Source organism: Micromonospora sp. NPDC048935 (assembly GCF_043197875.1).
GTDB lineage: Bacteria > Actinomycetota > Actinomycetes > Mycobacteriales > Micromonosporaceae > Micromonospora.
The window spans coordinates 55,691-170,752 of sequence record NZ_JBICTZ010000009.1 but is presented as its reverse complement, the minus strand read 5'-3'; the positions used below and the strand labels follow the sequence as shown (position 1 = coordinate 170,752).

General features: G+C 70.8%; 94 protein-coding genes and 1 riboswitch (1 of these 95 running past the window's edge). Of the genes, 45 read left to right on the top strand and 49 right to left on the bottom strand.

The window, feature by feature from the left end; all coding sequences use genetic code 11:
- Positions 1-204 precede the first annotated feature (204 nt).
- Positions 205-3,204 (top strand): glycoside hydrolase N-terminal domain-containing protein, encoded by a 3,000-nt coding sequence (locus ACGFIW_RS24390; protein ID WP_393319868.1) that lies wholly within the window; start codon positions 205-207, stop codon positions 3,202-3,204.
- 74 nt (positions 3,205-3,278) lie between these two features.
- Here ACGFIW_RS24390 and ACGFIW_RS24385 read toward each other — a convergent pair whose 3' ends face one another.
- Together ACGFIW_RS24385 and ACGFIW_RS24380 are read right to left on the bottom strand one after the other, a co-directional pair.
- Entirely contained in the window at positions 3,279-6,737 is a 3,459-nt protein-coding gene (locus ACGFIW_RS24385) for an alpha-glucuronidase family glycosyl hydrolase (protein WP_393319865.1), read from the bottom strand.
- Between the two features lie 128 nt (positions 6,738-6,865).
- The gene (locus tag ACGFIW_RS24380) at positions 6,866-7,948 is read right to left on the bottom strand and encodes a LacI family DNA-binding transcriptional regulator (protein ID WP_393319862.1); all 1,083 of its coding nucleotides are present in this window, start codon (positions 7,946-7,948) and stop codon (positions 6,866-6,868) included.
- A gap of 184 nt (positions 7,949-8,132) precedes the next feature.
- Here ACGFIW_RS24380 and ACGFIW_RS24375 point away from each other — a divergent pair, with 184 nt between their 5' ends.
- The 4 genes from ACGFIW_RS24375 to ACGFIW_RS24360 are packed head-to-tail and all read left to right on the top strand — an operon-like array spanning position 8,133 to position 12,248.
- Positions 8,133-9,353 carry an extracellular solute-binding protein gene (locus ACGFIW_RS24375; RefSeq protein ID WP_393319859.1) on the top strand — a complete coding sequence of 407 codons (1,221 nt, stop codon included), beginning with the start codon at positions 8,133-8,135 and terminating at the stop codon, positions 9,351-9,353.
- On the top strand, positions 9,350-10,462 hold the full coding sequence (locus tag ACGFIW_RS24370; RefSeq protein WP_393319857.1) for an ABC transporter ATP-binding protein: 1,113 nt from the start codon (positions 9,350-9,352) through the stop codon (positions 10,460-10,462). The genes ACGFIW_RS24375 and ACGFIW_RS24370 overlap by 4 nt, the downstream gene beginning before the upstream one ends.
- Positions 10,459-11,358, top strand: a complete 900-nt coding sequence (locus ACGFIW_RS24365) for an ABC transporter permease (protein ID WP_393319855.1) — start codon at positions 10,459-10,461, stop codon at positions 11,356-11,358. Before ACGFIW_RS24370 ends, ACGFIW_RS24365 begins: the two co-directional genes overlap by 4 nt.
- Positions 11,358-12,248, top strand: a complete 891-nt coding sequence (locus ACGFIW_RS24360) for an ABC transporter permease (RefSeq protein WP_393319853.1) — start codon at positions 11,358-11,360, stop codon at positions 12,246-12,248. The genes ACGFIW_RS24365 and ACGFIW_RS24360 overlap by 1 nt, the downstream gene beginning before the upstream one ends.
- A 19-nt stretch (positions 12,249-12,267) precedes the next feature.
- On the opposite strand, the gene ACGFIW_RS24355 is transcribed toward ACGFIW_RS24360, so the two are convergent.
- The 3 genes from ACGFIW_RS24355 to ACGFIW_RS24345 form a co-directional block, all read right to left on the bottom strand.
- Positions 12,268-13,851, bottom strand: coding sequence for a gluconokinase (locus ACGFIW_RS24355; protein ID WP_393319850.1), 1,584 nt, complete (start codon positions 13,849-13,851; stop codon positions 12,268-12,270).
- 560 nt (positions 13,852-14,411) lie between these two features.
- Positions 14,412-14,597: a DUF397 domain-containing protein gene (locus ACGFIW_RS24350; protein WP_393319847.1), complete on the bottom strand. Its 186-nt coding sequence runs from the start codon at positions 14,595-14,597 to the stop codon at positions 14,412-14,414.
- Complete coding sequence (locus ACGFIW_RS24345) at positions 14,594-15,448, bottom strand: helix-turn-helix domain-containing protein (RefSeq protein WP_393319844.1); 855 nt, start codon at positions 15,446-15,448, stop codon at positions 14,594-14,596. The genes ACGFIW_RS24350 and ACGFIW_RS24345 overlap by 4 nt, the downstream gene beginning before the upstream one ends.
- 409 nt (positions 15,449-15,857) lie before the next feature.
- On the opposite strand from ACGFIW_RS24345, the gene ACGFIW_RS24340 reads away from it, so the two are divergent.
- From ACGFIW_RS24340 to ACGFIW_RS24330, 3 genes are all read left to right on the top strand, one after another.
- Positions 15,858-16,076 carry a hypothetical protein gene (locus ACGFIW_RS24340; protein ID WP_393319841.1) on the top strand — a complete coding sequence of 73 codons (219 nt, stop codon included), beginning with the start codon at positions 15,858-15,860 and terminating at the stop codon, positions 16,074-16,076.
- Positions 16,064-16,339 (top strand): hypothetical protein, encoded by a 276-nt coding sequence (locus tag ACGFIW_RS24335; protein ID WP_393319838.1) that lies wholly within the window; start codon positions 16,064-16,066, stop codon positions 16,337-16,339. Before ACGFIW_RS24340 ends, ACGFIW_RS24335 begins: the two co-directional genes overlap by 13 nt.
- Positions 16,340-16,494: 155 nt before the next feature.
- Entirely contained in the window at positions 16,495-16,857 is a 363-nt protein-coding gene (locus tag ACGFIW_RS24330) for an antibiotic biosynthesis monooxygenase (protein ID WP_393319835.1), read from the top strand.
- 292 nt (positions 16,858-17,149) lie between these two features.
- On the opposite strand, the gene ACGFIW_RS24325 is transcribed toward ACGFIW_RS24330, so the two are convergent.
- The 3 genes from ACGFIW_RS24325 to ACGFIW_RS24315 all read right to left on the bottom strand — a co-directional run bounded on the left by ACGFIW_RS24325 (position 17,150) and on the right by ACGFIW_RS24315 (position 19,805).
- On the bottom strand, positions 17,150-17,863 hold the full coding sequence (locus tag ACGFIW_RS24325; RefSeq protein ID WP_393319832.1) for a hypothetical protein: 714 nt from the start codon (positions 17,861-17,863) through the stop codon (positions 17,150-17,152).
- 98 nt (positions 17,864-17,961) lie between these two features.
- Positions 17,962-18,624 (bottom strand): response regulator, encoded by a 663-nt coding sequence (locus tag ACGFIW_RS24320; protein ID WP_393319829.1) that lies wholly within the window; start codon positions 18,622-18,624, stop codon positions 17,962-17,964.
- Complete coding sequence (locus ACGFIW_RS24315) at positions 18,621-19,805, bottom strand: sensor histidine kinase (RefSeq protein WP_393319826.1); 1,185 nt, start codon at positions 19,803-19,805, stop codon at positions 18,621-18,623. Before ACGFIW_RS24315 ends, ACGFIW_RS24320 begins: the two co-directional genes overlap by 4 nt.
- Positions 19,806-19,948: 143 nt before the next feature.
- Between ACGFIW_RS24315 and ACGFIW_RS24310 the strand changes: the two genes are divergently transcribed.
- The 9 genes from ACGFIW_RS24310 to ACGFIW_RS24270 all read left to right on the top strand — a co-directional run bounded on the left by ACGFIW_RS24310 (position 19,949) and on the right by ACGFIW_RS24270 (position 29,381).
- The gene (locus ACGFIW_RS24310; protein ID WP_393319824.1) at positions 19,949-20,938 is read left to right on the top strand and encodes a carboxymuconolactone decarboxylase family protein; all 990 of its coding nucleotides are present in this window, start codon (positions 19,949-19,951) and stop codon (positions 20,936-20,938) included.
- Positions 20,939-20,947: 9 nt separating this feature from the next.
- Positions 20,948-21,400, top strand: a complete 453-nt coding sequence (locus tag ACGFIW_RS24305) for a DUF6220 domain-containing protein (protein ID WP_393319821.1) — start codon at positions 20,948-20,950, stop codon at positions 21,398-21,400.
- Positions 21,397-23,136 carry a multicopper oxidase family protein gene (locus tag ACGFIW_RS24300; RefSeq protein WP_393319818.1) on the top strand — a complete coding sequence of 580 codons (1,740 nt, stop codon included), beginning with the start codon at positions 21,397-21,399 and terminating at the stop codon, positions 23,134-23,136. Before ACGFIW_RS24305 ends, ACGFIW_RS24300 begins: the two co-directional genes overlap by 4 nt.
- A 161-nt stretch (positions 23,137-23,297) precedes the next feature.
- Complete coding sequence (locus tag ACGFIW_RS24295; protein WP_393319816.1) at positions 23,298-24,743, top strand: non-reducing end alpha-L-arabinofuranosidase family hydrolase; 1,446 nt, start codon at positions 23,298-23,300, stop codon at positions 24,741-24,743.
- A gap of 151 nt (positions 24,744-24,894) precedes the next feature.
- The gene (locus ACGFIW_RS24290) at positions 24,895-25,314 is read left to right on the top strand and encodes a VOC family protein (RefSeq protein ID WP_393319813.1); all 420 of its coding nucleotides are present in this window, start codon (positions 24,895-24,897) and stop codon (positions 25,312-25,314) included.
- Positions 25,315-25,449: 135 nt separating this feature from the next.
- Complete coding sequence (locus ACGFIW_RS24285) at positions 25,450-26,064, top strand: dihydrofolate reductase family protein (RefSeq protein WP_393319810.1); 615 nt, start codon at positions 25,450-25,452, stop codon at positions 26,062-26,064.
- 46 nt (positions 26,065-26,110) lie between these two features.
- Positions 26,111-26,785 carry a DUF6891 domain-containing protein gene (locus ACGFIW_RS24280; RefSeq protein ID WP_393319807.1) on the top strand — a complete coding sequence of 225 codons (675 nt, stop codon included), beginning with the start codon at positions 26,111-26,113 and terminating at the stop codon, positions 26,783-26,785.
- 120 nt (positions 26,786-26,905) lie between these two features.
- On the top strand, positions 26,906-27,799 hold the full coding sequence (locus ACGFIW_RS24275) for an SGNH/GDSL hydrolase family protein (protein WP_393319804.1): 894 nt from the start codon (positions 26,906-26,908) through the stop codon (positions 27,797-27,799).
- Positions 27,800-27,899: 100 nt separating this feature from the next.
- Complete coding sequence (locus tag ACGFIW_RS24270) at positions 27,900-29,381, top strand: protein kinase (protein ID WP_393319801.1); 1,482 nt, start codon at positions 27,900-27,902, stop codon at positions 29,379-29,381.
- Positions 29,382-29,502: 121 nt separating this feature from the next.
- On the opposite strand, the gene ACGFIW_RS24265 is transcribed toward ACGFIW_RS24270, so the two are convergent.
- The 3 genes from ACGFIW_RS24265 to ACGFIW_RS24255 all read right to left on the bottom strand — a co-directional run bounded on the left by ACGFIW_RS24265 (position 29,503) and on the right by ACGFIW_RS24255 (position 32,525).
- On the bottom strand, positions 29,503-30,525 hold the full coding sequence (locus tag ACGFIW_RS24265; protein ID WP_393319798.1) for a glycoside hydrolase family 11 protein: 1,023 nt from the start codon (positions 30,523-30,525) through the stop codon (positions 29,503-29,505).
- Between the two features lie 439 nt (positions 30,526-30,964).
- A complete protein-coding gene (locus ACGFIW_RS24260; RefSeq protein ID WP_393319795.1) occupies positions 30,965-32,110 on the bottom strand; it encodes an RNA polymerase sigma factor in 1,146 nt (381 codons plus the stop codon).
- Positions 32,111-32,117: 7 nt separating this feature from the next.
- Entirely contained in the window at positions 32,118-32,525 is a 408-nt protein-coding gene (locus tag ACGFIW_RS24255) for a YciI family protein (RefSeq protein WP_393319792.1), read from the bottom strand.
- 199 nt (positions 32,526-32,724) lie between these two features.
- Between ACGFIW_RS24255 and ACGFIW_RS24250 the strand changes: the two genes are divergently transcribed.
- From ACGFIW_RS24250 to ACGFIW_RS24205, 10 genes are all read left to right on the top strand, one after another.
- The gene (locus tag ACGFIW_RS24250; RefSeq protein ID WP_357065673.1) at positions 32,725-33,180 is read left to right on the top strand and encodes a Fur family transcriptional regulator; all 456 of its coding nucleotides are present in this window, start codon (positions 32,725-32,727) and stop codon (positions 33,178-33,180) included.
- Entirely contained in the window at positions 33,177-35,453 is a 2,277-nt protein-coding gene (gene katG / locus ACGFIW_RS24245) for a catalase/peroxidase HPI (RefSeq protein WP_393319789.1), read from the top strand. The genes ACGFIW_RS24250 and katG overlap by 4 nt, the downstream gene beginning before the upstream one ends.
- 166 nt (positions 35,454-35,619) lie before the next feature.
- A complete protein-coding gene (locus tag ACGFIW_RS24240; protein WP_393319786.1) occupies positions 35,620-36,297 on the top strand; it encodes a hypothetical protein in 678 nt (225 codons plus the stop codon).
- 177 nt (positions 36,298-36,474) lie between these two features.
- On the top strand, positions 36,475-37,293 hold the full coding sequence (locus tag ACGFIW_RS24235) for a basic amino acid ABC transporter substrate-binding protein (protein WP_393319783.1): 819 nt from the start codon (positions 36,475-36,477) through the stop codon (positions 37,291-37,293).
- Between the two features lie 109 nt (positions 37,294-37,402).
- Positions 37,403-38,197, top strand: a complete 795-nt coding sequence (locus ACGFIW_RS24230) for an amino acid ABC transporter permease (protein WP_393319780.1) — start codon at positions 37,403-37,405, stop codon at positions 38,195-38,197.
- A gap of 5 nt (positions 38,198-38,202) precedes the next feature.
- Complete coding sequence (locus tag ACGFIW_RS24225) at positions 38,203-39,042, top strand: amino acid ABC transporter ATP-binding protein (RefSeq protein ID WP_393319777.1); 840 nt, start codon at positions 38,203-38,205, stop codon at positions 39,040-39,042.
- Between the two features lie 304 nt (positions 39,043-39,346).
- On the top strand, positions 39,347-40,351 hold the full coding sequence (locus ACGFIW_RS24220) for a multicopper oxidase domain-containing protein (protein ID WP_393319774.1): 1,005 nt from the start codon (positions 39,347-39,349) through the stop codon (positions 40,349-40,351).
- Positions 40,352-40,374: 23 nt separating this feature from the next.
- A complete protein-coding gene (locus ACGFIW_RS24215; RefSeq protein WP_393319771.1) occupies positions 40,375-44,325 on the top strand; it encodes a ThuA domain-containing protein in 3,951 nt (1,316 codons plus the stop codon).
- Positions 44,326-44,333: 8 nt separating this feature from the next.
- On the top strand, positions 44,334-45,863 hold the full coding sequence (locus ACGFIW_RS24210; RefSeq protein ID WP_393319769.1) for an OmpL47-type beta-barrel domain-containing protein: 1,530 nt from the start codon (positions 44,334-44,336) through the stop codon (positions 45,861-45,863).
- Between the two features lie 32 nt (positions 45,864-45,895).
- Complete coding sequence (locus ACGFIW_RS24205; RefSeq protein WP_393319766.1) at positions 45,896-46,873, top strand: hypothetical protein; 978 nt, start codon at positions 45,896-45,898, stop codon at positions 46,871-46,873.
- A gap of 43 nt (positions 46,874-46,916) precedes the next feature.
- On the opposite strand, the gene ACGFIW_RS24200 is transcribed toward ACGFIW_RS24205, so the two are convergent.
- The 3 genes from ACGFIW_RS24200 to ACGFIW_RS24190 all read right to left on the bottom strand — a co-directional run bounded on the left by ACGFIW_RS24200 (position 46,917) and on the right by ACGFIW_RS24190 (position 52,938).
- Positions 46,917-47,255: a CU044_2847 family protein gene (locus tag ACGFIW_RS24200; RefSeq protein WP_393319763.1), complete on the bottom strand. Its 339-nt coding sequence runs from the start codon at positions 47,253-47,255 to the stop codon at positions 46,917-46,919.
- A gap of 39 nt (positions 47,256-47,294) precedes the next feature.
- Entirely contained in the window at positions 47,295-51,584 is a 4,290-nt protein-coding gene (locus ACGFIW_RS24195; RefSeq protein ID WP_393319760.1) for a trypsin-like peptidase domain-containing protein, read from the bottom strand.
- A gap of 217 nt (positions 51,585-51,801) precedes the next feature.
- Positions 51,802-52,938 (bottom strand): DUF1996 domain-containing protein, encoded by a 1,137-nt coding sequence (locus ACGFIW_RS24190; RefSeq protein WP_393319757.1) that lies wholly within the window; start codon positions 52,936-52,938, stop codon positions 51,802-51,804.
- Between the two features lie 291 nt (positions 52,939-53,229).
- Between ACGFIW_RS24190 and ACGFIW_RS24185 the strand changes: the two genes are divergently transcribed.
- Entirely contained in the window at positions 53,230-53,682 is a 453-nt protein-coding gene (locus ACGFIW_RS24185) for a hypothetical protein (RefSeq protein WP_393319754.1), read from the top strand.
- A gap of 9 nt (positions 53,683-53,691) precedes the next feature.
- Here ACGFIW_RS24185 and ACGFIW_RS24180 read toward each other — a convergent pair whose 3' ends face one another.
- On the bottom strand, positions 53,692-54,396 hold the full coding sequence (locus ACGFIW_RS24180; RefSeq protein ID WP_393319751.1) for an SDR family oxidoreductase: 705 nt from the start codon (positions 54,394-54,396) through the stop codon (positions 53,692-53,694).
- A 114-nt stretch (positions 54,397-54,510) separates the two neighbouring features.
- Here ACGFIW_RS24180 and ACGFIW_RS24175 point away from each other — a divergent pair, with 114 nt between their 5' ends.
- The 4 genes from ACGFIW_RS24175 (at position 54,511) to ACGFIW_RS24160 (ending at position 60,769) form a co-directional block, all read left to right on the top strand.
- Positions 54,511-54,894: a MerR family transcriptional regulator gene (locus ACGFIW_RS24175; protein ID WP_393319748.1), complete on the top strand. Its 384-nt coding sequence runs from the start codon at positions 54,511-54,513 to the stop codon at positions 54,892-54,894.
- A gap of 411 nt (positions 54,895-55,305) precedes the next feature.
- Entirely contained in the window at positions 55,306-59,847 is a 4,542-nt protein-coding gene (locus ACGFIW_RS24170; RefSeq protein ID WP_393319745.1) for a DUF6531 domain-containing protein, read from the top strand.
- The gene (locus ACGFIW_RS24165; protein ID WP_393319742.1) at positions 59,844-60,254 is read left to right on the top strand and encodes a hypothetical protein; all 411 of its coding nucleotides are present in this window, start codon (positions 59,844-59,846) and stop codon (positions 60,252-60,254) included. The genes ACGFIW_RS24170 and ACGFIW_RS24165 overlap by 4 nt, the downstream gene beginning before the upstream one ends.
- A gap of 107 nt (positions 60,255-60,361) precedes the next feature.
- Positions 60,362-60,769, top strand: a complete 408-nt coding sequence (locus ACGFIW_RS24160; RefSeq protein ID WP_393319739.1) for an Imm50 family immunity protein — start codon at positions 60,362-60,364, stop codon at positions 60,767-60,769.
- Positions 60,770-60,982: 213 nt separating this feature from the next.
- On the opposite strand, the gene ACGFIW_RS24155 is transcribed toward ACGFIW_RS24160, so the two are convergent.
- Positions 60,983-62,077, bottom strand: a complete 1,095-nt coding sequence (locus ACGFIW_RS24155; RefSeq protein WP_393319737.1) for an ROK family protein — start codon at positions 62,075-62,077, stop codon at positions 60,983-60,985.
- Positions 62,078-62,127: 50 nt separating this feature from the next.
- On the opposite strand from ACGFIW_RS24155, the gene ACGFIW_RS24150 reads away from it, so the two are divergent.
- Positions 62,128-63,345: an MFS transporter gene (locus ACGFIW_RS24150; RefSeq protein WP_393319734.1), complete on the top strand. Its 1,218-nt coding sequence runs from the start codon at positions 62,128-62,130 to the stop codon at positions 63,343-63,345.
- 69 nt (positions 63,346-63,414) lie between these two features.
- On the opposite strand, the gene ACGFIW_RS24145 is transcribed toward ACGFIW_RS24150, so the two are convergent.
- On the bottom strand, positions 63,415-64,794 hold the full coding sequence (locus ACGFIW_RS24145) for a serine hydrolase domain-containing protein (protein WP_393319731.1): 1,380 nt from the start codon (positions 64,792-64,794) through the stop codon (positions 63,415-63,417).
- A gap of 179 nt (positions 64,795-64,973) precedes the next feature.
- Here ACGFIW_RS24145 and ACGFIW_RS24140 point away from each other — a divergent pair, with 179 nt between their 5' ends.
- Positions 64,974-66,350: an FAD-dependent oxidoreductase gene (locus tag ACGFIW_RS24140; RefSeq protein ID WP_393319728.1), complete on the top strand. Its 1,377-nt coding sequence runs from the start codon at positions 64,974-64,976 to the stop codon at positions 66,348-66,350.
- Positions 66,351-66,354: 4 nt separating this feature from the next.
- On the opposite strand, the gene ACGFIW_RS24135 is transcribed toward ACGFIW_RS24140, so the two are convergent.
- The 6 genes from ACGFIW_RS24135 to ACGFIW_RS24110 form a co-directional block, all read right to left on the bottom strand.
- The gene (locus ACGFIW_RS24135; RefSeq protein ID WP_393319725.1) at positions 66,355-66,831 is read right to left on the bottom strand and encodes a heme-degrading domain-containing protein; all 477 of its coding nucleotides are present in this window, start codon (positions 66,829-66,831) and stop codon (positions 66,355-66,357) included.
- 39 nt (positions 66,832-66,870) lie between these two features.
- Complete coding sequence (locus ACGFIW_RS24130; protein WP_393319722.1) at positions 66,871-68,331, bottom strand: SDR family NAD(P)-dependent oxidoreductase; 1,461 nt, start codon at positions 68,329-68,331, stop codon at positions 66,871-66,873.
- Positions 68,332-68,452: 121 nt separating this feature from the next.
- Entirely contained in the window at positions 68,453-69,355 is a 903-nt protein-coding gene (locus ACGFIW_RS24125) for a siderophore-interacting protein (RefSeq protein WP_393319719.1), read from the bottom strand.
- Between the two features lie 27 nt (positions 69,356-69,382).
- Positions 69,383-71,482 carry an iron ABC transporter permease gene (locus tag ACGFIW_RS24120; protein ID WP_393320116.1) on the bottom strand — a complete coding sequence of 700 codons (2,100 nt, stop codon included), beginning with the start codon at positions 71,480-71,482 and terminating at the stop codon, positions 69,383-69,385.
- Between the two features lie 5 nt (positions 71,483-71,487).
- Positions 71,488-72,471, bottom strand: coding sequence for an ABC transporter substrate-binding protein (locus ACGFIW_RS24115; RefSeq protein ID WP_393319716.1), 984 nt, complete (start codon positions 72,469-72,471; stop codon positions 71,488-71,490).
- 32 nt (positions 72,472-72,503) lie between these two features.
- Entirely contained in the window at positions 72,504-73,337 is an 834-nt protein-coding gene (locus ACGFIW_RS24110) for an ABC transporter ATP-binding protein (protein ID WP_393319713.1), read from the bottom strand.
- Between the two features lie 113 nt (positions 73,338-73,450).
- On the opposite strand from ACGFIW_RS24110, the gene ACGFIW_RS24105 reads away from it, so the two are divergent.
- Positions 73,451-76,630, top strand: coding sequence for a BTAD domain-containing putative transcriptional regulator (locus ACGFIW_RS24105; RefSeq protein WP_393319711.1), 3,180 nt, complete (start codon positions 73,451-73,453; stop codon positions 76,628-76,630).
- Position 76,631: 1 nt separating this feature from the next.
- Here the strand turns inward: ACGFIW_RS24105 and ACGFIW_RS24100 are convergent, their stop codons facing one another.
- The 3 genes from ACGFIW_RS24100 to ACGFIW_RS24090 all read right to left on the bottom strand — a co-directional run bounded on the left by ACGFIW_RS24100 (position 76,632) and on the right by ACGFIW_RS24090 (position 79,102).
- Complete coding sequence (locus ACGFIW_RS24100) at positions 76,632-77,459, bottom strand: ABC transporter permease (RefSeq protein WP_357521887.1); 828 nt, start codon at positions 77,457-77,459, stop codon at positions 76,632-76,634.
- Positions 77,456-78,436 (bottom strand): ATP-binding cassette domain-containing protein, encoded by a 981-nt coding sequence (locus ACGFIW_RS24095; protein WP_393319709.1) that lies wholly within the window; start codon positions 78,434-78,436, stop codon positions 77,456-77,458. Before ACGFIW_RS24095 ends, ACGFIW_RS24100 begins: the two co-directional genes overlap by 4 nt.
- Before the next feature lie 198 nt (positions 78,437-78,634).
- Positions 78,635-79,102, bottom strand: coding sequence for a MarR family transcriptional regulator (locus ACGFIW_RS24090; RefSeq protein WP_393319707.1), 468 nt, complete (start codon positions 79,100-79,102; stop codon positions 78,635-78,637).
- A 114-nt stretch (positions 79,103-79,216) separates the two neighbouring features.
- Here ACGFIW_RS24090 and ACGFIW_RS24085 point away from each other — a divergent pair, with 114 nt between their 5' ends.
- The 3 genes from ACGFIW_RS24085 (at position 79,217) to ACGFIW_RS24075 (ending at position 81,610) form a co-directional block, all read left to right on the top strand.
- Positions 79,217-79,759, top strand: coding sequence for a DinB family protein (locus tag ACGFIW_RS24085; protein WP_393319705.1), 543 nt, complete (start codon positions 79,217-79,219; stop codon positions 79,757-79,759).
- A 40-nt stretch (positions 79,760-79,799) separates the two neighbouring features.
- Entirely contained in the window at positions 79,800-80,411 is a 612-nt protein-coding gene (locus ACGFIW_RS24080) for a dihydrofolate reductase family protein (protein WP_393319703.1), read from the top strand.
- A gap of 377 nt (positions 80,412-80,788) precedes the next feature.
- Positions 80,789-81,610, top strand: coding sequence for a hypothetical protein (locus ACGFIW_RS24075; RefSeq protein ID WP_393319700.1), 822 nt, complete (start codon positions 80,789-80,791; stop codon positions 81,608-81,610).
- Positions 81,611-81,893: 283 nt separating this feature from the next.
- Here the strand turns inward: ACGFIW_RS24075 and ACGFIW_RS24070 are convergent, their stop codons facing one another.
- The 11 genes from ACGFIW_RS24070 to ACGFIW_RS24020 all read right to left on the bottom strand — a co-directional run bounded on the left by ACGFIW_RS24070 (position 81,894) and on the right by ACGFIW_RS24020 (position 95,337).
- A complete protein-coding gene (locus ACGFIW_RS24070) occupies positions 81,894-82,697 on the bottom strand; it encodes a methyltransferase (RefSeq protein WP_393319698.1) in 804 nt (267 codons plus the stop codon).
- A 27-nt stretch (positions 82,698-82,724) separates the two neighbouring features.
- On the bottom strand, positions 82,725-83,495 hold the full coding sequence (locus tag ACGFIW_RS24065) for an ABC transporter ATP-binding protein (RefSeq protein ID WP_393319696.1): 771 nt from the start codon (positions 83,493-83,495) through the stop codon (positions 82,725-82,727).
- Positions 83,495-84,238: an ABC transporter ATP-binding protein gene (locus ACGFIW_RS24060; protein WP_393319694.1), complete on the bottom strand. Its 744-nt coding sequence runs from the start codon at positions 84,236-84,238 to the stop codon at positions 83,495-83,497. Before ACGFIW_RS24060 ends, ACGFIW_RS24065 begins: the two co-directional genes overlap by 1 nt.
- Entirely contained in the window at positions 84,235-85,245 is a 1,011-nt protein-coding gene (locus ACGFIW_RS24055; RefSeq protein ID WP_393319691.1) for a branched-chain amino acid ABC transporter permease, read from the bottom strand. Before ACGFIW_RS24055 ends, ACGFIW_RS24060 begins: the two co-directional genes overlap by 4 nt.
- Positions 85,242-86,138: a branched-chain amino acid ABC transporter permease gene (locus ACGFIW_RS24050; protein ID WP_393319688.1), complete on the bottom strand. Its 897-nt coding sequence runs from the start codon at positions 86,136-86,138 to the stop codon at positions 85,242-85,244. The genes ACGFIW_RS24055 and ACGFIW_RS24050 overlap by 4 nt, the downstream gene beginning before the upstream one ends.
- Positions 86,135-87,328: an ABC transporter substrate-binding protein gene (locus ACGFIW_RS24045; protein ID WP_393319686.1), complete on the bottom strand. Its 1,194-nt coding sequence runs from the start codon at positions 87,326-87,328 to the stop codon at positions 86,135-86,137. The genes ACGFIW_RS24050 and ACGFIW_RS24045 overlap by 4 nt, the downstream gene beginning before the upstream one ends.
- Positions 87,329-87,375: 47 nt before the next feature.
- Entirely contained in the window at positions 87,376-87,780 is a 405-nt protein-coding gene (locus tag ACGFIW_RS24040) for a roadblock/LC7 domain-containing protein (RefSeq protein ID WP_088989969.1), read from the bottom strand.
- Positions 87,781-87,796: 16 nt separating this feature from the next.
- Entirely contained in the window at positions 87,797-90,214 is a 2,418-nt protein-coding gene (locus ACGFIW_RS24035; RefSeq protein ID WP_393319683.1) for a nitrate- and nitrite sensing domain-containing protein, read from the bottom strand.
- 253 nt (positions 90,215-90,467) lie between these two features.
- Positions 90,468-90,950 carry a helix-turn-helix transcriptional regulator gene (locus ACGFIW_RS24030; protein WP_393319681.1) on the bottom strand — a complete coding sequence of 161 codons (483 nt, stop codon included), beginning with the start codon at positions 90,948-90,950 and terminating at the stop codon, positions 90,468-90,470.
- A 248-nt stretch (positions 90,951-91,198) separates the two neighbouring features.
- Positions 91,199-92,479: a cytochrome P450 gene (locus ACGFIW_RS24025; RefSeq protein ID WP_393319677.1), complete on the bottom strand. Its 1,281-nt coding sequence runs from the start codon at positions 92,477-92,479 to the stop codon at positions 91,199-91,201.
- A 503-nt stretch (positions 92,480-92,982) separates the two neighbouring features.
- Positions 92,983-95,337, bottom strand: a complete 2,355-nt coding sequence (locus ACGFIW_RS24020; RefSeq protein WP_393319674.1) for an AbfB domain-containing protein — start codon at positions 95,335-95,337, stop codon at positions 92,983-92,985.
- A gap of 366 nt (positions 95,338-95,703) precedes the next feature.
- Between ACGFIW_RS24020 and ACGFIW_RS24015 the strand changes: the two genes are divergently transcribed.
- Positions 95,704-96,498, top strand: coding sequence for a S1 family peptidase (locus ACGFIW_RS24015; RefSeq protein WP_393319671.1), 795 nt, complete (start codon positions 95,704-95,706; stop codon positions 96,496-96,498).
- Between the two features lie 137 nt (positions 96,499-96,635).
- On the top strand, positions 96,636-97,487 hold the full coding sequence (gene pdxY, locus ACGFIW_RS24010; RefSeq protein ID WP_393319668.1) for a pyridoxal kinase PdxY: 852 nt from the start codon (positions 96,636-96,638) through the stop codon (positions 97,485-97,487).
- A gap of 147 nt (positions 97,488-97,634) precedes the next feature.
- Here pdxY and ACGFIW_RS24005 read toward each other — a convergent pair whose 3' ends face one another.
- From ACGFIW_RS24005 to ACGFIW_RS23980, 6 genes are all read right to left on the bottom strand, one after another.
- Entirely contained in the window at positions 97,635-97,967 is a 333-nt protein-coding gene (locus ACGFIW_RS24005) for a putative quinol monooxygenase (protein ID WP_393319666.1), read from the bottom strand.
- 10 nt (positions 97,968-97,977) lie between these two features.
- Entirely contained in the window at positions 97,978-101,307 is a 3,330-nt protein-coding gene (locus tag ACGFIW_RS24000; protein ID WP_393319663.1) for an ATP-binding protein, read from the bottom strand.
- Entirely contained in the window at positions 101,304-101,993 is a 690-nt protein-coding gene (locus ACGFIW_RS23995) for a hypothetical protein (protein WP_393319660.1), read from the bottom strand. The genes ACGFIW_RS24000 and ACGFIW_RS23995 overlap by 4 nt, the downstream gene beginning before the upstream one ends.
- Positions 101,990-103,093: an endonuclease domain-containing protein gene (locus ACGFIW_RS23990; protein ID WP_393319658.1), complete on the bottom strand. Its 1,104-nt coding sequence runs from the start codon at positions 103,091-103,093 to the stop codon at positions 101,990-101,992. Before ACGFIW_RS23990 ends, ACGFIW_RS23995 begins: the two co-directional genes overlap by 4 nt.
- An 82-nt stretch (positions 103,094-103,175) precedes the next feature.
- Positions 103,176-104,594, bottom strand: a complete 1,419-nt coding sequence (locus ACGFIW_RS23985) for a PQQ-binding-like beta-propeller repeat protein (protein WP_393319655.1) — start codon at positions 104,592-104,594, stop codon at positions 103,176-103,178.
- A gap of 350 nt (positions 104,595-104,944) precedes the next feature.
- A complete protein-coding gene (locus ACGFIW_RS23980; protein WP_393319652.1) occupies positions 104,945-105,844 on the bottom strand; it encodes an alpha/beta fold hydrolase in 900 nt (299 codons plus the stop codon).
- Between the two features lie 80 nt (positions 105,845-105,924).
- On the opposite strand from ACGFIW_RS23980, the gene ACGFIW_RS23975 reads away from it, so the two are divergent.
- Complete coding sequence (locus ACGFIW_RS23975; protein ID WP_393319649.1) at positions 105,925-106,494, top strand: TetR/AcrR family transcriptional regulator; 570 nt, start codon at positions 105,925-105,927, stop codon at positions 106,492-106,494.
- Between the two features lie 62 nt (positions 106,495-106,556).
- Here ACGFIW_RS23975 and ACGFIW_RS23970 read toward each other — a convergent pair whose 3' ends face one another.
- The 4 genes from ACGFIW_RS23970 to ACGFIW_RS23955 form a co-directional block, all read right to left on the bottom strand.
- Positions 106,557-107,582: a polysaccharide deacetylase family protein gene (locus tag ACGFIW_RS23970; protein ID WP_393319646.1), complete on the bottom strand. Its 1,026-nt coding sequence runs from the start codon at positions 107,580-107,582 to the stop codon at positions 106,557-106,559.
- Positions 107,583-108,022: 440 nt separating this feature from the next.
- The gene (locus ACGFIW_RS23965; RefSeq protein WP_393319644.1) at positions 108,023-108,622 is read right to left on the bottom strand and encodes a histidine phosphatase family protein; all 600 of its coding nucleotides are present in this window, start codon (positions 108,620-108,622) and stop codon (positions 108,023-108,025) included.
- Complete coding sequence (locus ACGFIW_RS23960; RefSeq protein ID WP_393319641.1) at positions 108,619-109,389, bottom strand: CbtA family protein; 771 nt, start codon at positions 109,387-109,389, stop codon at positions 108,619-108,621. The genes ACGFIW_RS23965 and ACGFIW_RS23960 overlap by 4 nt, the downstream gene beginning before the upstream one ends.
- Positions 109,380-109,583, bottom strand: a complete 204-nt coding sequence (locus ACGFIW_RS23955; RefSeq protein WP_393319639.1) for a CbtB domain-containing protein — start codon at positions 109,581-109,583, stop codon at positions 109,380-109,382. Before ACGFIW_RS23955 ends, ACGFIW_RS23960 begins: the two co-directional genes overlap by 10 nt.
- A 57-nt stretch (positions 109,584-109,640) precedes the next feature.
- Positions 109,641-109,715, bottom strand: a riboswitch (cobalamin riboswitch).
- A gap of 289 nt (positions 109,716-110,004) precedes the next feature.
- Here ACGFIW_RS23955 and ACGFIW_RS23950 point away from each other — a divergent pair.
- The 4 genes from ACGFIW_RS23950 to ACGFIW_RS23935 all read left to right on the top strand — a co-directional run bounded on the left by ACGFIW_RS23950 (position 110,005) and on the right by ACGFIW_RS23935 (position 114,103).
- The gene (locus ACGFIW_RS23950) at positions 110,005-110,883 is read left to right on the top strand and encodes an amidohydrolase family protein (RefSeq protein ID WP_393319636.1); all 879 of its coding nucleotides are present in this window, start codon (positions 110,005-110,007) and stop codon (positions 110,881-110,883) included.
- A 307-nt stretch (positions 110,884-111,190) separates the two neighbouring features.
- The gene (locus tag ACGFIW_RS23945; RefSeq protein ID WP_393319634.1) at positions 111,191-112,198 is read left to right on the top strand and encodes an ABC transporter permease; all 1,008 of its coding nucleotides are present in this window, start codon (positions 111,191-111,193) and stop codon (positions 112,196-112,198) included.
- Between the two features lie 40 nt (positions 112,199-112,238).
- Entirely contained in the window at positions 112,239-113,291 is a 1,053-nt protein-coding gene (locus ACGFIW_RS23940; protein ID WP_393319631.1) for an ABC transporter substrate-binding protein, read from the top strand.
- Positions 113,291-114,103, top strand: coding sequence for an ATP-binding cassette domain-containing protein (locus ACGFIW_RS23935; RefSeq protein WP_393319628.1), 813 nt, complete (start codon positions 113,291-113,293; stop codon positions 114,101-114,103). The genes ACGFIW_RS23940 and ACGFIW_RS23935 overlap by 1 nt, the downstream gene beginning before the upstream one ends.
- A gap of 140 nt (positions 114,104-114,243) precedes the next feature.
- Here the strand turns inward: ACGFIW_RS23935 and ACGFIW_RS23930 are convergent, their stop codons facing one another.
- Entirely contained in the window at positions 114,244-114,966 is a 723-nt protein-coding gene (locus ACGFIW_RS23930) for a FadR/GntR family transcriptional regulator (protein WP_393319625.1), read from the bottom strand.
- Positions 114,967-114,974: 8 nt separating this feature from the next.
- On the bottom strand, positions 114,975-115,062 hold the 3' end of the coding sequence (locus tag ACGFIW_RS23925) for an enolase C-terminal domain-like protein (protein ID WP_393319622.1). The gene runs 1,307 nt beyond the window's last position; the window shows 88 of its 1,395 coding nt (coding positions 1,308-1,395); the start codon falls outside the window, past its right edge; it ends in the stop codon at positions 114,975-114,977.

The following is a 115,062-nucleotide window of genomic DNA, read 5'->3' as shown; positions in this document are numbered from 1 at the left end:
TGGTGCGGATCGTGCAACCTATCGATCGTTGCCTATTGCGTGGCGCCGGAGTAACCTTCGCGAAACACATCAGATGTCTGGCTGACTCCGGCCCGGCACTGCTCTGCTCCACAAGGTCCTGGTCGGCCCGCGAAGCGGACCCACCTCGGTTAGCACAGTCGTCACGCATCGGGGTGGCCGGACCGGTCACCGTTTGGAGGATCGATGTCAGACCTGACCCGACGCCAAGCCCTCAAGATCGGTGCGGCCGGTGCGGGCGGTGCCCTCCTGCCGCTGCCCTGGACGGCCGTGGCCAAAGCGGGCTCGGTGGCGCCGCCACAGGTGCTGGCCGCGGGTGACCTCGCGCTCTGGTACGACGAGTCCGCCGGCACCGACTGGCTACGGGCCTTGCCGATCGGTAACGGCCGGCTCGGCGCCATGGTCTTCGGCAACGTCGACACGGAACGACTCCAGCTCAACGACGACACCGTCTGGGCCGGTGGGCCCCACGACCCCAGCAACCCCAGAGGCGCGGGAGCGTTGGCGGAGATCCGGCGGCTGGTCAACGCGAACCAGTGGACCCAGGCCCAGGATCTGATCAACCAGACCATGATGGGCAACCCCGGCGGCCAACTGGCCTACCAGACCGTCGGCAACCTGCGGCTCGCGTTCGGCTCGGCCAGCGGGGCCTCCCAGTACAACCGGACGCTGGACCTCACCACCGCCACCGCCACGACGACGTACGTGCTCAACGGCGTCCGTTACCAGCGGGAGGTGTTCTCCAGCGCACCGGACCAGGCCATCGCGATCCGGCTGACCGCAGACCGGGCCAACTCGATCAGCTTCACGGCCACCTTCGACAGCCCGCAGCGCACCTCGGTGTCCAGCCCGGACGGCGCCACGATCGGCCTCGACGGTGTCTCCGGCAACATGGAGGGTGTCACCGGCCAGGTCCGCTTCCTCGCGCTTGCCAACGCGACGGTCACCGGCGGCAGCGTGTCCAGCTCCGGCGGCACCCTGCGGGTGAGCGGCGCCACCAGCGTCACCGTGCTGGTCACCATCGGCACCAGCTACGTCAACTACCGCAACGTCGGTGGTGACTACCAGGGCATCGCCCGGCAGCGCCTCACCGCCGCGCGGGCCAGCAGCTACGACCAACTGCGCAGCCGGCACGTGGCCGACTACCAGGCGCTGTTCGGCCGGGTCACCCTGGACCTGGGCCGCACCTCCGCGGCCGACCAGACGACGGATGTTCGGATCGCCCAGCACAACAGCGTCAACGACCCGCAGTTCTCCGCGCTGCTGTTCCAGTTCGGGCGGTACCTGCTGATCTCGTCCTCGCGGCCCGGCACCCAGCCGGCCAACCTCCAGGGCATCTGGAACGACTCGTTGAGCCCTTCCTGGGACTCGAAATACACGATCAACGCCAACCTGCCGATGAACTACTGGCCGGCGAACACCACGAACCTGGCCGAGTGCCACAACCCGGTCTTCGACCTGGTCAGGGACCTCGCCGTCGCCGGAGCGCGGACCGCCCAGGTGCAGTACGGCTCCTCCAGTGGCTGGGTCACCCACCACAACACCGACGCGTGGCGGGCCACCGCGGTGGTGGACGGCGCGTTCTGGGGCATGTGGCAGACCGGCGGCGCCTGGCTGTCCACGCTGATCTGGGACCACTACCTGTTCAACGGCGACATCGAGTTCCTGCGGACGAACTACCCGGCCATGAAGGGCGCGGCCCAGTTCTTCCTCAACACCCTGGTCACCGAGCCGACCCTGGGTTACCTGGTGACCAACCCGTCGAACTCGCCGGAGCTCAGCCACCACTCGAACGCCAGCGTGTGCGCCGGCCCGACGATGGACAACCAGATCCTGCGGGACCTGTTCGACGCGTGCGCCCGCGCGAGCGAGATCCTCGACGTGGACAGCACCTTCCGGGCCCAGGTGCGGGCCACCCGGGACCGGCTGCCTCCGATGAAGGTCGGCTCGCGCGGCAACATCATGGAGTGGCTCTACGACTGGGTGGAGACCGAGCCCAACCACCGGCACATCTCGCACCTGTACGGGTTGGCCCCCAGCAACCAGATCACCAAGCGGGGCACCCCGCAGTTGTTCGAGGCCGCCCGGCGGACCCTGGCGCTGCGCGGCGACGACGGCACGGGCTGGTCGCTGGCCTGGAAAATCAACTTCTGGGCGCGGATGGAGGAGGGCAAGCGGGCGCACGACCTGATCCGCTATCTCGCCACCACCGCCCGGCTCGCGCCGAACATGTTCGACCTGCACCCGCCGTTCCAGATCGACGGCAACTTCGGGGCCACCGCCGGCATCGCCGAGATGCTGTTGCAGAGCCACGTCGGCGAGCTGCACATCCTGCCCGCGCTGCCGCCGGCCTGGCCCAGTGGGCGGGTCGCCGGCCTGCGGGGTCGGGGCGGGCACACTGTCGACATCACCTGGAGCAGCGGTCAGGCCACCGAGATCCTCGTCCGACCGGACCGCGCCGGCACCGTCCGCCTGCGCGCCCGGATCCTCACCGGCACCGTCACCGTCGTCGACACCGCCGACGGTACGGCGGCCCGGGTCACCCGGATCGAGTCCGACCTGATCGAGGTCACCGTGCAGGCCGGGCGCACCTACCGGGTCACCAGCACGGGTGTCGCCCTACCGACGCTGGAGCAGAGCTTCAGCAACGTCGGCATCAGCAGCGACAGCAACACCAACGTCGCGAACATCGACGGTGGCGGGGCGTCGCTCTCGGCGCAGGCCCTGGCCGCCGCCGGTGCCAGCCCAGGCGGCACGGTGAGCCGCAACGGGGTCAACTTCCGGTGGCCCAACGTCAGCTCGGGTGCCGCCGACAACGCCATCGCCTCCGGGCAGACGATCAGCGTGACCGGCACGGGCCGGACCCTCGGCTTCCTCCTGACCGGCACCTACGGCGCCCCGTCGGGCACCGGCACGGTGGTCTACGCCGACGGCACCCGCCAGACGTTCACGCTGAGCACGCCCGACTGGTACGGCGGGCCGAGTTCCGCGGGCACCGCGGCCATCGTGTCGGCGTACCAGAACCGGCCCAACAACCAGCGGCAGAACACCGCCGCCTGCATCTACTACGTCGGTGTCGCGTTGCAGAGCAAGGCGGTGGCCTCGGTCGTGCTGCCCAACATCAGCGCCCGGCCGGCGACGAACGTGTCGACCATGCACATCTTCGCCATCGCCATCGGCGGCTGACCGCACCGGCTCCTGCTCGGGGGAGCGTGACCGGGCCCGTCCCCACGGGGGACGGGCCCGGTCACGTTGGGGCGCTAGCGGATGCGCTCACCCCGGCTCTCGACCCGGAAGTAGTCGAACGAGACGTCGAGGTCGGTGGAGGTGCCGGCCCGGTTGAAGGCCAGCAGCCCGGCCTTCGTCGTCTCGACGTCCAACGTCGTGGAGCCGATGTAGCGGTAGACGCTCCCGTCGCGGGAGTAGTAGGCGCGGTAGCTGTCCCCGATCTTGGTGAGTCGGAGCCAGATCGCGCCGTCGGCCCCGACGATGCGCTGGGCGTCCGCGCCGGTGATCTCCACCGTGGACGTCGCGCCGTTCTGCTCGCGGAGCAGGACGAGCCGGGCCTTGTTGACGGCCGCGCTCGCGTTGCCCATCTCCCAGGCGAGCTTCACGTAGTTGTTGTCGTCGGCGTACCCGATGACACCGCCCTGTTCGTTGTTGTTGGCCAGCGGGCGGGAGAAGACGATCCTGGATTCCGCGGTCCAGTCACCGTCGACGTCCTGGAGGGCCAGGTTCTTCGCGGTGTTGGTGGTGCCCTGGAGATCGCCCTGCTGGGCGGTGATGACAAGCGACCCGTCGGCCACGCGCCACCGGCTGTCGTCGGGTCGTACCCACTGCCACTGGGGGCCGAGTGCGGCCGAGCCGAACTCGTCGCTGCCGGTGCTCGTGGTGTTCAGGTCCACCGTGTAGACCGAGGTCGCCCCGCCGTTCGTGACGGTGACCCGGGCCTGCCCGGTGGCGCTGTCCGCCTGCTCGACCGCGACGGAGGCGGCGGGATCGGCGGCCCTGGCGGTGACCGTCGGCACGGCCGTGGCGCCGGCCGGCATGAGGGCGTTGTAGTGCAGCACCGTCGGTGCGAAGGAGGTCAGCGGCTTACCGTCGACGCGCAGGCTCGTCAGCGTCGTGTCGGGCACCAGGTTGAAGACGTAGTTCTTCACGAGCGGGCCGAAGAAGCTCTCCGTCGTGACCTTGACGACCGCCTGCCCGGGAACGCTCGCCGCCTGGGAGACGATCTGGTAGCGGGCCTTGCGGTCGGCCGTCCGCACCTTCGTGATGGTGGGGGAGCCCTCGGCGCGAACCGGGATGGTGTACGACGTGTCGGACAGGTTGAAGCCGCCGAACTCCCTGCCGTTCACCACGATCTTCGCCGAGAGGGGCGCGTCGTCGACCGGGACGGCCCGGCCGCTGAACTCCTTCCAGTAGTTCACCGACGTGTCCCGCCAGTCGGCGGCGTCCGCCTCGTGGACGGCCAGCTTGGCGCGGACCTCAGCGAACCGTCGCGCGTCGATGTCGGCCTGGAGCGTCTCCCAGGTCTCGCGCATCCAGGTCACATACTGCACGCCCATCTGGTAGCGGTAGACCAGCTCGTCCCAGAACGGTCGGCCGCTGTCCATCCGATGGCCCCACGGCACGTGGTGGAACCACATCAGCAGGTTTTCCGGGACCGAGTCGATGTCCCCGTACCGCCGTTGGAGTCGGGGGAAGTACTGGGCGGCCAGGTTGCTGCCGGTGGGGGAGCGGTCGTAGCCGAGGCCCACGGTGTCGGCCTGGTTGTAGTAGACCGGGCTCCAGTCGTCGCGACCCGCCCAGTCGGCCGGGTCGGGCCGGTAGTGGGCGCCCTCGGCGAACTGGTGGCCGATGCCCAGCGGCGTCTGGTAGCTCACCAGCGCCTCCCACGACCCCATCATCATCTTCCGGATGGTGTCGACGACACGCCTGTCGTTGCCCCAGGTCATCTGGATCCAGTCGGTCGCGATGTCCGTCGAGTCGAGCGTCCAGTTCCACGCCTGCCGGCCGAAGGCGAAGAGGTTCGCCTGGGCGAAGTGGTGCCCGGTCAGGTTGTCGGCGTTGCCGAGGTTGGCGACACCCACGATGGCGGTGTCCGCATGGTGCTGGGCGCTCCCGTCGACGATGTCGCCGACGAGCCGCTTCTTGAGCAGCTTCCCGTTCGCGTCGGTCGCGTACGTGTCGGTCTTGAGGACCTCCTCGTACATGGGCCCGAGGTAGGTCAGCATCCAGTTCTGGCCCGTGTACTCCTGCGTGATCTGCAGCTCCAGGGCCTGGTTGGTGTTCTCCATCCGGCCGAACATCGGGTGGACGGGCTCCCGGGCCTGGAAGTCCAGTGGTCCGTTCTTGGTCTGTAGGAACACGTTGTCGGCGAAGCGCCCTCTGCTGCCGTCGGGTTGGACCTCGTCGTCGATCGGCCCGAACTCCAGGTAGGCCCGCTTGAGCCGGTCGCTGTCGACCTCGGCGTTGTAGACGAACGTCCGCCAGTGCACCGTCATGCCGAGTGGCGCGACCGCCGCGCCGATGGCGTTGGCGCCGTCACCGTGGTCGTACCCGAAGTCCTGTGGCCCCGGCTGGCCCTCGGAGTTGGCCTTCACGGTGAAGCCCATGAAGTCCGGGATGGCGGCCTGGATCTGCTGCGCCCGGCGCTGCCACCAGCCCCGGAAGTCGGTGCCGTACGGGTCGAGTTGGCTGTTGGTCAGCGTGTCCGGTGCGAACCGGGTGTCCGTGGGGGCGGTGTAGCGGATCGACAGGCCCAGCTTGATGCCGTACGGACGCAGCGCGTCGGCGAGGGCCGCCTCCTGCGCGATCCGGGCGCTCGTCAGGTACGCGTTGTCGGCGTTGACGTTGTTGATGGTGATGCCGTTGATGCCCAGAGACGCCAACGCGCGGGCCATGACGACGTACCGGTCGAGGATGACGGGCAGGTTCTTGTCGGCACTCGCTCCCGTCGCCGCGAAGTTGAAGATCGCCCCGCTCTCCCCGTTCAACCCGCCCAGGCCGGAGGCGTTGTTGCCGGCGTAGAGCCGCTCGGTCTCCCAGTTGTTCAGCAGGCGATGCTTGATCTTCGGGGACTCCGCGACCCGGAGGTGGTCGATGGGTTTCTGCGTCTGCATCAGCCGCAGGAACGCGTAGGTCCCGTAGAGCGCGCCGAGGTCGGTGTTGCCGGCGATGACGGTGAACCGGTCCCTGCCGCGAGACAGCGAGCGCACGAGGTAGCCCTCGTCGCCGACCCCGGCCAGGTCGCGGGTCGGGACGAGGCGGCGCACCAGCGGCGAGCTTGCCGGCGTGCCCACCACCACCGCACCATCCGGGACCCGGTCGCCGCTGACCTCCGTCACGGGTGCCGCCCGGTCGAGCAGCCCGCCCAGGCCGCGTACCAGCTCGTCGCGGGCCGCGCCGAGCGTGGTCCCGGCCAGCTTCTCGGTGGAGCCGGGCGCCATGGCGAGGTCGGCCGTGTGCCGGTGGACCGGGGTGGCGTCGGCGTTCTCGACCACGATCGACGTGACGGTGCGGCGGTAGTCGCGCAGCAGCTTCGCGTCGCTGACCGGCACGTATCGCAACCACAGGTCGGAGCCGCCGTAGTCGTCCGGCGACCCGGCCGCGGTGGCGGGCGTGGTGGCGACGGCGAGGGTGGCCGCGACCGTGGCGAGCGCCGTGCCGAGCACGATGAGAACTCGCCGCAGCCTGGGCACCGGACCTCGGTTCATTGCCTTCTCCTCTGTTGTCCGATGGGGACGTCGATCGGGACGGCGTACGGACGCAGTGACATAGCTGAATGGAAGGTCCCAGGGTGTTTCGGGCTGGGCAAGGAGTTGTCGTTTCTTGTCGCGCGCCCTCACCACAGGTGCGCCGCCGGGTTGGGCGCGGGCCGCTGCCGTGCCCAGGACGACCGGGCCCGACCCGGGCTCGGGTTGCGGGGGGCCGTGGAGTCGCGCACCACGAGGCGTACCGGGAGGACCATCGGTCGACCGGTGTGCCCGGGTGCCCCCTCGATCATCGTGAGCAGGTGTCGGGTCGCGGCCGAGCCCTCCGCGTACATGGGCGCCGCGACGGTGGTCAGCCCGGGCGTGACGATGTCGGCCGCGACGATGTTGTCGAAACCCACGATGCTGACGTCGCCCGGAATGTCGACGCCCCGCTGGCCGAGACCGCGGATGAGGCCGATCGCCATCTGGTCGTTGAAGGCGAGGACCGCGGTTGTCGGTCGGGCGCACAACTCCTCGGCGGCCCGCTCGCCGCCCGCGATGGTCGGGCTGAAGGGGCCGATCTGGCGTACCTTGATCTCCAACTCCATGCCGGCTTCGAGCAGCGACCGCCAGCGGATGCCGTTCGGCCAGGAGGCTTCCGGCCCGGCGACGTACGTGATGTGGTCGTGCCCCAGCTCACCGAGATGTTCGACGGCCCGCCGCACACCCCGGGGGTTGTCCGTCACGACGCAGGGCACGTCGGCGATGGCGCGGTTGAGGACCACCACCGGCCGCTGCTTGGCGAACATCCGGATGGCCGAGTCGGACATCCGGCTGCTGGCCAGCACGATGCCGTCGACGGTCGACATGGTGCGTTCGATCGCCGCCCGTTCCCGCCGGTCGGACTCCTGGGCGTCGATCAGCACGGTGGTGTATTCGCTGTCGGTCGCCGCCTCCTGCGCACCGCGCACGATCTCGGCGTACACCGGGTTGGTGATGTCGGCGATGACCAGCGCGATCATGTGCGTGCGTGCGGTGCCGATGGTGCGCGCGAGGGGGGTGGTCCGATAGCCCAGCCGTTCCGCGACCTGCCGGACCCGCTCGGCGGTCTCCGAGTTGACGCGGCTCGGCCGGGAGAACGCACGGGACACCGTGGACGGTGAGACGTCGGCTTCGCTCGCGACGTCGTAGATCGTGACCCTCTTGTCGGGCGGCCTGGTGTGGTCGGGCATCTGCATGCTCCTCCCGGCTACGCGCCGTGATCATGGTATGACGGCGGTGCGGACTCGGCAATGCCCCCGCAACATTCCGCTGCCGCGAAGGCATTCGCGTGAGGCAATACATGGCAACCCATTGCCGTCGCGGCCCGCCGGCTGTCTGAATCAGCGGGATGACACCTGGCGGAGGGAACAGCTCATGGGTATGACGCGACGCGAGGCTCTCCTGGTCACGGCATCGTCGCTCCTCGTGGGCGCGGCCGGGTGCGGCGCACCCGAGAGTCCCGGCAAGTCCACCGGCGACACCACGGGCGAGGTGCCGCAGCGGCCCGGTCGGGCCGTGACGCTCAACGTCCTCGACGTCGCCGGCAACCTCCAGCTGACCCAGGGAATGATCGACGACTTCGTGGCCAAGAACCCCGGCGTGATCTCCCGGGTGACCTACTCGAAGGCACCGGCACCGGAGCTGGCCGGCAAGATCAAGGCCCAGCAGGGCGCGAACCGGGTCGACATCGGTCTCGTGCTGACCGGCGTGGACGGGCTGGCGGCGGGCATCGAACAGGGGCTCTGGCTCGACCTGCTGCCGACGTTCCAGGACCGCCTCGGCGGCATGCGCGACTACCTGGCACCGGCCGCCGCGATGCAGCAGCTCGCCGGCAACGCCGGCGTCACCGTCACCTACTACCCGTCCGGTCCGCTGCTCGAATACCTGCCGGCCCGCCTGGCCACGCCGCCGACCAACGCGGCGGCCCTGCTCGCCTGGGCCCGGGCCAACCCCAAGAGGTTCCAGTACGCCCGGCCGGCCAACTCCGGCCCCGGTCGCACCTTCCTGATGGGGCTGCCCTACATCCTGGGTGACGCCAACCCCAAGGACCCGACCGCGGGGTGGGACAAGACCTGGGCCTTCCTCAAGGAGTTGGGCCAGTACGTGGACTACTACCCGTCCGGCACCACCGAGACGATGAAGAACCTCGCCAACGGCACGGCTCACCTGATCGTCAGCACGACCGGCTGGGACATCAACCCCCGGGTGCTGGGCACGGTGCCGAAGGAGGCCAGGATCGCCACGCTCGACGGCTTCCACTGGGTCACCGACGCGCACTACGCCGTGCTGCCCAAGGGCGTCTCGACCGACACGCAGGCGGCGGTGCTGGCCCTGCTGGCGTTCATGCTCACTCCCGAGCAGCAGGCCAAGGCGTACGACGAGGGCTACTTCTACCCGGGCCCGGCGGTGAAGGACGTCGGGCTCACCTCGGCGCCGCAGAAGAGCCAGGACGCGATCCGGGAGTTCGGCCGCCCCGAGTACGAGGCGCTGATCGCCGGAAACCCGACCGAGGTGCCGCTGGACGCGAAGAGCCTCGTGGCGGCATTCAACCGCTGGGACCGCGAGATCGGCGGCGGGAAGGTCAAGCAGGGATGAGTGCCTTCTCCCAGCTGCGGTTGGACGGGGTGTCCCGTCGGTTCGGCGGTCAGGACGCGCTCACCGAGCTGGACCTCACCATCGAGGCGGGTGAGTTCATCGCCCTGCTCGGCCCGTCCGGCTGTGGCAAGTCGACAGCCCTGAACTGCCTGGCCGGGCTCCTGCCGCTGACCCGGGGGAGCATCTGGCAGGACGAGCGGCGGATCGACACCCTGCCACCGGAGCGCCGGGGCTTCGGCATGGTGTTCCAGAGCTACGCCCTCTTCCCGCACCTGACGGTGCGAGCGAACATCGCCTTCGGGCTGCGCATGCGGCGGCTGCCGAAGGAGGAGACACGCCGGCGTACGGCGGAGGCGGTGCGGCTGGTGCGACTGGAGGACCACGTCGACAAGCTGCCCGGTCAACTGTCCGGTGGTCAGCAGCAACGCGTCGCCATCGCCCGCGCCGTGGTGTTCGAGCCGTCGCTGGTGTTGATGGACGAGCCGTTGAGCAACCTCGACGCCAAACTGCGCCTGGAGATGCGGACCGAGATCCGCCGGCTGCACCAGTCGCTGGGCCTCACCACCGTCTACGTCACCCACGACCAGGAGGAGGCGCTCTCCCTGGCCGACCGGCTGGTGGTGCTGCGGGAGGGGCGGGTGCAGCAGATCGGGTCGCCGCGCGAGTTGCACACCCGGCCGGCCAACTGGCACGTGGCCGACTTCATGGGCTACCGCAACCTGTGGCGGGGCCGGGTGGTGCGGCGCGACGGCACCCGGGCCACTGTCGAGTCGTCCGGTCAACGCCTACTCGGCGAGGCCGTCGGCGACCCCGCCGACGGCGCGGAGGTGGTGGTCGCGGTGCGCCCCGAGGACATCCGCGTCGACGGGGCCGGGGGGACCTCCAACGCCCTGTCGGCGACGATCGAGGTGGTGGAATACCAGGGCCGCGAGTTGGCGGCCGAGGCGCGCACCGACACCGGCCAGTCGCTGCACCTGCGTACCGAACAGCGGATCGCGCCCGGCGACCAGGTCAAGCTCGCCGTCGACCCGCAGCGGCTGCTCGTCTATCCCGCCGGAGCCACAGCGGAGGCCGACCGCCGCGCGGACGCCCCGGTGGCGACGCGGTGAGCGCCGCCGGGCCCGGCCGACCGGTGGCGCACTGGCAACACCGGCTCGCCGAACGGGGCATCGACCGCCAGCTCCTGCTGTTGGTCCCGGCGTTGGTCTTCGTCATCGCCCTGTTCCTCTACCCGTTCTTCTACGGGTTGACGCTCTCGTTCCAGCCGACGAACGGCGGGCCGTTCAGCGACTACGCCCGGTTCTTCTCCGACGCCTACGAGCGGGGCACGATCTGGATCACGCTGCGGATCGCGCTGCCCGCCGCGCTGCTGAACGTCCTCGCCGCCGTGCCGATCGCCTACCGGATGCGCGGCCGGTTCCGGGGCAAGCGGCTGGTCACCACGCTGCTGGTCGTGCCGATCACGCTCGGCACCGTCCTCACCGCCCAGGGGCTGCTCAACTTCCTCGGCCCGACCGGGTGGTTCAACCGGGTCCTGCTCGCCACGCACCTCGTCGACGAGCCGGTACGACTGACCCACAACTACTGGGGCGTGTTCTTCTCGCTGGTGATCACCGGCTTCCCGTTCGCGTTCCTGCTGGTGCTCTCCTACCTCTCCGGCATCGACCCCACCCTGGAACGGGCGGCCGCGACGTTGGGGGCGGACTGGCGTCGCCGGTTCACCCGGATCACCCTCCCGCTGTTGATGCCCGGCCTCGCCACGACGTTCTGCCTGACGTTCGTCCTGGCGTTCAGCGTGTTCCCGTCGGCCGTCCTGGTCGGCAACCCGGCCGGTGAGACGCGGGTCATCTCCCTCGCCGCCTACCAGGCGGCGTACGAGCAGTACGACTACCCGTACGCGTCGGCGATCGCCATGATCATGGGCTTCGTCGAGCTTGTCGTCATCGCGGTGGTCCTGGCCGCGCGCAGTCGTTTCTACACCGGCGCCACCGGAGGCAAGGGCTGATGGCTTCGACCACCCAGGCGCCACCGGCGCGACCCCCCGCCACCAGCACCGACCGGCGGCGGCGCATCACCGCCCGCCCGGCCGCCTGGATCGTGTGGGGCGTCGTCATCTTCTTCTTCGTCAACCTGCTGGGCGTCGTGGCGTCCGTGCTGGTCAGCTCGTTCGGCCAGCGGTGGTTCGACACCTGGCTCCCGGACGGCTACACCACGAGCTGGTACGGCCGGGCCTGGGACGAGTTCGCCCTCCTGTCGGTCATCGTCGTGACGCTTGAGGTCTCCGTACTCGTCGTGGGTCTCTCGCTGCTGATCGGCGTGCCGGCGGCCTACGTCCTCGCGCGACGATCCTTCCCCGGCAAACGGCTGATCTTCCTCGTGTTCCTGCTGCCGATCCTCATGCCCCCGATCACGTACGGCATCCCGCTGGCCACAGTCCTCTACAAGTTCGGGCTGGCCGGGAACATGTCCGGGGTGGTGCTCGCCAACCTCGTACCCTCGGTGCCCTTCGTCATCCTGACCATGACCCCGTTCATCGAGCAGATCGACCCGCGCATCGAGAGCGCCGCGCGGATGTGCGGCGCGGGCCTGCGCACGGTGTTCCTCCGGGTCCTCACGCCGCTGCTCGTGCCGGGCATCCTCGCCGCCGCGATCCTCGTCCTCGTCCGGACCGTGGGCATGTTCGAGCTGACCTTCCTGACCGCCGGGCCCGACTCGCAGACCCTCGTCGTGGCGCTCTACTACTCGATGTCCGCGTCCGGCATCCGGGCGCAGCAGTCGGTCGACGCCATGGCGGTCATCTACACCTCGATGATGCTCGTCCTGCTCGTCGTCGCACTGCGCTACGTCAACCCGACCCAGCTCGTGGCCCAGGTCAAGGAGGACCCCGAGCACTGACGCCGGACGACCGGCCCGGTCAGCCGCCCACCACGTCCCGGGACGCCGTGGTGGCCCGCCAGCCGACGCCCGGCCCGGCCGCCACCTCGTCGAGGATCTCACCCACCCGGCGCGCGACCGTCCGAAGTGCGGGCAGCTTCATCCGCAGACCGCGATAGGTCGCGGCAAGGGCCGGGTCGACCGCGACCGGCTCGGCGCGGGCGCCCTCGGGACTGAGCAGGGCGACGGCCTCCTGGAGATCGGCGGCGAGGCCGATCGCGAAGAGCCCGAGCGCCGCCGCGCCGAGGGCGGCGTCATCGTCCTCGGCCGCCATCTGGGTCGGACAGTCCAGGACCGCGGCCATCACCGCACGCCACAGCGGATGTCGGAACGCGCCACCGGCCAGCCGAACGCTGCTGATCGGCGTCAGCTCGGCCAGGCGGTCCCGGACGCCGCCGAGGTGCAGGCACACACCCTCCACGGCGGCCCGCACCAGGTGACCCCGGGAGTGCTCGCCGCGCAACCCCAGATAGGCGCCCGGCGGGCCGGGATCCACCGCCGAGATCCGGTCGGCCAGGAGATAGGGCAGCATCACCAGCCCGTCGCTGCCCGGGGCGACCCGTTCGGCGAGCGCCAGCAGCTCGGGCGCGGCGAGCTGGTCCTCGGACGCCGGGCGAGGATCGGGTTCGAGGGCACCACCGGCCCACCGCACCACGTTGCCGCCGTTGTTGACCGTCGCGCCGACCACCCACGCGTCCTCGGTCAGCGCGGCGCAGGAGAAGTTCTCCGCCGGGTCGACCAGCGGAGCCGCGACGACCGTCCGCAGGGCCCCGGTGGCCGCGAGCGTCAGACCGGCGACGGTGCTGTCGATCGCCGCCATGCCCAGGCTGCTCGACGGGCCGTCACCCGCGCCCACCACGACAGGTGTGCCGGACGGCAGGCCGACCGCCTGCCCGGCCGCCGACGAGAGCCGCAACACGCCGGTCGTGGGCAGGACCGGCGGCAGTTGGCTGCCGGACACCCCGACCAGATCGAGTACGCCCGCGCTCCATACCCGCCGGTGCACGTCGAACATGCCGGTGCCGGACGCCGACGACAGCTCGGTCACCAACGTCCCGGTCAGCCGATGGACCAGGTAGTCCTTCAGGCCGACCCACCACCGCGTCGCCGTGCAGAGGTACGGCTCGTGGCGGGCGAACCAGATGAGCTTGCACAGCGGGCTACCCGGGTGCACGGGCGTGCCGGTGACCCGGTGCAGCTCCCGGCTCTGGCCGGAGACCCGCAGGTCGTGGGCCACCTCCGCGGACCGCGTGTCCCGCCCGGTCAGCAGCGGCGTCACCGGGCTCAGTGTCGCGTCCAGCCCGATCACGCCGTACCGGGGGGAGCTGACCGCGAGGGCGACGACCTCCGCCCCGGCGGTGTCGGCGACACACGCGGACACCGCCGCCAGGGTGGCCGCCACCAGCACGTCGGGGTCCTGGACGTGCCAGCCGGGCAGCGGTTGGAGCAGCGGGTACGCCCGCGTCCGGACGTGTCGGGCGGAGCCGTCCACCGCGAACGCGCCCACCCGCACGGCGGTGGTGCCCACGTCGACCCCGAGGATGACACGACGCTCCGGCCCCATGAGCACATGGTCGAGCGGTGTTCGACGGGTGGGCAAGCGGTTGCGCACAGTTGTCGTGGCGTGTGGCACGACAACGGCATCCGCCAAGCGCCTCGACTAAGAAATAGCAGTCAGCCGAGCGCGTTCGGCGGGTGTGGCGCGGGTCATGCCGGCAGGGGAAGGGCAGCTCACTCGGGGTGGCCGCCCCATCGAATCCACATCTCGTTTGGCTTTGGTGATCCGAACACGGGGATAAGAAGTAACCGCAGCCTGGGCGGAGATCTCAGAAGCCGATGCGGAAGTCTTGGCGTGCTTCAAGGCTCGCCAGGCAACGCCCGCGGCTCCTACTGACACTGCGAAAGCAGCCCACGCTGACGCGTCTCCCCATTCCAGGGTCACGTGAGCGAATATGGGGGAGGTGTCCAGGCGGCGGGCGTTGCGTCCGCACGGCATCGGTACCGCCGTCCACTCGGGGGCCTGTTCCGCCTGGGGTTGTGATTCCGCCGCGCGCCCTGACTAACCAACGTACGTTTGCGGTAGCCGGGTGTGGTGGCCTTCAGCGACCTCACCCGGCACCGTTGTCAGACGTTGAACTTGCTGTCCTTGATGCCCCGGAGGAAGTCGGCCCACTGACCCGCGCCGAACGACAGCGCCGGTCCCTGCCGGTCCTTGGAGTCCCGGACCATGACTATCGGGGTTGGCGTGGCAACCTCGACGCAGTTCCCCTCGTTGCTGCGGGTGCTCGTCTTCCAGTTGAGCGTGGTCATGTTAGTTCCTCTGCGATCGATGCCATGAGTTTGCGAGACTGCGCTTCGGTCAGCGCCGGTTTCTCCATGATGTCCCACGCCTCCCCGTACGTTGCGACCTCGGCGGGCTTGTCGAGGTAGAGCGCACCTGTGAGGCTGTCGGAGTAGATGATCGACGGCTCGGCTCCCCCCTCGAATTCGAGGATCGTGAACGTGCCGCTGGTCATGTTGCCCCGGTGCAGACCCCCGGCTAACGGAATCACTCGCAGTGAGACGTTCGGCTGCCTGCTGACCCGGATCAGGTGTTGCAGTTGCTCTGCGTCCACCCCTCGCCGCAAGACAGCCTCCTCAAGCAGAACGTCGAACTGTGGAGCGGGTGGTGCCGAGCGCGTCAGCAGCGCCTGACGACCGAGGCGCACGGCCAGCCGTCGCTCGATCTCCGGCCGGGTGATGTCTGGACGGGCTACCTGCAGGACGCGGGTGGCGTACGTCTCGGTCTGGAGCAGGCCGGGAACGAGCTGCGCTTCGTAGGTCCGGAGTCGAGCTGCTGCGGCTTCCAGTCCCACGTACAGCTCGAACCACTCGGGGATGGCGTCGCCGTAGGAGTGCCACCAGCCTCGACCCTTCGTCTCCTTCGCGAGGCCCATCAAAGCCTCGGTCAGCTCTGGTGACGCTCTGTAGATTTTGCACATCGCTTCTACGTCGAGCGATCTCATCGAAGTAGCGCCGGTCTCGATGCGCCAGATCTTCGGTGTCGACCACTCCAGCGCGTCGGCTGCTGCCTTGACCGTCACGCGGGCTTCCTCGCGAAGCTGCCGCAGGTAACGCCCTAGTTGTCGCCTCGGGACCGTCGAGCCGGTGTCTGTCGTCACTGCCGCTCTCCTTCTCGTGACTACATACCGGGCGCGGCTTGCACTCGATATGTAACCCCTGTCGGTCACGCATAGCAATGAAATCTATCAAGATGAAATCTGCTCTTACGTTTCATCCAAAATGTAATATTGCATATCCGCGTTGACCGGTAAACCATGGCGCTGGGTGTGGCGGTCAGGTGACTGTGGGTAGGCGTGCCGCCGCAACCCTCTACGAGGGAGGGCGGATGAGCCGGCACGTGTCTTACGGCGAATACCTGGCGGCGGTAGCGATGACCCTGGCTCGCAGGCATAAGCCGGTGTGGTCGTGGATCAAGTGGCGCAACGTCTGTAAGTGCGGCAATGAGCTGCCGTGCCGCGCCAGACACCGGATCCCGGTCAACCGGGGCCACTGGCCAGGTGAGAGCTGATGACCGCGCACGGACCGGTCCTGCCGCTCTGGCTGTGCGAGGGATGCGACAGGCCCTGGCCGTGCGCCACGCGCCGAGCGGAGTTGCTGCATGAGTACGCCACGTCGCCGGTCGCGCTGGCCGGCTACCTGGGGTCGCACCTCGCCGCGGCCATGCAGGACATGTCCTGGGCTCCCGCCGATACCGTGCACCGCAGGTTCCTCGGGTGGTTGCCGTGAAGCCGGGAGACGTCGTGCTGATCGGGGCGGCCTGCTCGGTGCAGTTCTCGGGGGACCGGGCGCTGATGCTGCGTCTGGTGTCGATCGGCGAGACCGACCCGTACAACGACTGGATCTGGATAACCGGGTACGTGCTCGACGCGAAGGGGCTGGCTACGGCCAAGCGCGAGTTGTACGTCCTGCGGGCCGGGTTGCGCATCCAACGGCGAACCGCCCCGGAGGGTGTGCCACCGAGGCAGTCCAGCTCGCGTGTGACGGTCTGAGAGCGACAGGCAATCGGCCCAGGACCCGGGTGGTAGCGCTCCGGGGCAGCCGATAGGCGCGGGGTCTATTGGTCAGCCGCGGCAGAGTCTTGATCTGAACCCTGGTTGAGGTTGCAAGATGGCACCAGGCCCGCCGCATGTTGAGGAGTGTGTACGTGGACAGGGACAGCTCCTTCTACTCGATAATCGATTACACGGTCGACGGCCCCGGTACTCAACAGGAGTTGGTAGCAGTCTTCGCGGAGATCCAGGAGCGCTGGGTGCGCTTCTATCCGGGCTACCAGTCCGCCCGCTTCCACGTGAGCACGGACGGCACCCGGGTTTACAACATCGTGCGTTGGGCTAGCGAGGCGGACTACCGCAACTTCGTGGATACCTCGGACAGCGAGGGCCGGATGGCCGCCATCAACGAGGCTCTGGAAGGTCTGTCCGGCAAGGCCGAAGCGCGGATGAGCGGCGTTCCGACCTACACCGTCGTGCGCGAGATCGGTCCCGGACCACAGCGGCTCGACGCCTGACCGACCGGCCCGCGCCGCCAGGGCACCCTTCCTGAAGAGCGACGGGATCCCATCTCCCGACGGCACGCCCCCGGGACAGGCCATGCAGTGGCCCGGCATGGAACGTCGCCTGACGATGAGTGCGCGCGTCCACGTCGGAGAACTGTCGACGATCTCGGCGGATCTCACGCTGCCGAACTCGACGCAGGAGCAGGTCTTCAGCCAGGTCCTGCCCCAGCGGGTCGAGCCCTTCCGCCGACATCATCGTGCATCTCGCCCCTCGGTCGCCCCGATCAGCAGCGCCCCACGGTGCTCAGACCAGGAACTCCTCCCGCATCCGCGCGCCCAGGTTGATGCCTCCGACCGCCCGGGGGCCGGCCGGGTCGTGCACGGCGACGGTGTTGTTGCGGCGCATCAGCTCACGGACGGCGGGCGGCAGTCGCGGAGGATCGTCCATGGCGGCGAGCACCTGCCCGGCACTGGAGATCAGTCCATCGGCCAGGGAGGCGGCGTCGGTGTCCACCCGTACCCGGCCGTACTCCCAGCCGGCGGTGGTCAGGTCGAGCACCTCGAACACGCGGGTCAGCAACGGGTTCGGGTCGGTCACCCGGTCGAGCCGGGGCGCCCGGCTGCCGACCACCGTGACAGCGGCGGCCACCTGCGCGTACGGGTGGAAGCCGGACGGCAGCGCGAACAGCGGCCAGCGCAGTGCGGGACCGGCCTCCCGCCACAGCGGCCGGTAGTTGCGGCGGTGCACCAGCAGCCGCCGGCCCGTCCGGCGGTGGATCTCCTGTGCCTGGGCCTGAAGGTCCACGTGGGCCTCGTCGGCGACCTGACCCACGATCTGGGCCGCCACCACCAGGCCGTCGTCACTGTCCAGCGTCGTGGTGAGTGCCTGGACCTGCTCGGTGAACCGGATCCGCGCGTGGGGGCCGTACCGGGTCTGCACGTCGTGCAGCAGCGCCTGCTGGCGTCCCGGATCGAGTTGGACCCGCCTGCCGCCCAGCAACCGCCGGAGCCAACGCATGTCGCCTCGTTTCAGCAGAGCCGTCGTCGGACGGCGGCAATGCTAGTGCGTCGACCCCACCCCGTGTGCCGACGGGTGCCCTCGGACCGCGTTGACGATCATCGACGACGCGGCGTGACAAGCCCCGACTCGTACGCCCACACGACGAGTTGGGCGCGGTCGCGGCAGTGCAGCTTCGCCATCGCCCGATTCACATGTGTCTTGGCGGTCAACGGACTGATCACGATGCGTGCGGCGATCTGGTCGTTGCTCAGCCCGCCCGCGACCAGCTCGACGATCTCCTGCTCGCGGGCGGTCAACACGTCACGCCCGGCCGCCGGCTCGGCCGGCGGTGGGCCGGACACGAACTCGCTGATGAGCGTCCGCGTCACGGCCGGTGCGAGCAGTGCGTCGCCGCGCGCCACGACGGCGACGGCCTGGAGCAGGTCGGCCGGGTCCGCGTCCTTGAGCAGGAAACCGCTGGCACCGGCGCGGAGGGCGGCGAAGACGTACGAGTCGAGCCCGTAGTTGGTGAGGATGAGGATGTGGATCGCGGCGAGGTCGGGGTCGGCGGCGATGCGGCGGGTGGCTTCGATGCCGTCGAGCCCCGGCATCTGCACGTCCATCAGCACCACGTCCGGGCGCAGGCGTCGCGACAGGTGGACGGCGGAGGCACCGTCGGCGGCCTCGCCGACGACCTCCAGGTCGTCCTCGGCGTCGAGCAGGGCCCGGAACCCGGCTCGCATCAGGGCCTGGTCGTCGACGAGCAGAACGCGGATCATCGGGACTCCGCGACGCGCTGAGCGGGCTGGACCGCACGCGAGCGCGCGGTCCAGCCGGGGCCGTCCAGCGGGAACGTGGCCCGTACCGTGAATCCGTGGTCGTCGTTGGCGGCGGCCCGCAGGGTGCCGCCGAGCCCGGTCACGCGTTCCCGCATGCCGCGCAGGCCCACGCCCGGTGTCACCGGGTGAGCCGGCGACGCGTGGCCGTCGTCGGTGACCGAGACGGTGAGCTGCGCCGGGGCGTACTCGACGTGGACGTGCGCGGTGGCGGGGCCGGCGTGGCGGGCCACATTTGTCAGTGCCTCCTGGACGACCCGATACCCGGCCTGGTCGATCTCGGCGGGCAGGTCCCGTGCCGGGCCGCTGACGGTGACGTGCACCGGCACGCCGGCGGTCCGGGTCCGTGCGGCGAGCTCGTCCACCCGGGCCAGCCCGACGTGGTCCTCGTCGGCGGGCGAGCGCAGGACGTCGAGCGTGGTGCGCAGCTCCCGCATCGCGGCGCTGCTGGCCTCATGGATCGCCAGCAGGGTGGCCGACGGCTGCTCGCCGTGTTTGCGCGCGAGGTGCACGGCGATCCCGGCCTGCACCTTGATCACCGAGATGCTGTGGGTCAGGGAGTCGTGCAGGTCGCGGGCGATGCGCAGACGCTCCTCCCCGGCGCGCCGCAGCGCCATCTCCTCGCGGGTGCGTTCGGCCTCGATCGCCCGCTGCTCGACCTGTTCCAGGTACGCCTGGTGCTGCCGGGACATGAGCCCGGCGAAGTTGGCCGCCACGAACCAGCCCAGCAGCAGGGCCGTCCGTTCGGCGATCAGTTGGTTGGCCTGTCCGGCCGGTGCCACCGAGATGTCCCGGGCCAGGAACCCACCGAGGAAGGCGAGGCTGGCGACGGCGGCGGCCGCTCGACGCCCCCGCCGGGTGGCGACGAAGACCGCGCCGAGCACCGGGAACGCGGCGGAGACCCCCGGGTGCACCCGGACGTGCAGGGCCAGCATGGCGACGGTCACCACGCTCACCGCCGCCACCGGATACCGCCGGCACACCGTCAGGGCGACCGTCATGGCCAGGGTCAGCGCGACATCGACGGCACCGATCGGCGCGGCGTCGGGCGCGAGCGCGGCGTTGCCGAGCAGGAGACCACCGAGGGCGAGGCCGCTGAAGGCGTACGGCAGTTCGCGACGCATCGTCGAACTGTAGAACGGCCGGCCGGCGGGGAGCATCCACCGCCTGCGGTAGAGGTACGTACTGCGGGCGCGGTAGCGCTGACCGGCCAAGTGCCTGCGGCGGCACGACGTTTTCCCAGCTCGCCGGGACGAGCATCGAGCCCATGACATATCGCTTCACCACCCCAGTGAAGGCGTCGGCCGCGACCGGCCGGACCGCGCAGGTCTACCGGCAGATGTCGGACGACTTCCTCGGGCCACTGCCCACCTTCCAGGTGCTCGCCGCCGTGCCGGAGGTGCTGGCCGCGACCTGGGCGCTGATGCGCGAGGCCCTGCTCGCCGGGGACGCGTCCCGGGTCGAGCGCGAACTCGTCGCGGCGGCGGTGTCCCGGGCCAACCGCTGTCAGTTCTGTGTGGACGCCCACGCGATGCTGCTGCACGCGCTGGGCGAACCGAAGCTGGCCGAGGCCATGGTCCGCGACGGCACACCCGCCGAACCGAGGCTCGCCGAACTGGTCAGGTGGGCGCAGGCAAGCCGCCGCCCCAAGACCACTGCCTGGACCAGCCCGTACCGACCAGAGATCACCGGCACCCTGCTCGCCTTCCACTTCATCAACCGGATCGTGTCCGCGCTGCTCGATCCGGATCTGCTCCCCGGCGGCCTGCAACGCTCCCCACTGGTGCGTTCGGTCGGCGGCTGGCTCTCCGCGAAGACAGCCCGGGAACCGAAGGAACCCGGCCGGAGCCTCGCGCTCCTGGACGCGGGCACGACGGCGGCACCCGGTTGGGCGGGGGACAGCCCGGTCGGTGTCGCCTACGCGGCCCTGACCGACGCCGCCAGGCGGGGCGGGGACCTGCTGGGCGACGTGGCGCGCCAGACCGTCACGGCCACCGTGCGGTGGGAGGACGGGCGGTTCCCGGCCCGGCCCGCGGACTGGGCCGTCGACCTGGTCCGGGACGTGCCGGGCGCCGATCGCGTCGGCACGAGGATCGCCCTGCTGGCGGCGTTCGCGCCCAGCGCGATAAGCGTCGGTGACGTCGCCCTCTGGCGGCTCTCCCATCCCGCCGACGCCGACCTCGTGCGGCTTGTCGCCTACGGGGCGATCACGGCCACCGAGCACATCGCCCAGGCACTGGCCTCGGCGCACCTCTAGGAGACCACCGTGCGTAAGGCATTCGTCAGCACCAGCGCCCTGTTGCTCGTCGCGTTCGTCCTCCAGTTCGTCTTCGCCGCCGTGGGCGGGTTCACCAGACCCGTCGGCGACGACTCGTACGCCCTGCACAGCGTCAACGGCATGGCCGTCATCCCGGTCCTCACCCTGCTCACCGCCCTGTGCGCGGCACTGGCCAGGGCGCCGGGCCGGCTCATCGCGCTGGCGGTCCTGCCGATCGGTCTCGTCGTCCTGCAGGCGCTTCTGGCCACGCTCGCCACCGCGGCCACCGACGCGGCGGGCGTCAGCACCCCGCTCGGCCCGATCATCGGTGGACTGCACGCCCTCAACGGGATCATCGCCGTACACGTCGTGGTGTCCGTCCTTCAGGGGGCACGGAAGCTGACCGATCCGGAGCCGGCCGACCCCACCGGCGATGTCGTGCGCCGCAAAGAGCCGGCATGACCACCGGCTCACTGCTCGTCGTCGACCTCGTGATCGCGGTCCTCGCGGCCGCCGCCTGGCTGGGTGGCGGTGCCGCGGCGGCCGTTCGGCGTCGCCCGCTCGCGCTGGTGCTGGCGGCCGTCGCGCTGCTCGCCACGCTCACCCGCGCGATCACCATCACCGCGCTCGCCCGCGCCGGCTGGTGGTTCGCGGCGGAGAAGGTCCTCGTCGCCGCCCCCCTGTCGCTCGCGGCGGTGGCCGTGGTCGGGTCGCGGTGGCGAGCGGTCCCGGGCGACATCCGGGCCGTCGCGGTTCCGCTCCTCTCCGCCGGGTACGCCACAAGCGGCGCCCTGCTCGTGACGGTCCTGCACGGCTACCCGGCGTCGGTGGGCGCGGGACTGCTCGCGGTCGCCGGGGCGATCACGGCGACGGCCGTGTCCTGGCGCGCTCTGGGTGTGCGCCCGTCCCGTTCGCAGTCCCGGGTGGCCCTCGTGGTGGCGGTCGGCGCGCTGGTGACCGGAACCGGGCTGACCGTCGGCCCGGGCACCCCGCCCGCCGTACCCCATGACCATGGTTTTCGGGACGCGCGGACCAGCGACGAACCGACCCGGCGGTTCACCCTCACGGCCGGGACCGCCACGGTGCGCGCGAGTGGCCGGGACGTCGCGGCGTGGGCGTTCAACGCGCAGGTACCCGGGCCGGAGCTGACCGCCACCGTCGGCGACGTGGTGGAGGTGACGCTGCGCAACCGGGACATCGGGCGTGGCGTCACGCTGCACTGGCACGGGTACGACGTGCCGAACAGCCAGGACGGGGTGCCGGGCGTGACGCAGGCGGCGGTGCGGCCCGGCCAGGAGTTCGTCTACCGGTTCCGCGCCGACCAGGCCGGCACCTACTGGTACCACACGCATTCGGTCTCCGACGTCGGCGTGCGGATGGGCCTCTACGGAGTCCTGGTGGTCCGCCCGGGGCCGTTGGTCGGCCTCGACGTCACCGTGCCGGTGCACACCCTTTCCGGCCTTCCGCTGCCCGCACCGCGAGTGGAGCCGGTCCCGGCCGGCACCCCCGTACGGCTGCGGCTGCTCAACACCGACAGCACGACGCACCGCTACGCCCTGGCCGGGACGGCGTTCCGGGTCGCCGCGATCGACGGCACCGACCTGCGGGGCCCGACATCGCTCGTGGACACCGCCGTGTTGATCCCGGCCGGGGGGCGTGCCGACCTGGTGTTCGACGCGCCGGCCACGCCTGTGGCGTTGTTCGTCGACGGGCGGGCGGTCTACTCGACCGGGCCGGTGCCGGCGGCGACGGGCGACTGGCCGGTGCTGGATCCGCTCGACTACGGCAGCGCTGTCGCGGTGCCCTGGTCCCGGTTCGACCGGACCTTCACCCTCGTCCTCGATCGTGGCCTCGACCTGCACGACCTGCTGCCCCGCTACGCGCACACCGTCAACGGCGCGGCCGACCCGGACATCCCGCCGCAGGTCGTCCGCCTCGGCGACGTCGTCAGGTTCACGATCGTCAACCGGTCGTCGATCGTGCACCCGTGGCACCTGCACGGCCACCACGTCCTGGTGCTGTCGCGTGACGGGAGGTCGGCGGCCGGCAGCCCGTTGTGGCTGGACTCGTTCGACGTCCGGCCGGGGGAGGTGTGGGAGGTGGCGTTCCGGGCCGACAACCCGGGGGTGTGGGCCAACCACTGCCACAACCTGGCGCACGCCGACGCCGGCATGACGATGCACCTGATGTACTCCTGACCCGCCCGACGGACGTCAGAGATCGAAACCCGACACTTCGAGGTTGAGGGTATGGGAGCGCTCCCGTAACATACCTGTCGCGGCCTGTTAACGCTCACAAAAGCACCGAGCCAGCGACCACCGCCAATGTACGGGCTGCCGTCCCCTCAGGAGGGTGTTCTATGACCAGATCCAGATACACCAATGTCGGTCTGGCGTCGGCCGGCGTTGCCCTACTCGTGTCGGCGTCGGTTGTCGCGGCGCTGCCGGCCGGCGCCGCGGCGGCGGGCTGTTCGGTGAACTACGCCGTCCCGTCGCAGTGGCAGGGCGGATTCACCGCCAACGTGTCGATCACCAACCTGGGTGATCCGGTGACCAGTTGGACGTTGACGTGGTCGTACGCGGCCGGGCAGACGGTCACCCAGGCGTGGAGCACCTCGCTGACGCAGAGCGGCTCCGCGGTCACCGCGAAGAACGTGAGCTACAACGGTTCGATCGGCACCAACGCCACCGTGGCGTTCGGTTTCAACGGATCGTGGACGGGCAGCAACCCCGCGCCGACGAGCTTTGCTCTGAACGGCGTGACGTGCGGTGACGGCACGCCCCCGACGGACCCGCCGCCGACCAGCCCGCCCCCGACGGATCCGCCGCCGACGAGCCCGCCGCCGACCACTCCACCGCCCACGACGCCGCCCCCGACGACCCCGCCGCCGACCCCCTGCGATCTTCCCTCGACGTACCGCTGGTCGTCGACGGGGTCGCTGGCGAATCCGAAGTCGGGTTGGGTGTCGCTGAAGGACTTCACCGTCGCGCCCTTCAACGGCCAGCAGCTCGTCTACGCCACCACGCACGACTTCGGTGACAAGTGGGGCTCGATGAACTTCAGCCTCTTCTCGAACTGGTCGCAGATGGCCTCGGCCACCCAGACCGGGATGAATTCGGGGACCGTCGCGCCGTCGCTGTTCTACTTCGCGCCGAAGAACATCTGGGTGCTCGCCTACCAGTGGGGTGGGCCGGCGTTCTCCTACCGCACGTCCACCAACCCGACCAACCCGAACGGCTGGTCCGCGCCGCAGACGCTGTTCAGCGGCAGCATCACCGGTTCCGGTACCGGCCCGATCGACCAGACGCTCATCGCCGACGACAACAACATGTACCTGTTCTTCGCCGGTGACAACGGCAAGATCTACCGGGCGAGCATGCCGATCGGGAACTTCCCGGGCAGCTTCGGCAGCAGCTACACGACCATCATGAGTGACACGCAGAACAACCTGTTCGAGGCTCCGCAGGTCTACAAGTTGAAGGGTCTCAACAAGTACCTCATGATCGTCGAGGCGATCGGTTCGACCGGCCGCTACTTCCGCTCGTTCACGGCCACCAGCCTGAACGGTACGTGGACGCCGCAGGCCGCGTCCCAGAGCAACCCGTTCGCCGGCAAGGTCAACAGTGGTGCCACCTGGACCAACGACATCAGCCACGGTGAGCTGCTGCGCACCAGCGCCGACCAGACCATGACCGTCGACGCCTGCAACCTGCAGTTGCTCTACCAGGGTCGTTCGCCCAGCTCCGACGGTGTGGACTACGGCCTCCTGCCGTACCGGCCGGGTCTGCTGACCCTGCAACGCTGACACTTCCTGAGCACGAAACGGGCGGGCTCGGCGTCACGCCGAGCCCGCCCCGTCGTGCGTCGCCTGGCACCACTCGAAGGTTTGGCCCCCATTCTGGCGGGAAGCCGTCGCCGTCCATGCTGCTGGCGCTGCTGGCGACGAAGAGGTGACCATGACCTTGGCCAACCCGGCTCCCGACTATTTCGAGCCCGAAGACGGCATGTTTCTCGCGACCCTGCTGATCGTGCGTGACATTGACCGGTCGCGAGAGTATTACGAGCGGGTGTTCGGGGCGACGTGCGTGCACGACACGAGCCCGCTGATCATGAGATTCTTCAACAGCTACATCATCATCAACGTCGAGGGTGGCCCGACGGACGACAAGCCGATGGTGCAGGCCAAGGCACCGGTTGACGCCAACACGTTGAGCTGCGCGATGAATATCCGGGTCCGGGACATCCGGAAGCTCTACTCGGAGTGGAAATCAAGGGGCGCGGATTTCATCACCGAACCGAAGGACCACGGCACGGAGATCCGGTGCTATCTCCGCGATCCGGACGGCTACCTCGTGGAGATCGGCCAGGGCCTCTAGGTCTGGGGCAGCGCGCTTCCCGTCCTCGGGGGTGCGAAACGCCGACGTCGTCCCGAGGGACGGACGCCGACGCGAGAGTTTGGGATGATGCGCCGGTCTGACTGCGACATCACCTGAGCTGGAGGGTTACCCGCGATGGCACCTGTCATCTCCACGCTGTTCATCTCGGCCGACGGTGTGGCCGAGATCGACCCCGACTGGCACTTCCCCTACTTCGACGACAACATGGGTCGCGCCGTCACCGAGGACTACGACACCGCGGACGTGCTGCTGATCGGCCGGGAGACCTACGACAGCTTCGCCGGCGCCTGGCCCGGCCGGGAAGCCGCGGGTGGCGAGGACGCCCCCTTCGCCAAGCAACTCGGGGACACGCGCAAGGTCGTCGTCTCCCGCCAACCACTGGAGTTCTCCTGGCGCAACTCGGAGCTGATCGCCGGTGACCTCCTCGACGCCGTCAGGTCGCTCAAGGCCGATGACGGGGTGCGGGGCATCCTCATCCCCGGGTCGATCTCGGTCGTGCAGCAGCTACTCGCCGCCGGGCTCGTCGACGAACTGCGCCTGCTGGTGCATCCGGTGGCGGCGCGCAAGGGCCGCAGGCTGTTCGACGAGGGTGACGGGGCCTACCACCTGCGGGTCGTGGCGACCGAGGCGTTTCCGACGGGTGTGCTCCGGGTGATCTACGCTCCGGCCGCGGCGCCGGGCGCGGTCGGCTACGACGACGTCAAGGACCAGGTGCCGGCCGGACAATAGCCGCCCTGCGCGAAGAGCGTCGTAGGTCCGTGTGACGATCGGCGTCGTGAGCGAATGGACGTACAACGATCGCCCCGAGGGCGTCAGGTTCCTGGCCGACCGGATCCCCGAGCCGGGCCGCGGTGCGATCGAGGCCGAGCTCTGGGCCTGGATCGTTCGTGGTGAGGGTGACGCCGCCGAGTTCGTCGACGTCTTCGACGACGAGGAGGAGCGCCACGGCACCACGGACGAGGAGCTGATCGCGGCGTACGAGAGGGCGTTGGCCGTTCGGCGGGCGCAGCAGCGGGAGTGGGGCGAGGTGCGGGGGAACCTCACCCGCGCCTTCGCCGAGCTCAACGAGCGGGGCGTGCTGGCCCGGGAGAATTTCAGCTGCTGCGGCACCTGCGCGAGCGCCGAGATCCACGACGAGCGCGACGACTCCCGGCACTGGCACGGCTACGTCTGGTACCACCAGCAGGACACCGAGTCGTTGCTCGCCAGCGAGGACGGGGAGGTCTACCTCGGCTACGGCGCCTACCCTCCGGCCGACTTCGACGAGGTCGCCTACGACAAGCTGTCGGAGGCCGAGCAGCAGGCCCGCTACCAGGCCGACCTGGAGCGGCTGCTGGACGACATGGTGTTCCCGGTGCTGCGCGAGCACGGCATGGGGGTCGAGTGGAACCGCAGGCAGTCCAGGCGGGTCCGGGTCACCGGCGCCCAGTGGTATGCGCCCGTGAGCTGAGCACCACCGCGCCATCCCACACCTCGGACCAGCATTTAGTGAGGCTCATCGATATTGACGTGCGGCGTCGGCGGAGACAGGATCTCGGCACCACCACCGTGATCCCCTCTGGGAGGCGTCATGACCCGTCCCCGCCTGCCCCGCCTGCGGGCAACCACCCGACTGGCCGCACTCACCGTGGCCATCGTCGGCGTGCTGCTCACCGTCGCCACACCCGCCAGCGCCGCCGTGCCCACCGGCCGGTACGTCGCGCTTGGCGACTCGTACACGGCCGGTCCGCTGATCCCCACCCAGGTCGACCTGAACTGCCTACGCTCCAACCGCAACTACCCCTCGCTGGTGGCCGCCTCCGCCGGCTCGTCGTCGTTCGCCGACGTGAGTTGCTCCGGCGCCACCACCGACGACATCCTCTACGGTGGCAGCGGCCAGTTGGGCAGCGCGGTGCCACCGCAACTCAACGCGGTCACGTCGACCACGGCCCTGGTGACGGTGCAGATCGGCGGCAACGACATCGGCTTCGCCGGCATCATCGGCGAATGCGCGCAGGCGAGCCTCAGCAGTCCGCTCGGGTCGCCGTGCAAGAACCGGTACACCGCCGGAGGTGTCGACCAGTTGCAGGCGCGGATCGTCGCCGCCACGCCGAAGGTGACAGCCGTGCTGCAGGGGGTCCGTCGGGCCGCACCGGGCGCGCGGGTCATGGTCCTCGGCTACCCGGCGATCCTGCCGGACACCGGTTACGGATGCTGGCCGGTCGTCCCGATCGCCTACCAGGACGTGCCGTACCTGCGCGGCGTCGAGAAGTCCCTCAACGCGATGCTGGCCAGCGCCGCGAGCGCCAACGGCGCCACCTACGCCGACGTCTACGGCCCGTCGATCGGGCGCGACGCGTGCAAGGGCAGCGGCACCCGGTGGATCGAGGGGCTGGTGCCACAGAACTCGGCCGCCCCCTTCCACCCGAACGCCCGGGGCGAGCAGGGCATGGCAAACACCCTGCTCAGCACCCTGGCCAACTGACCGGCCGGAAAGTGGTCGACCCGGCCCCGGCGCGCCGCGCGGGGGCCGGGCACGGCGAGAGGGCGCTTGGGATCGGCGGATCCGGGGTACGGGAGGCTTTATGCCGAGTATGGGGCAACTCGTCGGAGACCGTTACCGCCTGGTCGAAAGCATCGCCAGCGGCGGGATGGGCGACGTGTGGCGGGCGGTCGACGAGACGCTGGACCGCTGCGTGGCGGTCAAGACGCTGCAGGCTCGGCTGGTCAGCGACGCCGGCTTCGGCGAGCGGTTCCGCCGCGAGGCGCGTGCGATGGCGGCCCTGCGTCACCCGGGCGTCGCCCAGGTCTACGACTACGGCGAGGTGACCCGCTCCGGAGAGCCGGCCCTCGCCTACATCGTGATGGAGTGCGTGCAGGGCCAGCCCCTGTCGGAGCGGATCGCCGAGGCCGGCCGACTGGACGTGGCCGAGACGATGTCGATCGCCGCGCAGACCGCCCGCGCCCTCCGGGCCGCCCATGACGCGGGCGTCGTCCACCGCGACGTCAAACCCAACAATCTGATCATCGAGCCCGATGGGCACGTCGTACTCGTCGATTTCGGGGTTGCCGTGACCCAGGAGGCGGCGAGCCTGACCGGCACGAACCAGGTCGTCGGCACAGCCCTGTACATGGCGCCGGAGCAGATCTCGAAGAACGAGATCGGCCCGGCGATCGACATCTACGCGCTCGGTGCGGTCGTCTACCACTGCCTCGCCGGGAGGCCCCCACACCAGGGCGAGAACGCGGTCGCGGTGGCGCTGCGGCACCTGGAGGAGGAGCCGGCGCCGCTGCCCGACGACGTCCCGCCGGCGGTGCGGCGGTTGGTCGCCACCGCGATGGCCAAGGAGCCCGCCCGCCGATTCCCGACTGCGGCGGCCATGGCCAGCGCGGCGCAGGCCCTCGCGGACCCGCCCGACCACGTGGTCGGGGCCGCCGGGGCGACCTCGATCGGGGCGCGGGACGAGCAGACGGCCGTCCTCCGGCCGGGTCACGGCGGTGCGCCGGCCCGGGCGGGCGGTTCCGGGCCTCGGGCCCTCGCGGTGCTGATCGGGTCGGTGGCCGCCGCGGCTGCCGTCCTGGTGTTCGCCGACCCCACCGGGATCCTGCCCGGTCCGACCGGGCGACCCTCGACGCCTCCCGCGGTGTCGCCATCGGCGCCGGGCGATGGCGGCACCGACACCGACACCGACACCGACACCGACAGCACCGACACCGGCCCTGGTGTCGGTGGAGGACAAACGGCCACCACCGGTCCCGCTGGCCTGCCGGTCCAAGCGTCCGGATCCCCGGCTCCGACGGCCTCTGGTCCCGCGGCGGGGGCCGACCAGTCCGCGCCGCCCGGCGACAGCGGGGGGAATGCCCCGACGCCTGCCACCTCCGAGAGCGCCGACGAGGACCCGACGGCAGACCCGACGGACGAAACGTCGGCGCCACCGACCGCGGCACCAACGGAGGAGTCGACCGAGGAACCGGCGGCGGACGACCCCTCCGGGGGCCCGGCGGAGGAATCGCCCGGGGAACCGACGACGGCGACGACCGGGGGGAGCGCGTCGCCACGGGGCTGACGGACGACGGCGAGGGCCACGAGCACGGCACCGCCGCAACGCCCGGTTGAAGGCGGACACCACACTGGCGTGGCGGCCGGTGCCGCCACGCCAGTGCGGTGGTGTCAGAGCTGGATCAGGCTCAACTGGTACGGCAGGTGACGGTCGGCCAGTTCCAGTTGCCGTTGGCCATGACCGTTATCCCGAAGTTGTTGCCGTTGCCGTTCGGTGTCGCGGTGACGGTGCCACTGGTGCCGCTGACCGAGGCGTTCCAGCTGTTCTGGATGCTCTGGCCGCCGCCCAGACCGAGGCTGACGACCCAGTTGTTGGTGCCGCTGACCGCGACGTTGAGGTTGAACCGGTCACCCCACTGCTGGCCGGCGGAGAGCGTCGCCGTGCAGTTGCCGCCTCCCGGGTTGCCGGTGGTGGGCCCGGAGGTGGGGTTGCCGCCGCCGCCCTCGCGGACGGTGACGTCGGAGCTGCCGCTGCTCTGGTAGCCCTCGGTGGCCATGATCTGGTAGGCGTGGTTGGTGCCGAGGTTCAGGCCGGCGCGGGCCCAGGCGTCGAAGTGGTTGGCGGTGGTGATGGTGCCGCTGGACCGCTTCTGCTGGCGGACGCTCCAGTACTGGTAGAACGTCTGGTTGCCGTCGATCGACGGGGCGTTGGTCCGCAGGCTGCGCAGGATGTCGTAGGTGCCGCCGTCGGTGGTGACCGTGCCCAGCCGGGTGGCACCGTTGCTCGGGTTGTAGCTGCCGAAGTTTTCCACCACGTAGTACTCGATGAGCGGGTTGCGCGTCCATCCGTACAGGGCGAGGTAGGTGTTGTTGTTGCCCGGGTTGTAGGTGGCCGAGTAGCTGACGGTCCGCCGGCTGCCGGTGGCCCAGCCCTTGCCGCCGACCCAGTTGTTGGTGCTCCGGTCCCAACTGCTGGAGTAACGGCCGTCGGCGCGCAGCGTCATGCTGGCGTTGCCGCCGTCCTTCCAGAAGGAGAAGTAGTAACCGTTGTGCGTGCCGGTGAGGCTTGAGGTGAGCGTCCGGTCGGCCTCGGCGTACGCGTTGGTGGCCGTCATCGTGCCGGCGATGGCCAGCACGGCGGCGCATGCGGCACCGAGGAGCAGCCGCATGCGGCCGCGCCCTCTTGGTGTGGTGTGACTGGTGTCGGTCATGTAACTGGTGCCTCCTCGTGACGGCTGGCGGGGGCCAGCAGCGCGGTACGCCTCGGCAGGCTGCCGGTGGTCAGCTAACGGCCACGGCGTTGTACCGCTCGGTGGTGGGCCGGTCGCCCTGCACGACGACCGCAGGAGTGGATAGTGGTGGTTGGTGCTGACGGCGATTGAACGCCGTCGATGGCGACCGTATTGACCCAGTCGTCAACTTGTCAACAATTCTCGGAAACAGGGTGGTAACAGTGCCATCGTCACCGATAACTATCCATCCAGGTCAGTAGTCGATCAGAACCCGGGATGGTCATCCGCGGAGCCCCCGGGACGGATCGAGGCCCGAGTGGCGCTCGCCGAAATTTCCGGAGACTTTCCGGACCGGCCGCCGGTCGACCGTGGGGTGCGGCACGGCGGCCGGGGGTCGGTGCCACCGCGACCTGACCGGTCAGCCACACCGAAGCGTATTGAGTCGGGCGGCCTGGCGGGTCAGGTGGTCGCGCTCGGCGAGGTTGGGGGCCTTCCGGGCCGCCTCGGCGTACAGCCGTGCGGCCGTCGCCACATTGCCGTCGCGCTCGTGCAGGTACGCCGCCACCGCCGTGTGCCGGGGCAGCGAGTCGTCCAGGGCGGTGAGCGCGGCCAGGCCGGCGCGGGGGCCGTCGGCCTCACCGACGGCCACCGCGCGGTTGAGGCGGACCACCGGGTTGTCGGTCAGGCGCACCAGCTCGTCGTACCACTCGACGATCTGCACCCAGTCGGTCTCCTCGGCGGTGGGCGCGTCGGCGTGCAGTGCCGCGATGGCTGCCTGGGCCTGGAACTCGCCCAGCCGGCCGCGGGCGAGAGCCGCCTGCAGGATCTGGACTCCCTCGGCGATCGTCGTGGTGTCCCACCGGCGGCGGTCCTGCTCGGCCAGCGGCACCAGGCTGCCGTCGGGCGCGGTCCGGGCGGCGCGTCGGGCGTGGTGCAGCAGCATGAGGGCGAGCAGCCCGGCCACCTCGGGATGGCCGATCGAGGCCGCGAGCTGTCGGGTGAGCCGGATGGCCTCGGCGGCGAGGTCGACGTCGCCGGAGTAGCCCTCGTTGAAGACCAGGTAGAGGACGCGCAGCACGGTGGCGACGTCGCCGGGCCGGTCGAAGCGCACCCCGGAGACGGTGCGTTTGGCCCGGCTGATGCGCTGCGCCATCGTCGCCTCGGGCACCAGGTAGGCCTGGGCGATCTGGCGGGTGGTCAGCCCACCGACGGCACGCAGCGTGAGCGCGACCGCCGACGCCGGGGTCAGCGACGGGTGGGCGCACAGGAAGTAGAGCTGGAGGGTGTCGTCCACCGCGGGCGCGGGGCCGGGCGTCGGCTCCTCCTCGACGACGTCCTCACGCCGGCGGCGGGCCGCGTCGGCGCGTGTCGCGTCGAGGAACCGGCGCCAGGCCACGGTGATCAGCCAGCCCTTCGGGTCCCGCGGTGGGTCGGCCGACCAGGTGCGGACCGCCTCGATCAGCGCGTCCTGCACGGCGTCCTCGGCCGCCGCGAAGTCAGCTCCGCGGCGGACGAGGACGGTGAGCACGCTCGGCGTGAGGCTCCGGATCAGGGCCTCGTTCATGAGACAGTCACTCCGTGATGGTGGGCGGCTCGGTGAGGAACGGGCGCAGTTCGAGCCACTCGTGGATCGGCTTGCCGTCCTTGCCCGGGGCGGCGGACAGCTCCCCGGCCAGCTCGACGGCCCGCTCGTAGCTGTCGACGTCGATCGTCATCCAGCCGGCGATGAGATCCTTGGTCTCGGCGAACGGGCCGTCGGTGACCGGAGGGCGACCCTCGCCGTCGTAGCGGACCCAGGCGCCGTCGGGGGCGAGGGCCTGGCCGTCGACGAACTCGCCGGTCTGCTCAAGCCGTGCCGCGAAGTCCCGCATGTAGGTCACGTGCGCCGAGATCTCCTCCGGCGTCCACTGGTCCATGGGTACGTCGTTGACCCCGACCGGGCCGCCGCGGTAGTGCTTGAGCAGCAGGTACTTCGCCATCGTGTTCTCCTCCGTGCCGGTGCGACCGATCAATTGTGGTCGCGCTCACCTCGGGGACGGAGCCGCCCGCCGGGTCTCGACACGGCTGCCCGGACTTTTTCGCCGCCCGGGTGAACCGGGGGTGAATCATCCGCCACGCCGGGACGCGGAAGAGCGTAAAACTTGATCCGTTCCAGAATAGTGAGCTAGTGTTCGCCAGGTGATGTCCGACTTCGAGGCGCAACTGCGGGCCGCCTCGCTGCGCGTCACCCGGCCCCGACTGGCGGTGCTCGCGGCGTTGCGCGACCACCCGCACGTCGGCACCGACGCGGTGATCGCGCTGGTTCGGGCGGATCATCCCACGGTCTCCCATCAAGCGGTGTACGACGTGCTGCGTGTACTCACCGACGCCGGCCTGGTGCGGCGCATCCAACCGGCCGGAGCGACCGCCCGCTACGAGTCCCGGGTCGCGGACAACCACCACCATGTCGTGTGCCGCTCCTGCGGCGCGATCGCCGACGTCGAGTGCGCCGTCGGTCACGCCCCCTGTCTCACCGCCTCGGTCGACCACGGTTTCGTGATCGACGAGGCGGAGGTCGTCTACTGGGGCATCTGTCCCGACTGCGCGACCGAACGCACGCCCCAGAGATCCGCAAGCTCGGAAGGAAGTTCATGAGCGACACCCAGGACAACGGCCCCACCAGTGCGCAGGGCGTGGACCAGAAGGCAGCCGCCGGCTGCCCGGTCGCGCACGACTCGGTGACGGCGCACGGCAGTGAGAGCGAGAACCCGGCGATCGACTCGCCGACCCCGAAGACCGGCGGTCGTCCGCGCACCAACCGGGACTGGTGGCCCAACCAGCTCGACCTCTCGGTGTTGCACGCCCACTCGTCCAAGGGCAACCCGTTGGGTGCGGACTTCAGCTACGCGAAGGAGTTCGCCAAGCTCGACGTCGAGGCCCTCAAGCGGGACATCACCGAGGTCCTCACCACCTCGCAGGACTGGTGGCCGGCCGACTTCGGCCACTACGGCGGCCTGATGATCCGGATGAGCTGGCACGCCGCCGGCACGTACCGCATCGAGGACGGCCGCGGTGGAGCCGGCGACGGCGGGCAGCGCTTCGCGCCGCTGAACAGCTGGCCGGACAACGCCAACCTGGACAAGGCCCGCCGGCTGCTGTGGCCGGTCAAGCAGAAGTACGGCCAGAAGGTCTCCTGGGCCGACCTGCTCGTGCTCGCCGGTAACGTCGCCCTGGAGTCGATGGGCTTCAAGACCTTCGGCTTCGGCTTCGGCCGCGAGGACGTCTGGGAGCCCGAGGAGATCTTCTGGGGCCCGGAGGACACCTGGCTCGGCGACGAGCGCTACGCCTCCGAGAAGGAGATGGCGGCCGGCGTGGGGTCGACCGAGATGGGCCTCATCTACGTCAACCCGGAGGGCCCGCGGGGCAACGCCGACCCGGCCGCGGCGGCGCACTTCATCCGCGAGACCTTCGGCCGGATGGCCATGAACGACGAGGAGACCGTCGCCCTCATCGCCGGTGGTCACACCTTCGGCAAGACCCACGGTGCCGGTGTCGCCGACAACCACGTGGGCCCCGAGCCCGAGGGTGCCCCGATCGAGGCGCAGGGTCTGGGCTGGCTGAGCAACCACGGCAGCGGCAAGGGCGCCGACACGATCACCAGCGGTCTCGAGGTGACGTGGACCGACGTGCCGACGCAGTGGAGCAACCGCTTCTTCGAGATCCTGTTCGGCTACGAGTGGGAGCTGACCACCAGCCCGGGTGGGGCGAAGCAGTGGGTCGCCAAGGACGCCGAGGCGATCATCCCGGACCCCTTCGACCCGGCGAAGAAGCACCGGCCCACGATGCTCACGACCGACCTGTCCCTGCGGGTCGACCCGGCGTACGAGAAGATCTCCCGCCGCTTCCTGGAGAACCCCGACCAGTTCGCGCTGGCCTTCGCCAAGGCGTGGTACAAGCTGTTGCACCGCGACATGGGCCCGATCGAGCGTTTCCTCGGGCCGTGGGTGGCGGAGCCGCAGCTCTGGCAGGACCCGGTGCCGGCCGTCGACCACGAGCTGGTGGGTGACGCCGACGTCGCCGCGCTCAAGGCGAAGGTCCTTGAGTCCGGTCTGAGCACCGCCCAGTTGGTCTCCACCGCCTGGGCGTCCGCCGCGAGCTTCCGCCACACCGACAAGCGCGGTGGCGCCAACGGCGCGCGGATCCGTCTGGAGCCGCAGCGTAGCTGGGAGGTCAACCAGCCGGAGCAGCTGGCGACCGTCCTGACCACCCTGGAGGGCATCCAGCGGGACTTCAACGCCGCCGGTGGCGCGAAGATCTCGCTCGCCGACCTGATCGTGCTGGCCGGTTCGGCAGCCGTCGAGAAGGCGGCGCGGGACGCCGGCGTCGAGGTCACCGTGCCGTTCCGGCCGGGCCGCACCGACGCCACCCAGGAGCAGACCGACACGGATTCGTTCCGGGTCCTCGAGCCCCGGGCCGACGGCTTCCGTAACTACCTGCGTGCGGGCGAGAAGACCCAGCCGGAGGTGCTCCTCGTCGACCGGGCCTACATGCTCAACCTCACCGCTCCGGAGATGACGGTCCTCATCGGCGGTCTGCGGTCGCTCGGCGCCAACACCGGCGGCAGCCGGCACGGCGTCCTCACCGACCGGCCGGGCGTGCTCACCAACGACTTCTTCGCCAACCTGCTCTCCCCGGGCACCCGGTGGAGCGTGTCGAAGTCCGACGAGCACGTGTACGAGATCCGCGACCTGGCCACCGACGAGGTGAAGTGGACCGCCACCGCGGTCGACCTCATCTTCGGGTCCAACTCGCAGCTGCGCGCCCTCGCGGAGGTCTACGCCAGCCAGGACGCCCGCGACAAGTTCGTGGCCGACTTCGTGACCGCCTGGACCAAGGTCATGGAGCTGGACCGGTTCGACATCGCCTGACCAGTTCGACACCGACGAGCCCCGGCCGAACCCGCGAGGGATCGGCCGGGGCTCGGCCGACTCCGCGGCACCACCATCGCACCCTCGAAGACGGCGAGACTATCGACGGGCGTCCCGTTCGGCGGCTAACCTGTGGCCCCACCGACCATCGATGTGAGGAGATGCGATGGCGCGCCGCACCGGCAGGCCCTCCTACCTGTCCGACAACGCCGACGAGCGTCGTCGCCGCACCGTCCGGGCCGTGGCGGTCACCGGGGCGATCGCACTCGTCACCGCCCTGTTGGGTGGGCTGATCGGCTACCAGGTGGGCCGACCGGACGCCACCGAGGCGTCCATCGCGAGCATCAAAGAGGCAGACGCGAAGCGGGACGCGCAGCAGATCGTCGAGCTGACCGAGACGGCCCGCCGCGTCAGTGCCCAGATCGCCCCCATCCTGACCACCCTCAAGACGGACACGGCAGCCGGGCGGGCACCGGATCCGGCGCAGGCCCGGCAGTGGCAGGAGAGCATGCGGGAAGCCGCCAAGCCGTTCGCCGACCCGCCCTCCGGGAGCACCGCCACGAACGTGGCGCGAGGCGGGCTGCGCGGGGCGATCCAACAGGCCGGCCTGGCCGTCGACTCCTACGCGCTCGCCGCCAGCGTGCCGGCGGCACAACGTGCGGCCCTGCTGGACCTCACCGCGCGCCAGGCGGCCGAGGCCGTGACGAGTTGGTCGGTCGCCGCGACCCAGCTCGACCAGGTCAGCATCGACGCCGGCCATGGCCATCAACACGTGTTCCTCACCACAGACCACGAGGGATCGGCCTTCACCCCGGACGGGGAGGCCGAGGGCACCGGCGGTTGAGCGCTCAATGCTGCGCGGTGTCGGGTTTGCCGACGCGTGCCGGCGGACCGCCCCGCAGGGACAGCGGCAGCGTGACCTGGGAGCGACCCGCCGGGATCGGGTACGGTCGCTTATCGCAAAGTCTATGAACCAGATTGGCTTTCTATGCGATGGAAGCCGAACCGGAGGGACACAGCCGTGAGGTTCCACAGCGTCGCCCGTCAGGCCGGTCTCGTCGTGGCCGTCGCCGCCCTCGCGCTGGGCGCGGGGTGCGCCAAGAAGGACGACAGCGAGGTCCAGGCGAGCGGCGTCAAGCTGGTCGAGGCGGGCAAGCTGACCGTCTGCACCCACCTGCCGTACCCGCCGTTCCAGTCGAAGGACGCCAGCGGCACGGTGACCGGCTTCGACGTCGAGATCATGGACCTGGTGGCCAAGGACCTGGGTGTCCAGCAGACGATCATCGACACCCCGTTCGAGGGGATCAAGTCCGGTCAGGACCTGAACACCGGCAAGTGCGACGCGGCCGCCGCCGGCATGACGATCACCGCGGAGCGGCAGAAGGTGATGAACTTCTCCGACCCGTACTTCGACGCCACCCAGGCGATGCTGGTGAAGACCGGCAAGTCGTACAAGACGCTTGACGACCTGCGGGGCAGGAAGCTCGGCGTCCAGGCGGCCACCACCGGTCGTGACTACGCCAAGAAGTTCGAGGCGGAGAAGGGCCTCAAGCTCGTCGAGTTCGAGGATCTCGCCGCCCAGCAGCAGGCCGTCGCCAACGGCCAGGTCGAGGCGGCCATCAACGACCTGCCGGTCTGGAGCGAGTACCTGAAGAAGAACCCGGGCGGGTTCCAGGTCGCCGCCGAGTTCGACACCGGCGAGCAGTACGGCTTCTCCGTGAAGAAGGACGGCAACCCGGAACTGCTCAAGAAGATCAACGAGGCGCTGGCCAAGGCCAAGCAGGACGGCACCTACGACAAGATCTACGAGAAGTGGATCGGCAAGCGGCCGAGTGCCTGAGCCGCAAGGCGGCCGAGCGCCTGAGCGCCTGAGCCGCAGCGCAGTACCGGAGGGCGCGCGTCCCGCGCGCCCTCCGTGTCGGTTACCTCCGGGAAGGCAACGAGCGAACGTGAAGCTGCGACGCCGCCAGCGGGAGCGGTTGTTCCTCGGGCTCCAGTACCTGGTCTTCATCGCCGTCATCGCCGCAGTGCTCTTCGCCGCGGACTGGGACAGGCTGGCCGACGCGTTCTTCCGCGTCGACATCATCAGGTCGATGTTCCCGACGATCATCACCGTCGCGCTGCGCAACACCGTCCTCTACACGCTTGGCGCGTTCGCCTTCGGCCTCGTGTTCGGCACCGTCCTCGCGCTGATGCGGCTGTCCCGGGTGGCGCCGTACCGCTGGCTGGCGACGGCGTACATCGAGCTTTTCCGGGGTCTGCCCGCGCTGCTGGTGCTCTTCCTCGTCGGGTACGGCATCCCCATCGCGTTCCCGGAGCGGGAGATCCCGGGCGGGGTGTTCGGCTCGATCGCGATCGGTCTCGGGTTGACCGCCGCCGCGTACATGGCGGAGACCATCCGGGCCGGCATCCAGGCCGTCCCGAAGGGGCAGATGGAGGCGGCCCGCACCCTCGGCATGTCGCACTTCACCGCCATGCGCACGATCGTCATCCCGCAGGCGTTCCGGATCGTGATCCCGCCGTTGACGAACGAACTCATCCTGCTCACCAAGGACTCGTCGCTGGCGTACGTGCTGGGTGTGACGGCGCAGACGATCGAGGTCACCAAGTTCGGCCGGGACATGCTGAACGACCGGGTGAACGCCACCCCGTTGCTGGTGGCCGGTCTCGCGTACCTGATCATCACCCTGCCCCTGTCCCAGGTGGTACGCCGCCTCGAACTCCGCTACGCCAAGGCCCGGTGACCCGCATGACGAGCACTGCACCCCGCCCGGCCGTCGAGATCCGCGACCTGCACAAGTCCTTCGGGCCGATCGAGGTACTCAAGGGCATCGACTTCGAGGTCGGCCAGGGTGAGGTGGTCTGCGTGATCGGGCCGTCCGGGTCCGGCAAGTCGACGCTGCTGCGCTGTGTCGACCTGTTGGAGCAGCCCACGGCCGGCAGGATCTGGGTCAACGGCGTCGAGATGACCGACCCGGACGTCGAGATCGACGCGGTCCGTCGCGGCATCGGCATGGTCTTCCAGTCGTTCAACCTGTTTCCGCACCTGACCGTGCTGAACAACCTCACCATCGCCCAGCGTCGGGTGCTGCGGCGCGGCCGGGCGGAGGCCGAGCGCGTCGCCCGGGCCAACCTGGACCGTGTCGGGCTGACCGACAAGGCCGACGCGTTCCCGGCGCAACTCTCCGGTGGGCAGCAGCAGCGGGCGGCTATCGCCAGGTCGCTGTCGATGGAGCCGAAGCTGATGCTCTTCGACGAGCCGACCTCCGCGCTCGACCCGGAGTTGGTCGGTGACGTGCTCACCGTCATGCGCAAGCTGGCCGAGGACGGCATGACGATGATGGTGGTGACGCACGAGATGGCGTTCGCCCGCGACGTCGCCGACCGGGTGGTGTTCATGGACGGGGGCGTGGTGGTCGAGCAGGGGCCGCCGCAGGAGGTGCTCGGCAACCCGCGGCACGAACGGACCCGGGCGTTCCTCTCCCGGGTCCTCGACCCGACCCGTGTCGCCCCACTCGGTCAGCCCGAGCGGTCGCCGGAGCCGCCAGCGGCGCCGAGCCTGCCGGCCGACGACCGCCACCGCCTCTGACGACCTCTCCCGTACGTCTGCCCGCCGGGCTGCCTCATCGAGGCAGCCCGGCGTTGTGCGCTGCGGGCGGGTTCGTGTCAGGATCATGTCAATCGACGGACGTCGTAATGTCAAGGTAATCTTTTTGCAACCAGACCTGGACTTTTGTCGATGGACTACATAAGTTGCAGACATCCACCGAAAGCTCTGAGTCTTCCGAGCAAAGTCCGCGACGAGCCTCACCTCAGTCGTGCTGCCGCCCTGTGTTCGGGGGTCGTCGCACCCTGCCCTCGTCGCGTCTTCGCCCGGTCGGGAACGGAGACCCATGGACGAGCACGTCGTTGGCCCCCCACGCCAACTGTCCCGCAGATCCCTGATCGCCACCGGGGCGCTCGCCGCCGGTGCGCTGGGGGCGGCCACTCCCGCGATCGGCACCGCGTTCGGCGGCACCCCCGCGCAGGCCGCCGCCGGCGTCACGAAGAAGGTCACCATCTACGCCGAGCAGTTGCCCGGCGGCCTGTTCGGCTACGGCCTGGCACCCGGCCAGGCCACCGTGCCGGGCCCGCTCCTGGAGATGTACGAGGGTGACACCCTGGAGATCACCCTGGTCAACACCACAAGCCAGCGGCTCTCCATCCATCCGCACGGGGTGGACTACAGCACCGAGTCGGACGGCAGCCCGTTGAACGCCTCGTTCAACAACCCGGGCGAGACGCGGACGTACGTCTGGCGCTCGCGGGAGATGGTGGCCGCGGCGGGCCGCCGCTACATGCCGGGCAGCGCCGGCTACTGGCACTACCACGACCACGCGATGGGCACCGACCACGGCACCGCCGGGGTGGCCAAGGGGCTGTACGGCGCGCTCGTCGTCCGCCGCCGGGGCGACATCCTGCCGGAGAAGCAGTTCACCGTCGTGTTCCACGACATGGCGATCAACAACCGGATGGCATCGGAGACGCCCATGTTCGAGGCGAATCTGGGTCAACGGGTGGAGTGGATCGCCATCGGGCACGGCAACCTGTTCCACACCTTCCACCTGCACGCCCACCGCTGGGCGGACAACCGCACCGGAATGCTGGAGGGGCCGAGCGACCCGAGCCTGGTCATCGACAACAAGGACCTCAACCCGGGCAGCTCGTTCGGCTTCCAGGTGCTGGCCGGCGAGGGCGTCGGACCCGGGGCCTGGATGTACCACTGCCACGTGCAGAACCACTCCGACGGCGGCATGGCCGGGATCTTCCTGGTGCGCAACGCCGACGGCAGCATGCCACCGGGCGCCGAGGAGGCGATCCACCGGTTCCAGGGCCACACCCACACGCACGCAGGCTGACCCAACCGAAAGTGGGGACGGGGATGACCAGACAACCACGACGAGCCCTTGCCGCGATGGCGGCCTTCGCGGCACTGATCCCGGCATCGACGGCGGCAGCCGCACCGGGATCGGCAGCGGCGCCACGCCCGGCAGCCGCACCGGCGGCGCAGGCGCAGAAGACCGCGGTCCTCGTGTTCCACGGGCCGGTGGCCGAGCAGCAGGACCCGGTGTCGCGCGCGGTGGACACCATCAAACAGCTTGGTGCCGGTCATGACATCGATGTCACGGCCACCACGGACCCGGGCGTGTTCACCACGGCCGGGCTGTCCGCGTACCGCAGCGTGGTGTTTCTCTCCGCGACGGGCGCCGCGCTCAACCGCGACCAGGAGTCGGCGCTCCAGAGCTACCTGAAGGCCGGCGGCGGCTTCGTCGGCATCGCCGACGCCGCCCGCGCCCAGGTCGACTCGGCCTGGTTCACCGGCCTGATCGGCACCCGTCCGGCGGGCGCCATCCCGGTGGCCGAGCCGGTGGCCGCGGTGACCGCCAGCGGCGAGAACCCGCCGACCGAGACCAAGGAGAAGCTGACCGACGGCGACGCCAACACCAAGTGGCTGGTCCGCACCCCGACCGCGTGGGTGGCCTACCAACTGGCCGCACCCAAGCGGATCACCGGGTACGCGCTGACGTCGGCCAACGACTTCGTCGGGCGGGACCCGAAGGACTGGACCCTGCAGGGCTCCAACGACGGGCAGAGCTGGTCCGATCTGGACCGGCGCACCAACCAGACCTTCGCCGAGCGGTTCCAGACCCGCCGGTTCGACATCGCCACGCCGCAGGAGTTCACCCGCTACCGGCTGAACATCACCGCCAACAGTGGTGAGCCGCTGATCCAGCTCGCCGACCTGCGCCTGTTCACCGGCACGGCCACCGCGCCGCCGCCGACCCCCGTGAACCGGGCGGTGGTCGACATCCTGGACCGCAAACACCCGGCCACGGCGTCGCTGCCCCTGACGATCACCCGCTCCGACCGCTGGGACAACTGGGACCCGAACCCGATCGGCAGCGTGCACACGCTCGCCCAGGTCGAGGAACGGCACTACGACCCGGGGCCGGGTGCCAACGGCCCGTTCCACCCGGTGTCCTGGTGCCGGGACTACGACGGCGGCCGATCGTTCTACACCGGCATGGGCCACACCGAGGGCAGCTACGGTGAGGAGGCGTTCCGCGCCCACCTCGTCGGGGCCCTCAACTGGACCACCGGCCGCGTACGCGGCGACTGCCAGGCCACGATCGCCGCGAACTACAGGGTGGAGCGACTCACCGCGGCCAACCAGACCGGGCAGTTGGACCAGATCGGCGAACCGCACGGGCTGACCATCGCGCCGGACGGCACCGTCTTCTACGTCGGCAAGGCGGCCTGCCCGAGCGGCCCGATCGCGGACTGGACCGACCCGAACGTCGGCCTGGGCTGCGGCACCATCCACTCCTGGGACCCGCGCACCAAACAGGTCAAACTGCTCACCACCCTGGAGGTGATGGGCAACCGGGGCAGCGGCTCCGAGTTGGTGAAGAACGAGGAGGGCCTGCTCGGCATCGTGCCCGACCCGAAGTTCGCCGAGAACGGCTGGCTCTACGTCTACTGGATGCCGCACGAGTCGATCGACCGGGTCCAGCGGGTCGGGCAGCGGACCGTCTCCCGGTTCACCTACGACCGCGCGACCCAGACCATCGACCAGGCCACCCGCAAGGACCTGCTGAAGTTCCCGGTGCAGATCCACAGCTGCTGCCACGCCGGCGGCGGGATGGCGTTCGACGCCAAGGGCAACCTCTACGTCGGCTCCGGCGACAACAACTCCTCCGAGGGGTCGCAGGGCTACTCCGGTAACAACTGGACCGAGGAGTACCAGGGCATCTCCTTCCAGGACGCCCGCCGCACTTCGGGCAACACCAACGACCTCGCCGGCAAGATCATCCGGATTCACCCGGAGGCGGACGGGACGTACACCATCCCGGAGGGCAACCTCTTCCCGCCCGGCACCGAGAAGACCCGGCCGGAGATCTACGTGATGGGCGTGCGCAACATCGCCCGGTTGCAGATCGACCCGGAGCACCAGTGGCTGACCGCCGGCTGGGTCGGCCCGGACGCCTCGTCGCCCAGCCCCACGCTGGGCCCGGCCAAGTACGAGACCGCCACCATCATCACCTCCGCCGGCAACCAGGGCTGGCCGTACTGCATGGGCAACCGGCAGCCGTACCGGGACCGCAGCAGCACCGACGCGAGCGTGCTGACCGGCTGGTACGACTGCGACAACCTGAAGAACACCTCCCCGCGTAACACCGGGCTGGTGGACATCCCGGCGGCCCGGGACAACATGATCTGGTATTCGCCGGACGGCGGCGGCCCGGTCTTCCCGAAGCGCACCGACGGCAGCGACCTGCCCACCTACGTCGCGGCCGACGCCACCTACACCCAGCCGTACCTGCGCGGCGGCGGGCAGGCCATCATGTCCGGCCCGACCTACCACCGCGACCGGGTCGACCCGAACAGCACGGTGGCCTGGCCGGCGTACTGGGACGAGAAGTGGTTCATCGGTGACCAGTCGAACGCCGCCAACCGGGTCGCGGTCACCGTCGATGAGGCCGGGGTGCCGACGGCGACCCCACCGGTCTACGCCGAGACGCTGCGCGCCATCATCCCCAGCGGCAACGGCGACACCCGGCTACAGAGCTGGATGGACGCCAAGTTCGGCCCGGACGGCGCGCTGTACCTGCTGGACTACGGAGGCGGGTTCTTCAGCCTGCACCCCAACCAGAAGCTCATCCGGATCACCTACACCGGCGGCGCACCCACCCCGGCACCTGCGGCGAACGCCATCGCCGTGCAGAACAAGCCCTTGACCATCGCCTTCGACGGCGCGCGTTCCGGCGGCGTCAGCCACCGGTGGGAGTTCGGCGACGGTGCCACGTCGACCGAGGTGAACCCCCGGCACGCGTACGCCAAGGTCGGCACCTACACCGCGAAGCTCACCGTCACGTACGCCGACGGGGAGACGGCCACGGTGCAGACGACTGTCACGGTGGGCTGCGCGGTGCCGGACGACCGGCCGAACGTGTGGCTCGGCGACACGGACACCGGCGTGCCCAGCCGTACGGTCGGGCAGGGCTGCACGGTCAACGACCTGATCGACGACGAGAGCACCTGGGCCGACCACAACAGCTTCGTCCGGCACGTGACAGCGGTGACCCGCGCGTTGCAGGACGACGGTCTGCTCAACGCCCGGGAGACCGGCACCCTGACCCGGCTGGCTGCCGCGTCCGAGATCGGGCGCACCGGCCACACCGGGTACGAGCCGCTCTTCGACGGCACCGCCGAGTCGCTGCTCGGCTGGCAGCAGGCGCCCACGGGATCCTTCAGCGTCCAGCCGGACGGTGCGCTGCGCTCCAGCGGCGGCCTGGGCATGCTCTGGCACACCAGGGAACTCGGCGACTTCTCGCTGCGGCTCCAGTTCAAGGACATCGCCCCCGGCACCGGCCGGGCCAACACCGGTGTCTTCATCCGCTTCCCGGACCTGCGAACCCCGCTGGACCAGCGACCGGAGGGTAGCTGCGGCACCGTCGGATCGGCCCGGACCTCGCCGGCCTGGATGGCGATCTACTGTGGACACGAGATCCAGATCTACGACGGTGAGACCGGGGAGCCGCAGAAGACCGGCTCGGTCTACAACTTCGACCCTGTGCCGCTCGCCCAGGCCGGCGTCACCCCGAAGAACGAGTGGAACGACTACGAGATCCGCGTGGTCGGCCAGCACTACACGATGATCCGCAACGGCGTGGTGATCAACGAGTTCGACAACACGCCGGGCAAGCAGTCCTCCCGTGCCGGCGATCCGCCGACCGACCTGCGGCAGTTCCTGCGCGGCTTCATCGGTCTGCAAAACCACGGTGACAACGACCTGGCCGAGTTCCGCAACATCCGCGTGCGGGAACTCTAGGAGAAACGATGACCCGACGACTCACTGCCGCGCTGTCGGCGCTGCTGCTCACGGTCCTCCCGTTTGCCGCGAAGCCCGCCTCCGCCGCCCCCCGCGTCGCCGCGGACCAGGTGTTGACCTGGACCGCCGACGACAACACCACCCGCTACAAGTCCGCCCCCACCCAGGCGGTGGCCGGCGCCACCACGATTATCTGGGAGAACAGCGCGGCCACCGGCAACACCACCGGGATGCCGCACACGCTGACCTTCGACACCAGCACCGAGGGCTACAACCACGACGTCACGCTCAACATCCTGGCCAACCCGTTCGACGCCAACGACGGCCGCCACCAGGCGACGGTGAATCTGACCCCGGGTCGGTACCGCTACTTCTGCTCCATCCCGGGGCACAGCCAGATGGTCGGCGAACTCGTCGTCACCGACGGCGGGGGTGGCGGTGACACCACACCGCCGACTGTCGACGCCACCGTCTCCGGTAACCGCGATGCCGACGGCAACTACCTCGGCGTGGCCACGGTGACCGTCACGGCCACCGACGCCGACTCCGGTGTGCAGACCGTCGAATACCAGGTCGACGACACCAGCTTCCAGCCGTACACCCAACCGGTGCAGGTCGGCGCGGTCGGCGACCACTCGGTCCAGTTCCGCGCCACCGACCAGGCCGGCAACACCAGCACGGTCGGCTCGGTGTCGTTCCGCATCGTCGAGCCGACCGAGGCGGACACCACCGCGCCGGTGGTCACGGCCACGCCGGCCGGCGAGCAGGACGGCGACGGCAACTACATCGGTACGGCCACCGTCACGCTGGCCGCCACCGATGCCGGGTCCGGCGTCGCCACCATCGAGTACGCGCTGGACGGAGGCGCCTTCACCGCGTACACGAACCCGGTCGTCGTGACCTCGGTGGGCATGCACATGCTGCACTACCGGGCGACCGACGTCGCGGGGAACACGTCGGCCGAGCAGATGGCCCACTTCACCATCGTGCAGCCGCAGGCCGAGGACACCACCCCACCCACCGTCGCCGCCACGGTGGCCGGTGAGCGGAACGACGGCGGCGCGTACGTCGGCGGCGCGACGGTCACCGTCACCGCGACCGACGACGGCTCGGGCGTGGCGTCGATCGAGTACGCACTCGACACCGGTGGCTGGACCGCGTACGCCAGCCCGGTCGCCGTCCGGACCCTCGGCGCGCACACCCTGCGGTACCGGGCCACCGACACCGCGGGGAACGCCTCCACCGAGCAGTCCACGACGTTCACGGTGGTCGCCGACGGCACCGACGGCTGCCCCGCGTCGGACACCCGGGCCACGGTGATCATCGACGGTGACGACACCGGAGTGGCGAACGTCGACACCGGCGACGGCTGCACCGTCAACGATCTGATCGACGAACACGCCGACTACCCCGGCCACGCCGCGTTCGTCCGGCACGTCGAGGCGGTCACCGCCGCGCTCGTGACCGGCGGCACGCTCAACCGGCGGCAGCAGGGCGCCATCGTCCGGGCCGCGGCCCGATCGGACGTCGGCGCATGAGTCCTCGAACCTCACCCACAGGGAGTACAACGATGCCCCGACGTACCGTCGCCAAGCTCGCCACCGTGAGCGCCGTCGTCGCCGCCTCGGTGTTCGCGGTGGCGCCCACCGCACACGCCGACCTGGTCACCCACTGCATCGGCACCGGCGGTGCCGTGACCGTGCCCAACGACCTGCTCGTACCGGCCGGCGAGTCCTGCGCGCTGACCGGCACCACGATCACCGGCAACGTCACGGTCGCGGCCGGCGCCAACCTGGTGGTCGCCGGTGGCCGGATCAGCGGTGAGGTACGCGTCGCCGCAGACGGCTACCTCGACGCCACCGAGACGAGCGTCGACGGCCAGGTGGTGCTGGCCGCCGGTGGGTACGGCATCTACTTCAAGGACGCCCGCAGCGGCAACGTGACGGTGCGCCCGAAGGGCACCGCGACGATCGACAGCTTCCTGTTCGTGGAGCAGTCGACGATCGCCGGGACCGTCACCGTCGGCGCCGGTGAGGTCCGGATCGACCGCGGCACCCAGGTGCAACGCAACGTCAGCAGCACCGGCACCTACTACACCGACGTGCACGACTCGTTCGTCGACGGCACGCTGTCGGTGCTGAACAGCGCCACCGGCAGCGTGGTGTGCGGCAGCGCGGTGCGGGGTCGGGCCACCTTCGCCGGCAACCTGGGTGGTGTGCAACTCGGCCCGAACGGCGGCCTCGACAGTTGCGCCTCCGGTGGCTACTGGGGCGCGGACGTCAGCGTCACCAGCACCACGGGTGGTGTCACCGTCGACGACAACATCATCAACGGTGGGTTGACCGTCACGTCCAACGATCCGGCCGCCCAGGTGGCCGCGAACAACCGGATCCGTGGCGGCGTGACCGGCGAGCAGGCGGCTGCGACCACCAACCGGGCGGCGCGGGTGGCCGCTCCGGACCGGGAGGATGCCGGCGATCAGCGGGCCGAGACCCGGCGCAGCTCGGCCGTCCAGGAGGCCACCGCGGCCGGCGACGCCCGGCTCTAACCCGTTGCTGCCGGGCCGGACGCCAACCGGCGTCCGGCCCGGCTCATCCGGTGGGCTGGCCCGTCGCGGGCACCGACCATTCGACGGTGACCGCGAAGTTGGCCTCCGTGGCTGTGCGGGCGACGACTACGCCTGCCTCCGCCGTCAGCTTGATGCCGAACTCGACGGTGACCCGGTCTGGTGTCTTGGCCATGCTGCGGACGCTGTCCAGGACCGCCTCGGCCGCCGGGCGGACCCGGGCGAGAGCCTGCTGGAGCGTCTCGCCGGCATCACGAACGAGCCCGCCGGGCCGACCGACCCGCTCGATGCCGGTCCGTTCGTCGGAGACTTCGATCAGCACCGTCTCGCCTCCGTCGACCGGCATCGCCACGACGTCCGTCATCCTGCAACTCCTTCGGGGTAGGTGAGTAGAGTGTGCGACTCATCCGCACGCGGGCCCGGTGGTGCCGTTGTGCCGTCTGATCACGTCCCGGGCGAGCCCGTCGTAGGGCCGCTCGTTGAGGGCACACAGGTGCTCGATCCACCGTTCGGGCTGCAACGGCAACGAGCGGGTCTGCCCAGGGCCGGACATCGACAGTTGGTCACCGACCAGGGACCATTGGGTCACCGGGGCGGTCAGTGTCAATGCACCCAGCAACTTTCCGGTCCGGTCGTCCCAGAGCCGGGCACTCGATCTGGAGTCCGTGGCCAGCGTGAGCAGCCTGCCGCTTGGGGTGAAGCCGAGCACCACGTCGACAGCATCGGTGGGAACGGGTTGACCCTCGGCTTGGCTCTCGTCCACGTTCCAGATCTCGACCCGCCCGTTCGTCGCGCGGACCGCGAGGCGGGACCCGGACACGTCGAAGGCGAGCGCGCCCGGCCGTGGCTGCACATCGGCCTCGAAGGTCGCGATCGCTCGCCGTTGGCCGATGCTCCAGATCTCCACGTGCCCACTGGGCTGGGTGACGGCGACGTCGCCCCGGTGACCTGGTCTCGGCATCGGGTTCATGACCGCCAGCAGGGCCGAACGCTGCTGCCCGCCGAGATCGGCCCGCAGCGGCAGGGGAGGGTCCGTCATCGCACCGGTCCCGAGCTCCCACCGAGTGAGCACACCGGCGTGCAACACGATCACTCGGCCGTCGTCGTCCGGTGTCACCGAGCTGGCCCAGGAGGACATCCCGCTCCCACCGGGAGGCTTCCCGATCTCGGGCTGGACCGGTAGGCGCATCCGGTGCTCAATCGCCAGTCCGGGAATCGAGTAGGCGACCAGCTCGTCACCCTGGACGGTCAGAAATCGGGCGCTGTCGCGGGTGAAGGCGTACCAGCGGCCCTTGAAGGACATCTTGGAATCCGTTGTCGGTGGCGTGCCGGTGGTGCTCCCGATCGTCCGCCGCGTGCCCACGTCCACCAGCTCGATCCGGCCGGTGTTGCCGTTGATCGCCACCTCCCAGCGGTCATCGGGGCTGGCCATCGCCACCGATCCGAGGGGCCGATCCTCCGCAGGTTTCGGCTCTCCGGTGCCCGGCGGCTGCGGTGCGGCCGCCGCCAGCCGGTAACCCTGGTTTCGATGGCCGAGCAGGGCGGTGAGACGGCCGTCCGATCCGGCGAACAGAACGACGCGGTTTGGCTGCAGCGGCGATTCAGGGTCGAGGGGCGGCGTGGTGAAGCGGTGGGCCTGGCCGGTACGGAGATCGGTGACGGTGATTTCGGAGTTCGAGTCGGTGTCTCTCGACGAGCTGGCGGAGACCAGGTACGGCGGACCATCGGGGGTCAGGATCGACGCACACGACGTGGTCGCGATCGTCCGCAGAGGTGCTCCGGTCGCCGCATCGATGACCTGCACCTGGGCCAGGTACGGGCTCAGGCCAATGGGGTTGACTCGTTCGCAGCGGGTCAGGAACTCGCCGTTGCCGACCGGCTTCGGCTGCTCCGAGTCCGGTACGGGCAGGGACCATACCCCCCGTCCGCTGTCGAGCTGGTGCAGGCGCGCGACCCCGTATCCGGCGACGAGCAGGGTGTCAGGTCGAGGACCGAACGACACCGAGGTGAGGGTGCCGCCGGAATGCTTCGGAGTCGTCACTCGGACGGGCTGGCCGTCCGCGACGCCCCAGACCTGGATCCGCGACTCCGAACTCTCCCGCTGGGACCACACCATGAGCCGGCTGCCGTCGCCGGAGAACGACACCGACTGCCGCTGCCCGTTGACGGTCAGGTCGTCGCGTGTCGTCTCCGGAGCGAGATCGACCGGCCCGCTGCGCTGCGCGATGTCCCACAGGGCGACTCCGCCGAGGCCGTTGGCGTAGCCGAGGTGACGGCCGGACGGGCTGAGCGCGAACGTGCCGCCCGGCCGGGTGCGCCCACCATTCGGCAGCCGCCATTGCTGGGGATTTTCGCCGTTCATGCCGGTCCACACCGAGGGCAGCCCGGCCGTGTTCACGAAGACCACGACCGACCCGTCCGGGCTCGCGAGGATCTTGTCCAGGTCACCCGTCCACGCGTCCCGATAGACCTGCTCTACGAACTGCAGGGCGGCGTACCAGGTGAAGGTCGCGCCCGACGCCTCCGCCGTCTGGTCGTGGTGCCACGCGGCCTGTGCCAGTTGCAGCGACGCGCGTGGGTCGGTGCCGCGCAGCCGGTTGGCCTCGTCGGCCAGCGCCCGGGACGCCGCGGTACGCAGGCGCGCGTCGGCCTGCGCCGTCTGCCGGGCGGCGATCACCGCAAGACCGGTGGCGACCAGGGCCAGGGCCGAGATCACGGCCACAGTCGAACGGAGGATCCACCTCCTTCGTCGTTTTCCGGCCTGGCTCGAGCGGATGTAGACATGCTCGGCGGGCCCGATGTCCTCGGGGTGGTCCCGCTGCCATCGGTCCGCGGTGACCAGCGCGACACCGCGCAGTAGGCCACCGGTGTCCCGGCCGGTGGCCTCCCAGCCGACGAGGCTGACCCGCAGGCCCTCCTGCCAGCTGCGGAAGTCCCGCTCCCGAGTCAGCCACTCCCGCAGCCTCGGCCACTGCCGCACCAGCGCCTGGTGGGCGAGGTCGGCAACCTCGGCACCATCGGCGGCTCTGCTGACCACGACGAGTCGGCTGGCCACGAGTCGCCCGAGCACCGGCCGGAGGTCGTCGTTCAGGTCGGCGAGCCGGACCGGCCGACGCAGGAAGTCCCCGTTGCCCTCGGGGCGGGCCAGTTGGGTGAAGAGCCGACGGGCGGCCGGACGCTCCGGAACCGGCAGCGTGTCGTACACGTCGTCGGCGTACCTGGCCAGCGCGCCGGACACGCCACCCAGACCCTCGTACGCGCCATGTGTCACGGTCCTGGTGCTGCGACGTTGCCAGAGTTGCGCCAGCGTGAACTGCACCAGCGGCAGCTGACCGGGCTCGGTGCCGGTGTCGTCGATGATCCGGTTCACCAGCCCGGGCTCGAAGTCGACGTCGGCGGCGGTGACCACCTCGTGCAACTGCGCCCGACTCATCGGCGGGACCAACACCATTCCCATCGCGGCGGCCTGCGCGGTCTCCTCGGTGACCAGCAGGTCCAGCGAGCCCGACCGCATGGTGAGGACAGCGTGCAGCCTCGGGGTGCCGTCCGCCCGATGGAGAGCGAGGCGGAGCAGCTCGTGCAGGAGCCGCCACAGCCGCTCGGCGTCCTCGGCCGCCAACTCCTCGAACTGGTCGCAGAAGAGCAGCAGACCACCGTCACCGGCCTTCTCGACCAGACGGCTGGCGAGCCAGGGCAGTGTCCGAGTCGGGGTGGCGTCCAGCCGGTCCGCCAGCGCTTCGGCCGCGTCGCGCTGATCCACCTCGCCAAGGGTGGGATCGAGGACACCGATGGTGGCGTTGGCGAGCAGTGCGGTGGCCCGGGCACCCGGCAGCGGGCGGAAGGTGGTGACCAGCATGCCGCGGCGGCGTAGCTGCGGCGTCAGCCCGGCGTACACCAGGGAGGACTTCCCACTGCCGGACGGTCCGACGAGGGTCACCAGGGGATGCCGCTCGACCTGTGTGATCAGCCGATCGGTCAGCGCCTCCCGACCACGGAAGTACGTCGCATGCTCCTCGTGGAACGGCTCCAAACCGCGGTAGGGCGAGGTCTCGGTCGGGTCCGGCGCGGCGATGTCCGGATGGGCCTCGACCAGGGTCCGGACGGGTATCAGGTACGCCGTGGTGTTGCCGGGTTCGGCCGCCACCACCATGCCGATGATCCCGCCCGCCGTCGGGCTCCACACCGGCGATCCGCTGAACCCCGCGCCGATCCCGCGTTGGTGTGGCGGGGACTCGACCTGTAGCCAGCCGGCTCCCTGCCGGGCTCGCAGCTCGGCTTCGACCCACACGCCGTACTCCTCGTGGAGATCCGCGGGGAAACCGAACACGCGGACCTTGTCCCCCCAGGCCGACTCGCTCAGGGTGAGGCGGGCCGGGTGGGTTCCTGCCGGCGGCGGCCGATCCAGTCGCAGTACGGCGGTGTCGCCGCTGCCGTCGAGTCGCGCGGGCCACCAACCCACCACCACCGCCTGGAACGCGGCCACCGGCGCCTCGCCGACGATCAGTGGGAACTCGACGAGGACGGCGTCCGTCGGCGCCTCGCCGTCGTAGTGGTCAATCCCCAACGCCGCGCTGACGACATGGGCGCAGGTGACGACGAGATCGGCTGTCACGAGAAACGCGGTGCCGACCACCTGGCCGGAGCGCCCTCGCAGGCGTCCGAGCGCGGCGGCCGGCGAAATGCCCTCGGCCATGAAACCTCTGTGTGTCGGTCCTACAGGCGATCGAAGCAGCAGCTTGTCGGCCATCGATGTGGTCGAATCTTACGTACCCGGGTGCCTGCCTGGCGGACGGATTGTCCGACGGATCCGCGTGGGTGGCGAGTGCCGGAACGACGACGGCGGCGGACGGTCAGCCCGGAATTCGGGGTGAACCGTGCCGCCGCCGCCTGCCGACGTGGTGCCGCGATAACTAGAAGTTACCGGCCGAGTTGCACTTCACGCCCTGGTCGAGGCAGTTGCGCACCCGTGCGGCGAGCGCCTCGTCCTTCCAGGCGTTGAAGAAGTCTGCGTGCATGGAGAACGAGGTGCCGGACGCGAGGGTGATGCCGTCCGTGTTCGCGCTCAGCGGGTAGGAGATCACGAACGACACCGAGGGGACCGGCACCGGGTGGCTCTTCGGGCAGGCTCCGGTGTGGTCACCGTTGGCCATGTGCGCCTTGTGGTCCGGGCTGTCCAGGTGCTTGCCGTCCCAGCAGTCCGGGAAGGTGATCTGCCGGACGATGTTCGCGGTCTTGGCGCAGACCGGGAAGGTCTTGTCGGCGCTGCGGCCGATTTCGCCACCGATGCCGGCGCACCAGAAATGGTTGCCCTGCTTGTCCGGGGTGTCGACCTGATTCTTGGCGTTACCGGTGATCATTCGCAGGCCGAACGGGAAGGGCTGGGTCTTGCTCGGGTCCTTGAGACGCGAACCGTAGTAGACGGTCACCTCCTTCGGGTCCACCACCTTGCCGTTCTGGTACATGGTGGGCACCCAGTAGGCGGACTGGTCGTCCGGGGAGTTGCAGGTGGTCGCCTTCGACGCCCGCAGCGATTCGGCTGTCGAGTTGGCGTCGGTCGACGTGTTGCCCCAGAACGTGTGGTTGTGCGAGGCCCCGACCAGCTTGGGCAGCACGATCGGGTCGTCGCTGTTGTGGTGACTGGTTGTGCAGCCGACGTTGAATTCGGGCACCTTCACCGGGTTGCCGGTCACCGGTTTGGGCTTGCGGGCGAAGAACGCACTCGTCGCGGCGGCCTGCGCGGCCGGATCGATGGTGATCCAGCCGCCGGCCGCGGTCGGCGGGGCGGCGCTCGTCGACGGGGCCGACGGCTTTCCCGAGGCGGACGGGACCACAGAGGCGCTCGGCGTGCCCGGCGTGCCGGCCGCGTCGCCTGGGGCACCGGACGTCGGTGCCTCCGGGCCGGGCGAGCCGATGCCGGCGTCGCTCGATGGACTTGACGCCCCGGGGGTGCCCGGGACCTCCTTGCATCCGCCGGCGAGCGCCACGCTCAGCAGCAACAGGGCGGTGACGGAACGACGTCGTCCAGGGGTGGGTCGCAGATTAGTCAACGGGGGTGCACCTTTCTTCCGAGCGAAGAATACGAGTGCACCCCCGGCCGACTTCCTGCCGAGACGATTAAGTCTCCCTTAAATATCGCTGTGCGATTGCGTGAGCAGCATTGCGGAACCACCCGGCTGTCGTATTAATCTCGTTTCCCGATCTTTTCTCGAAAAACTGTAATCGACCACTCCGCTGGCACTCCACACGGTCGTGTGGCAGACCGTCCCGACGCGGATCGCGCTTCCCGTCCCGTGCGTCGCCGCCTACACCGTTTGCCACCGCTTCCTATCCTCCGGGTCATGGCATACCAGCCGATGATGGTGCCCAGCCTGAAGCCCAACCGGACAGCTCGGACGGTCCTGATCGTCGTCGCCGCGTTGCTGTCGGTGTGCTGCGTGGTCGGCGTCTGCGCCGGATTCTGGATCTACCGCAGCGTCCGGGACAACGTCGAACCGGCCCGGGCCGCCGCCACGGCGTACGCGAACGACATGCAGGCGGGCAACTACCCGGCCGCGTACGGGCGGCTGTGTGCCGCGGTGCGCAAGAACCTGACGCCTGAGGATTTCGCCCGGATCCAGGCTGCGCAGTTGAAGTTCAGCAGTTACGAGATCACCGGCCTGATCGTCAACAACTACAACGGCCGGGTCACCGCGACGGCCACCGTCGAGGTGATTCAGGAGGCCACGGGCGCGCGGTTCACGCAGAACATGGTGCTGGTCGAGGAGGACGACGAGTGGGTCGTCTGCCAGTGACGTCCCGCACTACTGACCGGTCGGCTTGTAGAAGTCGCTCGGGTCGTTGGCCAGGGACGCCTTGACGTACGCGCTCCACTCGTCGGCGAGGACCTCGATCCGGTCGGTCTCGATGCCGTCCAGGGCGACGCGTACGACGTCGGCGGGGTCCATCTTGTCGCCGTCGTAGCTGGCCGACATGTCCGTGTCCGCCATGCCCAGGTGCAGGCCGGTGACGAGGGTCTTCTGGTCGGCGAGTTCCAGCCGGATCCCGTTGGTCAGGCTCCATTGGGCTGCCTTCGCCGCCGCGTAGGCGTTGGCCCCGTGGTAGGAGAACCATGACAACGCCGACAGGACGTTCAGGATCCCCCCGCCGCCATTCGCGCCGAGCACCGGTGCGAACGCCCGCACCATGCTCAGGGTGCCGTAGAAGTGCGTGTCCATCTCGGCCCGGATCTTGCCCAGGTCGCCGGTGACCAGGTTCGTGGAGGTGGAGATCCCGGCGTTGTTGACCAGCAGGGTGACGTCGGAGGCGATGGAAGCCGCCTCCTCGACGGAACGCGGGTCGGTGATGTCCAGCCGCAGCGTCTCGACGCCGGGGATGTCGATGCGCTCCGGGGTGCGGGCGGTGGCGTACACCTTGGTCGCCCCGCGTTCCAGCAGCTGTCCGGCGAAGTGCCGGCCGAGCCCACGGTTGGCGCCGGTGACCAGCGCGATCGAACCGGTGATCTTCATGATTGGTGCCTCCTGGCAGATTCAACGACGTGCCGTACGCGAGCTACGCTAAAACCTGACGCCGACGTGAGAGACAAGGTCGTGTGACTGGTGTCACCGACCGGGGGAGGGGCCATGCGCATCGGTGAACTGGCCACGCAGACCGGCGTGTCCGTGCGCGCGCTGCGCTACTACGAGGAGCAGGGGCTTCTCGCGGCCGAGCGAAGCGGCGGTGGCCAACGCCACTACCCGGACACCGCGGTCGACCGGGTGCACCTGATCCAGATGCTGTACGCCGCCAACCTGTCCAGCCGGACCATCCTGGACCTGCTGCCCTGCGTCGACGCGAATGTCAACACCCCGGAGTCCCGGGCCATGCTGCGCGCCGAACGCGACCGCATCGACCAGCAGATCGCCCAGCTCCGGCAGGCCAGAGACCGGCTCGACGCGGTCATCACGCTCAGCGAGAGCCCGGCCAGCGGCTGCACCCGCGCGGAGGTCGACGCCCTCGTGTCCTAGCTAGCGCCTGTTTCATAAGAACTGGCCGGCCTCGGGCGGCCCCGGACGACGACCGGCGGCGTTGCGGTTTCGTCCAGATACAACACCGGTATCCGAACGAAACCGCGCCTTGCCGGACCGCCGCCCGGACTCCGCCTCGGCTCGACCGCCCTTATGAAACAGGCGCTAGAACGTGTCCGCGAGGTTCACCGGCGATCGAGGTGGTGACGGTGGCCTGACACGCCCCCGCGCCCCTGGTAAAGGCCCCTGCGGGCGCTGCCTCCGGCAGGTCCGGATTGTTCCGCCATTTCACCATCGTCGGATCTTGCCCTCAGAAAGATCTAGGACTGAATTCGACATCGGAGTTCGTCCTGCGTCTATGTTCGATGAGTCGTGCGGCTTGTTGGCGTGGACACGGGGAGGTCCGGCGCGATGGCTGAGTTTCCGGCTCATGTGTTTCGGATGGATGGTGATCCGTCGGCGATTAGGTCGTCGGCGTCGCGGTGGCAGGGCTTCGGTTCGGCGGCGACGCAGGCGGCGGCGCAGATCACGGGTTTGGACACGAGTCAGTTCGTGGGTCCCGAGGCTGATCTGTTCCGGGAGGGCCTGAATGCCCAGATGCCGGGGCATCTGCGGGTCACTGGTGATGCGTTCGGGCGGGTGTCGACCGGGTTGACGACGTTCGCGGGTTCGTTGTCGTCGTTGCAGGATCGGATGCGTCCGTTGGCACAGCGTGCGCCGGGTCTGTGGGCGGCGTTGCAGGCGGCGCGGGGGCGGGCTGATCGGGCTAAGCAGGCCGACGAGCGTCACGAGCGGGAGGTCGCCGACCGGCCGCCGGACGCGGAGCCGGAGCCGGATTCGTATCGGTCGGATGCGGGTGCGGCGGGTTCGGCGTTGTCGCAGGCGCAGCGGGACTGGGACGAGTGCGTGGCGCAGGCGGGTGCGTTGCGCGGTGAGTTGGCCACGGCGGTGCGTGACTGCGTGCGGGCGGTCAACGACGCGAAGGGTTTGCGGTTCAAGGAGAATCCGAAGTGGTGGGATCTGAAGGGTCAGTTCACCAACTTCGTGCGCGACAACCAGGAGTTGTTGGCGCAGCTGTCCGGCGCGTTGAAGATCGTTTCTCTGGTCGCGGGGTTGTTGTCGTTCATTCCAATTCTTGCGCCGATCATGGGTCCGATCGCGATTGCCGCTGGTGCGGCGGCGCTGCTGATCGATGCGTCGCTGTACGCGGCGACCGGTAAGGGCAGTCTGACGAACCTGTTGATCGATACGGTGCTGACGGTCGTGCCCATCGGTCGGCTCGCGATGCTGGGCAGACCGGTGTTGGCCCTGGCCAAGCGGGGGTTGCCGACCCTCGCCAAGGGTTTGACCAAGGCGCGGGCGGCGATCCCGAACTTGCCGCGTCCGAGCATTCCCATGGGCGCTCGCAAGTGCGCGGCTGACCCGATCGACGTGGCCAGCGGCGAGGTGGTGCTCACCCAGACCGACGCCGAGTTGCCCGGCCTGCTCCCGCTTGTCCTGAGGCGTAGTCACCTGTCGTCGTACCGGATTGGTCGGTGGTTCGGGCCATCCTGGGCGTCGACGCTTGATCAGCGGCTGGAGGTCGACGACGAGGGGGTCTGCTTCGTCGCCGAGGACGGCATGGTCCTCACCTACCCGACGCCCGTGGCCGGCGGTCAGGCCATGCCGCAGACGGGTCCTCGCTGGCCACTGACCCCGACCGCCGACGGCTACCGCATCGAGCAGCCCGAGATCGGCCGCGCGCTGCATTTCCAGGCGGTGGCCGGCCTGCCTGAGCCGGAGGGCGACGGCGGCCCCGTTCGGGTGTTGCCGTTGGTTGCCGTTACCGATCGCAACGGTCATCGGATCGACCTGGACTGGCGCGACGGTGCGGTCACCGAGGTCCGGCACAGCGGCGGTTATCGGATCATTGTCGACACCCTGCACGGTCAGGTGGCGGCGTTGAGCCTGCTCGACGCGGAGCCCTCCGGTGACGCCCGCACCCTGGTGCGGTTTGGCTACGACGATGCCGGTCACCTCGCCGAGGTCATCAACGGATCAGGGCTGCCGTTGCGGTTCGGCTATGACGACGACGGCCGGTTGACCCACTGGCAGGACCGCAACGAGCAGGAGTACCACTACACCTACGACGAGCAGGGCCGCTGTGTCGCCGCGACCGGCTCGGGCGGGTACCTGTCCGCCCGGTTGCACTACGACCCGGTCGGGCGGAAAACCGCCGTGGAGGACTCGCTCGGCCACACCACCGCCTACGAGCTGACCGAACGCGGCCAGATCGAGCGGGTCACCGACCCGTTGGGCCATGTCACGGCCCTCACCTGGGACGGGTTCGATCGAAAGCTGTCGGAGACCGATGCTCTCGGGCGGACGACTCGTTGGTCCTACGATGACGACGGCAACCTGGTCGAGGTCACCCGCCCGGACGGCAGCCGGGCGACGGCCGCCCACAACGAGCTGCGGCAGCCGGTCATGGTCACCGATGTCGACGGTGCGGTCTGGCGCCGCGAGTACGACGAGCGCGGCAACCTGACCATGGTCACCGACCCCATCGGCGCGGCCACCCACTACCGCTACGACGACATCGGGCACCTCACCGGGGTGACCGACGCCCTCGGCAACACCCTGCTGGTGACCACCGACCCGGCCGGGCTGATCAGTTCGGTTGCCGAACCCACTGGCGCGGTGACGACCTACCGACGCGATCGGGCCGGCCGGATGACCGAGGTCACCGACCCGGTCGGCGGCACCACCCACCTCGGTTGGACTGTCGAGGGGCGGCTTGCCTGGCGGCGTGGCCCGGACGGGGCGAGTGAGGAGTGGACCTACGACCCGGAAGGCAACCTGGTCAGCCACACCGACCAGGCCGGGGCGACCACCGAGTTCGAGATCGGGCCCTTCGACCTGCCGGTGGCGCGTAGGGGGCCGGACGGCGGCCGACTCGCCTTCGGATACGACACCGAGTTGCGCCTCACCTCGGTGACGAACCCGCAGGGGCTTGTCTGGCGTTACGACTACGACCCCGGTGGGCGGCTGGTCGCCGAAACCGACTTCAACGGCCGTCGACAGACCTACACTCACGACGCCGTCGGTCAGGTGGTGACCCGGACGAACGGTGTCGACCAAAGCATCGAGTTGGTCCGCGACATGGTCGGCAACATCGTGGAGAAACGTACCGCCGAGGGCGTCACCACCTTCGGGTACGACCCGACGGGTCGGCTGTTGCACGCCAACTCACCTGAGGTCGACCTCCGGTTCGACCGGGACCCGCTCGGTCGGGTGCTCGCCGAGATCCGAGACGGGCAGACGGTCTCGTCGTCTTACGACGTGCTCGGCCGGCGGACCCAGCGGCGTACTCCGTCGGGGGTGGAGAGTGCCTGGGAGTACGACGCCGGGCACCGGCCGGTCGCGCTGCACACCGGCGGCGCGACGGTCAGCTTCACCCATGACGCGGCCGGACGGGAGACCAGGCGGGCGGTCGGCGGCCTCGCCCTGACCCGGAGCTGGGACGCCAACCACCGGCTGCTCTCGCAGGTCCTCACCGTGCGCCCTGCCGTTGACGACGTGCCGGACCTGGTCGCCCATCGGTCCTACCGGTATCGCGCCGACGGCTACGCGGTCGGGATCGCCGACCAGCTCACCGGCGAGCGTCACCTGGACCTGGACCGGGCCGGCCGGGTCACCGCCGTGCGGACCGCTGACTGGACAGAGCGGTACGCCTACGACGAGGCCGGCAACGTCGCCAGCGCGACCTGGCCCGGCGCTACGGTCGGCGGCGACAACTGGCCCGGTGCCACGGGCGGGAACGGCGGTGCTAGGGGCCAACGGGAGTACGCCGGCACACTGATCCGCCGGGCCGGGGACGTGCGCTACGAACATGACGCCGCTGGCCGGGTTACCCTGCGCCAGGTCAAGCAGCGCTCGACTAAGCCGCTGACCTGGCACTACACCTGGGACAGCGAGGATCGGCTGGTCGCGGTCACCACCCCGGACGGCACCCGTTGGCGCTATCGGTACGACCCGCTCGGTCGCCGGGTCGCCAAGCAGCGCCTCAACTCCGATGACGGGGTGGCCGAACAGGTCGACTTCGCCTGGGACGGCCCGCGGCCGGTCGAGCAGATCCACCGGGACGAGGCCAGGGAACGGATCACCACCTGGGAGTACGCCCCGGGCACGTTCACCCCGATCAGCCAGACCGACGGCGTGGCCGATCAGGACGAGGTGGACCGTCGCTTCTACGCGATCGTGACCGACCTGGTGGGTGCGCCCACCGAACTGGTCCGTCTGGACGGCGGCGTCGCCTGGCAGCAGCGGACCACCATCTGGGGAATCCCGACCCACGTGAGTGCGGGGGGCGCGGATTGCCCGCTGCGCTTTCCGGGGCAGATCCACGATCCGGAGACCGGTGCCTCGTACAACTATCACCGCTACTACGACCCCCATACCGCGCAATACATCTCCAGCGATCCCCTCGGCCTCGCGGCTGGGGCGAGGCCACACGCATATACATTAAATGCGACTGCTGTGATCGATCCTTTCGGTCTCATGTCCTGTGGCTACCGAACGTATTACACAGTTCAAGGTCCTGCGGACGCGGTGCGGCTTCGAAATGGTGGCAACCCATGGCCCACAGAGGCCACTAGGGGGCAGTGGGGTGAGGGTGTGTATTCCTGGAGCAATGTGGGAGAAGCCCAGAAGTATATGGACCGGCTCACCGGGCGTGGCCATGACGTGGCAATCGTCCCCTTCAGGGTCGCTGAGGAAAATCTATCGAATATGAGCCAGGTTCATTGGAAGGATCTTACGCCGCAGGCTGCTGAGGACTTCATGGACGCGCATAGCAGATTGTTTGGCGCTGGAATGGAGCACGGTTTGGATCACATTTCCTGGACGGCTGGGAACATTGGGATGGAGCACTTCTTCAGTGCCCGGGTCTTTGACAAGTTGGACTTTTCATGAATAGGGAGACCGAATACCTCTTCCGGGTCCGCCTTGCCGGCTGGGGTATCTACGTCAAGATCCAGGCCGGACATTACTATCCGGACGAAGAGCCATTTAGCGGTGCTCCCCTGAGTGGCAATGTCTTTCTTGTGGTGGATGAACCGCACCTTGATGCCGACGACCTTGAGATGATCAGGCTTGGTGTTTTGGATGTTGCGTCTGATATCGAGTCCCTTAAGCCTGGCGCTACTGTGGTCGTAGTGGTGTCTTCGGTGACTTTGGTCCTGACGCAGTATCAACCGGAGGGTTTGCGAGCGGCCATGATTGGTTGGGCCAACGAACATTTTGGCCTCGGTCACCCCATGCCAGAGGTTGTCTATACTCCAGCTTCGGACCGGTACGAGTTCAGTTTCTCCCATGCGTAAGAGGACTGCCACTGACGTCTAACAGGCATCCCTGCCCTGTATAAGGAGTACGACGTCGTGGACACGGAGGAGCAACTTCTCGATTCGATAACAGGATTGCAACTCGAATGCCCGCTTGGTTGGATATAATCGAAGACCCGCGTGGCGTCCGCTCCATCTACGGATCGAATGATCCGCCTTCCTTGGAGAAGGTCCTGTTGCACGAGGTTGTGCTCCAGCGAGATGGACCGTCGGCCGTCCTAAGATTCGATCTGCCGGAGTCCCCGACAAGTGCACCGAAAAAATGGCGTGATCAGGGCTTCAACGTCGTGCAGGTTGGCCTGACGATGATCGGCGTCAAAGACCTCTCCCTGACGGGCTGGAATCACCGCGGTTGGGCCAGCATGGAGCTGACCTCGCAGGATGATTCGCTGATGCTGGAAGTCCTGTGGGGATCGGCTCGTATCCGGGTGCAGGCGAACGCGGCGGCCGTGACGTCGATATCGGCTTATGCCGGCGACCCGTCCCTTGAATGATCTCCGAAGAACAGCATGAGTGCTTTTCGGAGTAGAGATCGAACACCTCTTCCGGATCCGCCTTGCCGGCTGGATATCTTCGCCAGGATCCAGGCCGCACATTACTACCCGGACGCGTGCCACTCGATGGCCGATTCGAGTTGACGCCGGTCAACTGGCAGAAGATGGCGCTGTCGGCCGCGGTCTGGGGTCGGCGCGCGGGAGTGCCGGCGGTCAGGTCGGTGCAAGCTCCGGGATGCCGTAGTGCTGGTCGAGGATCTGCATGGCGGCGCCGGCGGCGATGGCGTCCGCGCCGAGGCTGGACAGCGTCACCCGGGTGCTGAGCCAGTTCGCGCGTCGCGCGTCCGCCTGGACGGCCTCGGTGACCGCCGCGAGATAGGTGTCCGGGTGTCGGAGGAGATCCGCGCCCGCCAGTACCACGTGGGCGAGGTCGAGGGTCTGGAGCAGGTTGACGACGCCCACCGCCACGACGCGTGCCGCGCGTGCCATGTCTCCGGCCTCGGCGGCGCGCTGGTGCACGATCTCCAGGCATCCCTGCCGGCCGCAGACGCAGCGGGGGCCGTCCAGGTCGACGACCGTGTGGCCGAACTCTCCCGCGTTGGTGTGCGCCCCCCGGTGGGCCGCGCCGCCCAGCCAGAAACCTCCGCCGATCCCAGATTCGATCATGATGAGCGCCGCGTCGCCGAACGTCGCGCCGTGTCGCCAGGCTTCGGCCGTGATCCCGGCGGTGACGTCCTTGTCGAGGTGGACGGGTAGGCCCAGGTGCTTCTCGGCGATCTCGCGCAGCGGCACGTCGTGCCAGTGCCGCAGACCGTGGGCGCCGCGGACCAGGCCGTGGGCGTGGTCCAGTGGGCCGATCATGCCGATGCCGACGCCGGTGAGTCGGCCCCGCAGGTCGGTGCCGCCGGCCAGCGCGTCGGTGCCGGAGCGTAGGGCGTCGAGAAGCTGCGGCGGGGTGAAGTCGCCGGGCAGTGGGCTGACCGCGGAGTGCCGCACGGTGCCGGCGAGGTCGACCAGGACCAGCCGCAGCGTGCGCCGGGCGACGTGGGCGCCGATCGCGTACCGGCTGTCGGGGACGAGTTCGTAGACGACCGCGGGCTTGCCGACGCCCGGCCGTCGGACGTCGGTGGGACGGATCAGCCCCTCGGCGCTCAGCCGGGCGATGACCTTGGAGACCGCCTGTGGGGTCAGGCCGGTCGCCTCGACAACCGTCGACCGTTCGAAGCGTCGGGCGGTACGCCCCACCGCCATGACCAGCGCCTGGTTGTAGCCGCGCAGGAACCTGACGTCCGCAGTGATGCGAGTCATCTCGCCACCCTATTACGCAACGCTGTTGCTAAATTCTCTCGGTGATCGGGATGAGCAGTGGTCGACGGGTGGCGGCGCTTGTCGCCCTGGCACTGGGTGGTGTCGCTATCGGCCTCACCGAGTTCGTGGCGATGGGCCTGCTGCCCGACATCGCGCGCGATCTGCTCGCGCCGCAGTACGCCCAGTCGTCCTCGGGAGCGGTCGCGCGCGCCGGCTGGATGATCACCGCGTACGCGCTCGGCGTGGTCGTGGGCGCGCCCCTGATCGCCGCGCTGAGCGCGCGCCTGCCCCGCAAGAGGCTCGTGCTCGGGCTGCTCGTGCTCTTCGCCGTCGGCACGGTCGGGTCCGCGATCGCCCCCACCTTCGACCTGGTGCTGGTGGCGCGGTTCGCGGCGGCGCTTCCGCACGGCGCGTACTTCGGGGCGGCCGGTCTGCTCGCGGCGACGCTGATGGGCCCCGGTAACGAGGCCCGGGGGTTCGCCACCGTGCTCAGCGGCCTGACCGTGAGCAACGTGGTCGGCGTACCCCTCATCACGCGGCTCGGGCAGGCGGCCGGATGGCGCGTCGCGTACCTGGTCATCGCCGGTGTGTTCGTGCTCACGCTGCTGGCGGTGCTGGCGGTCGTCCCGGAGGTGGCCGCGGCGGTCGACGGGTCGCCGGCCGCCGAGTTGCGGTCGTTGCGAACCCCGCAGGTCTGGTTGGTCGCCGCGACCGGCGCGGTCGGTTTCGCCGGGTTCTTCGCGGTGGACAGCTACATCGCACCTGTCACCACCGACGTCGCCGGGCTCTCCGCCGCGACGGTGCCGTGGGTGCTTGTCGCGGTCGGTCTCGGCATGACCGTCGGCAACGCCCTGGGTGGCTGGTTCGCTGACCGCGACCTGCGGCGGAGTATGGTCATCGGGTTCGTCGCGATGATCGTGAGCATCGCCGTGTTCAGCCTCGTCGCGTCGACCCGGGTCGGTCTGTTCGGGGGCGCGTTCCTGGTCGGTGCGACGAGCCTCTACCTCGGCCCGGTCCTGCAGGCGCGCCTGATCACCGTCGCACCGGGAGCGCAGTTGATGGGTGCGGCGGTCAACCAGTCGGCCATGAACATCGCCAACAGCCTGGGCGCCGCCCTGGGCAGTGTCGCCATCGCCGCCGGGCTCGGTTATCTCGCACCTGCCCGGGTGGGCGTGGTCCTCGGGATCATCGGGTTGACCCTGGGGCTGGTCAGCTTCGCCGTCGGCCGACGGACGCGCGAGCGGGTCCCGGCCACCATCCCCGGCTGATCCCGACGAGACCGAGGTGCGCCGGGGTGGCCGGGACGAACAGGTCCACACCTTCCGGCCGGCCCTCGGTCAGTTGACCTCTTTGGCGAGCAGGTCGCCGACCGCCGCACGGACCGGATCGGGGTTCGACCAACTCCAGTTGGGGTGCGCGCGGTTGGTGAGCAGGGCGAGGACGAGCTTGCGGCGGGGATCGACCAGGAGCGAGGGGCCGGCGAAGCCGGTGTGACCGAAGGTCCGGGCCGAGGTGAGCCGGCCCATGAACCACCTCTGGTCGAGAACGACGCCGAGGCCGTGGGCGGCGGTCCGGTGGGGTCGCTCCGGGTCGACCGCGGGTTTTCCGGCATTGTGGTTGGTGAGCATCCGGCGCACGGTCTCCGCGGCGAGGATCCGCCTGCCCTGGTGGGTGCCTCCGTCGAGGAGTAGCTGACCGATGGCCGCGAGGTCGGTGGCGGTCGCGAAGACGCCGGCGTGACCGGCGATGCCACCGAGGTGGTTGGCGACGTCGTCGTGGACGGTGCCACGCAGCAGGCCCCGCGACGATCGGGCGTCGGTGGCGACGAGTCGACTGGCCCTGGCGGTGCCCGACAACCAGGTGTCGGGGTGGAAACCGGTGTCACGCAGGCCCAGCGGGCCGGTGAGGTTGCTCTTGAGTGCCTGGTCGAGCCGCTGACCGGTGACCTGCTCGACGATCCTGCCGGCGACCATGAGCCCGACGCTGGAGTAGCGGAACGTGTCACCGGGTACGGCGCCGGGGACCAGCCCGGTGGTGAGCACGGCGTTCCAGCGGGCGGCGTTGTCGGCACGGCCGGTGACCGTGGCGCCGACGGGCAGGCCGCTGGTGTGGGTGAGCAGCATCTCGACGGTGACGCGCTCGGTGCCGGCTCCGCTGAAGGTCGGCAGGTAGTCGCGGACCGGCGCGCCCAGGTCGACGCGTCCCCTGTCGACCTGCTGGAGCAGCAGAATGGCCGTGTACACCTTCGTGACCGAGGCGAGGTCGAAGATGGAGTCGGGGCGCATCGCGACCCGCTGGCCCGCCGGGAGGAGCTTCGGGCCGGCACCGTAGCGCAGCGCCTCCCCGACGGCGGTGTGCACGGTCATCTTCCCGTCGACCAGAACGACCGCGACGGCCCCCGGGAAGCCCTTGTGCGCAACGGTCTGCGGTGTGGCGGGCAGGTGCCTGCGGAGCAGGGCCGTCACACCCTGCGCGTAGCGGGCCTGGCCGGCTGGCCCGGCGCCACCACCGGGCACCGCGGTCGCGTTCGGCGAGCCGGACGGGGCCGCGCCGCTGCCGGCCGCGCCGAACCCCACCCGGTTGCCGGCGGCGTCGGTCGCGGTCACCGCGTCGCCGGGGCCGCCCGGCCTCGGTCCGCCGCCCGCACCGCAGCCGGTGAGGGTGGAGGTCGCGGCGGCCAGACCGGCCCCGAGCAGGGTACGACGCGCAACGGGCATGCCGGGAATCGTGACAGTTGACATCGACGTGTGCCAACCGAACCCCCTGGGCCGAGGTCACGTCCACCCATCAGTCAACCCGTGGTCACCATGAGGACACGTTCGGTTAAATGTGTGCTGTCTGTGCGACGATCGGCGGGCGTCCCACCGAACGACCATCCATACCCTTGGAGAGCACGATGTCCCTCTCCCGCGCCCGCGTCTTCGCCGAGCTGAACGCGGTGCGACCCCCCGACCATCCGTCCCCGGTCCTGGGCAGGGCAGTCGTGGTCGGCGGCAGCATTGCCGGCCTGCTGGCCGCCCGCGTGCTCTCCGACTACGCCGACAGCGTCGTCATCATCGACCGGGACGACCCGCAGGTGAGCGGCGCGCGTCCCGGCGTACCCCAGGGGACGCAGCTGCACGCGCTGCTGCCCGGCGGCTTCCTGCAACTGGAGCGGCTGTTTCCGGGCTTCCGCGACGCGGCCCTGGCGCGCGGGGCGGTCGAAGCGCCACCCCCGGCCCGGCGCAACTACCTCGACGGTCGCCTGCGGGTCGTCGTCCCCGACGACGCCGACAGCCTGGCGGGCAGCCGGCCGCTCCTGGAGGGGCTGATCCGCCAACAGGTGCTGCGACTGCCCAACGTCAAGACGGTCACCGCCCGCGCCACGGGTCTCGTGTTCGACGGCACCGTGGTCACCGGGGTCCGCTACGACGTCGGCGGGTCGCCCGGTGTGGAGAGCGGTGACCTCGTGGTGGACGCCATGGGGCGGTCGAGCAAACTGTCGGCCTGGCTGGAGCAGGCCGGCTGGGAACGGCCGGTCACGCGGCGGATGACCGTGCACCTCAACTACGCGACGGCCCTGTTCCACCGCCCGGACACGGCCGAGGCCCCGACTGTCGCCCTGGCGCTGCACACCCCGAAGATGTCCTCGGACGTGGCCGGCGCCGCGTTCTTCGCCATCGAGGACGGCCGGTGGATGGCGATGATGGCCGGCTACGGTGACCATCGTCCCGGCTCCACCGCGGAGGACTTCGTCCGCCGACTACGGGAGCAGTTTCCACCCGAGTTCGGTGAGGTCGCCGACCAGCAGATGCTGGGCGACGTCCAGACCTACCACCATGCCGACAGTCGACGGCGCGACTTCCACGCGCTACGGCGGTTCCCGGGCGGGCTCGTCAGCGTGGGCGACGCCGTCGCGTCGTTCAACCCGGTGTACGGGCAGGGAATGACGGCGGCGGCCCTGCACGCGGCCTGCCTGTCGACGTACCTGCGCACCGGCCCGGACCTGACCGCCCCCGCCCGCGACTTTCTCGCGTTGCAGAAGGTCGTGGTCGACGCCGCGTGGTCGACGTCGACCTCCGCCGACCTGGCGCTGCCCCACGTCGACGGGCCCTATCCGCGCGGCTACCGGATCACCAGCTGGGCCAGCCGGCAGATCATCGCCGCGACCGTCACCGACGTGGCGATCGCCCGACGGTTCAACGAGGTCGTCTCCATGCGGGAGCACCCACTCACGCTCGCCAGGCCCGGTGTGCTCGTGGGCGCCCTGCGGGCCAACCGGCGTATCCGCTGACCCGCTAGCGGGGCAGCTTGCGCAGGGTGTCGACGACGAATCGGTGGTCCTCCAACTGGGGAAGCCCGGAGACACCGACCCAGCCCACCACGCCGGTGCCGCGTACGCGCAGCGGCACCGCGCCACCGGCCGCCGCGTACCGGGAGGCCGGCAGACCGAACTTCTCGGCCAGCGTCACCTGCTTGTCCTGGCACAGCCGGGCCATGTAGAGCGACGAGTGCTCGAACCGCATCACCACCCGTCCCTTGCGACGCAGCCACCCGTCGTTGTCCGCCGTCGACCCCGGTAGGCCACAGTGGAACAACTGACGCCCGGCCCGCCACACGCCCACCGAGACCGGCAGCCGCTGCTCCCTCGCGGCGGCGACGGCGAGCTGCCCCAGCTCGTACGCGTCCGTCTCGGACAGGCCCGCGAGCTCCAGCTCGGCCTCCTCGCGCAGCAGCTCGTCCAGGGTCGGCCACGCTTCACGATCAGATGCCATGGGTCTTCTCCTCGTCGAAACTTGTCGTGTCGGGTGCGCTCACCAGGCGCAGGGCGCGTAGTCCTTCAGGAAACAGCCGTAGAGGTCCTCGCCCAACTCGCCGCGGACGATCGGGTCGTACACCCGGGCCGCCCCGTCCACCAGGTCCAGCGGGGCGTGGAAACCCTCGTCGGCCAGCCGCATCTTCGTCGGGTGGGGGCGTTCGTCGGTGATCCAGCCGGTGTCGACGCTCGTCATCAGGATGCCGTCGGTCAGCATCTCCTGTGCGCTGGTGCGGGTCAGCATGTTCAGCGCGGCCTTGGCCATGTTGGTGTGCGGGTGCCCCGGCCCCTTGTAGCCGCGGCCGAACTGGCCCTCCATCGCCGACACGTTCACCACGTACTTGCGGCGCGCCGACGCGGCGGCCATCGCCGGCCGCAGGCGGCTGACCAGCACGAACGGTGCGGTGACGTTGCACAGTTGCACTTCGAGCAGCTCGACCGGGTCGACCTCCTGCACCCGCTGGACCCAGCTGTTGACCGAGTCGAGGTCGGGCACGAGACCACCGGCGTCGATGGCCGTGGACGCCGCGATCCGTTCCGGCGAGGCGGAGCCGCTGGTGAGTGCCAGCGCGGTGAGCGCGTGCGGGGTGAGCGCGGTGGACTGCGGCCCGCCGGTCAGGCTGCCCACCGGGCCGCCCGGACCGTCCGGCTTGGCGAACGTGATCAGCTCCGGCAGCGGACCGTCCGGCAGGGCCGCGGCCTCGGCGGCGATGAGCTGCGCGTACGCCCCGGGGGAGCGGCGGACGGTCTGCGCCGCGTTGTTGATCAGGATGTCCAGTGGGCCCTGGCTGCTGACGTCGTCGGCGAGGGCGATCACCTGGGCGGGGTCGCGCAGGTCGATGCCGACGATGCGCAGACGGTGCAGCCAGTCCCCGCTGTCGGGCATGGCGGCGAACCGGCGCACCGCGTCGTGCGGGAACCGCGTGGTCACCGTCGTGTGCGCGCCGTCGCGCAGCAGCCGCAGCGCGATGTACATGCCGATCTTCGCCCGGCCACCGGTGAGTAGCGCGCGCCGGCCGGTCAGGTCGGTACGCGCGTCGCGGCGCTCCCGGTTGAGCGCGGCGCAGGACGGGCAGAGCTGGTGGTAGAAGGCGTCCACCTCGCGGTAGCGCTGCTTGCACACGTAGCAGCCGCGGGGGTTGTGCAGGAAGCCCGCCGTCTCGCCCGCGGCGGAGGACGCGAGCGGAATGCCCTGGGTCTCGTCGTCGATCCGCCCCGGAGCGCCGGTGGCGGTGGCCTCCGTCACCGCCCGGTCGGCCGCGAGGACGGCGTCACGCCGTTCCTCACGTCGCCTCTGCTTGATCACCTTGTAGAGCCGGGCGGTGGCCCGCTGCACCCGCACCACGTCCGGGTGGTCGGAGGGCAGGGCCTCCAACGCCTCGAAGACACCGAGGCAGGCCTCCAGCCGGTCGCGGTCAATGCCGTCTTGACCGTTTTCGGTAATGTTGTCCACCGTCATGTGTCTGTGTCTCGTCCCGTTTCCCGTGCCGGATCCAGCCGGCCCGCCCCAAGTCCGACCCGAAACTGTACGCACCACGTGGCCCGCCCCGCACCCCGCGTACACGGCGGCCTCGTCGGTCTCAGACCTCGTCGGCGCGGCCGAGCCGCCAGTAGCCCATGAAGGCCACCGCGCGCCGGTCCAGGCCCCGCTCGGTGACCAGGTGTCGGCGCAGGTTCCGGATGACGCCGGCCTCCCCGGCGAGCCACGCGTACAGCGGAGTCGCGGTCACCTCGTCGGGGACCTCCCACAGGATCTCGGTGTCGACGTCCACGTCCGCGACCGGCTCGGTGGCCGCCGCGCCCGGGGCCAGCAGTTCCCCCGCCGCCACGGTGACGGCGGGCACCAGTCGGCTGCCGTGGGCGTCGTCGCCCCGGGGTAGCCAGCGCACCTCGACGCCGGGGGGCGCGGCCAACGGCAGCACGTCGTCGGCGTCGGGCACCTCCAGCAGGACGACGCCCCGGGCGGTGTGGGGGAGTCGTTCGCAGATGCTGGCGATCGCCGGCACTGCCGTCTCGTCCCCGGCCAACAGCAGGCTGCTCCCGGCCGACGGCCGGAACTCGGCCCCGCCGTGGTCACCGTCGTAGGCGGAGTCCGGCCCGACGATGGCGATCTGGTCGCCCTCGCTCACCCGCCGCGCCCAGCGCGTTGCCGGTCCGCCGTCGCCGTGCAGCACCAGGTCGACGTCGACCTCGGCGAGGTGCGGTCGGACGGCCCGCACGGTGTAGGTACGGATCGGGGGGCGTCGGTGCTCGGGCAGGGCCCGCCAGGTCGCGTACCAGTCCGCGCCCTGGGGGAGATCTACCCCGCGCTCACCGGGCAGCGGCAACGCCAGCTTGATCCGCTGGTCGTCACCGTTGTCGGCGAAGCGGTCGAGGTCCGCTCCGGTGAAGGTCACCCGGGTGAAGGACGGGCTGAGTCGGCGTACCGCGCGGACGGTGACGACGAACACGCGGTACGGCGCGATGGGCAGGGTCTCGGTCATGGTGCCTCTCTCGACTCGGGCCGGCGTCTACCGGGTGGTGCTCGCCACGGCGCGGGAGCGCCACAGCAGCCAGACGAAGTACGGTGCGCCGATCATGGCGGTGACCAGGCCGGCGGGGATCTGGGCCGGCGCGATGACGGTCCGGCCGAGGGTGTCGGCGATGCTGACCAGCGCCGCGCCGAGCAGGGCTGCCACCGGGAGCACCCGGGAGTGCCGCCCGCCGACGAGCGCCCGCGCGGCGTGCGGGGCGACCAGGCCGACGAAGCCGATGACCCCGACGGCCGAGACGGCGGTGGAGGTGAGCAGCGCCGCCGCGCCGAGCGCGATCAACCGGGTGCGTTCCAGCCGGACGCCCAGCACCCGGGGGGTGTCGTCGTCCAGGGCCAGCAGGTCGAGTTCGCGACGGGCGGCGACCACGGCCGGGGTGAGCACCAGCAGGGCGATCAGCACCGGCAGCACCTGGGTCGGCAGCCGGCCGTAGGTGGAGCCGGACAGCCAGGTCAGCGCCTTGCCGGTGTTCCACGGGTCGAAGGCGACGACCAGGTAGGTGATGACCGCCATGCCGCCCTGCCAGGCGCCGAAGCCGATCAGCACCAGCCGGTCGGAGCTGAGCCCGCCACGCCAGGCCAGGCCGTAGACCAGAGCGAACGCCAGCATCGCGCCGAGCCCGGCGACGCCGGAGACGGCCCACACCCCGGCCAGCGGCACGAAGGTGAGCAGGGAGACTGCGCCGAGCCCGGCGCCGGCGGTGATGCCGAGGATGCCGGGTTCGGCGAGCGGGTTGCGGCAGACCGCCTGCACGGTGGTGCCGGCGACCGCGAGCGCCGCGCCGGCCAGGACCGCCGCGGCGACGCGCGGCCACCGCTGGTCCAGCACAAAGGTGTACGCGGGCCCGGTGCTGCCGTTGACCCAGTTGACGACGTCGCCGAGCAGCACCCAGGTGTCACCGGCGAGCATGCCGACCGTCACGGCGCAGACGGTCACCACGGCGGTGACGGCGACGACGCCCCGGTGGTAGGCGGCGGAGCGGACGGCCGCGTGTCCACCGGACGGGCGGCGGGTGGGGCCGGCGTCGCGGTGCCGGCGCGCCAGCCAGATGAGGATCGCCGCGCCGAACAGGGTGGTGACCACGCCGGTGGGGATGTCCACCCCGGCCTGCCCACCCAGCACGGCGCGCAGCAGCACGTCCGAGCCGAGCACGATGATGGTGCCGGCGATGCCGGACAACGGCAGCAGGATGCGGTGCCGGTGCACCCCCGGCAGCACGGGGCCGAGCAGCCGGACGATCACCGGGGCGCACAGGCCGACGAAACCGACCGGGCCGGTGAGGGTGACGGCCGCGGCGGACAGCAGCACGGCCAGCACCAGGACGGTGAGCCGGGTACGCCGCACGTCGAGGCCGAGCACGGTGGCGGTGTCGTCGCCGAGGGCGAGGATGTCGAGGCGGTGCCCGAGCAGGACCAGCACGACGATGGCGCCGACGATGACCGGGGAGAGTTGGGTCAGCGCGGTCAGGTCGCTCTGCACCAGCGAGCCGTTGCCCCAGGCGAACAACCCGATGGTGGCCTGCTCGAACAGGAGCAGCAGCAGGGTGGTCACCGATCCGAGTGCCAGCGCGGTCGCCGAGCCGGCGAGGATCAGTCGGGTGGTGCCGGCCTGCCCACCGGCGGACATCGCCAGCACCAGGCCGGCGGCGGCCAGCCCGCCGCAGAAGGCGAGAGCGCCGGCGGGCAGCGCGGGCAGCGAGACGCCGAACGCGGCCACCGAGACGATCGCCAGGTGCGCGCCGGCGTTGACCGCGAGAGTGTCGGGGGAGGCGAGCGGGTTGCGGGCGATCGACTGCAACGCCGCGCCGGCGAAGCCGAGCGCCACGCCGATGGCGAGCCCGGCCAGCAGCCGGGGCAGCCGGGCGGCGAGCAGGACGCGGGCCGCCTCGTCGTCGGTGCCGGTGGCGAGCCGCAGCAGGTCCAGGGCGCCGACGTTCGAGGTGCCCTGGGTGAGGTGGACCGCGCCGACCACGAGCAGCAGCAGGGTCGCGGCGACGAAGACGACGGCGACGCGGGGCGCGGCCGGGGGTCCGCCCGGAGCCGGCCGGGTGGCCGGCTCCGGGCGTGGGGGTGCGCTCAGCACGCTCACACCGCGTACGTCTTGACGAGTTCGTTGATGTACTGCTTGCCGGACAGCGGCCCGCCGAAGGTCCAGATGCCGTTGGGCATCCTGTGCAGGTTGCCCTGCCGCACGAAGGGCAGCGACGTCCAGATGGCGTTGCCGGCGAGACCGTCGGCGAACACGTCGTCGCCGTCGGAGGCGCTGTAGAAGAGGCGCAGGTTCGGGTCCTTGAGCACCGTCATGCCCTCGACGTCGGTCTGGCCCAGGCCCCACACCTCGTCGGTCTTGCCGGTCCAGGCGTTGGTGAGGCCGAGCTGGATGCCGATCTGGGAGACCAGAGCGCCCTTGCCGAACATCCGGATGCTGACGGTGCTGCCCTCCTTCCAGCCGTCGGCGATGGCGAACGGCCGGCCGGCGGCACCCGCGTCGGCGATCTTCTTCCTGCCGTCGGCGATGGCCGTGTCGAAGTCGGTGAGCAGCTTCTGCGCCTCGGTGGTCCTGCCGACCGCTTTCGCGATCATGGTGAGGTCGGTACGCATCCGGCCGAGGTTGTCGGTGGCGTCACTGCCCTCGGCGACCACGACGGGCACGAACTTCTCCAGCTGACTCACCAGGTTGGCGCCCCGGTCGTCCTCCATCACCACGAGGTCGGGCTGGAGGGCGACGATCGAGTCGACGCTGGGCTCGCCGCGGGTGCCGACGTCCTTGACGCCCGGGTCGAGCTTCGCGGCGGTGACCCAGGTGCCGTAGCCCTTGGGGTCGGCGACACCGACGGGCATGACGCCCAGGCTGACAAGCATCTCGACCTCGCCCCACTCCAGCCCGACGACCTTCGTCGCCGGGGACCTGAGGGTGATCTGTTTGCCCCGGCCGTCGGTGAGGGTGACCGGGCCGCCGGCCGCCGAGGGGGAGGTCTCGGGGGACGCGGCGGTCTCGGTGGTGCCGCAGGCGCCGAGCGTCAGCGCGGCCACGACGGCGAGAAGGGCGGTGAATCGGGTACGGGTCATGACGGTCTTTCTTCTGCTGTGGACAGGGGTGTTCAGACCAGGGCGCGGATCTGGTGCCGCCCGACGGGGCGGGTGGTGACCAGTCCGCTGAGCGGATCGGTGGTCACCTCGATGCGGATCCCGTAGGTCTCGGTGAGGGCGTCCTCGGTGAAGACCGCGGCCGGGGTGCCGGTGGCGCGGACCCGGCCCTGGTGCAACAGGACCACCTCGTCCGCCACGGCGGCTGCCTGGTTGAGGTCGTGCAGCACGACGCCGACGGCGACGCCGTGGTCGTTCGCGAGGTCGCGGACCAGGTCGAGGATCTCCACCTGGTAACGCAGGTCGAGAAACGTGGTGGGCTCGTCGAGGAGCAGCACCGGGGTGTCCTGGGCCAGGCAGGTGGCCAGCCAGACCCGCTGCAACTCGCCTCCGGAGAGTTCGTCGACGGGGCGATCGGCCATCGCGGCGACGCCGGTGACGTCAATGGCACGGGCGATGGCGGTCCGACCGTGCGGGTCCTCGGCGCGCCAGCGCCCCCGGTAGGGGTGGCGGCCGTACCCCACGACGTCACGGACGGTGACCCCGTTGGGCGCCGGCCTGCTCTGGGCGAGCAGGGTGACCCGCCGGGCGAACTCCCGGGCCGCGAGGCTGGCGGCCGTGACGCCGTCGGCGAGGTGCACGGTTCCGGCCTCGATCGGGTGCAGCCGGGCCAGTGCCCGCAGCAGGGTGGACTTGCCGCTGCCGTTGGGCCCGACAAGTGCGGTCACGGCACCCGCGCGGAGGTCGATCGCGGCGCCGTGCACCACCGGCACGCCGTGATAGCCCAGGTGGAGGTCGACGCCGGACAGGCTGCGCTCCCCGTTGACCGACGCCAACTCGTTCTGCATGAGGTTAGGCTAACCTAACCAAATGATGGCCTGTCAAGTCGGTCGCGAGGCCGTGGCCAGCCTGGCTGACCGGTGGGCGTCGGGTCCGTGCGCGCGTGGGGGATGCTGGGTCCGTGCAGATCACCACCCTCGGCCCACTCGCCGTCGACGGCCGACCCGTTCGGGGTGAACGGCTCGCGACGGTGATCCGCACCCTCGCCGACGCGCGAGGGCGGGCGGTCTCCACGAGCCTGCTCGTGGACGCCGTCTGGGACGGCACGCCGCCCGACGACGCGACAGGCGCCGTCCAGGCCCTGATGTCCCGGGTGCGTCGTCTCGGGCTGCCCGTCGTCGCGGTGCCGGGCGGCTACCGGCTGCCCGCCGAGGAGGTCACCGTCGACGCGGTCGAGGCGCGGGCGCTCGTCGACCAGGCGCGGACCGCGCTCCACTGTGGCGACGCCCGTGCCGCCCGCGGCCTGGCCGATCAGGCGCGCGCCCTGTTCCCCGCGGTCCCGGAGCTGGTCACCAGCGAGGACACCCGCCTGTTCGCGGATGTCACGGCGCTGCGCGCGCAGGCGGCACTCACCGGCGTGGGTGCGTTCGACGAGGCCGACCTGAGCCGGCTCGTCGCGCGTACGCCCCCGGACGAGCCGTCGGCCGCCCTGCTCGTCCGGGTGCTCGCCGCCCAGGGCCGCGAGGCGGAGGCGCTGGAGGTGATCGAGCGCCTCCGGGCCGAGCTGGCCGACCGGTACGGCACCGACCCGTCGCCCGTGGTCACACAGGTCCACCTGGCGCTGCTGCGTGGCGAACTCACCGCCCCGCCCGTCGCCGCGGCGCCCCGGCAACCGCTGCGGATCGCGTTGCCCGCCGCCTGGCGTCGGCCGATGACCGCCCTCGTCGGCCGGGAACGCGACGTCGACGCCGTCGCCGACGCGCTCGCCGAGACACCCGTGGTGACGATCGTGGCGACCGGTGGCGCGGGCAAGACCCGGCTCGCCGCCGAGGTGGCGAGACGCGCCGCCGCGGCCGGGCGGTCGGTGCGCGTGATCGAGCTCGCCGGCCTGCGCTCACCCGAGGAGGTGCTGCCCACGGTGCTCGCCGCGCTGGGCGGTGCGGACACCACGGCGACCGGCGCCAACCTGGGCCTGGAGCGGCGGGTGCTCAGCCCCGAGGCGCGGCTGCGCGCCGTGGCACCGGACCTCGACGGGCTGCTGGTGCTGGACAACTGCGAGCACGTCCTCGACGCGGTGGCAGCCGTCGTCGCGGACCTGGTCGCGGTGACGTCCCCGGAGGTCGCGGTGCTCGCCACGAGCCGGGCCCCGTTGGGGCTTGCCGGCGAACTGGTGCACCGGCTGACCGCGTTGCCGGACACTGACGCGCTCGCGCTTGTCGAGTCCCGGGCGAGAGCCGGCGGTGCGGTGCCGACCTGGGACGCCGAGCGGGTGCTGGCCCTGTGCCACCGCCTCGACAACCTGCCGCTGGCACTCGAGTTGGCCGCCGCGCGGCTGCGGCACATGCCGATCGACGACGTGCTCGCCGGGCTGACCGACCGGTTCGCGCTGCTCGACGACGCCCTACGCGGCCTGCCGGAGCGGCACGCGAGCCTGTGGGCGTTGGTCGACTGGAGCAGGGAACTGCTCGCCGTGGACGACCGCGAGTTGCTGCAACGGGTCGCGGTCATCCCCGCACCGTTCACCGCCGACCTCGCCGCCGCGGTCGCGCAGACCCCCGACGTGCGTCGCGGCCTGGCGAGCCTTGTCGAACAGTCACTGTTGACCCTTGTCGAGGGGGACGGTCCGCCGCGTTACCGGATGCTCGAAACGGTTCGCGAGTACGGCGAAGCCCGGCTCGACGCGGCGGGTGCCCGGGAGTTGGCCATGACCGGCCTGGTCGGATGGGCGCGGAAGGAGGCCGTCGCACTCGCCGGCCGCTTCGTCGGCCCCGACCAGGTCGACGCGCTGCACCGCTGCGCCGCCGAGCAGGACAACCTGGTCGCGGGCCTGCGGTGGGCACTGGGACAGGACGACGAGCCCGCCGCGATCGACGTCACCACCGCGCTGTTCCACCTCTGGTCGGTGCGGGGCCTGCACCTTGAGGTCCTCGCCTGGGCGCGCGGGCTGCTGCACGTCGACGACCCGGGGCGACGACCGCGATCGGCGATCCTGCGGGGGGCGGCCAGCGGTCGACCACTGCCCAACGCCGACCGACTCGCCTGGACCTGCGTGGTGATCAGCGTGAACGCCGGCATCAGCGCCGATCTGCGGTCCGCGGTGCTCGCCCGGCGGGCGATGCGAACGGTCCTGGCCGAACGGCCCGCCGAGGTGTCGTCCCGGCTGACCGCCCTCGCCTCGGCGTTGCCCGGCTTCGACGCGTCCGACCTGGAGCGGAGCATGAAGACCGCGGCCGAGATGATCGCGCACCCGGACCCGTACGTGCAGGGGCTCGGGCTGTTCGCGCGCGCCGCGGTACGGGAGAACGGCGGCCTGCCGCAGGAGTCGATAGGTGACGCCGAGCAGGCGTACCACCGCTTCGAGGCCGCCGGTGACCACTGGGGCATGGCGATGGCGGCGGGCGCCGTCGGGCAGTTCCTGGTCCCGAGCGGGGACGCCCGGGCGGCCGAGTGGCTGCGGCGCAGCGTGCAGCACATGGAGTTGGTCGGCGCCGCACAGGACGCGCGGTCGATCCGGGTCCGGCTGGACGTGCAACTCGCCCTCAGCGGTGACGCGGAGGCGGAACGGCGACTGGGCGAGACGGCCGCGTTGGGCCAGGCGGAGCAGATCGACGCCGCGCAGGCGCTGCTCGGCCTGGCGCACCTCGCCTGGCAGCGCGAGCGGTACGACGAGACGCTCGCCTACGCCGACGAGGTGACGCGTGTTCTCGCCGGCTGGGTCGGGCCGCAGCCGCAGCCGCGCGTGATGCTCCGGGCCACGGCGGCGATCATCTACCTGCGGGTGGCCCAGGCCGGGCGGGTGTCGGGCAACGACGTCAACCTCCAGGCGGCCGGGATGCTGTCGCTCGCCCGCGACGATGCGCTGACGTCGCGGGACCTGCCGGTGATCGGGGCGTGGGCGTCGGGCGGCGCGGAACTCGCGGCCTACCGGGGTGACGTCGACGCCGCCCGCGAGTTGGCCATACTCGCGAAGCGGATCGGCACCCAGATCGAGATGTTCTTCCCCTTCGAGAACGGCGAACGGCTCAACGCCATCCTCGGGACCGAGGAGCAGCGTGAGCCGTTGCTGGCCGCGTGGCGTGAGCGGCCGGTCGCCGCGGCGGTCGCCCGGATCCGCGAGTTGATGGACGACCTGCTCGCGTAGGTCAGATCTTCTTGCGGTACGCGCGCAGCGCCAGCGGCATGAACACCGCCACGAAGCCGGCGCACCAGGCGAGCGTCCACCAGACGTGGTTGCCGAGTGGGGTGCCGAGGAACAGTCCGCGTACCGACGCCACCAGGTGGGTCATCGGGTTGACGTCCACGAACGCCTGCATCCAGCCGGGCAGGGTGTCGGCGCCGACGAACACGTTCGACGCGAAGCTCAACGGCATGATCAGCGCGAACATCACGCCCTGCACGGCACCCGCGGTGCGCACCTTCATCGACACCAGCACCGGCAGCCAGCTCAGGCAGAGCGCGAACAGCACCGCGAGCAGGCACCCGGCGATCGCCCGGAACAGGTCGGTCTCGATCCGGAAACCCAGCACGTAGCCGATCGCGAGGGTCGACACGGTGACGATGACGTACCGGACGACATCGCCGAGAACCGCGCCGACAAGTGGTGCGGAGCGGGGGATCGGCAACGACCGGAACCTGTCGAAGATGCCCTTGGCGATGTCGGTGTTGAGGTTGACGCCGATCGCGATGGCGCCGGTGGCGATCGTCTGCGCCAGGATGCCGGGCAGCAGGAACTGTAGGTAGTCGTGGGTCGATCCGGCGACCGCGCCGCCGAAGACGTACACGAAGATGATGAGGAACAGCACCGGTTGCAGCGTGACGTCGATGAGTGCCTCGGGCGTACGCCAGGTCTTGATCAGGCTGCGCTTGGCGAGCGCCAACGAGTGCCGGACCAGCCGGAACGGCCGCGGGTTCGGGGCCGTTGTCGACAGTGCGCGGCTCTTCGTGGGTGCCGTGTCGATCAGGGTGCTCATGCCGCGACCTCCGTGGGGCGGGTGGTGTCGTCGTCGGATGCCGTACGCCCGGTGAGGGTGAAGAACACCTCGTCGAGGCTCGGCAGGTGCAGGGAGAGTTCGGTGACCGCGATGCCGGCGGCGGCGAACCGCGCGACGCTCTCGGTCAGGGCCGCGTCGTCGGTGACCGGCACCGCGAGCACGCCCTTGCGGATCTCGTCGGCCTGCGAGCCGGAGCCGACCTGGGTCAGGATCTCCGCGGTACGGGGCAGTTGCGCCGCGTCGGAGGGCCGGACCTCGAGGGTCTGCCCGCCGACCACCCGCTTGAGCCCGTCCGGTGTGTCGTGCGCGATGACCCGGCCGTGGTCGATGACCGTGATCGCGTCGGCGAGCGCGTCGGCCTCCTCCAGGTACTGGGTGGTGAGCAGGACCGTCGAGCCGTTGCCGACAAGCGAGCGGACCACGTTCCACATGTCCTCGCGCTTGGCCGGGTCGAGTCCGGTGGTCGGCTCGTCCAGGAAGATCACGTCGGGGGAGCCGACGAGGCTGGCGGCCAGGTCCAGCCGCCTGCGCATGCCGCCGGAGTAGGTCTTGGCCGGCCGGTTCGCGGCGTCGGTGAGGTCGAACCAGTCGAGCAGCTCGGCGGCCCGCTTCCGGGCACCGGTGCGCCCCAGCTCCAGCAGGGTGCCGAACAGTTCCAGGTTCTGCCGCCCGGTCAGGTCCTCGTCGACCGAGGCGTACTGGCCGGTGAGCCCGATGCTCTGCCGAACGCGCTCGGCGTCCCGTACCACGTCGAAACCGCCGATCCGGGCGGTTCCACCGTCCGGGGCCAGCAGGGTGGACAGGATGCGTACGGCGGTGGTCTTGCCGGCGCCGTTGGGGCCGAGCACCCCGAGCACCGTCCCACGGGGAACCGCGAGGTCCACGCCCTGTAGCGCCCTCGTCTTCCCGAACGTCTTCACGAGGCCCTCGGCCTCGATCACCAGGTCAGCTGTCATGCGCCCACCCTGCACGGGTCGGCTGACACCGCCCCGACACGCCACCGACACCGGCTGACACCAGCGGTTCCGGCCCCGGCGGTTCCGGCCCCGCGCGGTGATCGACTCGACTTTGCGAAAGACGCGGTATCCACCCGCCCGCGACACCGCGACTTCAAGAAAACCGAGTCGATCAAGCCGCGTGCGCACGGACCAGGGTCAGGCCGCCGGACCGTCCGTGTTCCGGATCATCTGCCGGAGCACCTTCAGGGCTGTCACGTAGTCGGCGTCGTCGATCCCGTGGTGAATGCGGGCGCGGATCGCCGGAGCGTGCTGCTTGATGGTGAGGCGAGCCGCCTCGCCCGCCTCGGTGATCCAGAGTCGCTGCTTGTCGTCGCGCGTGAGCCAACCCCGATCAAGCAGAACACCGGCCTCGGCCTCCAGATCGTCCTCGGACCTCAGGTAGGTGCTCATCGCCATCTCAAGCTCCGGAATGGTCATGCCGTGACCGTCGGGTGAGATGTCGTTGCCCGACAGGTTACGGAGCAACCAGAACTGGGGCTGGGTGAAGCCGAAATCGGCGTACCGGGCCCGCGTGAAGGCGATGAGCGCCTCGTAGGCCACGCCGGTCCAGTACGCGGCGGGCTGGGTCGCGAGTTCGACGTCGGACAGGCGCTGGGTTGCCACGGGTGCCTCCTGGGAGTGTTCGACTGAGCGCGACCCTAGAACCTCAAGTCATGTTGAGGTCAATGACGAGACCGGCTGTTCCCGTGCACGAGCGCTACGGCGTAGGTTGCGGAAGTGACAAGGAGCGAGCGAATCGCGGACCAACTGGACCGGCACTGGCAGAAGAACCTGCGGCCGCGGCTGGACGGTCTTGCCGATGAGGAGTACTTCTGGGAGCCGGTGCGTGGCTGCTGGAGCATCCGTCCACGTGGCACGTCGCCCGCACCGATGTCGGCAGGGCCGGGGGAATGGACGATGGACTCCGCGTCCCCTGACCTGGTGCCCGCGCCGGTGACCACGATTGCCTGGCGGCTGGCGCACATCATCGTCTCCTGCCTGGGCTATCGGGTCGAATGGCACTTCGGCGGCCCGCAGGCCGACTCACTCGCCTACGCGGGGACCGCCGCGGAGGCGCTGGAACAGCTCGACGAGATGTACGGCAGATGGAACGCCGGGGTCCGCATGCTCTCGAATGCCGACCTGGAGAACCCGCCCACGGTGGGTCCCGAGCGGTTTCCCATGGAGGGCATCGTCCTGCACGTCAACAGGGAGCTGATCCACCACGGCGCCGAGATTTCCCTGCTGCGCGACCTCTACCGCTGGCAGGACGGAGCGTGACGCCCCGATGGGCGACTGTCTACAGGTGAAGGAGGGCCCGATGGGCCGCACGGTGTTGAGCATGAGCGTGTCGTTGGACGGCTTCGCCGCCGGCCCCGACGTCACCCGCGAACAACCGATGGGCAGGGGCGGCGAGCGGCTGCACGAGTGGCTGTTCCAGGCTGACGGGGATCGTGGTGTGGCGGCTGACGGCGTCGCACCGGTCGGGGTCGACGCCGCGCAGGTACGAGAGCGTCACGCCACGACCGGCGCCGTGGTGATCGGCAAACGGACGTTCGACGTCGGTGTGGACCTGTGGCAGGACACTCCGTTTCCGGTGCCGTGCTTCGTGGTCACTCGCGAGTCACGCGACCCGTTGCGGATGAAGAGCGACGTCTTCACATTCGTCGACGACGGGCTCCACAGCACTCTGCGCCAGGCGCGACAGGCAGCGGGCGACCGGGACGTCCTCGTCATGGGTGGCCCCACCACCGGACGGGAGTTCGTCAGGGCCGGGCTGGTGGACGAGATCCACCTCCAACTAGTACCGGTGCTCCTCGGTGCCGGCACGCGCCTGTTCGACCACCTCGGCACCGCCCACATCGAACTGGAACGCGTCGCGGTGATCGAATCACCACACGTCACGCACCTGCGTTTCCACGTCCCGAGGTGACCGCTCGGCGTCGGCCGGCCCGCAGTGCGGGCTCGACGTCCGCCGCGCAGACCGGCCGGCGCTCGCCTGGCCACGCCGATCGTCGAGGGCGCGATATGCTGGCGGCGGCAGCGCGCCTGCCCGCGCCCGATGTGGTGGCCCACGCCCGACCGCATGCTGGGGCCAAGAGTCTCCGACTCCGCGCCGTTGTGTCGACTTCCGGCGTGCTCGCCACGTCGCCTGCTCGGTGGAGTGCGTGGGGCTGCACCGGAGGCGTCATGTCTGATCATCAACCACGGCGGACCCCAAGCCCGGGCCGTGCCCGCAGGCGCGCCATCCGGGAGCACGCGGCCCGGACCGGTGTCGCCTACTCGGTGGCTGCCCGCCACCTTGAGTCGGTGGGTCTGCGACCGGGCGAAACCCTCGCCACGTACGGGCGGACGATCTATCCGATCGGGTTCGATCCGCACCGCCAACTGCTCGTCGAACGCCGTGAGCGGCGGTCGTTCGAGGAGCGGGTGTCGGACACCAGGCGTGCCGCGGTCCTGCCTCGTGGCCGCGCGCGGCACCTCGCCGAGCGCTTCCCACCCAGCCGTGGGCGTACGGGCAGTGGGGTGGGAATGCTCTACCACGGCGAGGGCCGGGTGGAACTGCTCGCGATGCTGTACATCGTGATCGCGGCCGAGTCGCCGGGGCTGCTGCCCGAGGTGGGGGATCTCGCCTGGATCGCGGAGCTGGGCGAGGACACGGCGCTCGACACGGCCTGCGCCGAAGTCGACCGCGAGGCCCGCCGACTACTCGACCAGGAGCCGCTGGGGCTCTGGTCGAGCATCCAGAAGGCGCTGGACATCGCCGGACACAGCGCGGACGGGCAGGTACGCCAGGAGGCGATCCGGCAAGCCGCGCTCCTGCACACGATGATGACGCCACGCCTGGGGTACGCGGGTGAGCCGTACGTGGAAGGGTTGCCGGTCGTCGGTGCCCGCCAGACCCTCGACGCGCTGCTCATCGTCGCCGACGACGGACACGCGCCGGGCACCCGGGTACGCTCGCGCAGGTCGCCGGACGACGCGGGGTTGGCCACGATCATCGGTGCCACGTGGGGGTCGTCGGGTCCGCCGGTGGGTTATCTCGTGTGGCCCGACGCGGCGGCGGCGCCGCTGTCGGCCCGCGCCGACGACCTGATCGTCCTGGCCGATCAGGAGCCGCTGCCTCGGTGAGCTGCTGATCGACTCGACTTCCGCGAAACACGCGGTATCCAGATGCCCGCGACACCCCGACATCAGGGAAACCGAGTCGATCACGCACACAGGACCGGCCCAGGAGGCGGCCCGCTGCTCCGCTCTGCGCTGCGTCCCGGCGCGGACCGGCCGGGCTCCTGGGGAGGGAGCCCGGCCGGTGGGGTCGACGCCGTCGTAGCGCTGTCCGGAGCGCAACGGGGGGCGTGCTGCGGCGGAACAGCTACGTACGGCGCGACCGCTCTCCGCGCGGTGGTCCGCCCGCTCAGCTCGGCAGACGACCCCGCGTGGAGACGAAGTGGTACGACATGACGGCGAACCCGGGGTCACGGACCAGCCGCCGGAAGGCGTGCAGTTGGTCGGGCGACAGCCCCGCGGCGAGCAGGTCCGGCTCCAACTGCCGGGAGTTCGTCTCGTAGAGCGACGCCCCGGTCGAGCCACCGGCCCAGCTCTGCGAGTGGGTGATGGTGTCCAGCTCGGTGAGGCCGGCGAGGGCCATCTCGCTGTGCACGTCCTGCGCCCACCCCAGGTCTGCGCCGTGGTCCTCCAGGACACCCATCATGGCGTCCATGACCTGCGCGAAGAGCTTCGCGGCGTCGTCGGTCGGCGCGGTCAGCACCCGCGGCAGCGCGGTGCAGTCGAACTCCTCGACCACCAGCCACCCGCCGGGAGCCAGTGCGCCGGTGAGCGTCCGGAGGACCCGCCGTCGATCGGGAAGGTGCAGCAACACCAACCGGGCGTGGATCAGGTCGTACGCGTCCCCCGGTGGCGGTTCGGTCCGCACGTCGTGCCGGCGTACCTGCAGGTTGCCCTCCGCGCGGAGGTGCGTGGGGTCGATGTCGGTGGCCAGCACGTGGCCCTCGTCGCCGGTCGCGCGGGCGATTCTGCGGGCCATCGAGCCGCCACCCGCCCCGACCTCCCAGCAGGTCGCGCCGGGTCCCAGCACGGGGCGGGCCAGGCGACGCGTCGTGATCGGATCCAGGAAGGACTCCAGCGCGTGCATCTGGGCGACGGCGTCGGGTGCGCCGTTGTCGAACGTGTACGCGCCATCGCTCGTAGCGGTTGTCATGGGTGTCTACCTCTCCGAGAAGGGTGACTACGGGGTGTCGGCCCAGAGCCGTGGTGCCGCCCGGTTGGGTGGGGGTGCCGGGGCGGCGGCGACGCTCAACATCGCCGCGAGCGGCGCCGGATCGACGCGGGCTTCGGCCGTCGGTCGGTCGTAGACCACCCGGCCGTACTCCAGCACCGCCACCCGGTCGGCGATCTCGATCGCGTGCTGGAGTTGCTGCTCCACGAGCAGCACGGTCAGGCCGTCGGCGGCGAGACCGTTGACGAGTTCACGGACCCGCGCCGCCAGATCGGGTGACAGGCCCTCACACGGTTCGTCGAGCAGCAGCACCCGTGGTTGGCCGAGAAGCGCGCGGGCTATCGCCAACATCTGCTGCTCGCCGCCGGAGAGTTCGCAGCCACGGTGTCGCAGCCGCGCCGCCAAGCGGGGCAGCAGGTCGAGGGTGCGGGCCACCGTCCAGCCCTCGCCACCGGGGGCGGCGGCCCGCCACGGTGCGGCCGCCAGGTGCAGGTGCTCGGCCACCGTCAGTCGGGAGAACACCCGCCGGCCCTGCGGGACGAGACCGACGCCGGACTGGGCGACGCGGTGTGGTTGTCGGCCGGCCACGTGCACACCGCCGATCTCGATGCGACCGCTGGAGGCCCGCACCAGCCCGGCGATCGTGTGCACGAGAGTGCTCTTGCCCGCACCGTTGCGGCCCACCACGGCCTGGATGCTGCCGGGACGCACCCGCAGGCTGACCTCGTGCAGCACGATCCCACCGCCGTAGCCGGCGCACAGGCGATCCACCGACAACATCAGGCCACCCCGTCGGCGTAGGCCCGCCGCACCAGCGGCGAGGAGCGGATCTCGTCTGGCGTCCCGGCGGCCAACGTCCGACCGTCGCGCAGCACGGTCACCGTGTCGGAGAGGGCGTACACCAGGTCCAGTCGATGTTCGACGAGGAGCACGGCGACCGCCCGGGGCAGCGCCCCGAGCACCTCGACCAGCCGACCGACCTCGATGGCGGACAGCCCGGCGGCCGGTTCGTCCAGGAGCAGCAGGCGGGGGCGACCGGCGAGGGCCATGGCGATCTCCAACTGGCGTCGTTGCCCGTGTGCGAGGTGCCCGGCGGGCACCGCCGCGACGTCGGTGAGGCCCATCTGGTCCAGCAGCCGGCCCGCCCGGTGGTGCGCGACGCGGCGACGTCCGCCGGGCCACCAGCGGCGCTCCGCGATGACCCGCGGCAACGCCGCGACCACGACGTTCTCTGTGGCGGTCAAGGTCGTGAAGACCGCCGGACGTTGGTGGATGCGGTTGATGCCCCGTCGGGCGCGGGCCGCCGGCCCGAGCCGACCGACGTCGCGCCCGGCGAGGCGCACGGTGCCGCGCTGCGGTCGCGTGGACCCGCCGATCACGTTGAGCAGGGTTGTCTTGCCGGCGCCGTTCGGGCCGATCAGGGCGTGCCGCTGGCCGTCGTGGACGCACAGGTCCACGCCGTCCAGCGCGGCGAGCGACCCGTACCGCACGCGGACGCCCTCGGCGCTGAGCAGGCAGGTCATCGGTGTAGCTCCGGGATCGTGGCCCGCTCAGCGGTGGCGGGCTGGTGCGACCTGGCCGTCGGCGGACGCCGCCGGCCCCGGGCCCGGATGCCGCCGCCGGGCAGCAGGTAGACCGTCGCCACGAACAGCAGCCCCAGCACCAGCGGCGCGTGGCCGGGCAGCACCCCGAACAACCAGTCCCGCACGGCGATGACCAGCGCCGCGCCCACCAGGGCACCGCCGACCGAGGCGGTGCCACCGATGACGACACCGAGCAGCAGCAGCGCGGACGTGTCGAAACCGAAGTCGGCGGGGGAGATGTACTGCTGGGCGACGACCAGGAGCGAGCCGGCGGCACCGGCTATCGCCCCGGCGGCCACGTGCGCGCCGGAGACGTAGAGCGACACCCGGTGACCACTGGCCCGCAGCCGCGTCTCGTCGTCCCGGCCGGCGCGTAGCAGCAGCCCGGCCCGGGTCCGCAGCAGCACCAGCACCGCGCCGACGAGCGTGGCCACGACGACCAGGGCGTACAGGTAACGCGCCCGGTCGCTGGCGAGCGGCGGGAGCCCCCAGAACGGGCGGACCGCCGCGATGCCGGCCAGCCCGTCCGTGCCACCGGTCACCGACCGCCACCGGCCGAGGACGGTGACGGCGAGTTCACCGATGGCCAGGGTGATCATCAGGACGACCACCCCGCGGGCGTGTACGACGAGGGGCACGGTGAGTGCGGCCAGCACCGCCCCGGCGGCCGCCGCGACGGCGACCTGCACGGCCCCGACGTCGGAGATCCGGCTGCCCACCACGGCGCAGGCGTAGGCGCCCGCCGCGTACGGCGCGGTCTGGCCGAGGGTGGGCATGCCGGCGACGCCGGTGAGCAGGGCCACGCTCACCCCGACCAGGGCCAGTGCCAACGTCCGGGCCAGGATCGCCGTGGTGTAGTCGTCGACCACCCAGGGCGCCACGACCAGGCCGACCAGGACGAGTGCCGCGATGCCACCCCGCGCCCGTCGGAGCACCTCGCCGCTCATGCCGCCCTCCACCTGCCGGCCAGGCCGCGGGCCCGCACGGCGAGCACCGCCGCCATGGCGGCGAACAGCAGGAACGGCGCGGCGGACGGCAGCAGCGCCACCCCGAGCGTCTGGATCTCGCCGACCGCGAGCGCCGCCAGCAGGGTGCCCCCCAGCGACCCGAGACCGCCGAGGACGACGACCACCAGGGACAGCAACAGGACGGTGTCGGCGGTGTCCGTGCCGGGCCCGATGATCGGCGCGCCCAGGACCCCGGCCGCACCGGCCAGCGCGCCGGCGGCGGCGAGCACACCGGCGCGGATCCGTGCGGGGCTCACGCCCAGACAGGCGACCATCTCCGGGTCGTCGACGGCCGCGCGGACCAGCATCCCCGCCCGGGTGCGCCGTACCACCAGGTAGAGCGCGACGGCGAGCACCGCCGCGACGACGATGAAGACCAACCGGTACGCGGCGTAGCGGTGCCCGGCGACCACCACCGAGCCCTCCAGGACGGCGGGCACCCGGACCTGCGGATCGTCGGGCCCGAAGCCGGCGACGAGCAGGCTGCCGCCGGCCAGTGCCACACCGAACGTCAACAGCGCCTGACTCAGGTGGTTGCCGGTGGCGACCGGCGTGAGCAGCCCGGCCAGCAGCACCCCCGCCGCGGTGGCGGCCAGCACGCCGACCACCAGCGCCAACGCCAGGCTGACCCAGCCACCGTCGAGCAGCGCCGCGGCAGCGTACCCGCCGATCGCGTAGAGCAGGCCGTGCGCCAGGTTGAGGATGTTGGCGACGCCGAAGCAGAAGACCAGACCCGACGCGGCGACGAACACGAGCAGCCCGTAGGCGACCCCGTCCAGCGCCGGGATCAGGTACGGGTCGATCCGATTCAGGCCGGCCGCCACCGCGATCACCGGCCGACGGTCGCGAGGTCACCCACGACGGTGTTGGACAGCGCGCGGCCGTCCTGGCGGACCTGCCGCAGATACCACTTCTGCACCGGTGAGTGCGTGGTGGTGGAGAACTGCCAGGTGCCGCGCGGGCTGGCGATCTGGCCGAGTTGGCCGATGGCGGTGTTGATGGCCTCCGGAGTCGGGTTGCTCCCGGCCGCGCCGACCGCCCGGTCCAGCACCGCCGCCGCGTCGTACGAGGCGAGCGCGTAGGTGGTCGGTGAGCCGTCGTGCTTGGCCTTCCACGCGGCCACGAAGGCGCGGTTCTCCGCGTTGTCCAGGTCGGGGGAGTAGTTGAGCACCGAGTAGATGTCCCGCGCGGCCTCGCCCTGCGCGTTGAGCACCCCGCCCTCGGTGAGGAACCCGGCGGCGTACAACGGGATGTCCTTGATCTCGGACTGCGCGTACTGCTTCACGAAGTCCACGGCGGCGCTGCCGGCGTAGAACGTGTAGACGGCCGCCGCGCCGGATGCCTTGATGCGAGCGAAGTACGGGGTGAAGTTGGTGGTGGCCGGGAACGGGGTGAAGGTGGTCTTGCCATCGGCGTTGGCGAGCTTCCCGCCGATCTTGCCGAACGCGTCGGTGAACCCGCGCAGCTCGTCCCAGCCGCCCTGGTAGTCGGGGCCGATCGCGTACACCGAGCCCTGCACGTTGTCGCGCACGTGCTGGGCGATCGCGGCACCGGGCTCGTCGGAGAGGTACGAGGTGTGCCAGACCCGGGAGACGTCCTTGAGCTCCGGTCGCCCGTTGGAGCCGACAAGCGGCACCTTGGTCTCGTCGAGCAGGGGGGTGACCCCGGCGACCGAGCCGCCACCGACGATGCCGGTGAGCGCCGCCACCCGGTCCTGCTTGAGCAGCTTGGTCGCCGCCGGCACCGCGGTCTGGGCGCCGTTGCCCTCGTCGGCGACGACGAGGTCGACCTGTCGACCGCCGAGTTTGCCGTCGTGGGTGTCCAGGTAGAGCTGGAAGCCGTCGCGGATCTCCGTACCGACCGCCTGGTACGTCCCGGACAGCGACGCGAGCAGGCCGATCTTTATCGAGCCGCCGGCGCTCGGACCCGGCGCGTCGTCGCCGCAGGCCGTGCTGGCGGTCAGGACGACCGCGAGCAGGGTGGCGGCCAGGGCATGGCTGCGCCGAAAGGTGGTGTGAGGCATGTCTTCTCCAGGGAAAGTGGGTCTCCGGCGTGGGGGCGCCGGGGCGGTCAGCGGCTGCGGGCGAGTGCCGCCCGGGCCGCGGGGGTCAGGGCGTCCCCGATCCGGTTGGCCAACTCGGTCATCTCGTAGGAGACCTTGCCGACGTCGCACTCCGGTGCGGCGAGCACCAGCAGCGAGGCGCCGTCGTTGAAGGCCATCGAGAACATGAACCCGCCCTCGAGCTGCGTGACGTTGGAGATCACCGCGCCGGCGTCGAAGAAGGCCGCCGCGCCGCGCAGCAGGCTGACCAGCCCGCTACCCGTGGCGGCCAACTGGTCGGCCCGGTCCGGGGGCAGGTCGCGGGTGGCGGCCACCATCAGGCCGTCACTCGAGATGGCGATCGCATGGCTGACCTCGCTCGCGCGCGCGGCGAAGTTGTCCAACAGCCAGCCGAGGTCCTGTTGGTCGCTCACATGGTCTCCTGTCACGTCAGGTGTTGCCGAGGTTGATCGGGGTGCGCCTGCGGTTCGCCACACCCCGCGCGTACGCGGCCATCGCCGACGCCACCTGGGCCGGGTCGCGGTACTCGGACCGCTGCCGCTGCTGGGGCACTGTCACGCCGCCGGGCACGAGATGCCGTTGCGGCTCCCGTTTGGGCAGGCCGGAGGTGGTGGTCGTGGCGACTTCGGGGGCGTGTGCCTGGGCGGCGGTGCGCCAGGCGTCGTCGGCGGGGCTGGACCACTCCCGGTCGTCGGCGCCGTCGGCGACATCTGCCTGGAACCAGTGGTTGACCTGCTCGAAGATGAGTAGCTCCTCGGTGGGCGCGTCACCCCGGTCCGGGGGTGGGGAAGTCGGTCGGAACACCGGCGCCGCCGGCAGGGCCCGCTCGGCCCGCGCCGCCGGCAGCGTCCGCTCGGCCGGCGGGCGTCCCGCGGTGGGCTCGGGGCGCGGCTGGTACGGCGGAGGTGGGCTGGCCGTCCGTGCCGCCCGCCGGGACAGCCGGCCGGGTGCGAGCAGGTACTCCTCCGGTGGCAGCGACCGGATGATCGCCGCCGGCAGCGTCGCCTCGGCGAGGGTGCCACGTCGGGGACCTCGTCGCAGTTGGACGGTGGCGCCCAGCCGCTGTGCGAGCTGCCCCACGACGACCAGCCCCATCGCCCGTACGGCCGCCACGTCGATGGCCGGTGGGTGGGCCAGGATCTCGTTGAGCTGCTGCATCCGCTGTGGGGACAACCCCATGCCCTCGTCGCTGATCTGGACGATGACGCGGTCGCCCAGGCTTCGACCGCTCACCCAGGTCTCGCTGCCGGGCGGCGCGTACGTCGTCGCGTTGTCCATGAGTTCGGCGAGCAGGTGCACGACCTCGTCGACGGTCTTCGCCGCCACGGCGACGTCCCCGTCGATCATGCCGAGCCGGATCCGCGCGTAGTGCTCGATCTGGGACAGCGCCGCCTGGAGCACCTGTTGCAGGGGGACGTCGCGCTGGCGTACGCGGCCCACGCCGACGCCGCCGAGCACCAGCAGGCTGGCGTTGATGCGTCCCATCCGGGTGGCCAGGTTGTCCAGCGTGTACAGCTGGTGCAGGCGGTCGGGGTCGGTCTCGTCCCGCTCGACCAGGTCGACCTGGGCCAGCACCGCGTCGACGAGCCGCTGTTCGCGGCGGCTCAGGTGGATGAAGATGTCGGCGGTGTTGGCGCGCATGACCGCCTGCTCGGCGGCGGTCCGCACGGCGGCCTGGTGCACCGCGCTGAACGCCTGGCCCAGCTCCCCGATCTCGTCGTCGCTCGACGGTTCGAGGGCGGCGGTGGACTGCTGGCGGGCCAGCCTGTCCGGGTCGACGGCGGCGCTGCCCGGCTGCTGGAGCTGGGCCACCACGGCGGGCAGCTGTTCGAAGGCCACGGCGTTGGCGGCGTCCCGGAGACGACGCAGCCGCCGGGTGATCTGCCGGGCGACGGCCCAGGTCACCAGCGCGGTGAGCAGCAGTGCCAGCAGGACACCCGCCGCCTCGGCCACGGCCCGGCGACGCTGGTCGGCGTGCGCGGCCCGGACGTCGTCGCGGACCGCCGCGTCGACCCGCGCGCGCAGGTCGGCCAGGCGGGCCGCCCGCGCCTGTGTGGTGGACACCCAGTCGGCGGTCTCCAGTTGCAGTCGCGACCCCGGTTGGGCCCGCGACACCTCGTCCTGCATCCGTTGCAGCGCGAGCGCGTCCTTGCCGGTGCCGGCCTGCTCCCACCAGAGGCTCCACTCGGGCGGTGCCAGGGCCAGGAACGACAGGCTCGACTCGGTGTAGCTGGTCCGGGCCGCCGTGATGTCCTGCTGCGTGGCGGGGGTCAGCTCGCCGCCCGCGACCGCGCGCAGCACGGCGACCTGCTGCTGACCGATCGCCTCCGCCGTCTTCGACAGCGCCGCCGAGGCCCGGATGCCGTCGGCGAGCTGGGCGTCGACCACGCCGTGCGAGACGTTCTCCCGCAGGCTGATCAGGTCCGCGATGGCGATCCGGTAGCTGAAGGTCATCGCCGACACCGAGGCGTGCGCCGCCGTACGGACCTGGGTGCGCAGCGGGGCGAGGCTGGCCAGGGCCGCGTCGATGCGGTGCAGGAGGGCCCGGTTGGTGCCGGCGTCGGCGGACAGCCGGTCCCGCTGTGTGCGATAGCGCGTGACGGCGTCGTCGGTGGCGGCCAGCTCCGCGCCGTAGGTGTCCTGCTGCTCGGGTGCGGGATAGGTGAGCAGGTCGGCGGCGGCGATACGTTCGCGTTGCAGCCGGTAGGCCAGATCACCGGCCTCGGCACCGACCTGCGCGAGGATCCGCAGGTCGCTGGCACGTGCGGTCTGCCGCGCGCTCTCGGTCAGCGCGAGACCGGCGAAGCCGATCACGGCGACGAGTGGTGCCGCGACGATGAGGCGCATCCGCCCGGCTATCTTCCAGCCGCGTCGGCGGGTCGGGTAGGGTCTGGCCGCGTGGGACCTGGTGCTCGACGCCAAGATTGACTCCCACGAATCGTCGATGACGGTCTATCCGCACGTTGCCGAATGCAAGTCCCATTCGGCCGGAAGCCGCGCTCGTAGGCCAGACCTGGCCGTGGTACAAACTGCCCGTACCAGCATCTGTACCCAATGTCAGCGGCCGATGACACCGCGAGACGGGTCGGGGCGGGTGGGGTCAGCGCCTGTCGTCGAGGGGGTCGGCCGGCGGGTGCCGCCGCTGGGTGTCGTCCGGGTCGGCCGGCCCGTTGAGCACCTGACCGATCAGTTCCCGCAGCTCATCGATCGCGTCCACCACGGCTGCCGGGTCGCGCGCGTCGCGCCGGGCACGCTGGCGCGGCACCGGCCGGTCCAGCGAATCCGGCTCCGCGGCGCGCGGGCCACGGCGGCCGTCAGCCGCCAACTGCTCGGCCGCCACCTGCGGCCACAGCGCCGCGAGCCGCCCGCCGGTGCCGAGCACGTCGTCGCAGCGCAGCGCGAACTCGTGGCTGCCGAACCGGCGACCCGACTCGACCGCCGCGACAGTCTCCCGGCTGAACCGCACCAGATCCGCCAGGGCCCGTTGGGTCAGGCCCCGTTGGATGCGGCAGTCGCGCAACTCCCAGCGGAACCGCTCACTGGCCGCAGAGTGCGCAGAGCTCGACGGGGACGTGTGCTCCATGCGCTCACCTTCGCGGCTACGGGAATCAGCAGTGGACGCCAGATCGGGATATGGCAATGAGCTGAACATTCATAGGGGGCAATTCTTAACCCAGGATGCGATGGGTGTGAAGACGTTCGCCGACCCGGATGTCGAGAACAGCGCGAAAGACGCCCCCCGGACCCGTGCCGAGTCGCGCCGGTGCGGCCGGCGACGCGATCGGTCGCGTACCCGCTCCCTGCGCAGGTGGTGGTTCGCGCCGTCCACGGTCAGGCGACGCGGGCCTCGGCGGGCGCCGCCGGGACGTCGGCGGGCCCGGTGACATCGGTGGTCGCGAGCAGTGTGTGGTGCGAACGAAGCGCGACGTTGGGCTTGTATGAGCGCCGTTGTTCGGCAGCCAGCCGTAGGCCGGGAATGGTTTCGGCGAGCCTGGTGAGGGCGATCTCGGCCTCAAGCCGCGCCAGTCCCGCACCGATACAGAAATGGGGGCCGTGGCCGAATGACAGGTGATTTCCCACATCCGCCCGTTGTGGATGAAACTTCTGCGGATCGGCGAAGACCGCGGGGTCACGGTTCGCCGCGCCGATCAACAGCAGGCAGCGGGCCCCCGCGGGAATCGTCACCGATCCCAGCGTGACGTCTCGGCTGGTCACCCGGAGCCAGCCGTCGATGGCGGGCGCGAACCGGAGCGTCTCGGCGACGAACGCGGGGACGGCCCCCGGGTCCGCGGCGATCGTCGACCAGTGCCGCGGACGGGACAGGGCCTGGTCGAGAGCGTGCGCGAGCAGGCCGGCGGTGGTTTCGTGGCCCGCGACCAGCAGGTTGAAGGCCAGGCTCGCGACCTCGGGCACCGTCAGCACCGTGTCGTCGCCATCCCGGTAGGCCAGGGCGCGGCCGATGAAGTCGTCGCCCCGGTGTCCACCGTCCACGCGCTGGCGGACCAACTCCTCGCAGTAGTGCCAGAAGTCCAGGAGGCCCTGCGCCAGACGCACCTGCTCGGCCTCGTCCGGTTGCCCCCAGAGCAGGGCGATCTGACCGTCCGCCCAGCTCCGGATCCGCGCGATGTCGGCATCGGGCACCCCGAGGATGTCCAGGACCACCAGCAGGGGAAGCTCGGTGGTGAGCTCCGCGACCAGATCGACCCGCTCACCCTGGCGGGCGGCGAGCCGGGCCACCAGCTCGTCGACCCGCCGCCGGACGATCGCACCGTACTCGGCCTCGACGCGCTCGGCGGTGCTCGCGAAGGCCGCCCGGAGGGCCCGGCGCGTCCGGGGGTGTGCCGGTGGGTCCGCGGCGGCCGTGGTGGGTGGTGCGTCGAGCCGCATGAGCACGTTCATCGCCGCCGGGCACACCTCGTAGACCGGGGCGAGGGTGAGGGCGTTGGCGAACGTCGTTGCGTCGGCGAGGGCGCGGCGGACATCGGCGTGTCGGCTGATCAACCACAGGCCCAGATCCTCGGCGTAGTGCACCCCGTCGGGGTCGTCGAGAATACGCCGCCAGATGCTTGCCGGATCGGTGAGATAGGCCCCGGTGAACGGATTCAGCCGCATGGAACGCCTCCTGGTGAACGCGGCGCGGAAACCGGCAGCGCCCCCATTCGGCGATCCACGTCAGTTGGGCCGATAATGGCGCTCATCTGCCTCAGGCTCTTTACGGTGCGCCGAGTGGCCGCGCAAGTCAAGATTGGTCACCATCTATTTATTGGTGGTGTGATTGCGTGTTGCAATGGGCGGGCGGGGTCGGCCGGGTGCAAGTTGCGGCGCGGTCCTTGCCGTCGGGCCGGCCCGGTCGACACCCCGTCCTGATGTCGCCGACGACGAGTCGAGCGGGGATGGCCAGCGCGCAAACCGACCAGGACCGACTGTGGAATAGACCCCCGCGCCGCCTCCTGACCGGAAGAACGACCTCCGGTACGGCGGGTGACGCGGCGTCCGGTGGCCGGCTCCCGCGGGTGCGGTCGTACCGACGACGGCGGCCGCACGTCGCGGGGCGCGCCAACCCGTGCCGGCGCGCCCCGCGACGTCCTACCGTGACGACCCGGCCGCGTACGAGGTCAGGGTGCCCACGGGGTGGCGAGGGCCCAGGTGCTGTCGGCGGTCCACAACGTCGGCGTGTTGTACGCGTCGCCGCCGGTGCCGTTGCTGAGCCAGATCTCCGAGTCGTAGTGCCGCAGGTACCTGCCCCGGAAGTTGTACGACTCCAGCGACACGCCCGTGCCGGTCAGGCCGACGCGTGCGCACCAGGTGGCGTCGGCACGCAGGAGCGCCGAGCCGTCGTCCGGCGAGTTGCGGACCCGCGAGTTCTGGTGACGCAGGTACTGCCCGGGAAAGTTGACCGACTCGAACGAGTAGCAGCCGGCATCGGCCAGGCCGGCCCGGATCGTGTAGGTGGCGTCGGCCTTGAGCAGGCTGGGGCTCGCGGCGTCGACCACGTCGGTGTAGGCCAGGCTGTCCCGGTGGCGCAGGTAACGGTCGGTGAAGCCGGGCGTGGTCACCTGCAACGACCGGCGGGTGTCGACCGGCAGGGCGACCGGCGCCGAACTGCCGATCGTCCTCGACGCGTTGATCAGGGTGGTGTTGGCGGCGCGGACCCGCGCCTGGTCCATCTTGACCACCTGCCGGTCGTAGGTGAGGAACCCGTTCAGCTCCCCCTCCAGGTCGGTGATCTCGGTGTAGATCGAGGCGCTCAACCCCTTGCCCAGCATCAGGTTCTGGCTGCCCTGCACCAACCCCACGTAGCGGTCCGTGAGCGCGGTCGGCGTGCTCTGCCACTCGTAGGCGAAGAAGCCGCCGCTCGGGCTGTACTCGTGCCCCGGCGTGTGCAGACCCAGGCCGCCGAACTCGCCGAGCACGGCGATCCGGCTGCTCGACGGCACGGGCGAGTCCGGTCCGAGGTAGACGTGCCAGTCGTCGATGTCGCCGTTGCCGGGGTTGCCGAGGGACTGGCAGCAGTTGTGCCCGCTGTGCGGGTTGACCAGGCGGGTCGGATCCTGGTTCTTGATGTTCTGGGCGACCCGTCGGGTGTCGGCGAGGGATCGTTCACCCCAGCCCTCGTTGTAGGGCGTGTACGCGATCACGGCGGGCGAGCTGCGATGCTCGTCGACGATCTCACGTGCCTCGGTCTCGAACTGCGCCTGCTGGGCGTCGGTGGGGTTGATGTCCTGTGCGGTCAGCGACGGGATGTCCTGCCAGACAAGTAGGCCGAGCCGGTCCGCGTGGTAGAACCAGCGCTGTGGCTCGACCTTGATGTGTTTGCGCACCATGTTGAAGCCCAGATCCTTGTGCTTGCGCAGGTCGAAGGCGAGGGCGGCGTCGGTCGGCGCGGTGTAGAGCCCGTCCGGCCAGAAGCCCTGGTCGAGGGTGCCGACCTGGAACACGAACTGGCCGTTGAGTTTGGGGCGCAGCACGCCGCCGACCAGGCCGGTGGTGATCTCCCGCATGCCGAAGTAGTGCAGCGTCCGATCCACCGTGGCGCCACCGCTGTTACGCAGCGTGATCCGAAGGTTGTAGAGGAACGGGTCGTCGGGCGACCAGCGGCGCGCGTTGGGCACCGGCACGCTGAAGTCGGTGAAACCGCCGGCCGCCGATCCGACCACGGTGCTGCCGTTCAGGGCCTCGGCGAGCACGCTGTGGCCGCTCACCTCGCCCCGGGTGAAGACCCGGACCCGCAGGGTGTTGGTGGCGAGATTCGGGCGGACGTCCACGCTGCTGATGGAGGCGACGGGCACCGGTTCCATCCACACCGTCTGCCAGATGCCCGAGCTGGGGGTGTAGAAGATCCCGCTGGGTGTCTTGGTCTGCTTGCCGATGGCGGGCAGGCTGCCGTTCTGGCGGGTGTCGGTCGGATCCCAGACCTTGACGACGATCTCGTTCACCCCGGCGGTGAGCTGGGGCGTCACGTCGAAGGTGAAGGCGTCGTAGCCGCCGGTGTGTGCGCCGACCCGGCCACCGTTGACCCAGACGGTGCTCTGCCAGTCGACGGCCCCGAAGTGCAGCAGGGTCCGCCGGCCCGCCCAGTTCGCCGGGATGGTGACGGTGCGCCGGTAGAACAGGTAGTTGCGGTTGTCGTTGGCGGCTCGCTGGATGCCGGAGAGGGCGCTCTCCACCGGGAAGGGCACGTTGACCCGCTCGGGCAGGTTGGTGCCGAACTGCGGGGCGTCGTCGGTGGCCGACTGGCGTAGCTGCCACTCGCCGTTGAGATTGAGCCAGTCCGGTCGGGTCATCTGTGGCCGCGGATACTCCGGCAGTGGCGTGCCGGCCAGGGCCTGGCTGGTCCAGGGGGTGGTCAGTGGCGGTGTCTTGGCCGGTGCGGCGTGCGCCGGCGGGGCTGGCGCGGCGAGGACGCCGGCGACCAGGGCGATGACGAGTAGCAGCGGCAGGGCGGGGCGGATGGGGACGTGTCGTGTCATGCCGTCTCCGGGGACGAGTCGCCCCGGGTGGTGCAGCCAAGCCCGGAGCGCGTGGGCGGTGGGCATCGGGGAGCGTTGACGAGGGACGGCGTCATCGACGGATGCCGGTGGGCTGGCCACGCGCCGAGGTCGACACGCGCATCAGCATCCATCACTGCTTGTGCACCGTTATAGGGCCGTGGTGCCCCTGTCGTCAACGCTCGTGCGCCGGGCGGCCGGGGCTCGGCGACGCGCCGCCGCGAGATCCATAGCCTCGGTGGTACGACTCAGAGAGGATGACCTTCAAATCCACGTCTTTCAATATGCTGACCGCTATCGCGAATCGGGTGCGCTCACGAGGCGTGCCATCCTGATGCGGAGGAATGCATGGCTCGCTGGCGTACCCTCACCGGCCTGTTGGCCACCGCGTTGGCCGCGCTGACCGCGGCCAGCCTCACCCTCGCCGCACCGGCCGCGGCGGCCGACAACCCCATGACGCCGAACGTCGTCGGCGGCACCCCCGCCGCCCAGGGGGAGTTCCCGTTCATGGTGCGACTCTCGATGGGTTGCGGCGGGGCGCTGTACAGCCCGCGGCTGGTGCTCACCGCGGCACACTGCGTGGGCTCGACCGGCACCAACACCAGCATCACCGCGACGCTCGGGACGGTCGACCTCCAGTCGTCGAGCCGGATCACCGTCCGGTCCAACTACGTCTACCGGGCTCCCGGCTACAACGGCGCCGGCCGCGACTGGGCGCTGATCCGGCTGGCCACCCCGGTCACCGGGCTGAGCACGCTGCCGATCGCCACCACGACCGCGTACGACAGCGGCACCTTCACCGTCGCCGGGTGGGGCGCCGCGCGGGAGGGCGGCGGCCAGCAGCGGTACCTGCTGAAGGCAAACGTGCCGTTCGTCAGCGACTCCACCTGCAACGCCAACTACGGCGGCGACCTCATCCCCGCCCAGGAGATCTGCGCCGGGTACGCCAGCGGCGGCACGGACACCTGTCAGGGTGACTCGGGTGGCCCGATGTTCCGCCGCGACGCCGGCAACGCCTGGATCCAGGTCGGCATCGTGAGCTGGGGCAACGGCTGCGCCCGACCCAACTACCCGGGCGTCTACACCCAGGTGAGCTACTTCGCCTCGTCGATCGCCTCCGCCGCGGCGAGCCTCGGCGGCTGACCGGACGACCGGACGGGCGGCCCGGACGACGATGTCCGGGCCGCCCGTCGTGCCGTCGGGGTGGGCGGCGAGTGGGCCACCCGACAGATTCGGCGGGCCGCGCGTGCGGCGCCGACCGCGGCGACGATGATGGGCCGGTGAACATCCTGTCCATCCAGTCGTCGGTCGCCTACGGTCACGTCGGCAACTCGGCGGCGGCCTTCCCGCTGCAACGCCTCGGTCACGAGGTCTGGCCCGTCCTGACCGTGCACTTCTCCAACCACACCGGGTACGGCGCGTGGCGTGGGCCGATGCTGCCGGCGGCCGACGTGGCCGAGGTGATCGCGGGCATCGCGGACCGTGGGGTTCTGGGCAGCGCCGACGCGGTGCTCTCCGGCTACCAGGGCGACCCGGCCATGGGCGCGGTGATCCTGGACGCGGTGGAGAAGGTCAAGGCCACCAACCCGGCCGCGGTGTACTGCTGCGACCCGGTCATGGGTGACGTCGGGCGGGGGATGTTCGTCCGGCCGGGCATTCCGGAGTACCTGCGGGACACCGTCGTGCCGCGCGCGGACATCATCACCCCGAACCAGTTCGAGTTGGACTTCCTCGCCGGCCGGACGACGACCTCGCTGGCCGAGGTGCTCGACGCGGTCGACGTCGTGCGCGCGACGGGGCCCCGGCACGTCCTGGTGACAAGCGTGCTGCACGGCGACCTGCCACCGGGCTCGCTGGAGGTGGCGGCCGTCTCGGACGAGGGCGCCTGGGCGGTGACCACCCCGCTGCTGCCGATCAACCCGAACGGTGGCGGCGACGTCACCGCGGCGTTGTACCTCGCACACCTGTGCACCACCGGCGCACCCGCGACCGCACTGGAACGCACCATCGGCTCCGTCTTCGCCATCCTCGAGGCGACCCTCGCGGCGGGCACCCGGGAGATCCAGCTGATCGCCGCACAGGACGTGATCGCCGACCCGCCGGCCCGGTTCGCCGCCCGCCGGCTGCGCTGACCCGCCGGGTCGCGAGACGCCAGCGCCGGCCCCAGACCGTGCCCCGCCAGCACCAGCACCAGCACCAGCGGCGGCCCCAGGCCGTGGCCCGCGAGCGCCGGCCCGCCACCGGCGGGCAGTGGCCCGGGACTGGGCCCCGAGCGGCGGTCAGTTGCTCTCGGGCACGGCCATCTCGCCCAGGAGCGACCAGTCCTCCTGCGGCACCGTGGCGTTCACGATGCGCGGCGTCTCGGCCAGGTGCGGCGGCAGGGCCTCCTGTGCCGTGCGGAAGTGGGCCGACTGCACGTGGGCCGCGCCGGCCTGGTCGTCGCGGAACGCCTCGACCAGCACGTACTCGGTCGGGTCGTCCACGCTGCGGGACCAGTCGAACCACAGGCAGCCCGGCTCGGCCCGGGTCGCCGCGGTGAACTCGGCGGCGATCTGCGGCCACCGGTCGGCGTGCTCGGGCCGGACCCGGAACTTGGCGGTAATGAAGATCATGGCCCCCAGGCTAGTCAGCCGGACGGGCGCGTGCGACGACCTCCTCGGGGGTCAACGGGGCCTTCGGGTGGTGGGTCAGACACAACGGGGTACGGACCTTGACGAACGAGAACCCCTCGCCCGCGGCGTAGAACTCGCCGCTGTTGAGCAGGCCGATGTCCGCAAGTCGCCCGCCCTTGGCCTCGGCGAGCTGCCGGGCCGCGTCGATCTGCGCGGGCGCGTTGAGCAGCCCGAAGAACTGCGTCGTCGCGTTGCCGGAGATCTGGTTGTGCAGACCCTTGGGCGCCTGGGTGGCGAAGACCAACCCGAGCCCGTACTTGCGGGCCTGCGAGGCGAGCGCGATCGAGCTGGCGGTGCACGCCGTGGTGCCGGTCGACGGCGCGAGCGTCTGCGCCTCGTCCATCACGAACAGCCCACCAAGCGGTCGATCACCGGCGGGGTGTCGTTTGATCCACGCGAAGAGCGCCATCTGCAACTGGTTGACGAAGCTCTGCCGCTGGTGCTCGGACGTGAGGCCGACGAAGCTGATCACCGACACCCGGGCCCGCCGACCCGGAGAGGGAGTCAGCAGCAGCCCCGGATCGGCCGGCGCACCGACCCCACCGAAGAGCGGGTCGGTGACCATCGCCGCCTTGAGCGCCTCGGCCAACTCCTCGGCGAGCTTGCCGGCACGGGCCAGCCGGCTGACCCCCTCGGGCAGGTCGGTGAGGAACTCGGTGAAGCCGGGCAGGCCCACCATCCCGCTTCGCGCGTACGCCTGGAGGGCCTCGGTGAGGACGGCCTTGCCCTGCTGGGCGAGTCTGCTCGACCGGTCCACGCCGGCCCGTGGCGCGAGTGCCTCCACGGCCGAGCGGACCGCCTGGTCGAACTCGTCGGGCCAGTCCCGCAGTGAGGTGAAGTCGGGCAGCGGTTGGAAGCTCAGCGGCCGGCCGGCGGTGACCCGGGGCGTCCACACCACCACCTCGGTGTGTGCGAGGTAGTCGGCGGCTCGTTCGGCGTCGCCGGGACCCCAGCCGCTCGGCGCCGCGGGCCACGCGTCACCGAGCCGGGCGAGGTCGTTGTTGGGGTCGAGCACGATCGCGGAGACACCCTCGCGGGCGCACTCCTCGACCAGTCGACGGATCAGCACCGTCTTGCCCGAACCGGACCCGGCGAACACGACGGTGTGTCGGCGCAACGACTCCAGGGGCACCGTGAACGGGTGGCCGCCGTCGACGGTCCGCCCCAACCCGATGGCCCGAGCGCCGGCGTCGGCCACGGAGTCGACCTCGTCGGCGGGCACGGCCACGGCGGCGTGGCCGGTCGACGGGCCACCGACCCCGTCGGCGGCCGGCCCACCTGTCGGACCAGCACCACCCGCCGGAGTCCCGGCGTCGCTCGACGACGTCCCGACCTGGTCCGACGTCGCCCCGGAGTCGTGCGGCGGCGGCGTTCCGGCGTCGCCCGGCGGCGGCACCCCGTCGTCGGGAGGTGCCGGCGGCCCGCCGTCGCGGGGCCGCTCGGGGCCGGGCAGGACCGCCCGGAACAGCTCGGTGCCGCTGGCCGGACGACGGGCCACCAACCACTCCTGCAAGGCCGTGGACGGCTCGGTCGCCAGCACCCGCAGTGCCGCGAAGACCCGCAGGTCCGCCTCCGGCACCGCGCGCCGCAGGCCGCCGGCCGCGTCGAAACCGGCCAACACCTCGGTGGTACGCCTCCCGGTCGGCCATCCGCCGTTGCGCAGCAGGATCAGCCGCCGTTGGGGCAGGTCCCGGTCGAGTCCGGCGAGTGTGCACGCGGCCTTGACCCGGGCGGTCACGGCGATGGCGTTGGGGTGCGCGATGGCCCGGAAGCACCAGTGCGCCTCGTTCTCGGTGGCCTCGTCGAGCACCTCGATCAGCCGCCCGTGCAGCGCGGGCTTGCGCCCCGGCGGCGGATCGTACTTGTAGGTGGCACCGGTCGGCGCCTGCTCGGCAATCCAGGCGGCCAGGCCGGCGGCGAGCAGCGGTGGCATGTGCGCGTCCTCGCGCGCCGGGTCGACGGCGGCCGACACGTCCGCGGCCTCGACCAGCTCGGCGAACCGTGCGTCCAACTCGCGCAGGCGGCGCTCGTCCGTCGTCGGGTCGCCCGTCGCGGTGCGCGCGGTGGGCGCCGTCGGCGTCGAGTCGGAGCCGTCGATGAGCCTGTCGAGTTCGACCACCTCGTCGCGGTCGCGACACCAGGCGACATGGCGGTCCACCCGACGCAGCAGGGCGCGTGGTGTCAGGGTGGGTGCGTCGGCGAAGGCGGCCGGGGCGATCGGCCAGGTGGGGTGGGGTGGGACGAAGCGCGGACCCGCGAACGCGGCGGCGAGGCGCTTCGCCACGATCGCGTGCCCGATCTGCGGGGTGGGGATCCGGTCCGGCAGGGTCGCCGCGCGGAACCGGTCACCGACCGGAGTGGGCGCCGTACGTGTCAGCAGGACCCACGTGTCCGGCAGGCAGGAGACGACGACGAGCGTGCGGCGGGTGATGTCGCGGAGTTTGAGTAGGCCGTCGGCGATCGGGCCGAGCACCTTGGCCTGGCCGTCCTCCAGCCCCTCGTACTGGTGCAGCATCGAGGTGCTGGTCTGGGCGAACAGGGTGTCGAGCTGGTCCACGGCGATGACCGTGGGGTCCAGGGTCAGGGCCATCAGTCGGGAGATGTCCTGCACGATCTGCTGCGGGGCGCGGGTGGCGGCGCTCAACCCCCACGCCGCCCGCGCGGCCGGGTCTCCCGGTTCGGAGATCAGGTGGGCGTATCCCACGTCCTGGGCCTCGAAGTCGACGGCCCCGTGCAGGACGAGCGCCCGAGCGGTGTCCTGGGCGTCCCGCCCCACCTCCCGGTCGCGCTCGCGCAGTGCCCGGATGAAGACGTCGAGCTGTGCACGGGTCACCGGTGTGGCGCCGGCGACCGCGTCGCGGACCTCCACCGGCAGGCCGAGCTGGGGGGTGAGGCGGCGCAGGAACGTCGTCAGCTGGGTGCCCCAGCCGACGTGGGCGCGGCCCAACCCCTCCACCAGGGCCAGGGCGACGCTCTCCCAGAACGTCTTGCCACTGACCATGTCGACCAGGAAGAAGTAGCCGCCCTCACGCTGGATCCGTTCGCGGACCGCCCCGAGCAGGTGCGTCTTGCCGGCGCCCGCGCGGCCCTGCATGGCCACGCCGAGCGGCATGCTCGTGTCGTCGGTGCGGGCCCGTGCCACCCCGCGCAGGATCTCCGCGACCACCTTCTCGTGCAGCTCCGGCACGTTGTGCGGGCTGGGTCGCCAGACGTCGTCCGGGGTGACCGCCGGGTTGAGACTCACCGCCTCCAGCGCGCCCCGCTGGTCGTCGGAGATCATGTGGGGCCGATCGCCAGGGCGTGGTTGTCCTCGTTCCCGATGCGGACGGCCGCGGCACGGTCCCGTGCGGTCAGCGACTTGGTGTTCGCCACCGGGATGATGCGGACGTCCTCCCGGCCGACCATCGTCCGCAGCACGGCGTCCAGGGAGGACCGGTCGGTGTCCGCGAGCCGGTCCCGCACGTCGGCGAGGCTGACCCACGCGCCCGGCGCGGTCGCCAGCTCCCGGTACGCCGTCCGAACCAGCGCCTCCACGTCCGTCGCGGTCACGGTCGCCGTGGCCGGTGCCTCCTGGCGAGGCGCACCTGTCGCCGGGGCGGTGGCGTCGGTCTGCTTGAAGAAGTCGCCGTGGCTGACCCGGAGCCGGTCCAGCGAACGGTGCAGGTTGGACAGCACGACGAACAGTGACCGGGTCGTGGAGCGGCCCGACTTCGGCGGAGTGCTGAGGTGCAGGTGCCGGACCACCCGCCAACCCTCCTCGGTCAGCTCGTGGGCGAACGGGCGGGTTGTCCGATCGGTCTCGACCAGGCCCAGGTCGACGAGCTTCTTGTTGTCCTTACCGGTGAGCGTGAAACCGGCCAGCTCGTTCAGCTCGGTGTTGGTGAGTCTGCGCGCTTCCACCATCAGCACCACGAGGGCGTTGATCTGGTTCGGCGTCAGGTGCGGGACGTCCGCCGGGCTGGTCATGATCTCTCATCTCCGTGGGGGTGCGTGCCGCCCGCGCGTCGCCGGGCCAGCAGCCGACGGATCCCGTCGACCACCGCCGGCGCGTCGGTGAGCACCTGCTCGTTGGTGAAGCGGAGCACGTCCAGCCCGAGGAGTTGCAACTGCACGTCCCTCCGCCGATCGTTGGCGAAAGTGATTCGCCCACGATGCTCCGGGCCGTCCACCTCGACCGCAAGACCCTCGACGGGCCAAAAGAGATCCAGCCGGTACGACGTGCCCAGCACGTGCCACTCGTAGGTGTGGTTCCACCGCCGGCCCCGCGCCCAGTCGTGTGGTGCGAGCGCGCGTTCCAGTGCCTGCTCGGCAGCGCTGTCGCCGCGCGGCCGGCCCGCGATCGGCGGCCAGGCCAGCACCGTCGTCGCCTGCTCGGCGGCCGTGGCCGCAGGCGGGTCGGTCGTGCCGGCCAGGTCGGTGAACCGCGCCGGCACCTGGATCGGCACCGACCGCACCCGGTCGGCGTGGCGCAGGGGCCCGCCGGCCAACCACACCGTGCAGCCGCCGTGCCGCACGAACCACTCGGCGGCGGCCACGAGCGCCCGCTCGGCATCCTCGCCCAGGTCGGGCAGGGCGATGACGAGGACGCAACCCTCCCGGTCGTACGCCTCGGCGATCACCCGGGTGAGCCCGGCGGCGCGTACCCCCGGGGCGAAGCGGGACCGGCCGACGGGCTGGCGCGGACCGCGCAGCGCACGCTCGGCGAGGTCCGCGAGAAACGGACCGAAGTGGCGGGAGCGGGCGGCGGTACGGGCCGCGAGGGCGCGCACCGCCGCCGCACCGAGCGTGCCCTCGGCCTCAAGGCGGCGGGCGTCGGGCAGCCAACCGGGGAACATCGCGCGGGCCGCGGTGTCCAGGTGGTCGAGGAGGTCGGCCACGAGGGCGCCGAGCGAACCCACAGCCGTGGGCCGGTAGTGCACGACCGCCGGTGCCGTTGGCGGCAACGGGTCGAGTGCCACCCGCAGCACCTCGGGATCGACGGCCGGCAGGTGACTGACCCGCCGCGTGGGCGGGGCGGCCCACCAGGCCCGGTCGGCCTCGCCGTCGGCTCGGACGGGGTGGGCCATGCCGGCACCCTATGATACCGGCAGACCCGACGGGTGCCCCGTCGATGCCGCCCGCCCTGCCGCGGACGCGGCGGTGGTCGGCTCAGCGCAGGCGGCGGATGTCGCCGAACGCCCGGTAGAACCCACCCCGGCTGGACTCGCGGACCTCGGTCACCAGATAGCGGGCGCCCGGCTCGCGGATCCCCTTGGGAAACTGCACGCTCCAGTCGCGGCGGTAGCCGTCGGAGAGCACCTGCACCCGCAGCCGACCCCGGTCGTCCAGGCACTGCACCACCACGCCCGCACCCGAGTCGCTCGTCACCTCGACGATCGTCGGCTCGACCGGCAGTGGTGCCTGGCGCGGGGCCTTGACGTCGCGGACCTCGGGGACGTCGCCGGCCTGGGCCGCCCGGATCGCCGGCTCGCTCGCGTCGATGCAGGCCAGGTGGCCGCCGGTGGTGACGACGTAGAGCCGGTCGTCGTGGTACTGCATGGAGTATGCCGAGCCGCAGCCGGTGCCGAGCTTCCACAGGCGGGTGCCCGAGGCGTCGAAGCAGTAGATCGAGGACTGGCTGTCACCGGCGAAGACGTAGCGGCCGCCCTCGGCCGTGGCACAGGAGAACACCGGGGCGTCGCACCGGTAGCTGCGTTCGGGTCGACCGGCCTTGGACAGCCGCACCACCTCGCGGGTGCTGGTCCCGGCGAACACGCTGCCGTGCTCCTGCCAGCCGAAGAGCACCGAGCCGGTGGTCGTGTGCCACAACTCGCGACCGGTACGCCACTCGTAGCCGGTCACGCCCCGCGAATGGCCGTGGTAGACGGCGTCGTTGTCGCACCGCACCATCCAGGCCGACCGCCCCCGCCCGGGCCTGCGCCAGAGGAACTCGTCCTCGTGGTCGACGGCGGTGATCCCGCCGTCGGCGTCCGAGACGCCGAGGACACCGTCGTGGATGTCGAGCCAGTAGATGTCGATTTCCGGGGCGATCGCGTACGCCACACGGGGCACCTTGCCGGAGAGGTCGTAGACGTTGCCGTCGTCGCAGCCCGCGTAGACCCAGGCGTCGTCGGCGACGATGCACTTCACCCCGTCCGGAAGGCGGACCTGGCCGCGCACCCGGGCGTCGTGGTCGAGGGTGGTGATCACGCCGTGTTCGTTGCCGACCATGCAGTGCTGCCCGTCGACGAAGATGCCGAAGGCGGGGGCGCCGGAGTCGTAGCGCCAGAGCACCGGGGCGGTGCGGGCGGTGGAGCGGGTGCTGACGATCTGCCGCCGGGAGACGGCGCGCTTCTGGCGGACTCCCGGAACCGCCGGAGCGTATCCCTTACGGACCTTCTCCCCGATCTTCTTCGCCGCGGCCGCGCGGGCCCGCGCGTTGTCCGGGTAGGCGCTGGCCTTGACCTGCCCCTGGTCGCCGATCCGGCCGTAGCGCACGGTCAGTGTGGCGTTGTCGACGATGACCTCGTAAAACTTGTGCGCACCGTCCACTTCGGACAGTTCGAGGTAGGTCGTCTCCTGGGACATGGGGGCCTCCGAGGGGTCAGCGACCGGCCTGAGCGGGCCGGCGCGGCGACAGTGCCCACACGCTAACGGCCGCCACCGACACAATCGGCGTCCGGCGCGTCGATGCGTACCGCGAGGCTCTGGCCGGCGCGCGCACCGCGGACCGCGGCCGGACCGACCAGCGGCTGACCGGGGTGCGGGCCGGGCGGACCACCAGCAGCCCAGGGGGCGGTAGGTGACGATGTCGCCGGGGTCGGCGGTGAGCGCGGGCGGGAAGTCGGGGGAGAAGAGGCCGTGCGGGCTGTCCTCCCCGGTGCGAGGGTGTGTCGCATCGGGGAGGGCTCATGCCCTGACCACAATCGGCTTCCGGCTCACTGTCTCTGGCCGAGGAAGTCCGCCAGGATCTCGGTGAACCGCGCCGGCTGCTCCTCGGCCACGTAGTGGCCGCAGTCGTCGACGACCACCCCGGTGACGTCGTCGGCAACCAGCCGCATCGTCTCGGCGGTCGCCGGGCCGCTGTACCGCGCGCCGCCGATGGCGAGGACCGGCAGCGTGAGCCGGATCTTCCTGCGCTGCTCGTTCTGCGCGATCGTGTCGTCCAGCGCCCGGTAGTAGGCGAAGCTCGCCCGCAGCCCGCGAGGGTCCGCGACGATCGCGTCGACGTAGACGTCGACGGCGTACGCTCCGATCGCGTCCGGGGTGGCTGCCTTCTTGGCGAACTGGTGGCCGAAGAAGAGCCGTTCCCGCCCCCGGACCAGCTCCTCGTTGAGGTCGGTGAGCCGGTTGAAACCGAAGTGCCAGAGCCGCTGGTTGACCGCGGCCGGGCTGAAGACCGACGGGGTCGGCGTGAGGCCGGGGATGATGGCGTCGACGACGGCGAGCCGGCTCACCCGCTCGGGGTGATCGGCGGCGAGGGCGTATCCGGTCCACATGCCGATGTCGTGGCCGACCACGTCGAACCGGTCGTGCCCGAGCGCGGCCATCAGCGCGACCAGGTCGGCGGCGAGGGTGCCGGCGTCGTATCCGTCGTCGGGCTTGTCGGAGAGCCCGGCACCGCGCGAGTCGACAGCGACGACGGTGTGCTCGCGGGCGAGCGCGGGCATCACCTCCCGCCAGGCGTACCAGGTCTGGGGCCACCCGCCGACCAGCAGCAGCGGCGGGCCGTCCCCACCGGTGACCGCGTGCAGGCGCAGCCCGTCCACCTCCACGAACCTGCTCGTGAAGACGTCGGTGAACCCGTCGGGTAGCCGCAGCGAACTCAGGTCTGTCATGCCGGCGACCATACCCATCTTGGAACGACCGGTACAAGATGTGTGGAACGATCGTTACAAGATGTGTAGACTGACCAACCATGGCGGGCCGTAAGCAGTTCGACGTGGACGAGGCGCTACGACGGGCGATGCACGTCTTCTGGCGCTGGGGCTATTCGGAGGCCTCGATCGACCGCCTGACCGAGGGCACGGGCCTGGGCCGCAGCTCGCTCTACGGCACCTTCGGCGACAAGGGCACCCTCTTCCGGAAAAGCCTCCAACGGTACGCGCAGACCTACCACCCGCTGTACGACCAGGCCCTGTCCGGCCCCCACCCGAGCCCGAGCGCCGTTGTGGCGGCCTACCTACAGGTGACGCTGAACCGCATCGCCGACCCGACGGTCCCGGATGGCTGCCTGCTCACGGTGTCGGCAACGCAGTTCCCGGCCCTCGACGCGGAGGGCCAGGCGATGGTCCGCACCATGATCGACGGCTTGCGGGCGATGCTGGAGCAGGCATTGGTGGCGGCGGGGGCCGGTGAGCAGGAGGCGGCCGAGCTGGCGTTGTGCACGCTGGCGACGAACAAGTCCCTGGCGGTGCTGAGCCGCGCCGGCTTCTCGAGCGAAGACCTGGCGACCGTCGCCGCGGCCGCCGCGCGTACCCCGCACTAGGGCCGCCAGGTGCGCGGTGGGTGCCGGGCGCACCCACCGCGCACGTCTTCACCTGGGCGGTGTCAGCCCGAGGTGCAGGACCGGATCTGTGGGCGGGCGCTGCTGTTGCCGTTCGTCATCGTGGTGAAGCCGAAGGTGTTGCCGCTGCCGTTGGACCGTATGGTCATGACGGTGCCGCTGCTGTCCCAGGTGGCGTTGCCGTTCCAGACGGTGGAGACCCGCTGCGGTGCGGTGATGGCCACCACCACGGTCCACGTGCTGGCGCCGTTGACCGTCACCGACGTGTTGTATCGGTCGCCCCAGACGTTGGTGGTCGTCGCGGTCGCGGTGCAGTTGCCGGTGCTGGGCGGCGGGGTCCCGGTGCTGGGCGGCGGGGTCGAGCCGTCGGGTGCGACCGCTCGGCCGGTGGACGGCGAGATCATGCCGGGGCACAGGTTGCGGCTGGTCAGGTTGGCCATGATCTGGGGGATCGCGTCGCGGGTGTTCTGGATCCCGTCGTGCATGAGGATGACCTGACCGGCCTGTAGGCGGCTCGCGTTGGACACGATCTGGCTGACGCTCGCGCCATTCCAGTCCTGGGAGTCCACGTCCCAGATCACCTGGCGCATGCCGAGCGACGACGCGACGGACTGGAGGGTCGAGTTGGTCTCGCCGTACGGCGGCCGGAAGAGTTGCGGCCGACTGCCGGTGGCCGACTGGATCGCCGAACTGGTCTGGGACAGGTCGGACTGCATCTGTGCCTGGCTCATCGAGGTCATGTGGGAGTGGTTCCAACTGTGGTTGGCGACCCACATGCCGGCGGCCACCTGTGCCTGCGCGGCGGAGCGGTTGTTCTGGACGTTCTGCCCGACGTTGAACATCGTGGCCCGTACGCCGTTGTTGCGCAGCACGTTGAGCAGTGTGCCGGTGCTGCCGGTCGGCCCGTCGTCGAAGGTGAGGCCGACGTATCCGTTGCAGGTGGCGGCGCTCGACGGGGTCGAGGTGGCCGCGAGGACGACGCCGCACATCGCGACGGCGGTGGCGAGGACGGTCAGCGCGGCGCGTATCCGGCTCGACCGCAGAGCCGTGCCGGGAGAGACCTTGCTCATCTGATGCCCCTTCTCGCGGGCCGGACCTGGCCCGGAACGCGGGCAGCACGATCCGGACAGGTGTGGGTGAGTGGAGAGGCCAAACCGAATCCTCGCGAAGTGATCGCATTGACCCCGATGGATCGGAGTATTGCAGCGAGATTTCCGATGCGTCAACAATTTCCGGTAGTCCTCCGGAACGCGGCAGGACGGCGTTCCGGGCTCGACCCCGTGGTCGTCAGGCACGACCGATCGCGACGGATCGCTTACTGCCACAACTCGATTACGCCAACAGCCGCCTTGACGCCTTGCGAGATCCGGAAAGGAACCGGAATTATCGGAGCGCGCCGTGATCGACTCGGCTTCCTGGAAACCGGTCCGTCGCACCGGCCCGGACACCCCGACTTCCTGAAGATCGAGTCGAGCACCCCGGCACCCCGACGTCCGCGAACGCGAGCGGATCACGCAGGGGAGTGCGCTCGTGTCGCGCCCAGTCGTAACTGCCAGCGGGTGCCCTGGCTGGTGAGCCGGACGATGGCCAACGGCTCCACGTCCAGTTGCCGGTACGTCGCGAGCGGCAGGTCGAGGGCGTGGACGACCGCGACCCGGATCACCAGCGGGTGGGTGACCGCGATGATCCGCCCCCCGCGTGCGCGTTGCCCGTCCAGCCAACCACCGACCCGGTCCCGCAGTGCCGCGACGGACTCACCCCCGTGTGGTGCGGAGTCCGGTGCGGACAGCCACTCGTGCAGCGCCTGCGGATGGTCGCGGGCGACCTCCTCGAACGCCCGCCCGGTCCAGTCGCCGTAGTCACAGTCGGCCAACGCCGCCTCGATGACGGGCCGCAGGCCGAAAGCGGACGCGGTCTGCGTGGCCGCCGCCGCCGGACTGGTCAGGCAGGCGTCGTCGGCGCTGCCGTGCCCGTGCCGGTCGGAGCCGGCCCGGGCGAGGGCGGCACGCAAACCGCCCTCGTCCAGGCCGTCGTCGGTCCCGCCGAAGCGGGCCCGACGCAGCGCGGCGGTGTGACCGTGGGCGACCAGCCGGAGGCTGGCGCCGGTCACGTGCTCGGCAGTGCGGTGGCGGCCCGGCGGCGCAGGTCGTGGTGCATCAGGGCCGCGAACAGCAGGCCGATCCCGGCCCAGAGCACCACCTGGGTGCCGAGCGAGGCCAGTCGGAAGTCCCACAGCAGGGTCGCCGGGAAGTCGGCCGGGACCTCCTGGAAGGAGGGCATCACCACATAGGACACCACGCTGACCAGCAGGAACCCACCAGCGGCCGCGCCGGCGCGTTGCCACGCGGGCGCCTGGTTGCCGACCGCCCGGTAACCGAGGGTGCCGGCCCACACGGCCACCAGACCGAGCACCACCATCAGCAGGTAGGTGACGGTGCGTTGGTTGATGGTGGCCGGGTCGCCGACGGCCGGCGGATTCGCCGGATATTTCAGGAACGGCACGAACACCGCGCCGAGCAGCGCCGCGCCGGCCAGCAGCAGCCCCGACCGGCCGTCGTCGTAACTCTGCCGCCGCCGGGACAGCAGCACGTACGCGGTGGCCAGCAGGCCACCCATCGCGGCGCCGAACAGGCCGGTGGCCAGGAACAGGCCACCGCGCTGGCCAGCCCGGCTGACCAGGGCATCCTCGTGGTCGTGCCCGCCGGTCGCGGGCTCGGCGTGCGTCGCCGCCTCCTCGATGGCGATGGCCGCCTCGACGCGCGGTTCGCCGGCGACGTAGGCGAACGCCCCGGCGAGCAGGCCGGCGATCAGGCCGGCGAGCAGCCCGCGGGCGAGGACGGTGAGGAACGGGGGAGCGGTGGCGGACGTCAGTGGCACGGAACACCCAGCAGGTGCCGGCCGTCGTGCATCAGCTCGTGCAGGTACATCCCGCTGCGCGAGACGGCTCCCTGATCGAAGGCGACGAGGTAGGCCAGCAGGCTGAGCGCCACGACGGTCGCGAGGACCGTCCACAGCAGGCGGGTGTTGCCAGCGGGATGCACCAACGGCTGGCGTGACGTGGAAGTAGACATATGACACGAACCTCCCCGGGGATGACGCGTCCCCATCGCAAGGCTGCGGACGACCGAGCGTCCTGGCTCGCGGCCCCGGTGAGCCGGGACCGCTTACAGTGGCGCGACCGCGCCGGATTCACACCGGCTTCCCTCGCGTCGCCGCAGATAGTGGGTCGACGGTATCGGTGCCGCCGCAGGCGGTCAACCCGGCCGCCAGCGCGGAGGGCAACTCGCCACGGCACGGTGGTATCGACAATTTTGGATGCCAAAGATATGATGCTTGGTTACGCCGATGGGCGCACTCCGCAGCCCCACGGGCGGCCTGTTACGGCTAGCATGGTCAAACTGCCGGCTCGGTTCCCTAGCACCGAGCCGACCTGGACATCTGACCAATGAACGGGCGGGGTGGAGAGTACGTGAGCACGCCAGGACGTGTCCGATGACGACCAACGAGCCTGGGCCAGGCCAGGGCGTCGTCGACGCGCACCATCATCTCTGGGTCCGGGCCCGGCACCCGCAGCCCTGGATCGATCCGCACACCATGGCCGCGATCGACCACGACTTCACCCCCCTCGACCTCGCCCCGGTGGCCCGAGCCGCCGGAGTCACCCAGACCGTCGTGGTGCAGTCCGTCCCCGTCCGGACGGAGACGCCCGAGCTGCTGGGCATCGCGGCCGACGACCCCCTCATCGCCGGGGTCGTCGGCTGGGTCGACCTCACCGCCGACAACGTCGGCGACCGCCTCGCCCGGCTCCAGGCGGCGCGCGGCGGAGAGCGGCTGGTGGGCATTCGCGACCTCGTCCAGTCCGAGCCCGACCCGGCCTACCTCGACCGCCCGGACATCCGGCGCGGCATCGCCGCCGTGGGCGCCGCCGGCCTGGCGTTCGACCTGCTGGTGCGCGACCACCAACTGCCGGCGGCCACCCGGCTCGTCCGTGACCTGCCGCAGATGCGGTTCGTCCTGGATCACCTCGGCAAGCCGTCGCTCGGGCGCGCCGGCCTCGGCGACTGGCCCCGCGACCTGCGGGCGCTCGCCGCCGAGCCCAACACGACGGCGAAGCTCTCCGGTCTGGTCACCGAGGTGGACGGTCCCTCGTGGACGACGGCGGACCTTCGGCCCGCCGTCGAGCACGCGCTCGACGTGTTCGGCCCGGACCGGCTGATGTTCGGCTCGGACTGGCCCGTGAGCCTGCTCGCGTCCTCGTACGCGCGCTGGGTCGAGGCACTCACCGAGCTGCTGGGCCCGCTGGGCGACGACGAACGGGCGGCGATCTGGCGACGGACCGCCCGCCGGGCGTACCGGCTGGAGACGCCCTGACGCCTCGCGGTCGGCCGGGTCCCCGCTCGGCCACGGCCGACGGGCCGCGTGGAGTGCCAGTTTGGTCGGACGTATGGCTTCACCGGATCAGGTAACGGCGACAACATGGCCGTAAGACCTTGGCAACATGCGTCAATGCTGGCAAGGTAACGCCTGATCGAGGGAAACATCCGACCTATCCCGACGGGTGGCGCGGGCAAGCGGCCGCGCTCCCCGCCGGGCAGGCTGGGTGGCTGAGAGGTTCCTGGCGCGCTGGGGGTCCCCCCGTCGCTGCGCCGGGGCCACGCTTGGGAGGTCAGATCCGACGATGAGCACCGTCGAGGCATCCGCCGGCACGCAGCGCGGCGAACTCAGCGACTGGTTCCGCGAACGGATCTCCCACGCCGTTTCCGAGTTGACCGCGGCGACGGCGCTCGTCGTCCTGTTCATCGCGTTGACCTTCGCCAGTCCGTACTTCCTGACGGCCGACAACCTCTTCAACATCGGGGCGCAGACCGCGGTGATCGCCATCATCGCCGCGGCGCAGACGATGGTCATCATCACGAAGGGCATCGACCTGTCCGTGGGGTCGGTCGCCGCGCTCGCCGGCGTCGTCGGAGCGATGGTCGTCCGCGACCTCGGCTTCTCGGTGTGGGCGGCGACGGCTGTCGCGATCGGCGTCGGCGCGTTGGCCGGCCTGCTGAACGGGCTGCTGGTCACCGTCGCCCGGATCCCGCCGTTCATCGCGACGCTGGGCACGATGTCCGTGGGTCGGGGCCTGGTCTTCATCATCACCGGCGCGGTCGGTGTCTACGGCCTGCCCCGCTCCTTCCAACTGCTCGGCAACGGGGAGATCCTCGGCATCCCGTTCGCCGTGTTGATCACCGTCCTCGTCGCGGTCGGCGTCGCCTTCCTGCTCTCGCAGACCCGCTTCGGTCAGTACACCTACGCGATGGGCTCCAACCTGGAGGCAGCCCGCCGCTCCGGCATCCGGGTGGGTCGTCACCTGACCGGGGTGTACGTGCTGGCCGGTGTGCTGGTCGGGTTGGGCGGCATGATCGCCGCGTCCCGGGTCAACTCCGGCCAGCCGAACTACGGGATCTCGTTGGAACTCGACGTCATCGCCGCCGCGGTCATCGGCGGCGCCAGCCTGTTCGGTGGTCAGGGGCGGATCGTCGGGACCATCATCGGCGCGTTCCTCATCGCCCTGGTGCGTAACGGCGCTGTCCTGCTCGACATCAGCATCCACTACCAGCAGGTGATCGTCGGCCTGATCATCTGGGCCGCCGTCTACTTCGACCAGTACCGCCGCCGGCGGCTGGAATCACGGGGTTGACATGCCATTCCGAGAGTCCGAACGAGGAAGGACACACACCATGGCGCACACCACCACCAGCCGGCGGGCGCGGCGGCCCGTTCTACGCGTACAGGCCGTTCTGGCCGCCGCCGCGGCGACCGCTCTGCTCAGTGCCTGCGGCGGGGTCGAAGTCCGCGACGGCGGCGACGGCGCGACGAAGGCGGCGAGCGGTCCGTTGAAGCTCGCCGTCGTGCCGAAGGCCGTCGGTGCCGACTACTGGAACACCGTGAAGGCGGGCGCGGAGTGCGCCGCGCAGCGCGCGGGAGACGTCACCGTCCAGTGGGACGGGGTGACCGCCGAGACCGATGTCGAGGGCCAGGTCAACCTGATCCAGAACTTCGTCACCAAGAAGGTCGACGGCATCGTCTACGCGGCCACCGACTCCAGTGCGCTGGCACCCGCCACCGACAAGGCGCTCGCCGCGAACATCCCGGTCGCGATGATCGACTCTGGCACCAGCCCGCAGCCGGCGAACGTGCCGCTGTTCGCCACCGACAACCGCGCGTCGGCCACCGAGGCGGCGAAGTTGCTCGCCACCGAACTCGGCCCCGGCAACCACCAGGTGGCGCTCGTCGAGTTCCAGCCCGGGTCGCAGACCAACACCGAGCGGGTGGACGGCTTCAAGGCCGGCCTCGCCCAGTACCCGAACCTGAAGCTGGTCGGCCAGCAGCCCAGCCGCAGTGACGTCAACGAGGCACGACGCGTCACCGAGAACATCCTCACGGCCAACCCCAACCTGGCTGGCATCTTCGCCGCCAACGAGCCGAGCGTGCTCGGCGCGGCGCAGGCCATCCAGGCGGCCGGCAAGTCCGGCAAGGTGGTCATCATCGGGTGGGACGCCGCCCCGGACGAGATCGCCGGGGTGCGCAGCGGCCAGATCTCCGCGCTGGTCGTGCAGAACCCGTTCAAGATGGGCTACTTCGGCGTCGACAAGATGGTCAAGCACCTGCGGGACAAGGCACCGCTGGCATCGGCGGACACCGGCGTCACGTTCGTCACGAAGGAGAACATCGACTCCGCGGAGATCAAGGCGGTGCTCGAGCCGAGTTGCGCCAACCCTCCGGTGCAGTGATGGGCGCGACCCCGACGGCGACCGCCGACAGCGACAAGCAGCCGACCGCCGACGAGGCGCCGGTCCTCGAAGCCCAGGGCATCGTCAAGCGGTTCGGCCACGTCGAGGCGTTGCGCGGTGCCGACTTCACGGTCCATCGGGGTGAGGTCGTGGCGCTGATCGGCGACAACGGCGCCGGCAAGAGCACCCTGATCAAGACGCTGTCCGGTGTGCACCCACCGGACGAGGGTGAGATCCGGGTGGGTGGTCGTACGGTCCAGTTCTCCACGCCGGTCGACGCCCGGCGCGCGGGGGTGGAGACCGTCTACCAGGATCTCGCCGTCGCCGACGACCTCAGCGTGGCCGCCAACCTGTACCTCGGTCGGGAGATCCTGCGCTCCGGGCCGCTCGGCCGGCTGGGGTTGCTCGACAAGCGCGCCATGCGGCAGGGCGCCGCCGCGGCCCTGGACCAGTTGGGTGTGCGGATCCCCCGGGTCACCACCCCGATCGCGATGCTGTCCGGTGGGCAGCGCCAGTGCGTCGCGGTCGCCCGCGCCATCATCTGGGCGACGAGCGTGGTCATCCTCGACGAGCCCACCGCGGCGCTCGGTGTCGTGCAGACCGGGCGGGTGCTCGACGTCGTCCGGCGCGCCCGCGACGCCGGCATGTCGGTGGTGCTGGTGAGTCACAACATGCCGCAGGTGCTGGAGATCGCCGACCGGGTCGAGGTGCTGCGGCTCGGTCGTCGGGCCGCCCGGCTTCGTGCCGACGAGGTGACCACCGACGACCTGGTCGCGGCGATGACCGGCAGCACCGGCGCGGATCGGGAGTAGGGGGGCGTTTCGGAGGTGCTGGGCGGCCAGCACCTCCGAAACGCCCCCTGGTGGTGACGCACGCGTCGATCGGTGACTCGCCCCGCAGGCCCGGGCCGGCGACGGGTGCGCACCACGCCGCCGGCCGCCGGGGCGGGTGCTCAGAACCGCGCGGGCTCGACGTTGGCGTCGGCGTCGTCGGGTTGCCCGTGCAGCGACTCCTCCACCCCGATCAGGTGGTTGGCCATGCGGATCCGGGCGCGTTCCGGGTCGCGTGCGACGAGGGCCTTGAGGATCGCGACGTGCTCGTCGTGGGTACGCCGGTCCGCGCCCTCCTCGTGCAGGCTCCGCCAGAGCCGGCCGCGCAGCGTGCGCCCGGCGAACGCCTCGATCAGACCGACGAGCACCGGATTGTCGGCGTGCACCGCGATGATCCGGTGGAACGCGATGTCGATCTCCATGATCCGTTCGTGCTCCTGCGGAGACCGTCCGGCGATCCGGGCCGCCTCGTCGAGCAACTCCGCCGCCTGGGCGAGGGCCTCGTCGGTGATCCTGGTCGCCGCCAGGCGGGCGGCCTCGCACTCCAGCAGTCGTCGGACGATGTGGATGTGCCGTGTGTCGCCCTGGCCCTGGAAATCCACCACGAAGCCCATCGGGGCCAGCAGTTGCGGCGCGTCGAGGTTGGTGACGTACGTGCCGTCACCCTGGCGGATGTTGACGATGCCGAGGATCGACAGGGCCGACATCCCCTCGCGCAGTGAACCCCGCGAGACGCCGAGCGACTCGGCCAGATCCTTCTCGATGGGCAGACGGTCCCCGGGCTTGAAACGCCCTTCGAGGATCATCCGCTTGATGCCGTTCACCACCTCGTCGGTGCGCGACATGACACCCCCTACCGGCCGGCGGGGGTGGCCGCCCCACCCGCGATCACGTACGCCGCCGGAGACGCCACGGTAGTCGGGTCCGTCCCCGTCCAGTAG

Bases quoted from the DNA above. Each gene is read 5' to 3' on its own strand.
- ACGFIW_RS24390 (WP_393319868.1), top strand. From the start codon at position 205: ATGTCAGACCTGACCCGACGCCAAGCCCTCAAGATCGGTGCGGCCGGT.
- ACGFIW_RS24385 (WP_393319865.1), bottom strand. From the start codon at position 6,737: ATGAACCGAGGTCCGGTGCCCAGGCTGCGGCGAGTTCTCATCGTGCTC.
- ACGFIW_RS24380 (WP_393319862.1), bottom strand. From the start codon at position 7,948: ATGCCCGACCACACCAGGCCGCCCGACAAGAGGGTCACGATCTACGAC.
- ACGFIW_RS24375 (WP_393319859.1), top strand. From the start codon at position 8,133: ATGGGTATGACGCGACGCGAGGCTCTCCTGGTCACGGCATCGTCGCTC.
- ACGFIW_RS24370 (WP_393319857.1), top strand. From the start codon at position 9,350: ATGAGTGCCTTCTCCCAGCTGCGGTTGGACGGGGTGTCCCGTCGGTTC.
- ACGFIW_RS24360 (WP_393319853.1), top strand. From the start codon at position 11,358: ATGGCTTCGACCACCCAGGCGCCACCGGCGCGACCCCCCGCCACCAGC.
- ACGFIW_RS24355 (WP_393319850.1), bottom strand. From the start codon at position 13,851: ATGGGGCCGGAGCGTCGTGTCATCCTCGGGGTCGACGTGGGCACCACC.
- ACGFIW_RS24350 (WP_393319847.1), bottom strand. From the start codon at position 14,597: ATGACCACGCTCAACTGGAAGACGAGCACCCGCAGCAACGAGGGGAAC.
- ACGFIW_RS24340 (WP_393319841.1), top strand. From the start codon at position 15,858: ATGACCGCGCACGGACCGGTCCTGCCGCTCTGGCTGTGCGAGGGATGC.
- ACGFIW_RS24325 (WP_393319832.1), bottom strand. From the start codon at position 17,863: ATGCGTTGGCTCCGGCGGTTGCTGGGCGGCAGGCGGGTCCAACTCGAT.
- ACGFIW_RS24320 (WP_393319829.1), bottom strand. From the start codon at position 18,624: ATGATCCGCGTTCTGCTCGTCGACGACCAGGCCCTGATGCGAGCCGGG.
- ACGFIW_RS24315 (WP_393319826.1), bottom strand. From the start codon at position 19,805: ATGCGTCGCGAACTGCCGTACGCCTTCAGCGGCCTCGCCCTCGGTGGT.
- ACGFIW_RS24310 (WP_393319824.1), top strand. From the start codon at position 19,949: ATGACATATCGCTTCACCACCCCAGTGAAGGCGTCGGCCGCGACCGGC.
- ACGFIW_RS24300 (WP_393319818.1), top strand. From the start codon at position 21,397: ATGACCACCGGCTCACTGCTCGTCGTCGACCTCGTGATCGCGGTCCTC.
- ACGFIW_RS24295 (WP_393319816.1), top strand. From the start codon at position 23,298: ATGACCAGATCCAGATACACCAATGTCGGTCTGGCGTCGGCCGGCGTT.
- ACGFIW_RS24290 (WP_393319813.1), top strand. From the start codon at position 24,895: ATGACCTTGGCCAACCCGGCTCCCGACTATTTCGAGCCCGAAGACGGC.
- ACGFIW_RS24285 (WP_393319810.1), top strand. From the start codon at position 25,450: ATGGCACCTGTCATCTCCACGCTGTTCATCTCGGCCGACGGTGTGGCC.
- ACGFIW_RS24275 (WP_393319804.1), top strand. From the start codon at position 26,906: ATGACCCGTCCCCGCCTGCCCCGCCTGCGGGCAACCACCCGACTGGCC.
- ACGFIW_RS24270 (WP_393319801.1), top strand. From the start codon at position 27,900: ATGCCGAGTATGGGGCAACTCGTCGGAGACCGTTACCGCCTGGTCGAA.
- ACGFIW_RS24265 (WP_393319798.1), bottom strand. From the start codon at position 30,525: ATGACCGACACCAGTCACACCACACCAAGAGGGCGCGGCCGCATGCGG.
- ACGFIW_RS24260 (WP_393319795.1), bottom strand. From the start codon at position 32,110: ATGAACGAGGCCCTGATCCGGAGCCTCACGCCGAGCGTGCTCACCGTC.
- ACGFIW_RS24255 (WP_393319792.1), bottom strand. From the start codon at position 32,525: ATGGCGAAGTACCTGCTGCTCAAGCACTACCGCGGCGGCCCGGTCGGG.
- katG (WP_393319789.1), top strand. From the start codon at position 33,177: ATGAGCGACACCCAGGACAACGGCCCCACCAGTGCGCAGGGCGTGGAC.
- ACGFIW_RS24240 (WP_393319786.1), top strand. From the start codon at position 35,620: ATGGCGCGCCGCACCGGCAGGCCCTCCTACCTGTCCGACAACGCCGAC.
- ACGFIW_RS24225 (WP_393319777.1), top strand. From the start codon at position 38,203: ATGACGAGCACTGCACCCCGCCCGGCCGTCGAGATCCGCGACCTGCAC.
- ACGFIW_RS24220 (WP_393319774.1), top strand. From the start codon at position 39,347: ATGGACGAGCACGTCGTTGGCCCCCCACGCCAACTGTCCCGCAGATCC.
- ACGFIW_RS24215 (WP_393319771.1), top strand. From the start codon at position 40,375: ATGACCAGACAACCACGACGAGCCCTTGCCGCGATGGCGGCCTTCGCG.
- ACGFIW_RS24210 (WP_393319769.1), top strand. From the start codon at position 44,334: ATGACCCGACGACTCACTGCCGCGCTGTCGGCGCTGCTGCTCACGGTC.
- ACGFIW_RS24205 (WP_393319766.1), top strand. From the start codon at position 45,896: ATGCCCCGACGTACCGTCGCCAAGCTCGCCACCGTGAGCGCCGTCGTC.
- ACGFIW_RS24200 (WP_393319763.1), bottom strand. From the start codon at position 47,255: ATGACGGACGTCGTGGCGATGCCGGTCGACGGAGGCGAGACGGTGCTG.
- ACGFIW_RS24195 (WP_393319760.1), bottom strand. From the start codon at position 51,584: ATGGCCGAGGGCATTTCGCCGGCCGCCGCGCTCGGACGCCTGCGAGGG.
- ACGFIW_RS24185 (WP_393319754.1), top strand. From the start codon at position 53,230: ATGGCATACCAGCCGATGATGGTGCCCAGCCTGAAGCCCAACCGGACA.
- ACGFIW_RS24180 (WP_393319751.1), bottom strand. From the start codon at position 54,396: ATGAAGATCACCGGTTCGATCGCGCTGGTCACCGGCGCCAACCGTGGG.
- ACGFIW_RS24175 (WP_393319748.1), top strand. From the start codon at position 54,511: ATGCGCATCGGTGAACTGGCCACGCAGACCGGCGTGTCCGTGCGCGCG.
- ACGFIW_RS24170 (WP_393319745.1), top strand. From the start codon at position 55,306: ATGGCTGAGTTTCCGGCTCATGTGTTTCGGATGGATGGTGATCCGTCG.
- ACGFIW_RS24165 (WP_393319742.1), top strand. From the start codon at position 59,844: ATGAATAGGGAGACCGAATACCTCTTCCGGGTCCGCCTTGCCGGCTGG.
- ACGFIW_RS24160 (WP_393319739.1), top strand. From the start codon at position 60,362: ATGCCCGCTTGGTTGGATATAATCGAAGACCCGCGTGGCGTCCGCTCC.
- ACGFIW_RS24155 (WP_393319737.1), bottom strand. From the start codon at position 62,077: ATGACTCGCATCACTGCGGACGTCAGGTTCCTGCGCGGCTACAACCAG.
- ACGFIW_RS24150 (WP_393319734.1), top strand. From the start codon at position 62,128: ATGAGCAGTGGTCGACGGGTGGCGGCGCTTGTCGCCCTGGCACTGGGT.
- ACGFIW_RS24145 (WP_393319731.1), bottom strand. From the start codon at position 64,794: ATGCCCGTTGCGCGTCGTACCCTGCTCGGGGCCGGTCTGGCCGCCGCG.
- ACGFIW_RS24140 (WP_393319728.1), top strand. From the start codon at position 64,974: ATGTCCCTCTCCCGCGCCCGCGTCTTCGCCGAGCTGAACGCGGTGCGA.
- ACGFIW_RS24135 (WP_393319725.1), bottom strand. From the start codon at position 66,831: ATGGCATCTGATCGTGAAGCGTGGCCGACCCTGGACGAGCTGCTGCGC.
- ACGFIW_RS24130 (WP_393319722.1), bottom strand. From the start codon at position 68,331: ATGACGGTGGACAACATTACCGAAAACGGTCAAGACGGCATTGACCGC.
- ACGFIW_RS24125 (WP_393319719.1), bottom strand. From the start codon at position 69,355: ATGACCGAGACCCTGCCCATCGCGCCGTACCGCGTGTTCGTCGTCACC.
- ACGFIW_RS24115 (WP_393319716.1), bottom strand. From the start codon at position 72,471: ATGACCCGTACCCGATTCACCGCCCTTCTCGCCGTCGTGGCCGCGCTG.
- ACGFIW_RS24110 (WP_393319713.1), bottom strand. From the start codon at position 73,337: ATGCAGAACGAGTTGGCGTCGGTCAACGGGGAGCGCAGCCTGTCCGGC.
- ACGFIW_RS24100 (WP_357521887.1), bottom strand. From the start codon at position 77,459: ATGAGCACCCTGATCGACACGGCACCCACGAAGAGCCGCGCACTGTCG.
- ACGFIW_RS24095 (WP_393319709.1), bottom strand. From the start codon at position 78,436: ATGACAGCTGACCTGGTGATCGAGGCCGAGGGCCTCGTGAAGACGTTC.
- ACGFIW_RS24080 (WP_393319703.1), top strand. From the start codon at position 79,800: ATGGGCCGCACGGTGTTGAGCATGAGCGTGTCGTTGGACGGCTTCGCC.
- ACGFIW_RS24070 (WP_393319698.1), bottom strand. From the start codon at position 82,697: ATGACAACCGCTACGAGCGATGGCGCGTACACGTTCGACAACGGCGCA.
- ACGFIW_RS24065 (WP_393319696.1), bottom strand. From the start codon at position 83,495: ATGTTGTCGGTGGATCGCCTGTGCGCCGGCTACGGCGGTGGGATCGTG.
- ACGFIW_RS24060 (WP_393319694.1), bottom strand. From the start codon at position 84,238: ATGACCTGCCTGCTCAGCGCCGAGGGCGTCCGCGTGCGGTACGGGTCG.
- ACGFIW_RS24055 (WP_393319691.1), bottom strand. From the start codon at position 85,245: ATGAGCGGCGAGGTGCTCCGACGGGCGCGGGGTGGCATCGCGGCACTC.
- ACGFIW_RS24045 (WP_393319686.1), bottom strand. From the start codon at position 87,328: ATGCCTCACACCACCTTTCGGCGCAGCCATGCCCTGGCCGCCACCCTG.
- ACGFIW_RS24035 (WP_393319683.1), bottom strand. From the start codon at position 90,214: ATGCGCCTCATCGTCGCGGCACCACTCGTCGCCGTGATCGGCTTCGCC.
- ACGFIW_RS24030 (WP_393319681.1), bottom strand. From the start codon at position 90,950: ATGGAGCACACGTCCCCGTCGAGCTCTGCGCACTCTGCGGCCAGTGAG.
- ACGFIW_RS24025 (WP_393319677.1), bottom strand. From the start codon at position 92,479: ATGCGGCTGAATCCGTTCACCGGGGCCTATCTCACCGATCCGGCAAGC.
- ACGFIW_RS24020 (WP_393319674.1), bottom strand. From the start codon at position 95,337: ATGACACGACACGTCCCCATCCGCCCCGCCCTGCCGCTGCTACTCGTC.
- ACGFIW_RS24015 (WP_393319671.1), top strand. From the start codon at position 95,704: ATGGCTCGCTGGCGTACCCTCACCGGCCTGTTGGCCACCGCGTTGGCC.
- ACGFIW_RS24005 (WP_393319666.1), bottom strand. From the start codon at position 97,967: ATGATCTTCATTACCGCCAAGTTCCGGGTCCGGCCCGAGCACGCCGAC.
- ACGFIW_RS24000 (WP_393319663.1), bottom strand. From the start codon at position 101,307: ATGATCTCCGACGACCAGCGGGGCGCGCTGGAGGCGGTGAGTCTCAAC.
- ACGFIW_RS23995 (WP_393319660.1), bottom strand. From the start codon at position 101,993: ATGACCAGCCCGGCGGACGTCCCGCACCTGACGCCGAACCAGATCAAC.
- ACGFIW_RS23990 (WP_393319658.1), bottom strand. From the start codon at position 103,093: ATGGCCCACCCCGTCCGAGCCGACGGCGAGGCCGACCGGGCCTGGTGG.
- ACGFIW_RS23985 (WP_393319655.1), bottom strand. From the start codon at position 104,594: ATGTCCCAGGAGACGACCTACCTCGAACTGTCCGAAGTGGACGGTGCG.
- ACGFIW_RS23980 (WP_393319652.1), bottom strand. From the start codon at position 105,844: ATGACAGACCTGAGTTCGCTGCGGCTACCCGACGGGTTCACCGACGTC.
- ACGFIW_RS23975 (WP_393319649.1), top strand. From the start codon at position 105,925: ATGGCGGGCCGTAAGCAGTTCGACGTGGACGAGGCGCTACGACGGGCG.
- ACGFIW_RS23970 (WP_393319646.1), bottom strand. From the start codon at position 107,582: ATGAGCAAGGTCTCTCCCGGCACGGCTCTGCGGTCGAGCCGGATACGC.
- ACGFIW_RS23955 (WP_393319639.1), bottom strand. From the start codon at position 109,583: ATGTCTACTTCCACGTCACGCCAGCCGTTGGTGCATCCCGCTGGCAAC.
- ACGFIW_RS23950 (WP_393319636.1), top strand. From the start codon at position 110,005: ATGACGACCAACGAGCCTGGGCCAGGCCAGGGCGTCGTCGACGCGCAC.
- ACGFIW_RS23945 (WP_393319634.1), top strand. From the start codon at position 111,191: ATGAGCACCGTCGAGGCATCCGCCGGCACGCAGCGCGGCGAACTCAGC.
- ACGFIW_RS23940 (WP_393319631.1), top strand. From the start codon at position 112,239: ATGGCGCACACCACCACCAGCCGGCGGGCGCGGCGGCCCGTTCTACGC.
- ACGFIW_RS23935 (WP_393319628.1), top strand. From the start codon at position 113,291: ATGGGCGCGACCCCGACGGCGACCGCCGACAGCGACAAGCAGCCGACC.
- ACGFIW_RS23930 (WP_393319625.1), bottom strand. From the start codon at position 114,966: ATGTCGCGCACCGACGAGGTGGTGAACGGCATCAAGCGGATGATCCTC.